Below are 115,343 nucleotides of genomic sequence, written 5' to 3'. Positions count from 1 at the left end.
ATTGCCGAACGAGAAACGGTCTATTGTCAAAATCTAATGGCACAACAACAATGTGAAATGTTTTTTTCGCAATTAAATGAAAAAGCCCGTTTTGCCTTGAAAATTATTGAAGTGAATCAACCCATGCCACATGCTAAAAAAATGAAATTAGTTTGCGGTGGTTTATTTGCTTTACAAGAATTATTGTCTCCTGAATTGGAGTCAGTAAAAATAGTATTAGATATTCATGAATTAATCTCTAAAACACTACGCCATTATGGCGATTTAGCACAATTACCTTGGCCAGAATTGGTGCGCGCCATTGGGGAATATCAAGTGCGCCATTCTTCGAGAAATAAGGAATAATCGCGCTAAACACCAGCCATTCACGGTAAAATGCTAAGATAAATGTATTTCTTTTGGCAATGTTTCGATACGCCAGTGCGCAATCGCCCATTCCCAACACCGAGATAAACTGTCTTGTTGCAAGTCTTCTGGGGGAGATTGTCCCAATAATGTCAGCACACGCCACAATAATCGCGTGCCTTCAGCCGAAACAATCGCAGGCGCACCATGTTGTTTACTGAGCTTTAATCCATTAGCACCAAAAACCAACGGTAAATGTAAATATTCGGGGTGGGCGTAACCTAACAAGTGCTGTAAGTACCACTGGCGGGGCATTTCCTCTAATAAATCCGCGCCACGCACCACTTCAGTTATGCCTTGAACGCCATCGTCTACCACAACGGTCAGTGGATAAGCGAATACACCATCAGCCCGCCATAACACAAAATCTCCCCAAACATGGGCGAGATTTTGACAGACAGAACCATGTAATTTATCCGTGCAACACACGACCCTGTCCGGCACCTTGAGACGATAAGCCCGCGCCGTTTCGCCCTCCGCGACACCAAAACGACAATGCCCATCATAAATTCGTGTCCCGGCCAAACGTTTACGCGAACAAGCACACGCAAATACCGCTTGTTGTTCTTGTAAGCGGTTTAAGGCCTGCTGATAATCACTTAATACGCGACGTTGATAGCGAATTTCCTCTGACCAATGAAAACCTAAAGCCGCTAAATCCGCCACAATAGATGCACTGGCTTCCTGACGACAACGGTAATGGTCGGCATCATCCATGCGCAATAACCAAACTCCCCGTTGCTGTCGCGCCTGTAAATAACTTCCCACTGCGGTCAACAAAGACCCCAGATGCAATGCGCCTGTCGGAGAAGGCGCAAAACGCCCACGATAAACGGATTTTTGTGATGAAATCATGTTGTGAGGCAACATGTTGGGTTGGTGTTGCGTCGTACTCTCGTGCGCTGTGTAAACACTGGGCTTTCAAGAATCACGGCAACTTTAGGTTGGAAAGTCAGAGGGACGGTCAAAATACAACACGTCCCTCTATTACGATTACGAGCAATCACGAAAAAACAAACGGTTAATGACGAATCCCCGGCACACTAAACGTTTTGCCGTTATTTTTCACATTTAAAAACAACTCAATGTCTCCATATTCTGGCGCATCAGGTGGCAGTTCATTGGCGCGGATCGCCACACCACACCATTGTAGACGTTTGCGAATATCCCAAATTTCAGTGCGACTGGTGCGATAAGTCGGGAAATGCGCAATCATCCCCTCCACACCCGACAAATATTGTCCGCGAATCCAACGTTTTGCCCCAAAATCATGGCAATCAATACAAGCAAAATTCAATTGCCCCAATTTCACCACACTTAATGCTTCTCCACGCGCTAAAGCGGCTTGGGTATTGGGATCGCTGGTGTCCATGGCAATCGCTTGTCCATTCGCTAAATGGCGTAAATAAATCGATAAACCCGTATTTTGCTTGGATTGCATGGGATAATCAATATCCATAGTGGCGCGGGCGTGGCGCGTGATAAATTCTTCAATCCCCAACATTTTGTTCAAACGCGCTTCAAATCTGGGCATAGAAGTCGCCCACGTTTTGAACAACTGCGCGGGTTTTTCATGACAACTGGCACACGATTGACCGTTAGGGCCGGCCACACTGTATAACTGTTCTCCCAATTCCTGCCCTAACATGCCGGGATTTTCAAACAAGTCCAAATTGTCTCGATCTTCAACTGGCTCTGGTCGAGTAAAGGGATTTTCCATTGAATCAGGATAACCGCCTTTGCCGGTGAGGGTTTTTAAATAAGTGACAATATCAAAAATTTCTTGTTGGGTAAAAACGCCGTGTGCGCCCCACGGTGGCATGACGGTGCCGGGGTTAAAGGCGCGGGGATCGTAGATATAATTGTACAAATGTTCATCGCTGCGCCCCCAACTGCCCACATTAAAAAATTCTGGCCCCACATTACCGGGCAAACTGGCACCGGGCATGGCATGACACGCATAACAACTGCCACCACGACTGCGATCAGCAACCAGCTTTTTACCATTTTCCGCATCTCCCACAATCGGATTCGGCACAGGCTGCATTTTCCCGACGGGAGGAGCTTGGATAGAGGTACGGGGTTTGTCTAAGGTGTTGAATTGAGACCAATCTTCTTGTGGCCAGTTGCCATAACGTTTCCATGGTGTTTGATAAGCGGGTTGTTCGATTTCCAAAGGCACGTCGCCAGACATTGGCGCAGCAGACACTGTCAATTGGGCTGCAAACAATAAACTAGCACCACTAAGCGTTTGAATAAAATAACGTATAAATTGGGATTGATGACCCATAAATCCTCCTAAGGTTGTGTTTTTTACATCATTAACCGCTGGCCTATGATACGGATTTTTGCCAGAAAAGAAAGTGTGAATACCAAGCAAGACAACAGCAAGACGAAAGGATATAATGTGAAAATATCCATCAACCCCAAAATGCACTTAATGTAACATAAGGACAGATGTCTAATGAAACGCTTATTATTTTCTTTTTTACTGCTGATAATGATTGTGGGATTGGCCAGCCCTTATTTTACAGGGTTACAGGCTAAACAGGAATTTACTAAATTAATCGAACAGCCTTTTTATGCGGGTTTAACTTTAAAAGAAACCCATTATACACAAGGTTGGTTGACCGCTAATGCCCGCACGGTTTATCAACTCTCAGATGTGAATGTCAGTGATGATGAAATGCGGCAAAGAATTATTTTTAATCACCATATTCGTCACGCCATTCCGCCGCATTTTACCACGGTCATTGAATCAACAATTGAATCAATTCCTTCAGAATTAGAAATGCAAGCGACGGGACAACAATTTCAAGCCCATTGGCAGCCGGCCACATTTTCTACTGATGTGCATTGGGATGGCAATGTGGTGAGTCGTTATGCGGTGCCGGATGTGGCTATGCAGCGCGATAATGAAAAAATACACGGTCAGGCTTTAACCGGCGAAATTCGTTTAAATCTCCGCACGCAACAAATGGTCAATCAATTGTCTATTCCCTCTTTAGAATATGGCAATTCGCATGGACAGATTTTATTTAAGGGAATCAATTTATCGGCGAATATGCAAGACAGTTTATTGGACTTAATGACGGGAGAAGGCAGTTTGCAAATTGAACATATCGAATTGCAAGGGGATTTGTTGCCAAGTACCCGTTTAAATGCGGTAGCGATTCGTTGGCATAATCAGGTGAATCAAGAGCAATTAACGCTCACTGTTCACAGCCAATTAGATCAAGCGCAAACGGATGAAGGTCATTATGGCCCTGGTGTCATGGAATTTGAATTAAGTCAATTGCATTTGCCTTCTTTGCGCGCTTTGCAGCAGCAAATAAAAATGGCGAATCAATGGTCAGGATCACAGAAGAATTTTATGATAATGGGCGCGATGTTGCAACATTTGCCGCAGCTCATGGCGAGCAAGCCACAATTGACGATTAAGCAATTTTATTTCGATACTCCAGACGGTCGCACGCAAGGACAGTTATTGGTCAATGTGCAATCTCATCCCGCGGGCATGGCCATGTTAAATCCACAGGCATGGCTACAGGCGATTAATGGCCAATTGGATTTGTCATTACCCAAAACGGCCTTGCAAAATTTAATTGCCGTGTTATTAGAACTGCCTCCACAAGAATTCGCTAACCATCCCCAAGTACAAGAATATTTGACCCAATGGGTATCTAAAGGTTGGTTTATTGTCGATCAAGACACGGAGCTTTATAAAACAGCCGTTCAATTACAACAAGGAGGAGTAACAGTGAATGGACGGGCTTTTAATCCTTCGGAAATGCGCATTTAATTATTTGCTATTTTTGATTTGTGAAGGGCTGAAATCAGTCTGCAATTGTCGTTGCCGTAACCAACAATAACTCTGCATTAAACGCCGTTCTAAAAAACGCAAACTCCAGAAAAAACTTTCTTGCACCGGACGGCGATTAAAATTGCAATGTGGATGGGTAATGTAAGCGATTTGCGTTTGTGCGATACATGCCGCTAAAACACCCGTTAAAAGGCGATCATCGACCAATAAAATCGCAGAGGCGGGCTGTTGTGTGATGTCCATAATGGTTTTTAAACCATCGGGATAGGGTTTTTTGCGCACGCCCGCAATGACGCGCACGCCCGCAAAATGCGCCGCAAAAAAAGCCACACGTTCCGGCGTGGGTTTATTCGACAAAATAAAAACGTGCGCATTGCCCAAATGAGCCACCATCGTTTTTAACCAAGCGATTAATTCAGGCGTGGGTTGTGTTTCCCCGTGTGCGGCGAGTACGCCATCAAAATCTAAAGCCAATACGCTAATGTTTAACCGGTTTAAATCGTCTGGAGTTAATTGTCCGGTGTGATAAGTGTGGGGAGCGGTTAAATAAGTCCGCGCCACCGCACGACGATATTGGTGTAGCATTTTTAAGCTGTAAATGAGGCGTGTTATCAACTATCACTCCTTGCTGGGCGAACACAGTTGGCTCGCCCCAAAAATTCCATTAAGCCGCTGAAGCCACGCGCCACGGCGCGGCTTGTCTCACTGCTGGCCAAATGGGACTCTCAATGGTCAAGGCCAACTGTCTGACCAATTCTAACATGCCTTCATAGCCCTCGTAACCAAATTCACGCTCCTGATTAATGTCTAAAAACGGAATTTTGGCTTTTAATGCCGTGTACATATTGCGTCCGCCGGCGATCAGAATATCGGCTTTTTGTTCGCGGTAAATGTTTAATAAGGCACGCGGATTACCGTCATCAATCATTTGTGCCTCTTCTCCCATGAGTTCGCGGATGCGGGCTTTATCTTCTTCGGTTGATTTTTTCGTACCCGTCGCTACCACCACCATACCTAAATCTTGTAATGCAGAAACCACTGACCATGATTTAACCCCGCCCGTGTAAAGCAAGACACGCTTGCCTTGTAAACGAGCGCGCCAAGGTTCTAAAGCGGCTTTAATGCGGGCTTCTTCACTGGCAATTAACTGTTCGGTGCGAATGGTGAGATCGGGGTCGTTGATGATGCGGGCAAAATCGCGTAAGGCTTGCGACGTATCACTAATGCCGTAAAAACTGCCTTCAAACCACGGCGTACCATAGGTGTCTTCTAATTTACGCGCTACATTCAACATCGCTTTAGAACACACCATCATCGTGACTTCGGCACGGTGCATGGTTTGTACTTCCCGATAACGTGCATCCCCCGATAAGGTACATAATACCCGTAACCCCAAGCGATCCAATAACGGCAATACATGCCAAAATTCACCGGCAATATTATATTCGCCGACTAAATTAACATCATGAATGGTGAAAGGTGTATTTTCAGGTTTGGGATCGGGTTCGCGGGTGCCGACGACGTATTTTACCATCGCCTCACCAGCAATACGATTACCGAGGTTTTTTGTGCCATAAAATCCTGCACAATCCACGGGTACGACTGGCACCTCCCAGCGTTTTTCCGCCGCTTTGCATACCGCTTCAATATCATCGCCGATCAATGCGGGAACGCAGGTATTGTAAACAAAAACGGCCGAAGGACGGTAGCTGTCAATGGCTTGTTTAATCGCGTGAAATAAGCGTTTTTCGCCGCGTCCCATAATAATGTCGTTATCGGTTAAATCGGTGGTCATTCCCAGACGGTATAAGGTGGGGCCTGAGGAGCGTGTGCCGCGATTGTCCCAAGAACTGCCGGCGCAGGCAATTGGGCCGTGTACGATATGGGCGACATCGGCAATGGGTAACAGTGCGATTTGCGCGCCGTCAAAAGAACATCCCCCAGCAGTGGCACCGGGTTTGGTTTTAGCGCAGCCTGATTTTTCTTTTTTATTGTGTTCGCAGGCGGGTTCGTCGAGTAATTGTGCAATATCTTTGGCCTTCATTGCGTCACCCCGTGTTGTGTTGGTTAATGCCGAGTTTGGTTGAGACCAGCAAGAGTTATACCATAATTAACTATTTGATTTTATTAAAAATTTACAATTTTCGTCGCGTAAGGAAGCCGACAAAGTCAACAAATGGGGTAATGTGTCACCACATCGCAAAACCTACTCCAACACCGTAAACTCCAATGCCCGCGCCTCATTCACACAAGCCGCATCAGGCGACTGATGGGGATCGCGTAAAAAACTTTTTAATAACTCTGCGGCGCAAGGTTCAGTGTCCAAAACAGCGTGTGATGCGTGAGCAAACTCAAAAAAGTAACCGCGAGTGAAATGAGAAGCCGCCTCTCGCGCCCATACACTCGGCGTAACAGGATCGAGTTGACCCGCTAAAAATAACCCCGGCACCTCCGATTTAACCACCTGTCGCCACTCCGCCCCCACATCGCGCACCGGCCACACATGACACCAATGATATTGCCATTGCACATCTAAAAATTGCTTTAAAACAGGAAATTCTTGCGCAAAATGACCCTGCCGCGCCATCACATCCGCGTCAGCAATAGCGCGATCCGTATCGGCACAATCCACAGATAAATACACCGCATAATTTAACGATCCATCAAGCAAACTGCTAAAAAATAAACTCGCAGGCAACATTAACGCATCAGAACGACCTTGACGTGCGCCTTCAATCATCGCAGGTAATTCTACAATTAAATCTCGGCTATAAAACGCATAAAATAAAACATGTAAAAAACGATGCGCATCTAACATGACAGGCATTAATTCTAACTCTTCCGAATCTTGCAATTGCAACGGTAATAACAAAGAAAATGGTTCAAATTGCAAACGCGCTAACGCCTCGGCGAATGCCACGCGCAAATCAGGAAAGGCTTCACGACAATGATGTTGAATTTCACATTCTGACAACAAATTATCCAACAATCGCTCCCATAACCACGGTAAAGCTAAAATCGCATTCTTTTCAGGTGGATACACCGAATCAAACACCACACTGCGCAACTTATCCGAATGCGCCCGCACCACAGACAAAGCCAAACGAGTTCCATAAGAACTGCCGTATAAATTCCACTGATCCCCCCCAATTGCCGCCATTAAATCAGCCACATCTTGCGTACTCTCTTTAGTATTAAATCCTGATAAATCAATACCTTGAGCTAAAAAGTGCTGATAACATTCCGCAAAAATCTGTTGTATTTGCTGGGCTTCCTGAGCGGGGTCAGAAAGCTTATCCAAATGTGCCAACAGCGAACTTTCCCATTCCGTACAACTGATTTTAGGTTGACTTAAACCGCTACCTCGTTGATCAAAAAGAATTAAATCATGGCGCGCATCCAAATAATTCCCTTGCCATTTGCGCCAATATTCCCCCAATTCCAAATAAGCCGCCCCGCCAGGCCCGCCCGCTAAATACAACATCGGCGAAAATTCCCCACCCCAATACCAAAACGGCCGCTTCAACCACACCACCGGTAAGCGCAACGGTTCAGACAATCCCGCAGGCTGATTGGCAGGCGTTAAAAAACCACAAAACACCCACTGCCCCGTTTTTACCTCCCAACTTAAATCCACATCAAAAAAAGTACAATCCTGCCACGCCAAATGCGTTCCATTGGCTAACACCACATTTTGCGGCAATTCTCGATAAATTACCGTTGCGCCCCAAATAAAAATAATCAATAACGACAAGAAAAATAATCGAAGCATAATTGAATACTCAATCAAATGGGTTAAAATAGAAATAGGGTTTAACGAAAATTGACCCATTTCCCAACCCGAAAGCGCGCCAAAATAACAACAACCATGAATACGCTGATTTCAAGGCGACCGCCATGACACAAAAAATTTCGCCTATCCATTCACCAGAAGAATTCTACGCTCACCCCCCTGATCGGCTGTGCGAACAGCACGCGGAAATTACCACCTATTGGATGTTAGCCGAACAGTACGGTTGGCAAGAGGAGGCATTAGAAAAATTAAAACACATCACCCAATCGCTAGCCGAAAACGCCGCCCAACACCATTATACAGATATTCATTTGGCGGCTGTGCGCGTCATTGAACTGTTACAACTCTCGCCTTATACATCACAACCTATTGATTTACAACACGCTTTACAGTCATTATGTGGTGTGTTGACCATGCGGGCGCAAAAGAAAATTCGCACCAATGATGAGCGTTTAAACCGAAATCCACCTTATCAATTGCTTTGTTTGTTTGAAAACGCTAACAAATATGGCAGTTTGCTTGATTCATTACAAGCACAAAATCACCACATTCAACTGGGTTGCGACCAGAAACAATTAGAAAAATATTTGACGGTTAAACCATTGCCAGATGTGATTATTTTAGACATTTTGTTTCAATCAAAATTGTCAAAAAAAGCCTTATCGACAATGGAAATTAAAGCACATCTCAATCATATTCCTTTCATTTTTATTTCTGAATATAATGACTTCATCTCGCAACTTAAATTTATAGAAACAGGAGCCAATGCGCACCTCATCTATCCTTTTCCTATCAGTCAATTAATAAAGACGATGAATGAGTTACTTATGCAAGAAAAACAGCAATACAGAATATTATTGATCGAAGAAGAACAACCGCTGGTGTTAGAACATCAAGCCATATTGCGGCAACAAGGTATGGAAGTGCAATGGTTAAATCGTGCTGAACATTTAATAGAAATGCTGGTTGAATTTGCGCCTGATTTAATTCTACTAGACACCACATTAAACGATATTGATCCTTATCAATTAGCCAGTTTAATTCGTCAAGAAAATGCTTACTTACACATTCCCGTGATTTTTCTAGTCACGCGCAATGATGAAGAACAACATTTGGCGGCTTTAAAAGCAGGTGGTAATGATACCATTGAACGCCACGCGCATCGTGAACATTTAGTGGCATTAATTGATTTACAATTGAGTCAAAATCAACGTTTAAAGAAAATAACCGCGTGGGATGGATTAACAGGGTTATTAAACCATGATTATTTTATTTTGCATCTCAATGCCAGCCTAGCCAATGCCGAACGCGCAGGCAGTCCTGTGGCGGTGGCGATTTTGGATATTGATCATTTTCGAGATTTTAACCGTCAACACAGTTATTGGACGGGAAATATTGTGTTAAAACAAATGACTCGTGCCTTAAAACAACGCTTGCGTCGTGGGGATTTATTAGGGCGTTTACAGGGAGGAAGTTTTATTGTTGCGCTTTATGATGCCGATTATCATTCGGCACAACAGGTCATAGAAAATCTGGTGAAAGAATTAAGTCATGCCGAATATCATTTGGCAGAAGATTGTTTCACCATCAGCATCAGTGCAGGCATTGCTTATTATCCCGGCCATTTGCAAATTGAGCAACAAGCCCATTTTGACGTGTTAAAAATCGCCCAAGAAGCCTTACAAATGGCTAAAGAAAAAGGTCAAGGCAGTGTTGTGATTCGCTCCTTAGTCAGTGATTTTTGAACCTTAGAATAAAATGAGTAAATATATTTATATCGTCGATAATGAAAAGATTAAAATTGGCTTTTCTGAGACACCGTGGCAAGATATTAGTGACTTAGAGCAGCAAGGGGGATTTAAAACCGTGCGTGCTTACGTGTTGCAAACCGATGTGGCCGATCAAGTAGAGCCACAAATTTACCACTATTTTGCCCATTATCATTTTATAGGCGAATGGTTTAAAGGCGTGACTTTTGAACAAGTGATCTATCGCATTAATGAATTTGTTATTGAAGCGGAATTGCACAACTTAAAAAATAGCAGGTTACAAACAGATACGCGCCAAGCCAACAGTGCCTATCGTGTGATACGGAAATTGATTCAACGTCGCCAAATTCGTCCGACTTTGCCGGCTGTGCGTAATGCAATTGCCGTCACCAGCGAACAGGCGCGGGCTTATTTGGATCGCTTGTGCGAAGAGGGGATTTTAGAAAAAGACAGTTGCCAGCGTTACCAAGTGATTGATCGACGTAAACCGCGCTAAAAGAGCTGAATTTTCTCATTAATCCCGTCACCGCTTGCGTTATAATTGTCCCATTTTATCCCAAAAAACGGCACAACGCGAAGGACGCAACATCACCCATGACCCCGTTGACTTACGACACCATCACCTTACTGGCTCCGGCCCAAGTTGCCAATTTTGGCGGTTTATTTGATCGTGCGGGCAAATTGTGCCGTCGTCCCCCGCTGGGACCGCATGATGCCGAAGGCGGCCCCGGTAATTGGATGCACATTACCCGTTTACCCGACCGCAAAGGTCACATTGAATTAGACATTTACCTGCGCCGTTGCGATGAACAGGGCTATTGGCAGGCTCCAGAACCTTTTACCGCCTTGCTGGATCATTTGCGCCAACATCCTGAACACGACATTATTCGTCTCCTGACTGCGGCCACCGCGTCTCAATTGAGCAGTGTTTTAGGACGGAAAATTGATGACGGTTATCGTATCCAATTGATTATCCACACGCCAAACGGACAAACGGGCTTAGGATTGGGCGGAAGTGCGTCGAGTGCGGCGATTGTGGTGGGGATTGATGCGTTATACGGTTCACCCATTGCGCAACTGCCTCGCGGCGAATTACATTTGTTGCGTTTAGCGGCAGAGGGCGAGCGGATTGCGTCAGGGCGTTTGTTTTACGATAACGTTGCGCCTTTGATTATCAAGGGCGACTTGATTTACCTCACGCCCACGCCGTCTAACGCAACGGAATGGCCACAAGTGCAGAGTTTTGAATGCCCGTCACAACTGCATTTGGTCACGATTACGCCTGATTTTGCGGTGAGTACTGCTGAAATGACCCAACGTTTACAAGGTCAACACGTGGCGTGGCAAGTTGCCGAGCGCGCAGGCGATTACAAAATGGAATTTATGCGCGGTTTACTGTTAAAAGACATCCACTTAATGATTCGCAACGCCACCAATTTAGTGACAGAACCCATTCGTGCCACCGCCATTCGCGGCTATACCACCGCACAAGCTGTAGTCAGTGAGTTAAACGAAGCCTACGATCCCGAACAACCGCGTTTTTCTTTAGGCATCAGTGGTTCAGGCCCTACTTTGTATGCGTTAGCGTGTTCATGGGAAGAGGCGAATCAAGTGGGTTATGAAATTTTCAAAGCCTTACAAGAAAAAGATGGCGTATACAGTTGGTGGTTTTGCCACCGTACTAATCCACATGGCGCGGAAATTATTGGGCGAGAAATTTCAGGTTATGGCATTTAATAAAATGCAATTCAGCCACTTTTCTAATCATTAAATAATTCCATAATTCGATCAAAACGATACGCATTAATTAATTGTCGTAATGATTCGATGAATTTGGGATATTGCTCTTCATAAGGCAACAATAAATCATTTAAAATTTCCATATCCGCCTGCATGGCCGCCTCATAAATTTGAGTGCGCCATGCTGGGGGGAAAATTTGGATGTGTTCTGGCGTTAATGAAGAGGTAGAAAGTGTTTCTTGCGGGTCATTTTTATTTCCATAAACAAATTCCATACCCAGATATTTTTGCATTAAATTAAAAATATCTTCTTCGCGGAAAGGTTTACTTAAAAAATCATCACATCCCGCGGCTAATACCGATGCTTTTTCATGACTAAACACGCTGGCCGTTAAACCGATAATCATTATTTGCGGAAATTGTTTTTTAATTTCACGCGTGGCTGCGAATCCATCCATAATGGGCATCCGAATATCCATCCAAATTAAATGTGGCAGCCATTCTTGCGCCAAATGCACGGCATCCAAGCCATTCGTGGCTTCCCGCACGGATAAACCAATATTTTTTAATAAACGAGTTAATAACAAGCGGCTATCAGCGCTATCTTCTACCACTAAAATGCGCCATTGTTGTTGATGTGCGGCAATGCTTAATACATATTGTGGTGAATGCAAATGAGACACCGCATCATGCGCTAATTTCATACGCACAAAAAACGAAAAAACACTGCCTTTATTCACCTCACTGTCAATATGAATTGTTCCGCCCATCATTTCCACAAATTGCTGGCTAATGCGCAAACCTAAACCTGTGCCTTCTTGCACGCGCTGGCCGCTGCTGGTTTGCACAAAAGCGCGGAATAAAGACTGCAATTCATGCGCTTCAATCCCATAACCCGTATCTTGTACATTAAAATAAAGATATAAATCAGCCGATTCTATCCCATATTCATAACGCACCGTTAATTGCACACAACCTTGTTCTGTAAATTTAATGCCATTGCTGAGTAAATTAATTAAAACCTGTCGTAATTTTCGTTCATCACCGTGAATATGTTGTGGCAAACTGGGATCATATTCAAACACTAATTTTAACTGTTTTGTTTCCGCACGAATGCGAAACATATCTTCTAATGTTTGCAGTAATTGATGTAAATTAAAATCATTTTCGTGCAGTAATGTTTGTCCTGCTTCGATTTTTGACATTTCCAATACGTCATTAATCAACATTAATAAATGCTCTCCACTGCGATTAATAATATTTAAATAATGACGTTGATGATTGTCCGTATTGGCATCGCGTTGTAGCAATTGACAAAAGCCTAAAATTGCATTCATAGGCGTGCGCAATTCATGGCTCATATTGGCGAGAAAAGTGCTTTTAGCGCGATTCGCGGCTTCAGCGGCTTCTTTGGCTTCGCGCAGGGCTTGTTCGGTGTGTTTGCGTTCGGTGATATTCGTGGCAATGCCTAATAAACGCAATGGCAAACGATTATCGCCATATTCCACCACTTTACCATCCAAAGAATGCCACACCCATTGACCATCAAAAGCACGTTGACGATATTCATAATGCCAAACCGCTTGTTGATGATGAAAATGATCGCGTAAGCTACTGAGCATAATTGGCACATCTTCTCGGTGAATTAATTTTGCCCAATGACGAAAATGGCGCGGGAATTGTTCACTGGAATAACCCAGTTGATAAAACAATTGTTGTGGAATGGTAATAATATCACCATTACTAATATTCACTTCCCATAATTCATAATTAGCCGCAGACAAGGCCAATTGCAAACGTTGTTCACTATGACGCAAGGCTTCTTCTACCGCTAATCGTTGCGTAATGTCGCGGCTAATAGAAATTAATCCATAGACGTAATGTTGATTGTCAATGATAGGCGTTTTAACCGTATCTAAAAAGACTCGCCGCCCATCAGGATAATCCACCCATTCCGCATGATGACTGGGTTCGTGATATAACATCACCCGCTCATCTTGATGCGTGGCAAAAGCCGTTGCCCACGGCGAAGATAATTGTTGATCCGTACAACCAATAATTTCTTGACGCGAACGCCCTAATAATGCACTAAATGCAGGATTGCATTCAACATAAATACCTTGTCTATCTTTGCAGAAAATTAAATCGGGTACGGAATCAATTAATGTTCTTAATAAAGCCTGTGTTTGTAAGCGACGTTGTTCATTACGTGAGGCTTCACTAATTTGGCTAATGGTGGTTAAAATAGGCTCTAAAGATTCAGCAAATTCTGCATGATAGCCATTAGGACGATTAGCCAGTAAAACTAGACCTAAAATCTGTTCCCCTAAATATAAAGGTAAGGCTAAAATATTTCTAAATTTTGCGATGGGAAATAATAAGCCATAATCAGCAGGTGGATATTGCGGATTATTTTCACAAATGATTCCACCTGTATTAATTAAAGTATGTAAAATAGGCGGTGGTTTAAAAAAACCATATTGCGCGGGAGAAGATTGCGTTTCGGTGTATTTAAAAGTACGGTAAAATAATAAATAACACCCCTGAGTTTGATAGTGAATATCAATTAAACAACCTTCACTGCTGTCTGTTAATTTCAATAAACTTTCCAGCATATCTTTAAAAACAATATTGCTGTCTCGATTACGAATAAAACTGGATTGCATCGCGGTAATGGTGGATAATTCTGCGGTGCGTTGACTCACTCTTTTTTCTAATTGAATATTTAAATCTTGCAATTCTTTTTCGATGGCTTTGCGCTTAGAAATATCCAGTAATTGATTAATACGATACAGGGGAACGCCCGCGGTATTGTATTGAACCGAAGTACTGACCACAACCCACACGGGATCACCGTTACGATGCCGATAACAGCGTTCTAATTGATAAAGCTGTCGATTTTCTTCATGACGCGCATCCATTAATTGTCCAGAGCGCAATTGTTGCCATTCTAAACTGCTTAATTTACGGCGAATAATTTCATCGGATTTATAACCCAACATTTGACAAAAACGGCTATTAATCACTTGAATATGATCGGTAAAATCCGTTAATGCCATCCCAATTGGTGCATTTTCAAAAATATTGCGAAAACGCATTTCACTATTACGTAAAGCGGTTTCTGCTTGTTTTTTCGCGGTGACATCAACAATATGGCTAATGCGATAATGACTGTTCATGGGCGTGGCAGAACTAACTGCCAACCAAATCATTTTACCATTAGCATGACGATATTGTTGTTCTTGTGGATCGCTTAATGTTTTGCTAATGGTGATGCCTTCTTTTTCACAAAAATCTTGTAATGTTTTTCCCATTAATTCTTGTGGAGAATAGCCTAAAATTGTCGATAAGGCTTGATTGACTTGTAATAATTGTTGATTTTGATTGCTAATTAATGCCATGCCGACGGGCGCGTGTTCAAATGCACTGCGAAAGCGGTTTTCGCTCTCTCTAAGGGCTTCTACCGCTTGTTTACGAATGATCGCCCCGCCCAGACTGCCTGCCATCGTTTGCAAAGCAGCCACCTCACTGTCGCTCCATTGGCGTTGGCTGTGGTAATCGTCGAAACCAATAAATCCCCAAAAGCGATCTTGAATAATCATCGGCACTAATAAAATGGCTTCAATATTTTGTGCTTCTAAAAACTTTTTCTCAGGATCAATAAATTCTTTGGTTAAGCCTTTAATTGCCTTTCCTTTAGCCAAAATCTTTTGCCAATTCGGCATATATTCATCATAAGATAAATCTTGTAAATGACGCGGTTCTGGTAATGGATGCGTTAATGTGGGACTCACCCAAGAGAAACGTTGCGTCATGACCCATTGTTTTTCTCGATTTAAATGATTTTCATAAAAATAAACCCGTCCCACTTCAGCCACTTCGCCTAAAGTGCGCAAGGCTTCCATCATGGCATCGGTGTAACTGTCGGTCATAAATAAAGCGGTGACAGCCGAAGCGGTGGCCACCATTAATTTATCTCGACGTTGTAAATCTAAGGTTCGTTCTTTAACGCGCTGTTCTAAGGCTTCATGCGTTTGTTTTAATTCTTCTTGCGCACCTTGCAATAAAGCATTTTGTTGTTCTAAACGCTTTTGCATTTGTCTCATACGGATATGCGTATTAATGCGCGCAATAATTTCAGCGCGTTCAAAAGGTTTAGTGATATAATCCACTGCCCCTAGAGAAAAGGCTTTTATTTTATCAATCATTTCTCCTAATGCGCTAATAAAAATAATAGGAATGTCGCAATGTTTAGGATTTTGTTTTAAATATTGACAGACTTCAAAACCGCTCATATTTGGCATATTAATATCAAGCAGAATTAAATCAATATTTTCTTTTTCCACCACCTCTAATGCTTCTTGTCCACTTTGGACGGTCGTAATTTGATAATGTTGTCGTTTTAAAGTCCGTTCCAACAACATTAAATTAGAATGATGATCATCAACCGCTAAGAGATGAGCTGTGTCATTTTCGGAAGATTGAAAGGCGGGAGGAATTGACATAATAAATATCCAATTAAAAATTGATAAACCGCTGTGCCAAAATTAAATCATATCTTTTTGGTTTGGCTATTTTCAGATTTTGTTTGTTTAAATTAAAAATCATCCATATCCGGCACCGGACTACTGACATAAGTATCGCCATAAAACGCATCGCCTGCGCTGAAATTCTCAAATTTTGTTAATTCACCTAAGAAAGTTAAACGCACTGTGCCGATAGGGCCATTTCTTTGTTTACTGATAATAATTTCCGCAGTGCCTTTATCATCGCTGTTTTCATGATAAACCTCATCGCGGTAAATAAACACAATCACATCCGCATCTTGTTCAATGGCACCTGATTCGCGTAAATCGGACATCACAGGGCGTTTATTGGGACGTTGTTCTAAACCGCGATTGAGTTGCGATAAAGCAATGACGGGAACATTTAATTCTTTTGCTAATGCTTTTAATGAACGGGAAATTTCTGAAATTTCATTGGTGCGATTTTCTTTATGACCGGGGATTTGCATTAATTGTAAATAATCGACCACAATTAATCCTAATTGTCCATATTCTCTGGCTAATCGTCGAGAACGCGCCCGCAATTCGGTGGGGCTTAATGCCGCGCTGTCATCAATAAATAATTTCGCATTAGACAATTGGCTAATGGCACTGGTAATGCGTGGCCAATCTTCGTCGTGTAATTTTCCTGTACGTACACTTTGCAAATTAATACGCGATAATGAAGCAATTAAGCGCATTGCCAATTGTTCCGCGGGCATTTCCATACTGAATACAGCCACGGGCATCTGACTGCTGAGTGCGACGTATTCGGCTATGTTCATGGCAAAAGTGGTTTTTCCCATCGCAGGTCTTCCCGCAATGATAATTAAATCAGAGGCTTGTAAGCCTGATGTTTGATCGTCAAAATCTTTAAATCCCGTTGAAATTCCTGTATATTGCTTGCCACGGTGAAACATGGCATCAATACGATCTAAAGTTTCTGATAATACAATCTTAATATCCCGAAATCCCCCTTGTTGCCGTTTGCCTTGTTCAGCGATTTGAAATACAAAACGCTCGGCTTGATCCAACAACTCCGCAATACTACGCCCTTCTGGTTCAAAAGCCATAGTGGCAATCTGCGTTCCCACCTCGATCAATTGACGTAAAACAGACCGCTCGCGCACAATCGTGGCATACGCCACAATATTGGCGGCACTAGGCGTATGCGCCACCAACAAGCCCAAATAAGCAAAGCCCCCCGCCCGCTCTAACACTTGTAAACGTTCTAACGACTCAGATAAAGTAATGACATCATAGGGTTGGCCGTTTTCAGCCAAAAGTTGTATTGATTTAAAAATAAGACGGTGTTCAGGACGATAAAAATCAAGTTCAGATAAACGGTCGGCGATTAAAATCCACGTTTCATTGTTGAGCATTAAACCGCCCAAAACGGCCTGTTCCGCTTCAATGGAATGAGGCGGAGTTTTTAAGGCTTTGACTGCCCGATCTGAAGGGTCAATGGAAAGATTCTGCATAGGCGGCATGAAGCAGAGAGACGGTGATTGGGAAAATAATCTGACCGCCGTTATAATGCAAACAGGATATACCAAAATTATGTGAGATATAAAAACAAATTAAGTTTTAATATCTACCTAGATATTAGGTATAAGATACTGTTTAATTTTATTAAACTTAAACACTTTACCTGACAAAAAGGTCTCAAACATACTAGTGACTTCTTTAAAGCTTGATAGGCGATGAAAATTCTTTCTGACCCAATTCTTACCTTGAAGCCAAATATCCTCGACTGGATTTTGCTCTGGGGCATTAGGTGCAAATCTTAATAAACGAACTTTCCATTCTGATTCTGGAAGTCCCCCATTTAATTTCTCTAAATAAGTTCTTAAACCTTCAGAACGATGATAACTTGCACCATCCCAAATAATCACATGACGGGCTTCTTTATATCTGTAAATGAGCCAGTTAATAAAGTCTATCGTATATTTTGTATCAGCTTTCTTTGCCCTATCTAAAATAAATTCTCCCGTATAAATATTCACCGCTCCATACCACGTTTGAGAAGTGCGATAATTACTCATCTTTATTGACGTTCTTTCTCCTTTTTTCGACCAAACATAACCACAAATATCTCCCCACAACTGATGGCTTTCGTCTTGCATCCAGTACATTACCTCTCCACTTTCTATCTGTTCACGCTCCTTATCTATTAAATCCTTAATCTCTTTTTTTTTAGCTTCTACTTTTACCTCATCTTTTGCCGAATTCTCTTTGTGTGTCTTCTTATAACTTAAATTCGCTTCTTCTAATAATTTAGTATAAGAAGTATTTGAAGAATAGAAAACATCATACTCCTCTTTTAAGTATCTCTTTAGTTCCTCTATTGTTATTGTCTTCTTTTCTTGTATCCAATTAATCACATCTTCTCGTTCACGCGGCTTTAAATACCCTGGTGAGCCTTTATACGCTAACTTTAATCCTTCAACCCCTGACGCTAAATAAATGGCTTTCCATTTATCCACAAATTGCACACTGACACAACACGCTAAAGCCGCTTCCGCACGCACAAAACCAAGCAAAGACATTCTTACTGCCATCGCTCGCTTCACTTCTCTCGCTTCACCTGTTGACATTAATTCTTCTAAATCTTCATATCTTTTGTTCATTATTCTCTCCTATTTGAAAAGTATTATTATACGACTCTGAAAAAATTGGTATAGCTTATCAAGCTATTATTATGAATTTACTTTCTTTGAAAACGACTTAAAAAAAGCCCGCAAAAGAAAATTATTTTATTTTTCTTTTTACGGGCTTAATAAAAGTATCAATGAGGCTTAATCTTCAGCAACCACTTGTACTTTAATGTGCGTGACCACATCCGCATGCAATCCCAGTTCAACTTGATAGTCTCCCGTCAAGCGAATCGGCCCATTCGGCAAACGAATATCTTGCTTGCGAAGGTCTAATTGAATGGTTTTAGCCGCTTCGACAATATCCAAAGCCGTTACGGAACCAAATAATTTACCTTCCATACCCACTTTACGCGGAATAATTAAGGTAGCCGCTTCTATTTTTTCAGCACGCGCTTTGGCATCGGCCAATAGGGCTTGTTGGGCTTTTTCCAATTCGGCACGGCGCGCTTCAAAAGCAGCCACATTCGTTGCCGTAGCTGGCACGGCTTTGCCTTGGGGAATCAGATAATTACGACCATAACCGGGACGTACAGAGACTTGATCGCCTAAGTTACCCAGATTATTCACTTTTTCAAGCAGAATCACTTCCATTGTTCAAACCTCGTGAGTCAGTGGGCTTATTCGTGAGAATCGGAATAAGGCAATAAGGCGATATAACGAGCGCGTTTAATGGCGCGTGCTAATTGCCGTTGATAACGGGCTTTAGTGCCAGTGATTCGGCTGGGGACAATTTTGCCAGTTTCGGTAATGTAACTTTTTAAAATGGCAATGTCTTTATAGTCGATTTCAGAAACCCCTTCGGCAGTGAAACGACAGTGTTTTTTACGGCGAAAAAAACGAGACATAAATATAACCTATTTTGCAGTGAATAAAAGCAATGCGTGACTTGAGAAATGTACAGAGAAAAACAGCATTATTTGGCGAATTAAACCAAATCGTCTTGTTCTTCGTCGTCCAAATCGTCTTCGTCATCCATATCATCTTCGTCATCCAAGCGGCTTTCTTCGCGCTCGTCTTTCACGCGCATCAGCGGAGAAGGCTCGGTGATCGCGGCTTTACATTGGATGATCAGATTACGAATGACCGCATCGTTGAAGCGAAACGCGCTGTGTAGTTCTTCCAACACTTCTGTATCGCATTCAATATTCATCAGCACATAGTGCGCTTTATGCACTTTGTTGATAGGATACGCCAATTGTCGCCGTCCCCAATCTTCATGACGATGAATCGCGCCGCCTTTGCCTTCAATCATGGCACGGTAACGCTCTACCATAGCGGGGACTTGTTCGCTCTGGTCGGGGTGAACCAGAAATACAATTTCATAATGTTTCATTAAAACTCCTTTCGGATTACACAGCCTATTCTGAATGTAACTCATTAGAATAAGCAAGGAGGTTAAGCCTTTGTTTTATCGAAAAAACAACGCATTTAAACCCGTTTAACAGCCGCTTAACAGGATAAATTTCGACTGAATCAAACATGATAGCAGTTTAGGGGAAACGCAGGCAAGTGTAAGTTGAGAAGTACAAAAATAACGCAACAATATTCAGGGTTTACATTATGGTGTTAAATTTAAAATCACTGGCGTGCGCTTGAAGCCCGCCCTAGGCGTAATTCTTGAAGTGTAAAAAAATAATTCATCAAAACCGATCCCAGCGAAAACCCTCCACCGCAATTTGTGGCGTTTTTTGTGAGACGATGTCGGTCAATACAGCCGCACTGCCGCAAGCCAACGTCCAACCCAACATACCATGTCCTATATTAAAATACAAATTACGATACGGAGAAACGCCCAAAATAGGCGCACTGTCAGGAGTCATCGGACGCACTCCCGCCCAAAACTGGCTGTTTTCATAGTGACCCCCGTCAGGAAAAGTCTGTTGTGCCAATTCCAACATCATGGCCAACTTCTTAGGGGTCAAATCCAAATCCTCACTGCCCACCTCAGCCATACCCGCCACACGTAATATATCACCTAAGTAACTGTAAACTGTTCGATGCTGACTGTCTGTCAAACACGTGTGTGGTGATTGCGCCGTTATTGGAATACTTAAACTGTAGCCTTTCATGGGATAAACAGGCAAATAAACTCCCAAAGGCTTTGATAACACTGGACTTTGGATGGCCGCCGCCAATACAAACGCCTCCGCAGAATAAATTCCACGCGACGTATGAACTTCACTGATCCAATCATCCACCGCGTGTAGTTTCTTCACGGTGGTGTTATATAGAAATGCCACCCCTTGCTGCTGACAATAATGCGCCAATTGCTGCGTAAATAAATACGCATTTCCACATTCATCTAAAGGCGAAAAGACTCCACCCACTAAAGTTGATTTAACATGTTTTAATTGCGGTTCTTTCGCCAAACATTCACTGGCAGAAAACACTTCTTGTTGGCAGCCCCATTGATTTTTAAATGCACAGCGTTTTTGACCGCGCTGCATTTCTTTCTCATCAAAATATAGGTACATTTTACCGTTTTGTTGATAATGAAAAGATAATTCTGGGCATTCTGCTAATAATTGATGTAATTGTTCTCGTGAATAAAACGCTAATTTTAACGTTTTTAACGTGTTTTCTGGCACACGAGAAGCGCGACAATTTTTTAAAAATAACCATACCCAGCGCAAAAATTCAGGCGATAAAGAAAAACGAATCGCCAATGGCGCATAATAACGCAACATTAATTCAGGTAATTGCGCCAATAAATAAGGCTGCGCCACAGGATCAGTATAGGAATAACTTAACTGCCCCCCATTGGCGAAACTGGTCATTAAACCCGCGCCTTCTTTCTGCTCAATGACCGTGACATCATGACCTGCCCGATTTAAATAATAAGCCGTGGTAATTCCCACCACGCCCGCACCTAAAATAATAATTTTCATCGTCTTTTACTTCCCTACTGAAAAATTAAGCATTAACCTTAGGCATTAAGCGTAAACGATAAATCGCAATTTCTCCCATTAAGTTGGGTAATAAACGCATTAATGCCGTACTGCGATGTCCCGTATCAACAATAGCGCGTTGCATAATATTAATGTTCAAAGTCTGACATAATTGCTCAAAATCTTTCAAAGTGCATAAATGAATATTCTCCGTGCGATACCACTCATTGGGTAAAGCCCGAGATAATGGCATTTGTCCGCGAAAGAAAATATCAAAACGACACGCCCAATGACCGAAATTAGGAAAAGTCACAATCGCTTCCTCTCCCACCCGCATCATTTCTAATAATAATAAATCAGGGCGTTTTAATGCCTGTAATGTTTGGGTTAAAATGACATTATCAAAACTTTTATCACTGAATTGCGACAAGCCTTTATTCAAATCGCTATGAATCACGTAAATACCTGCTTCAATACAGCGAATCAGTTTATTCTCGTCAATATCAACGCCATAACCGCTCACTGAGCGAGTATCGCGTAAATGAGCCAATAAAGTACCATCCCCACAACCCAAATCCAAAACATGGCTATGAGGCTTAATCCAATCGCTTAATAAAGCTAAATCAGTGCGTAATTTCATCACTTTCATCCGCTACCGTTTTTAAATAGGCTTTGAGTGCCGAAAAATAAAGAGGAATAGGCATTAAAAACGCATCATGTCCATCATCCGCTTTAATGTCTAAATAAGTGACTTTTTTTCTTGCGTCTAATAGAGCCTTAACAATTTCCTTAGAACGCTCCGAAGAAAAACGCCAATCACTGGTAAAAGAAATCACTAAAAATTTCGCTTGAGCAATAGCTAAAGCGGCTGATAAATTGTGATCATACTCACTGGCCGGATCAAAATAATCTAACGCTTTAGTCATTAATAAATAAGTATTGGCATCAAAACGGTCTACAAAAGAACGCCCTTGATAGCGCAAATAGCTTTCAATTTGAAAATCAACATCAAAACTAAAGTTCAATTTTCCTTCACGCAATTCTCGCCCAAATTTGGCACGCATGGCATCTTCAGATAAATAAGTGATATGCCCCAACATTCGCGCTAACATTAAGCCTTGTTTAGGAATCACTTGATAATCATAATAACGCCCTTCATGGAAATTAGGATCGGTCATAATGGCTTGTCTAGCCACTTCATTAAATGCAATATTTTGCGTAGATAATTTTGGCGCAGATGCAATGGCAATGCAATGGCGCAATTTATCAGGATAAGTCATTGCCCATTGCAAAGCCTGCATTCCGCCCAAGCTCCCCCCAATTACCGCTGCCCATTGTTCAATCCCTAATAACGCACCTAATTGCGCCTGACTGTGTACCCAATCGCGTACGGTAATAATTGGGAAATCAGGCCCATAAGGACGTTGGGTTTCTGGATTTAAACTAATTGGCCCTGTTGAGCCACGACATCCCCCTAAATTATTTAAAGAAACCACAAAGAAACGTTGCGTATCGATGGGTTTATTGGGGCCAATACAATTGTCCCACCAACCTGCTTTGCGATCTTCGGCGTGGTGATAACCCGCAGCATGATGATCGCCACTTAATGCGTGACAAATTAAAATGGCATTAGAGCGGGCTTTATTTAAAGTGCCATAAGTTTCATAAACCAATTCATATTGGGGTAAAACACGCCCACAATCTAAGGCTAAAGCTGTGGTAAAATGGTGACGTTGTGGGGTGACAATTCCTACATTATCTGATGGTATGATTTCAGGCATTCGGTTTATCCTGTTTTATGATGAAGCGGAAAAATAAAGAGATAATTATTCTTTTTTTGGCATTATTTTTTTAGATTTTGGTGGTTTTTGCCTTAGTGGTGTTGTCGGTTATCTTAGCACGGAGTGCGTAAATCAGAACATGATTATTTTGATTCGTAGGGTGTTTCTGTGCTTGATTACATTTTTATGTCCGTATGAGCATTCTGATGGGCGTTTAACCGAGTCGATCATTAAATACCTACAACTTACATTGATATTAGAAGGGTATTTGGTTATGATTCAAATGGCGCAGCGATGGCTGAGAAATATAATTTTAAAAATCAATACTTGAGCATTATCAAATGAAACTTTATCGGCGTTGGTTATTATTTTTTGCTTTATTCATTTTGTTTTATAGTTATTCTGCGTTGGCTTTGGGAAATGAAAAAGAAAAATTAAAAACACTCTTATCGTTATCTCTAAAAGAACTCATGGAAATTGAGATTGAAACCGCCGGTAAAACTACTGAAAAAATCAGTAATGTACCCGCCAGTGTGGTGTTAGTCACTCGTCAAGATATTCAACGTTATGGTTATACTCAATTAAATGATATATTACAACACGTTGCGGGCATGTATCAACTGGAGTTCTATGGCGCGGGGGGTCCTGCTTATGGGATGCGGGGTTATATCAGCACCGCCAGCCCCAATCGGGATATTATCATTTTGATCAATGGTATCGAACACGTTTTTGACTACAATATGTCTTACTTTTCTAATAATATTGCTGTCCCCGTAGAAGCCATTGACCGCATTGAAATTGTGCGCGGCCCGCAATCGACGATTTACGGCAGCGGCGCATTTTTTGGTGTGATTAATATCATTACCAATGAAATCTCTCAAGAACAAGGAGTTGCCTCACGAGTGACCGCTTCCATAGGTTCAGACGGTATTCACAAGCGCACCGCCCGCACCAGTTACAAATCAGAAAAAGGGCAAATTGTTGTTAATACAGGTTACGCCAAAAGCGATGGCGCAGATATTTTGTACTCAGAATTAACCTCTCACTCTTTTGGTTTGCCACCTGATGCTTCTACGGGAGGTAGATTAGAAGCGGCAGAAACTTACCTTGATATTTCAGCCCGTTATCAGGATTTTTCTGCTGATTTTACTTACAATCAAAGCAAAGAAGAAGGTTTTATTTCTCGCCCGCATGCGCGTACTGGGAGTGTGCGGGATCATGAGGCCAGCCGTTTACGCTTGGGGTATCAGAAAGAATTCGCGGATCAGTGGATGATAAATGGACGTTTGACCTACATTATAGCGGATACCTTACACAATTATGACTCTAATGTAGTCACTGATGCGTGGTCGGTACAAAGAGAAGAAACGGAAGCCTATGAAGCAGAATTAATACTTAATTATAAAGGCGAAAAATTAGATTGGATTTCTGGGCTTTATTATCGTCATGCGCCCAGTGTTTCGACTTATTTAGATGTGCCTCCTTTTCCCATGCCCTCATTTCACAATTCTACCCAACGTTTAGTAGATGGCGACGCATTGGCAAAACGGGCTTTATTTTCTCAAATTGGCTATGCGCCGAATGTGCATTGGAAATGGGTAGCGGGATTGCGTTTAGAGCAGCAATTGGGATATAGCACTTTTTCTGAATATGGTTATACTTCGGAGGTTTATCAGGCGTGGAATTATTCCTATGATAAGCAAAAAGTAGCCGTCATTCCACGATTGGCTTTGCTTTATACGCCGAATGACGACCATTTGTTTAAGTTGATGTATGGTAAGGCAATTACTTCGCCTTCTTTTGGGCAAAATACCACCGCACAATTAAATTCAAATGGAGTTATTTTAACCAATCAGGAAATTGAAACATTTGAGTTAGATTATCTTCATAGTTTTTCTTCTAAATATAGTTTTATTGCGCATTTTTTCCACAATCGTTTAAGTGGTTTATTAAACAGTCAACGTAAATTAACAAGTGAAGATGAATATAGTTTTGTTTTGGGAAATTATGGAGATTGGTCAACGAATGGAGTTGAATTAAATTTATTAGGTAATCCTTATGACAATTGGCAATTTGAATTGGGTTTCACTTACCAGAAAACCAAAGACATGAACCAAGCTCATATTAAAGTTCCTTATTCGCCTTCGCTATTGGGACAATTAAAATTGAGTTACCAATGGAATTCGCAATGGAGTTTGGGAATGACGGGTTATTATGTTTCTAAAATGTCGCTCTTTTTCGATCCCACATTGCCTAATAATGATGGCAGTTTTGGTCGCTATATTGAGGGGAGAGAAAGTAATAATTATTTTGTATTAGGTACAAACCTGCGTTTTCAAGATTGGTGGGATAAAGGCACTTATTTGAGTTTGCGAATTGATAACCTTCTGAATAAAAAAATTATTCACCCTACTTATCCAAGAAATGCTTGGATAGATAAAGGCGCAATAGGTCAAGAACGGCAATTTGTTTTTTCGTTAGGTTATGATTTTTAAGTTGGAGAATCATCAGATGAAATGTCATCAACGATGGCGATTATTTCTTTCTTTATTTATTTTATTTCACACTCATCCTGCGTTTGCTTTGGAAGAAAATGAAAGAGAAAAGTTAAAAGTACTTTTATCGTTATCCTTAAAAGAACTCATGGATGTGGAAATTAAAACAGCCGGTAAAACCACAGAAAAAATCAGTGATGTACCGGCAAGTGTCATTTTGGTTACTCGTCAAGATATTCAACGTTATGGTTATACACAATTAGCGGATATTTTGCGGCATGTTTCGGGCATGTATCTAATTGATTTTTATGGATTAGGTGGGCCTGCCTATGGTGTTCGCGGCTATTTAAATCCGGGTGTCAGTCGAAATGTGATTATCTTGATCAATGGGATTGATCACGTTTTTGACTACGCATCGTCTTACTTTATAAGCAGCATAAGCATACCGGTGGAGGCGATTGATCGTATCGAAATTGTACGCGGGCCGCAATCAACCATTTACGGCAGTGGGGCTTTTTTTGGCGTGATCAACATTATTACCAATGAATTGCATCAAGAACAAGGCGTTGCATCGAGTGTCACGGCTTCGCTGGGAACGGATGGGCTGCATAAACGCACGGCACGTACCAGTTACAAACAGGAAAAAGCGAACATTGTGGTCAATACTGGTTACGCCAAAACGGACGGCGGGGATTTTAAGTATTCAGATTTAACCACAAGAGATTTTGGTTTACCGCCAAAGGCTTCAACTAAAGGACAACTGGAGTCGGCGCACACTTATCTTGATATATCAGCGAGTTATGAGCCATTTTCTCTCACTTTTACGCATCATCGAAGCAAAGTGGGCGGAATTGCCACCCGTCCACACATTCGGACTGGCTCTGTGCGACTGCATGAAGCCAATCGCCTGCGTTTGGGGTACGAAATAGATTTAAACGATCAGTGGTCATTAAACAGCCATGTTGCTTATATTGAAGCAGATACCGAATTTAGCTACGATTCAAGTATTGCCACTGATCTTTGGTCGGTTCAATTTGAAAAAACCAGAACTTATGAAGCTGAAATGACATTGGCTTGGAAAAGTGAAAATTTAGATGGATTATTAGGGGCTTATTATCGTTATACTCCAGAGGTTTTTACCTATCTTGATGTGCCGTCATTTCCTTTTGTGTCTTTTCAAAATTCTACCCAGCGTTTAGAAGAGGGTGAGGCTTTGGCAAAGCGGGCTTTATTTTCTCAATTTAGTTATTCTCTTAATGATCGTTGGAAATGGGTGGCGGGTTTACGTTTAGAAGAACAAGCGGGCTATAACACGTTTTCAGAATATGGTTACACTCCAGAAACCCATCGTGCTTGGAATTTTTACTATGAAAAACAAGATATTGCAGTGATTCCGCGTCTGGCTGTGCTGTACACACCCAATGACGCTCATTTATTAAAATTAATGTATGGTAAAGCGATTAATGCGCCTTCTTTTGGTCAGAATACCACTGCACAATTAAATGATAATTCGCCTCGTCTAAAAAACGAAGAGATAGAAACTTTGGAGTTAAATTATCTGGCGACTTTATCTCCTAAATACAGCATCACGGCGCATTTTTTTCATAATCGTTTAAGTGGTTTATTTAGCAATATAGGCATATTAACGGGCAGCAATCAATATACTTTTTCTTTGAGAAATGCAGGGCGTTGGTCTACCAATGGCGTGGAATTAGGTTTACAGGGAAATCCTTATGATAACTTGCAATTTGAATTAGGCTTTGTTTATCAGCACACGAAAGATGTTAATAATCCGAACATTAAAGTATCTTATTCTCCATCTTTATTGGGACAATTAAAATTAAGTTATCAATGGGATTCGCAATGGAGTTTGGGAATGACAGGCTATTATGTTTCTAAAATGTCCTTATTTTTCGATCCCACATTGGCTAATTCTGAGGGTGGATTTGGTCAATATATTACTGGAAAAGAAAGTGAGGGTTATTTTGTATTAGGCGCAAATGTACGTTTTCAAGATTGGCTCTCTAAAGGAACTTCTGTGAGTTTACGTATAAATAATCTGTTAGATCAAAAGGTTATCCACCCCACTCACACCAGAAATACTTGGATGGATAAAGGCGCAATTGGAGAAGAACGACAATTTATTTTTTCATTGGGTTACGATTTTTAATGCTTAATAGAAGTGCGCATTACTTCTAATTTTACAGATTTAATTCTCTTTTTCTTTTTTCTCAATTCATTTAAAATAGCTCCCTCAATTACCCCACATCGATCTCTGCGTCGATTGTTTTGAATTGTAAAATAAGTAATAAATCAAGTGACAATGAGGAGAGCTTGTGAATGAAACACCATTTTTACGGATCGTTTTTGTCTTTTTGTGTCGCGCTAGCTTGCCATGCGAATGATGACCAAAACTTAGACGATGTAAAAAAATTAATGTCGTTGTCTTTGCTTGACTTGATGAGTGTTGAGATTGAAACCGCGGGCAAAACAGTTGAAAAAATTAGCGTGGTGCCTGCCAGCGTGGTGTTGGTGACGCGCCAAGACATTCAACGCTACGGTTACAGTCGTTTGACGGATATTTTAGACCACGTGTCGGGCATGTATAAGCTGGACAATTATGGCCCCAGTGGCCCTGCGTATGGTGTGCGCGGCTATCTTGCCCCCAGTTCGACTAATCGTAATATTATTGTGTTGATCAATGGGGTAAATCACGTCTCTGATTACGATTCCACCTACTTTTTTTCTAGTATCAATGTTCCCGTCGAAGCGATTGATCGGATTGAAATTGTGCGCGGGCCGCAATCAACGATTTATGGCAGCGGTGCCTCTTTTGGTGTTATCAATATTATTACTAATGAAGTACATCAAGAACAGGGTTATGCCTCCAGTGTCTCTGCTTCGGTCGGTACAAACGGCATTCAACGTCGTACTGCTCGCAGCAGTTATAAATACGAAAAGGGTCAGGTTGTAGTCAATCTTGGCTATTACCGTGATGATGGCCATGATCAATGTTATACTGATTTAAGTTCGCGTCAATATCCGGTCGCTCCTGACTTCAGCACGAAAGATCATTTAGAAAAAGCAGAAACTTATGTTGATATTTCAGCCAGTTATCAAGATTTTTCTGTAGATTTGACGCATAATAAAAACAGAACAGGTGGGTTAATGACCAATCCTGTTTCTCGTAGCGGCACGATTCGCTATAGTGAGTCCACCCGCTTACGTCTCAATTACAAAACAGACTTATCCGAACAATGGGCATTAAATGCTCATTTGACTTACGCTCATATTAATGCTTACTATGATTACGATTCGATATCAGCGACGGATTTATGGAGTGTACAAACCGAACGCTCCAGAAGCTACGAAGGAGAAGTGACGTTAAATTGGAAAGCGTCGGAAAAAATCGATTGGTTATCAGGGCTTTATTACCGCCACACGCCAGAACTTTCCACTTATATTGACATTCCACCGTGGCCGATTCCTTCGTTAAATGATTCTACACAACGTTTAGCACCGGGTGAAGCGTTGGTGAAACGCGCACTATTTTCGCAAATAAGTTATACGCAAAATGAGCAGTGGAAATGGGTTGCAGGTTTACGTTTGGAAGAGCAATTGGGTTATGACGCTGCTTTTGAGTACGGATATACGCCTGAGCAGTATCGCAGTTGGAATTTTTACTATGACAAACAAGATGTGACATTAATTCCGCGTTTGGCTGTGATTTATACGCCTAATGAGACGCATTTGTTTAAATTAATGTATGGTAAAGCGATTAATTCGCCTTCTTTTGGCCAAAACACGACGGCACGCATTAACCCCAATTTACCGAGTTTGGAAAATGAGGAAATTGAAACGATTGAGTTAAATTATTTAACCAGTCTCACGCCCCAATATGGTCTCACGGCTAATATTTTTCATAACCGTTTAAAGAATTTATTAAGCCGAACTGTGACTTCTAGCGCAGATAGTCAATATGTGGTTATTTTAGGTAATTCTGGAAGTTGGTCAACCAATGGATTAGAATTAGGATTACGCGGTAATCCTGCGGATCAATGGCAATTTGAATTAAATCTGACCTATCAAGAAACCAATAACCAAGATAATTCGACTATTAAAGCGGCTTATTCGCCTTCTTTACTGGGACAATTAAAACTCAGTTATCAATTGAATTCGCAATGGAGTTTGGGAATGACGGGTTATTATGTTTCCAAAATGTCGCTCTTTTTTGATTCTACTTTGAAAAATAGTGACGGTAGTTTTGGACGTTACATTACGGGAGAAGAAGGCAATGATTATTTTATTCTAGGGACAAATGTGCGTTTTCAAGATTGGCTGGCTAAAGGAACTTATTTGAACCTGCATATTAATAACTTATTAGACCAAAAAATTGTCTATCCCACTTATCCTCGCGCCACGTGGATGGATAAAGGCACAATTGGCGAAGAACGTCAATTTATTCTTTCTTTAGGTTATGATTTTTAAAAGCCCAACTTAATTCACGGTGTGGGTATTGAATGAGGTGTTGTTTCGTTTTCACTCAAATAAACCTTAATTTCAGGATAAAATAAACGCATGAGTTGAGTGGAATCAAAAGACCATTGTGGTCTTAATGTCAGATGGAATGAATTTATTTTTTCCAATGGTTGTTGCAGATGCCAAAGCAGCCAATCTTCTTCGTTTTTTACCAGTGGATTAAACATAAAATCCATTTTAGCCATACTGGGAACAACCCGATAAGTAAATTCGTTTCCCGAATCCGTTTGCACCACCAAGGACACTTCAGGTAATTTGAATAATAGCTTCACCCATTGACCCCAAAAAGAAAGTTCTATATCTAACCGTAATAATAACGCTTTATCTTTTAAATGGGTGATGTCTATTGGTTCATTAAAAGAAACCGTCTTTTGCATTAATGGAACTGGAGCAGTTTCTGCTAATCCTGTTCCACGAACGTCACGCTTTAATAATAAAAATCCTTTTTCCAGCAAAATAGGTCGATAATCCCGTAATAATATTCTAAGCACTTGAGAATCTTCAATTAAAGGAAATCGCCCATCAATAGGCGTTATTTTAAACAACACAAATTCGGGAGCTTTATCACCCACATAAGAAAGCGCATTTAAAGACAATAAAGATTTATTATAAGCGGAATAGCCTTGAAAAATTGGCCGAGCCTGATAATGAAATGAATGAAGCAAAAGAATACCTTGATGAGGAGAAAATATATCCACGCGGGCTTGTCCCACTGCCGCACGCACTTGGGGAAAGTCGTAATGTCGTTGCAGGCGGGCTTTTTCTATATCCCGTTTCATCGCGGCACTGTTGAGCGAACTCAATGTTTTTAAATTATCAATCACTCCAATGTGCCAATGCACCATAAAATGCTTAAAATGATAACCATGGTTTAAATGTCCCGCATAAAATAATCCTAATAATCCCATTAAAGCCGTCGCAAAAAGCAGCCCTCTCATGAGTATTAATAACGAAGGTGAAATAGGCGCAGGATAATTGACAAAAAAAGGCAATAACATCAAACTACAAAAGAAAATAATGGAATGACTATCATGACGAATAAAACCTGCTTTCCAAGTCAAAAATAATCCACATAAAATAATAGCCGCCGCAATTCCTTTTTTTAATGTTTTAGGCGCGACACAACAAGTTAATGCGATTAAAATGGTTAAAGTCACTATACCCGCCACCGCAAAATAATATTCAGTGGCATCAAAAGTGTTTAATCTCACTTCGCTGGATTCTTTGGACATGGCTTGATCGTAATAACTGGCGATTTGCCATGAATTTAAAAGAAAATCTGCGATATTAAAAATAGACTGCCCTGAAATAAGCCAGAGCGTTAAAAATGAAGCCACAAAAAATAATAAACCAAAAATAGCCCATTGATAATGATATTTGTGCCAAACATGTATTAAAATACCAATCACCGCCATTCCACTCAAAAGAAAAAAGCTAAACTTTAATAAAGGCAAAATAGCTAAAATTAATAAAGAAAATGCCAGTAGAATAATATAATTTATTTTCTGGTTAAAAAAATGAGGAGGTTCTAATAATAATACCGTAATAGCCACTGTGGTTAAAAAATAAAGCGCATCTCCTGTCCAAGTCCCCAATATAAATATCAGCAAAAATAAGTAAATAACTTTTTCGATGAAATAGGGTAATTGGGAAAAACGAATTAAAAATAATCCTGCCAATACAAAACTACTGGCCACACTCCATATAATAAAATAATTAAAACTGACTTTATCATAATAAGCCGCGTAAGGATTAGCAAAATAACCCAAAGGGCCATAAGTAAAAATATAATCCACTCCCGCTTGCCAATGATGTTGAAAAGCATGAGCCAATACCAACATCCAAGAAGGGTCAAGATCAATGCTAGGATTGCCGCCTAATTTTATTAGAGATAACCATAATAAAATAAAAAGTAAGCCGTAAATAATTAATGATTTAACGTCAAGTTGAACAGATTGATTCATCAATGCACTCATTAGGATTTGTTTTAAATTAGAAATCGCCTGATAATCGATCAGGAAAATTAAAAAAATCGACTCATTTTACCCCAGAATATCGCTTGCGAATAGGATCATTTATGATGAAAAAACCTTCTTTTTTTTCTCTGTTGCACCAAATAGTCCGCATGGGTAATGGCTTTAGTGAATGGACAGGACGATGGGTGGCATGGTTGGTATTAACGATGGTATTGGTGATTGTTTATGATGTCTCTATGCGCTCATTATTTAGTATTGGATCGGTGCTATTACAAGAATTGCAATGGCATTTATTTGCTTTAATTTTCTTATTGGGCGCGGCTTATACTTTTAAACATGATGGTCATGTGCGGGTGGATGTGTTTTATCAAAGTCGTTACATGACGGATCGCAAACGGGCTTGGGTGAATATATGGGGAGGATTATTACTGCTCATTCCTTATTGTTTATTAATTATTATTAGCGCATGGCCATTTGTTTATAGCTCCTACCAATTTAGCGAAGGATCGCCAGACCCTGGTGGTTTGCCTTATCGTTTTATTTTAAAAGGAGCGATTGTGTTTGGTTTTGGCTTGTTATTGTTGCAAGGAATAATTAATATTTTAGAAAATTTTTTACAACTTTTTGATAAGTCCAATCAGGAGCATTCATAATAATGGAAACCATCGCCACAGAGTTATTATCATTCATGGCATTAGAATATTGGGCTTTGGCGATGTTTGCCGTGCTAATGGGATTATTATTAGTGGGTTATCCTGTGGCATTTACATTAGGCGCGATTGCCTTTGGTTTTGGTGGGATTTTCTTAGGCTTAGATTTCTTTGAATTATTGCCCATGCGTATCTGGGGCATTATGACCAATTTTACTTTATTAGCTGTGCCATTATTTGTTTTTATGGGCGTGGTATTAGAAAAATCGGGATTAGCCGAAGATTTGCTAGAAAGTATGGGTTTATTATTCGGCACAATGCGCGGTGGAATGGCGTTATCATTGGTGGTTGTTGGAGCGTTGCTGGCTGCCACTACGGGCGTGGTGGGCGCGACGGTGGTGACTATGGGCATTATCGCCTTGCCTGCGATGTTAAAAAACAACTATGCTCCCGAATTCGCCACTGGCACGATTGCCACCGCAGGCACGTTGGGACAAATTATTCCACCCAGTGTGATTTTAATTTTATTAGCCGATGTGGTTGGCGTACCCGTTGGGCGTTTATTTATCGCCGCATTAGTACCGGGGATGTTATTAATCGCATTATATTTGCTTTATATTGCTTTACGTGCTTGGTTAAATCCCAAAATTGCACCCGCTTTACCCGCCGATAAACGACAATGGAATAAAGCATTTGCTTTGCGTTTAGCCCGTAGCATTTTGCCCGTATTGACGTTAATTATTGCCGTTTTAGGTTCAATTTTCTTTGGCATCGCTTCACCCACAGAATCCGCAGCAATTGGCGCAGTCGGTGCATTATTATTAGGCGTGTTATATCGTCGTTTAACGTGGAAAAATTTACAAATCGCATTAGAACAAACCACTCGCTTAACCAGTATGGTTTTTTTAATTCTGTTAGGCGCGACGGCTTTTGGTTTGGTTTTCGTCAGTATGGGCGGCGATGATTTGGTACATGATATTTTTACGCAATTGCCCGGTGGTGCGTGGGGATTTTTATTGATCAGTATGTTGCTGATTTTTATTTTAGGCTTTTTCTTAGATTTCTTAGAAATTTGTTTTATTGTGGTGCCGATTATTGCACCGATTGCGGCGCATTTTGGTTTTGAATTAACTTGGTTTGCGATTTTGATTGCGGTTAATTTACAGACTTCTTTTTTAACACCGCCTTTTGGCTTTTCTTTGTTTTATTTAAAAGCAGTGGCACCTCCCACAATGCGTATTAGCGTATTGTATAAGGGAATTGTTCCTTTTGTGATGTTGCAATTACTGGCTTTAATTTTATTAATTCTTTTCCCAGAAATTACTTTATGGCTGCCTGATTTATCGGATGAATATCACGGCTTTACCAAATAGTGTGTGTATGGCTAAATGAAGTTTAAAAAATAGCGATACTCAAATTAAATGACTCATAAAATTTTTGGTCTGAATCAGAAATGAATTAATACGTTAATTCTGTCCATTCCGATTCAGCCAAAGATTTTTACAGTCGTGTTAATAAAAACACTTGTTCTGTCCATTGTTGAACGCCTGCTTGGCGGAATTTGCCATTATCACAGGCCAACTCAATACGAGATAATGATTCAACTGTAAATTGCGTTTCGCAGAGAGTTAATACTTCTTTTTCAGCCACTGCAAAAGGTGGCCCACTTATCAATGATTGGGGATAATCTAAAGTAATTAATAATTCTTTTGCGCCTTGTGTTAAAAAGCGGGCTAAATGTTGTTGATAACGGGGACGCATTTCTGGTGGTAATGCAATTAATGCAGCACGGTCATAAACAGCATGAACAGTGGGTAATAATTCTGGATCGAGATCAAAGAAATCGCCACACCAAATTTCTAATTCATCTAACATCCAACGAGTAAAATGCCCTTCATGGCGAATGGTAGGAATTAATTTATTCTCGACAAAAAAAGATTCCACCGCAATTGCACTTAATTCAATTCCAATCACGCGATAACCTTGATCTAATAACCACAACATATCCAAACTTTTACCACACAATGGGACAAAAATGACTTGCCCTTTTTCTAATTGCCATTGTGCGCTATATTGTTGTAAATAATTATTAACATCGGATTGATGAAAACCAATCTGATTGGCCAGCCATCTGTCATGCCAAAATTGTGCGTCCATTGTGATAAATCCATTGAAAATAAGAAAAGAGATCAGCTACGATTATCTCATAGACTCAATTGTATTTACCATCCCAATCTAGGTTTTTTTAATTATGATGCAACAATTACCATTGGGGATTAAATTATCAGATTCTGCTTCTTTTTCCAATTATATTCCCGATGCCAATAATCGCCATTTAATCGAAATGATTAAAGCCACATTACAAGGCAATGGAGGGCATTATTTATATTTTTGGGGGGCAACAGGGACGGGAAAAAGTCACTTGTTACAAGGCGCGTGTCATTATTTAACCCAACACGGTGGCAATCCGATTTATTTACCGTTAAAAACATTAAGCCATTATTCGGCAGATAGTTTAATGGGATTAGAAACAGTTGATTTATTGTGTTTAGACGATTTGCAAGCGGTTGTGGGTTTGCAAGAATGGGAGCGGGCTATTTTTCATTTATTTAATGCCTTGCGTGATGCCCACATTCCCTTGCTCATTACCGCAAACGCTGCGCCTAAACAATTGGATTTGCAATGGCCTGATTTAGTCTCCCGTTTATTGTGGGGAGGTGTGTTTGCATTAAATCATTTAGAAATGGATTTAGCCATTCAAGCCTTACAACATCATGCGCAAACTCGTGGCTTGCATTTACCTGCTAAAATTGCTTTATTTTTATTAGAAAAAACACAAGGTGAATTAGCGCAAGCGATTGCTTTATTAGCTCAATTAGATGATGCCGCATTATCTAATAAAAAGGCTTTAACCTTGCCTTTTGTGCGGCAGATATTAAACGGAAACAATTAAGGTTTATCCAGTCCGTTAAATATTTTCTTTTCTCGATTCTCTCGAATGTTTAAGCATTCTAAAGGGGGAATATCTGTGGAATGATGCCCTTCTAATTGTTGAATGGCTGCGCATAATGTTTGGATTTTTTTATCTAATAAATCAATATCATCTAACATGTGATTAATGGCATGTTGCATGGGATCAATATCGGGCGTATCTTTAGGCATTCCATACGCATCAAAAATCTTTTGTTCTACCGATTGTTGATGATGGCGACGATAATCTTGATCAACAGAAACAATTTTAGCAGGAATACCGACCATCGTCGCGCCTTCGGGAACGTCTTTCACTACCACCGCATTAGAGCCAATTCTCGCGCCATTTGCTACCGTAATCGGCCCCAATACTTTCGCACCCGCGCCCACTACCACATCATTGCCTAAAGTGGGATGGCGTTTACCTTTTTGCCATGTCGTACCACCAAGCGTTACTCCATGATACAGTGTACAATCATCGCCAATCACAGCCGTTTCCCCAATCACCACGCCCATCCCGTGATCAATAAAAAATCGCCGCCCAATCGTCGCGCCGGGGTGAATTTCAATTCCCGTCCACCAACGAGAAAAAGTAGATAATGTTCGCGCTAACCATTTCCAATTGCCATTCCATAAACGATGGCTAAGACGGTGAATAAAAATCGCATGAACGCCGGGATAATTGGTTAGAATTTCAAACGCATTTCGCGCCGCCGGATCACGTTGCAACACGCAATCAATCGTTTCTCTTAATTGTTTAAACATATTTAATAATAAGTGGCTCAAAAAAAATTGTAATGTGATGGTTATTTAGACGTTATTCTGCTGTTGTAAAAATAAAGCGGCTAAAGCCAAATCATCAGGATGAGTAATTTTAATATTATCGGGATGACTGGAAACAAGCACGGGAGAATATCCCATTAATTCAATGGCTTGCGATTCATCTGTAACAGGATAACCTTGTATTGCCGCGGTGGTGAGTGCGTCGTAAAGCAGTTGTAAACGGAACATCTGCGGTGTTAAAGCGTGCCACAATTGTTGTCGAGACACCGTTTCAGTCACACAATTTTGCGTGTCGGCACGTTTCATGGTGTCACGAACGGGATTTGCGAGTAATCCACCAATAGGGTAATCGGCTACCGTTTGCATTAAATTTTGTATATCGCTAACACGCACACAAGGCCGCGCCGCATCATGCACTAACACCCAATCGTTTGGCTTAACTTCTGGAAAAGTCAATAATTTTTCTAAAGCATGACGCACAGAATCACTGCGTTCTGTTCCCCCTGGTGCTGTCCAAACACGAGGTAATGTGGGTAATTGTGACCAATAATTATCTTCTGCGGCCAAACTGACCACCACACCTTGTACATTAGTTTGTAATAATTTTTCTAAGGTATGTTGTAAAATCGGTTTACCTAATAAAGATAAATACTGCTTAGGGCAAGCACTGCCCATGCGTTGTCCTACACCTGCCGCAGGCACAACCGCCCAATAATTAAGATTATTCGACAATTTGATAAAAGACCTCATTCGATTTAAGAAAGCCAAATTCTAAACGCGCATGTTCTTCAACTAATTCTAAACTTTGTTTTAAGTTTTCTACATCGCGCATTAAGCGTTGATTGCTTTGTATGAATTGCTGATTTAATTGCTGTTGTTGCGCTAATTGTTGTTGGTAAGCAATCCATTGTTCATAGCCGCGTTCACCAAACCATAATTGATATTGAGTTAAACCCAGTAAAATAAGTAAAATAACCATGATCGTTTTCATGCTTTGCTCATAGATTGGCCGGTTTAAATAAAGATTGACGCGATAAGCAGTGAACGGTATTATTCTGATGATTTAAAAAAAACGGTTAATATTTTCTCATTTTAGCTTAAAAAATGGACAATTAAAACACCTATGTTTACAGGAATTATCCAAGCCGTGGGGCAGATTGCGCAACGGCAAGAGTTGGGTGCGGATGCACGGTTATACGTTCGCACAGGACAATTGCCATTGGCAGGTGTACAGTTGGGCGATAGTATTGCAACTAATGGCGTGTGTTTGACGGCAGTGGCGTTGCCCGGTGATGGTTTTTGGGCGGATGTTTCTGGAGAAACGCTGTCACGTACCACATTAGGACAGTTACATGTGGGGAGTTTGGTCAATTTGGAAACCGCATTGACACTACAAACGCCTTTGGGTGGACATTTGGTCAGCGGTCATGTGGATGGCGTAGGTCGTGTTATTGCGTGTCACAATGACGGGCGGTCGTTGCGCGTGACAATAGAAAGTCCGAATGAATTAGCGCGTTATATTGCCGCTAAAGGATCAATTTGTGTCGATGGCATTAGCTTAACCGTTAATGCGGTCAATGGCTGCCAATTGAGTTTAAATATCGTCCCCCATACTGCCAATATGACCACATGGAAAGAAATAAAAGTGGGACAATTCGTTAATTTGGAAGTCGATTTAATTGCGCGTTATTTAGAAAGATTATTATTAGGAGAAAAAGCCGCACAAGCCACTCCTTTATCAGAAAAAATAACCGAGTCTTTTTTACAACAACATGGTTTTATTCGCTAAATGTCATTAAATGGATGGGAAAATGAATATTAATACGGTATTAACTGAGGCAGATTGTCTGCATTCTTTAGATACAGTAATTGCGGCAATTGATCATATCGCAGAACAGATTGATCGACGAATGCAAACGGAATTATTAAGGGATAAACCGTTGGTCTGTTTAAGTGTCATGTTGGGGGGATTAATTTTTACGGGGCATTTATTGCCTAAGTTAAAAACGCCGTTAATTATCGATTATATTCATGCCACTCGTTATCAGGGAGAAACGCAAGGCGCAGATTTAAAATGGTTAAAATATCCCAGTGTGAATTTACAGGGAGAAACGGTGTTAATTATTGATGATATTTTAGATGAAGGTTTAACGTTAAAATCTTTAGTCGATTATTGTGAACAACAAGGAGCTAAACAGGTTTTTACTGCGGTATTGGTAGAGAAACAATTGCCCATGCGGAGAGGATTGCCACAAGCGGATTTTGTCGGTTTATTGGTGCCGAATCGTTATGTGTTTGGATTTGGTATGGATTATCATGAACACTTGCGTTCAGCAGCGGGTATTTTTGCGGTTAAAAATCAGTAAATCATGCCATTATCTTTTTTATTAATAATAACGATTTTTTTAACAGGCGTTGCCTTGCCTGAAACGTATCGTTTTGATCGCTATCGTGCCGCCACACCTGAGACTGTGCCGGGTGCCACGGCGATTAATACCCAAGAATTACAGCAATTATTGGCACAAGAAACGGTAATTTTAATTGATGTCATGGCCGCTATTTATCGCCCTGAAATGTTGGATTTTGGGGGAGAATGGTTATTGCAAGAATCGCGTTATCATCTTCCGAATAGTATTTGGTTGCCAAATGTGGGTTATGGTGAATTAAATCCGTTAATGCAAAGCTATTTGACTGATAATTTACAGCAATTAACACACGGTGAAAAAAATAAACCTATCGTGTTTTATTGCATACTGGATTGTTGGATGGCTTGGAATGTGAGCAAACGAGCGGCATTAGAATTAGGTTATGAGCAGGTTTATTGGTATCGAGATGGAATTGAAGGTTGGATTGATGCAGGATTGCCGACGGTTTTAGCGCACCCTGTGCCATTAAAAATAAACAGCTCACATCAATAAATGATGAGTTATATTTTAGCCTCTGATTGGGGAGAATCACGCATGAAACGCTTTAAAAATTTACTGCTTATTCAAACGCCACATACGCATTTTAATCCGCTGGCGTTATCGCGTGCTATTCAATTGGCGCAGTGGAATCAAGCCCATTTACAAGTAATTTATATTTTCCCCGAATCGGCAACTAATCCTACCATTCCTCATGAGGCTTTATTAGACAATCATCGCGCCGATATTGCAGTGGAAATTCTACAATACCATCCTATTCCAAGCCTATTAGAAAAAATTAAACAACAGGCGATTGATTTAGTATTAATTGCCGATCCCGCGATTGTTACCGATTTAACGCAATTTGAATTGCGTTTAATGCGGCAATGTCCAGTGCCATTGTGGATTGTGCGGCCAAATCCGTATCCATTTTATAAAAATATTTTAGCGGCAATAGACCCTGATTCGCATAATCCACAACGGCATTTATTAAATTGTTTAGTGATTGAATTAGGCGTATCATTAAGTGAAATGGAGCGGGCAAAATTACATGTGGTTCATGCGTGGCATTTAAAAGGCGAAAGCGAATTGCGACACAGTGCTTTTATGCGCGTTTCTGAAAAAGAATTGGCGCGTTTACGTGCTGAAGAGCAGGAAAAACACCAAGCAGCCGTAGAACATTTAATCTCAACTCATCCCTCAGCCCACGCGGATATTAATATACAATTACTGCACGGCGTAGCCAGCGAAGTCATACCTGAATTCGTCCACACCCAACACATCGATCTGTTAATCATGGGAACAGTAGGACGAACAGGCTTGTCAGGCTTAATTATGGGAAATACGGCAGAGGGGATTTTGAAAACCGTACAGTGTTCCGTATTAACAGTAAAACCGTATGGGATAGAGTGAGAAGAGATTTTTTTTCGCAATCAGCTTCAGTTTTCCCTAAGCCCGCTCAACAAACAAAGGTAGCTCAAGGACAATCTGGCTTTGTGCTTGTTAAAGAAAGACATTCAGAATTTTATCTGACCCATTGAAAATCCATTATTTTGATTCATATTGTGGAATTACGGCCTGCGATATGGGTCGGCACAATAAAGAGGAGAAAAGAAGATGAAATTAACCCCTATTTCCCTGATTCTTATGTCTGGATTAACGGTTAGTATGGCGAGTTTTGCGGCGGATCATTCCAGTCACAATCACACCCCGGCGGCTGCGGTAGAAAATGGCGTAGTTGTCACTTTACATTTAATTTCTAATCAAGGAATTGAAAAAGAAATCGGTACCGTCACATTAAGCGACAGTTCTTATGGTTTATTACTCACACCACAATTGACCGATTTAACCGCAGGCATTCATGGTTTTCACGTCCATCAAAATGGCAGTTGTGAACCTTTGGAAAAAGACGGACAAATGGTGGCCGGATTAGCCGCCGGGGGACATTTTGATCCGCACAATACAGGAAAACATCTCGGCCCCTATGCCGATGGACATTTGGGTGATTTGCCGCCTTTAGTGGCCAATGAAAACGGAGAAGCCACGTTACAAGTGTTAGCTCCGCGCTTGAAAGTGGCTGATATTCTAGGAAAAAGTTTGATGGTGCATGTGGGGGGTGACAACTATTCTGACGATCCCAAACCGCTAGGCGGTGGTGGGCCACGTTTGGCGTGTGGTGTTATTTCATAGAGCTTTTATTTGTCAGAATCAGAATTTACCGAATTTCAGGATTTTCAGAATTAGAGAATAAAAAATCTGCTGAAAATAAACCACTGGCAAGCGTTAATTTTGAAAATTCTTGTGTCTGTAAATTCTGATTCTGACAAAAAACTTTTTGCGAGTGGCTTAATTTTGGTCTATCAATCATCACAGGTTGTTTTAAATATGTTAGTTAAAAAAGCAGAAACGGCAGTAGCCATTCATGATCTGATCGCACAGCGTTGGAGTCCTAGAGCATTAGACCCTAATAAATTCATTACCTTAGATCAAACAACTGCCTTGCTTGAAGCAGCGCGTTGGTCACCTTCGTGTTTTGGGGCAGAACCGTGGCGGTATGTGCTTTGTGATCGTCAACGCAGTGCCAGCGCGTGGCGTAAAGCATTGGATTGCCTCGCGCCCGCCAATCAAGTGTGGGCGCAGCACGCGCCATTGTTTCTGATCGCCACAGCGGTGAATGATTTTAGCCACAACCAACAACCCAATCGCTGGGCGCAGTATGACACTGGTGCTGCTTGTGAAAATATTTGTTTACAAGCGGTGGCTTTGGGCTTGGTGGCGCATCAAATGGGCGGCTTTGACCCGCAGCAGATTAAACAAGCCTTTGAATTGCCAGACGATGTCACGGTAATGAGTGTGATTGCGGTGGGCTATCAAGCCAGTGCAACAGCGTTAGATGAAGCCCTGCGCGAACGCGAAGAAGCCCCACGTCAACGTAAATCGCTTGCGGAAATTGCTTTTGACGGCCATTGGCGCGTGCCGTTTACGCCAAAATAAAGCAATAAAATACAATAAATCCCGTCGAGACAACTGAATTCAACCCACTGAATATGCTATGCTTGCCTATTTAGTGGGTTGTGTGTTTTGGGTCAAAAAACAAACAGACACCCTCAAATTAGGACGTTTTGAGGACATTATGCAAAATAACGATATTGACGGGATTAACGACATTAATATTATTGAGCAGCGCGTATTGGTTTCGCCCGCACAATTAAAACGGGAATTGCCCGAATCCCCGCAAACCAAGCAAACCGTTAAAAATGGACGCTTGGCTTTGCAAAAGATTTTAGATCGAGAAGATGCCCGTTTAATGGTGGTCACGGGGCCTTGTTCAATTCACGATATTAAAGCGGCTAAGGAATATGCGCAACGCTTAAAGCAATTAAGTGATGAATTAAGCGACACATTACTGATTATTATGCGGGTTTATTTTGAGAAACCGCGCACAACCATTGGTTGGAAGGGATTGATTAATGATCCGCATTTAAACGATTCTTTCGATATTGAGAAAGGTTTGCGTCAAGCGCGTGAGTTATTGATTTGGTTAGCGGAATTGGGTTTGCCTGCGGGAACAGAAGCGTTAGACCCCATTGTGCCGCAATATTTGGATGATTTATTTTGTTGGGCGGCGATTGGCGCACGCACCACAGAATCTCAAACTCACCGCGAATTAGCCAGCGGTTTATCGATGCCTGTGGGTTTTAAAAATGGCACGGATGGCAGTTTAGATATTGCCATTAATGCGATGCAATCGGCGGCTTCTTCGCACCATTTTTTAGGGATTAATCAAGATGGCCAAGTGACGGTGATTAAAACGCGTGGCAATCGTTATGGGCATGTGATTTTACGCGGCGGCAAACAAACCAATTATGATTCGATGCACGTTAAATTATGCGAAGATGCGTTAAGTAAAGCGAATTTACCCGTGAATATTGTCATTGATTGCAGTCATGGGAATTCTTCTAAAAAACCTGAATTGCAACCTTTAGTGGCGCATGATGTTGCCCATCAAATTTTAGAGGGAAATCAATCTATTGTCGGCATCATGTTGGAAAGTCATTTACACGCGGGCAATCAACCCATTAAAGCGGATATTTCCCAATTAAAATATGGTGTTTCGGTCACGGATGCGTGTATTGATTGGGAAACGACGGAATCGTTATTGCGTGATTTACATCAAAAATTACGCTCAGAATTACCCAAACGAATTCGTTAACCCATTCGCCCAGAATTGAACCACTCTACCGCTCCCGTCCCCTTAACATTTTGTTATTTCTTTCTGTAGGAGGGGACGGTAGAAATAGGGATGTTTTTAAATTATTTTTATTTAGACATTTGTAAAAAATGCAACAAGATTTGTGCGGTAAAAAAATTATTGTGGGGATTGGTGGAGGAATTGCGGCGTACAAAATTCCTGATTTAGTGCGACGCTTAAAGGAGCGCGGCGCAAACATTAAGGTGGTGATGACCGCTAATGCACAGGCTTTTATTACGCCATTGACCTTGCAAGCCGTATCGGGCGAGCGAGTTTACACGCATTTATTGGACAGCGAAGCCGAAGCCGCAATGGGGCATATTGAATTGGCGCGGTGGGCTGATTTGATTTTGATTGCGCCTGCCACAGCCGATTTATTGGCGCGTTTGGCTTATGGTCATGCGGACGATTTGCTGACTACATTGTGTGTAGCCAGTGCTGCGCCGCTTGCGCTTGCGCCTGCGATGAATCAACAGATGTGGCGTGCCGCTGTTACTCAAGAAAATTATCAACGATTACAAGCACGTGGCGTTCATTTTTTCGGGCCTGCTCATGGTTCACAAGCCTGTGGAGACGTGGGGGAAGGGCGTTTGTTAGAGCCATTGGCTTTGGTTGATGCTGTTGCACAGTTGTGGACAGCCCGCGATTTAGCAGGTATTCGTATTTTAATCACCGCCGGCCCCACGCGAGAAGCTCTTGATCCAGTGCGTTTTATCAGTAATCGTAGTTCAGGAAAAATGGGCTACGCTTTAGCGGCGGCTGCCACGGCGGCGGGTGCGGAGGTGACATTAGTCAGTGGCCCTGTTACTTTGCCTGTTCCCGCTGGTGTAAAACATATTTCTGTCGAATCCGCACAAGACATGTATGCGGCAACGTTTCAATCAATTGATAATCAAGATATTTTTATTGGGACAGCCGCCGTAGCGGATTATCGTCCTGCATCCGTCGCCACACAAAAAATGAAAAAAGGACAAACAGATACTGACATTACACTGACATTGGTGCGTAATCCAGATATTTTAGCTGCCGTTGCAGCCACACAGAAAGTATTCACTGTTGGATTTGCCGCGGAGACGGAACATTTGCTTGAACATGCCCGTCAAAAATTAATTAATAAGAAAATCAATATGATAGCCGCAAATTGGGTGGGTGTGGATCGGGGATTTGAACGCGATGACAATGCGTTAACGGTGTTGTGGTCAGACGGCGAAATCCAACTGCCATACGCTCCTAAAGCCACATTAGCACAACAACTGATTCGTGTCGTTATTGAGCGTTATCGACAAGGAAATGTGGAAAAGTGGTGATAAGCAATTGATTAATTTTACTTAGCGCAATTAATGGACTTGTATTAGATACAACAATCATTTCAACGGGTTGCATTTTTTCACCTCTTCAAAAATAGTTAATCTAAACCCCAATCTCCACAAACACCAACCGCTCAAACCCCAACGACACCACCGCATAAGTATGTAATCGTAATTCCACTTTATAGCGGTTTATCAAGGCATTACGATAATGATTTAATTGTTTTGCCGCTTCTTCGATAGATTTCTGTACAGGTGCGAGTTTTAACAAATCGGCGCGTGGTGTTTCTTTCGCTTGTTTGCCCGTCATTTTCACATCGTCTAATTTCAAATATTTGAATTCTAAAACATGGTCAAGCAATTGATATTGGCGCATATACCAAAAAGATAGGGTTCGTAGAATCCTTATTTTGTCAGAATCAGAATTTACAGACACAAGAATTTTCAAAATTTATTCTTGCAAATCGTTTATTTTAAACAGATTTTTTATTTTTTAATTCTGAAAATCCTAAAATTCTGTAAATTCTGATTCTGACAGAAAAATTTTATGAATGACTTAATTTTGGTATATCAGGACGCACAATTAAACTTAAATCAGCATAGCCTTTGTTCAATTCCTGCTCAGAATCCATGACATAGAAAATATCATTAAATAAAATAGTTAAAAATGCGGTTTTAATCACTAATTCATTTGCCCAACGATAATCACGATTATCAAACACTTGAAAAAAGCGGGTTTCAACAAAATCGCACAGCGGTTCAATATCGCCAGAATGATAAAAATGTTCTGCAATATGGCGAATTGATTCACGATCTTCATACTTAGGCAATAGCATTTCTTGCAAACGTTCAAGATATAAACGACGAATAACTAAATTAGGAATTTGCAAAGTCAAACGCCCCATAAAATCCCGCTCACCAAAGGTTAAAACCCCTAAATAAAACAATAAAGAAGCCATAAATGGCTGGTCTTTGGCACCAAATAACATGTCTTTCACGCCGAATTTATCCGAAGGCCAATCAATTTTAGGTGGATTATCAGGGTCTAAAATTCGCGCAATGATTTCATATCCATGCGGTAAACTCGCCACGTAGCCAATACGGTTGCTGTCCATCGCTAAATTGCTGTCAAGCATTTGTTTGGGATATTTGCAATATTCTTGTAAATAGCGCAGAAAATACAAAGCCAGCGTGGGATTATAAATTTTGTCTTCATTGTCATCAAAGCGATAGCCATTATAAAAACGACGCATCATGGCTAAAGCTTCTGCCTGTTGTTCTTCGGATAATTGACATTTTTGCGCAATTTGTTTAAGTACATCAATGACTTCCGTTTCATGTAAACCGCATAAATCAGCAAATTTTGGCATTAAAGTGATATTACTGGCAACGTTATAACCACTGCTGACATCGCTCATTACAATGGGAGAAACACCTGCAATAAATACGCGGTCAATGCCCATGCCTGCGCTCAAGCCTTTAATGTTTTTAAAGACGGTTTTTAAAAAACCTTCGCCCATCACCAAAGTCTCATAATTTGAGTGATCGGCAACCATCACTTCATTGGCAAAATTATCATATTCATCAATCAGTAAATAAAGTTTGTGCGGCGTGGATTGTGCTAATTCGACCAGATGATGAAAAGATTCCATTGAATCTTCTTGGTTAATGAAAACTGAACTAAATATATCAGGATAGCGTATGCCCATACCGCGAATACTGGCATTGATTTGATTATGCAAAGCGCGTTTAATATCCTCGACTGAGCCATGTCCGTCCATCATAGAAAAATCCCAACGCAGAATAAAATAACGATTATGATTAGGCGTGGGATTTTGTCCAATATACCAATTTTTTCAGAGTCGTATAATAATACTTTTCAAATAGGAGAGAATAATGAACAAGAGATATGAAGATTTGGAAGAGTTAATGTCAACAGGTGAAGCGAGAGAAGTGAAGCGAGCGATGGCAGTAAGAATGTCTTTGCTTGGTTTTGTGCGTGCGGAAGCGGCTTTAGCGTGTTGTGTCAGTGTGCAATTTGTGAATAAATGGAAAGCCATTTATTTAGCGTCAGGGGTGGAAGGATTAAAGTTAGCGTATAAAGGCTCGCCAGGGTATTTAAAGCCGCGTGAACGAGAAGATGTGATTAATTGGATACAAGAAAAGAAGACAATAACAATAGAGGAACTAAAGAGATACTTAAAAGAGGAGTATGATGTTTTCTATTCTTCAAATACTTCTTATACTAAATTATTAGAAGAAGCGAATTTAAGTTATAAGAAGACACACAAAGAGAATTCGGCAAAAGATGAGGTAAAAGTAGAAGCTAAAAAAAAAGAGATTAAGGATTTAATAGATAAGGAGCGTGAACAGATAGAAAGTGGAGAGGTAATGTACTGGATGCAAGACGAAAGCCATCAGTTGTGGGGAGATATTTGTGGTTATGTTTGGTCGAAAAAAGGAGAAAGAACGTCAATAAAGATGAGTAATTATCGTACTTCTCAAACGTGGTATGGAGCGGTGAATATTTATACGGGAGAATTTATTTTAGATAGGGCAAAGAAAGCTGATACAAAATATACGATAGACTTTATTAACTGGCTCATTTACAGATATAAAGAAGCCCGTCATGTGATTATTTGGGATGGTGCAAGTTATCATCGTTCTGAAGGTTTAAGAACTTATTTAGAGAAATTAAATGGGGGACTTCCAGAATCAGAATGGAAAGTTCGTTTATTAAGATTTGCGCCTAATGCCCCAGAGCAAAATCCAGTCGAGGATATTTGGCTTCAAGGTAAGAATTGGGTCAGAAAGAATTTTCATCGTCTATCAAGCTTTAAAGAAGTCACTAGTATGTTTGAGACTTTTTTATCAGGTAAGGTGTTTAAGTTTAATAAAATTAAACAGTATCTTATACCTAATGTCTAGGTAGATATAAAAACTTAATTTGTTTTTATATCTCACATAATTTTGGTATAGGACTGTCTAAATAAATGGCTTTATTATGCAATAAATCAGTATAAATTGCTGCTAATGATTGATTAATTAAGGCAATTGCAAAACCGTCAACAATTAAATGATGATACTGTAGGGAAAAATAATAGTGTTCAGCAGTTACTTTAATTAAACCATAACGAAATAATGGCTTACCCTGCAAATCAAACGGCGTAATAAATCGTGCCTGCATCCATGCCAAAGCGGCTGTTTCAGGATTTTCCGCCTGAGAAAAATCCCGCATTTCTACCGCGACTGGCACCTGCGGCAAAAATTGCTGCATCGGTACACCATCTTCATCCAGCGTATCAGTCAATACTAAGCGCAACGCATCATGTTTTTGCACCAGTAAGACAATAGCCTGTTGAAATAAATCAGGATCAATCGCGCCTGCTAACTTGGTATAACCACCAATATTATAAAGCGGCAGTTCAGCATGTAATAACTGGTCAAACCAGATTTCACGTTGAGAAGAAGTGAGGGGATATATAGCTGAGGCACTATAAAAAGATAATCTGAACCTGTCAAATTTGTAGGAAACTTCACAGGTTTGAATATTCTTTTTACGTTGCCGTAGCTATAGCGTTATTTCAGTGGAAGAAGACATGAAATTAAGAAACCTTAAATTGTGGATAGTATGTATTATTGTAAGTAACTCAGATTATATCTTATTGTCACATAGTTTCTCAAGAGGGGGAATAGGTAGGTCATAAACAAAAATATTCCGTAATGCCACAATCCTCGCCCAGCAGTAAAGAGGCTGGGGAAGGCAGAAACTCATATTTTGAACAGTTCTATCAATCCCATCATTCTGCTATAGTAAGCGTTTTTTACAGCAGCGGCCTTCAGCCGCTAATTCTAGGTCGGTGTCTAAATGTTGTTGTAGAAAATAGCTATTGTCTAACCATCAGGCTCTCTTTATTAAAGTTTTTTTAGTGGTTGGGACTATTTTGGTATTTACTAAAACTATCCGAACTATGGTGGTATGAATTCCCGTTTTATTCTCATTTGTCACCTTAAAACCCAATGCGCAATGATTCTGATGCTTTAAATTATCAAAATGAAATTCTTAAAGGAGTTTCTCGCACATTTGCTTTAACCATTCCTCAATTACCATTACCGTTGCGTCGCGTAGTGGGAAATGCTTATTTACTCTGTCGCATTGCGGATACCATTGAAGATGATCCTGATTTATCGGTTGAGATTAAAAAAATATTTTCTCAACAATTTATTCAAGTGTTAGCTGGAGATTATTCTGCTGAACAATTTGCTCACGCATTAACTCCCCAATTATCTGCTGCGATATTGCCTGCGGAACGCGATTTAATTGCCCATACGGCAACCGTGGTGAGTTTAACCCATTGTTTTAACGCGCGGCAACAAGCGAGTTTATTGCGTTGTGTGCAGATTATGACGGCGGGCATGAGTCATTTTCAACAACATTGCAGCCGCGCAGGATTAGCCGATTTACCCGAATTAGATCGTTATTGCTATCATGTTGCGGGTGTGGTGGGAGAAATGTTGACGGAATTATTTTGTGATTATTCTCCTGACATTGCGGCGAATGAAAAACAATTATATTTATTATCGGTTTCTTTTGGTCAAGGTTTGCAAATGACCAATATTTTAAAAGATATTTGGGATGATTGGCAGCGGGGGGTGTGTTGGTTGCCGCGGGATATTTTTCTTGCTCACGAATTTGATTTACAGCAATTAAACCCTGAACAATATCATGATAAATTCGGCTCTGGATTAAAAGAACTGATTGCTATTGCGACGGAACATTTAAAAAATGCGTTAGACTATACTTTATTAATTCCTAAAAAAGAAATCGGTATTCGTCGTTTTTGTTTATGGGCTTTGGGGATGGCTATTTTAACATTAAGAAAAATTAATCAGCATCCCAATTTTAATTGCAGCCAACAAGTTAAAATTTCCAGAAACAGCGTCCGTGCCACCGTAATGATTTCTAATATCACAGCGCAACATGATTTATTATTAAAATTAATTTTTGCCACCTTATCTCGCCCATTACTAATAAAAACAAAGTGATTTATTTTTGGAGGATTGTTATGTTATTGATGCGGGGAATAAACCACCCATGAAGCATATTCATAAAACGGCTTTAGTGCCTTATAGTGCCAGCAATATGTATCAATTGGTGAATGCCATTGAAAATTATCCACAATTTCTGCCCTGGTGCAAAGCCACTGAGGTACACTTTCGCAGCGAAACCCGAATTGATGCCACGATTAAAATGGGCAGCATTGCTTTGGGAACGGGGTTTACTACGCGCAATGATTTAGTCCCCAATCAGTCAATTAAAATGGAATTAATAGAAGGTCCTTTTAAAAGTTTACGCGGCTTGTGGACTTTTCAATCTTTAGGCGATGATACGCTATCGGGTTGTAAAATTGCATTAACGATGGATTTTGAAATTTCTAATCCTTTATTACGCAAAACATTAACTCCTGTTTTTACGCAAATTGTCTGTAGTTTAATCGATGCTTTTATTAAACGGGCGCATGAATGCTATGGAAAAAAATGAGAATGATACCATAACGCCGCCATTATTGGCGGTTGAAGTGGCTTATGCCAAATTAGAACAACAAGTGCTTATTCCTTTGCGCGTGCCTGAAAATACGACTGTGCAGCGAGCAATTGAATTATCAGGCATTTTGCTTAAATTTCCTGAAATTGATCTGAATCAAAATAAAATAGGTATTTTTAGCAAACCCTGTAAATTAGCCCAAACAGTGCGTATGGGAGATCGTATTGAAATTTATCGCCCTCTCATTGCCGATCCAAAAGCCGTGAGAAAACAACGCGCTGCTGAAGGTAAAACGATGAAAAAAGGAGGATAAAAAATGGGTAGCGATATTGCATGGCATCTAATGATTTTCGCCGTCATGCGCCGTGCAGTTCACCTACTATTGTGTTTAAAAAAATGGAACGTTTAATTCGACAATTATTACAAACCGTGGCCAAATTAGGACAATCCGATCAAGCGGCTTTACTCCTGATTCAATCCACAGAAACGGGTTTATTATTAGCAGGATTATTAGACGAAAAAATTACTTTTCCTAAAAAAACTATATCGCTAAAAAATACTCCTATAGAAACCTTTCTTAAAAAGAATGCACACATAGATAGTTATCCTTGTCGTTTGGTGGATCGTTATCCTTTTCCTTGCGAGGATAATGGCGCAGTGGCTTTGCAATGTTTATGCGTTCCTTTATACAATACTGCGGGGCGTTTGCAAGCGGTTTTATTACTAGCGCGGGCGGGGCAGGATATAACGGCTTTTTATCAGCTTCATATTTTTGAGCGTTTGCAAACTTTATTGGCGGTGACATTAGAAACTGCTTTAGAAAATGCAACGCTGGCTAAACAAACCACCGTAGATAGTTTAACCGGTTTGCATTCTCACACTTATTTTGAGAAACGATTGCAAGAGGAATTTGCCCGTTGTCAGCGGCATGGGTGTACGGTGTCATTATTGTTAATTGATATTGATCATTTTCAGGATATAGTGATTAAATATGGAGCGCAAAATAGCCGATTGGTGTTATTAGCGGTAGCGCGGGTGGTAATGGGCGCAATTCGTCAAGAAATCGATATTCCTTGTCGTTATAATCATTCGCAAGTGGCGTTATTATTACCCAATACGCCGATTGATGGCTCTTTTGTCGTGGCTGAACGCATTAGAAAACGTTGTGAAATGTTAGAATTGCCGCTGGCAAATCATGGGAAAATAAAAATTACTGTCAGCATTGGCGCAGCGCATAATATTGAAGAAATTCACGATGAAGAAAGTCAATCAGAATTAGAGAATATTATGCAAAATGAAGCACCTTTTTCTGAGTCAAATCAAGATCAATTATCAGAGGTTATTGAATCTGCCGAAATCACTAAAGAAGATATTTTATATCGTGCTGAAGTGATGTTGGCTGCGGCCAATCAAGCGGGATTTAATCGCACGATGGTTTGGTGGTAGGGATTTTTTTATTTTCTATTTTCTTTGTTCTGTAATTGGGTTTTTAAAAATGACAAATTATTGCCTTTTTCTCACCACTTGCAACAGTCAAGAAATGGCTGAAACATTAGCCTATCAATTGGTTGAAAAGAAATTAGTCGCTTGTGTCAATATCGTGCCGCAAATCACTTCTATTTATCGTTGGCAAGGAAAAGTAGAAACAGATCAGGAATGGTTGTTATTATTAAAATCACAACGTGATTATTATCCCGCTATTGAGCAGTTTATTATTGAACATCATCCTTATCAAACACCAGAATTATTATTATTTGATATTGCACAAGGGTTGCCTGCTTATTTAAATTGGCTACATAATGAATTGGCTTAATTTATTGTAATAATTAAAATTTTTTCATCACGCTTAATCAAAGGATTATCGATAATGTCTGAACTTCCTCGTCTTTTATTAGTGGATGATGATCCGCTAATTAGTGAATCATTAACTTTTGTATTAAAAACAGAATTTGATGTGAATCCTGTTTTTAATCGAGATGAAGCCAAAAGATTGTTGTATAAATTACCTATTTTACCTAATATTGCCTTAGTTGATTTAGGTTTGCCGCCTTCTACCAATACGCCTGATGAGGGTTTTTCTTTAATCAAAGAATTGTTAAATTTTAACCCGAATATGAAAATTCTGGTTTTATCAGGACAAGACAGTTTAGATAATATTCGTCATGCCTTAACATTAGGTGCGGTTGATTTTATTCCAAAACCTTGTGCGGATTTGGGTTTATTAAAAAGCCGTTTAAAACATCAATTAATGATTTTATCGGCAGAACAACAGGAAATACAACAAGTTAAAGAGAAAGCCAAACCCGTTGATTTAATTGGTGAAAGTTTGGCCATGCAGACCTTAAAATCGCAAATTCAACAATTTGCCAATTTACCTTTTTCCGTATTGGTGCAAGGAGAATCAGGCAGCGGTAAAGAATTAGTCGCGCAAAGTTTGCATACCCAAAGTGATCGCTTGCATCAACCGTGTTTGACTGTGAATTGTGCGGCGTTTACCAGTGAATTATTAGAAGCGCAATTGTTTGGTCATGCCAAAGGGGCATTTACGGGGGCGGCAACGGCGCGGGTGGGTTTTTTTGAAGAAGCCAGTCATGGTACATTGATTTTAGACGAAATCGGCGAGATGCCCATGCCATTGCAGTCTAAATTATTGCGCGTGTTGGAAAATGGGGAATATTATCGTTTGGGCGAAACAAAAGTGAAAAAATCGACAGCCCGCATTGTGGCTTCGACCAATCGAGATTTATTGCAAGAAGTGAAAAGTGGTCAATTTCGCTCCGATTTGTACCATCGTTTAAGCGTATTAACCATCAAAGTTCCTCCCGTTGCCGAGCGTGGAGAAGATAAGTTGGCATTATTGGCGCATTTTCAAAAATTTTATGAAAAAATGGGCAGCCGTTTCACACTGGATGATAAAGCCAAAGAATTGTGGTTACAATACGAGTTTCCCGGTAATGTGCGCGAATTGCGCAATATTGTGATTCGTCTTAGTGCTAAATATAACGAGAAAACAGTGACTCGTGAGCAATTAGCCAATGAATTAGAAACTGAAATTAAAATTGAATCTATACCTGAAATGGTCGATTCTTCTGATGATGTGATTACTCGCCAATTACATAAAGGCAATTTTTATTTAGATGATGTTTTATTAGAATGGGAACGGCGTTATATTAATGCCGCATTAAAAACCAGTCAAAATAACCTCAGTCAAGCCGCTCGAATTTTGGGGATTAATCGCACCACTTTGTACAGCAAAATGCAGCGTCTGAATAAAACAGGGAATTGATCCCTGTTAATATCAAAAAAAAACCCGCTAACGCGGGTTAAAGACAGGTCTTTAATAGAAATCGATAAGATCGTTATTGTTTTAACGCATCGCTAAATTATTGTAATTTAACCATTTCGCGCTCAGAAACTGCTTTAGGAATTGGCACATAACCGTCTTTTAAAACCACATCTTGTCCTTGTTTAGACAAAACCAGTTTCATAAACTCAGCCACTAATGGCGATAACGGTTTGTTGGGTTCTTTGTTGATGTAAACGTAGAGGAAACGAGACAGCGGATATTCGCCTGTCATGGCGTTTTCTTCGGTGGCCATCACGAAAGGCTCGCCGTCTTTCTTAGCGATTGCCAGAGCCTTCACGCCTGCGGTTTTGTAACCAATACCAGAATAGCCAATGCCATTCAATGACGCACTGATTGATTGCACGACAGAAGCCGAGCCGGGTTGTTCGTTTACATTGGTTTTAAAATCACCTTTGCACAAGGCTTCATCTTTAAAGTAGCCATAGGTGCCTGACACAGAGTTACGTCCGTATAACTGTATAGTCCGACCTGCCCACGCATCGCTTAAACCTGTTTCTCCCCATGTAGCAATATCTGTAGCATGACCACACTTGCGGGTTGAAGAGAAAATCGCGTCAACTTGTGGCAAGGTTAAGCCATCTAAGGGATTGTCTTTATGCACAAAAACGGCTAAAGCGTCGATGGCAACGCGAATGGCAGTAGGTTCGTAGCCGAATTTTTTCTCAAAGGCTTCTTTCTCTTGATCTTTCATGGCACGGCTCATGGGGCCTAAGTTTGCTGTGCCTTCGGTCAAAGCGGGAGGCGCAGTGGAAGAACCAGCCGCTTGAACTTGAATATTTACGTTGGGATAGAAGCGTTTATACTCTTCTGTCCACAGCGTCATCAGGTTGGCTAAAGTGTCTGAACCTACGCTGGACAAATTACCAGAAACACCACTGGTTTTTTCGTACACAGCTAAAGTGGGATCAACGGCAGCCACCGCAGGCAAGGCCACGGCGGTAGCAACAGCAAGACTGACTGCTGTGAATACATTTTTCATAAAAAACACTCCCTGAAATAGTGAGGTGGTTGTCATTAAACATTAGGATTCGCATTGTGCGGTTAAAATATGACAGCGTTATGACGTATTATTACAATAATTGTATCACTCCCACAGCGCGTAAAAGTGATGCACAGGCGGATGTCCAGAGCCTACTTGTAAAACATTACTGTTTTCAATGGCTTCAGAGACGTAGATTTTTGCGTGTTGTACGGCTTCAAATGGAGTAGCACAATGCGGTAAAACGGCTGCGATGGCGGCTGATAAAGTACAACCCGTACCATGTCGAGCAATACCTTGTACTCTGTCAGCAGAAATGGGAATGACAAGCCCTTGCGAATCGCCGAAAAGATCAATAGCCAATGAATCTTGTGTTAAATGTCCGCCTTTTAATAACACATTTTTCGCGCCTAATTGCTTTAATTCGGGCATGAATTCATACATGGCATCAATGGTATTGGGAATGGGTTTTTCACATAACACTGCCGCTTCGGGTAAATTAGGCGTTAAAACAGTGGCAAATAGGGCTAATTCTCGCAGTGCATTCACTGCATTTTGATCTAGTAAAGGCGATCCCGTTTTAGAAATCATAACCGTATCTAATACCACGTGTTTAAAGGCATGATTTTGCAAAAATGTTTTAACCACGTGAATATTTTCCACAGTCCCTAACATACCAATTTTAATGGCATCAATTCGCACATCAGCGATTAAAGTGTCTAACTGCGTTTGTAAGAATTCGGCAGGCGGATAATGCACTGCGGTGACTGTTTGGGTATTTTGCGCCGTTAATCCCGTAATAGCCGCCATGCCATAAGCACCAAAAGCCGAAAATGTTTTTAAATCAGCTTGGATTCCCGCGCCACCACTGGGATCAGAACCGGCAATGGTTAAGATATTGGTGATAGCGATTTTTTTCTTCTTTTTTTTATAATTCATAAAAATAAAACCAACCTCGATTTGTCCAATCACATAATAATTTAACCAAACTTTCTGGCCAAACTTCCACAACTTCTTGATACACAAAATCCCGCTGTCCTGTTAATAAAGGTGCAGCAAAATATTCTGCTTCTTCCAAAGAAAAAGCACAGCCTTCAATAAACAAGGTATAGCCTTCTGCATCACGGGCAAAAAAAGCCCGCGCTTGGCGACGTAAATAACCCGATTCAGCGAATGATTTCCACCATGTTTTCACATTATAAGGCATATCTGGGGTTTCATATTCTGTCCCTGCGCGGCTTTCGCTAATAAAGCAACCAAACCAATGTTGAATGGCATCTTCTTCCATCGGCATTTGACGAATAATTTGACAAATTTTAGCCAAACTTTGCGCGTTTAATTCACCTGAATGCGCAGGCAATGTTAAATCTGGATCAGAATAGCGTTGTTCATCGGTAAATAATTCGTCGGCAATGAATTGGGCGTAATCTTGTAATAAATCTCGATAACTCGGAGCTAAAAAACCAATAGAAATCGTCATGCACTCATTTAATGCCACGCCATGATGGGCAATATGAGGCGGTAAATAAAGCATATCTCCAGGGTCTAAATCCCACGTTTGTTCAGCTTGAAAACGTTGCAAAATTTTCAATTCTAAATCGGGTTGAAACTCACCTGCATCATGGCTAATATGCCAACGGCGTTGTCCATAAGCCTGTAGTAAGAAAACGTCGTAACTGTCCGTATGCGCCCCGACTGATCCTTGTGGAACGGCATAACTGATCATGACATCGTCTAATCGCCAGCTAGGAACGAAATTAAATTGATCCATTAAATCTGCAATTTCAGGCACATGGCGATTGACTTCCTGCACCAGTAACGTCCAATGGGTTTTCGGCAATTTGGCAAAAACCGACTCAGGAAAAGGGCCATGTCGCACTTCCCATGGTCGTTTGCCGTGTTTTTCTAAAATCAACCGGGATTCAACGCCCTCTTCGCAGGCTAAACCCGCCAATTCGTCAGGCGTAATAGGCGGTTTGAAATGAGGAATCGCTTGGCGAATTAATAAGGGCTTTTTTTGCCAATATTCTTGTAAGAATTGTTCGGCAGTTAAATCGCCTAAAGAAATTTGTTTAATAATCATTTTTTAGTTGTAATGACCATGTTTTTGATGATAAGTTTTTGCCGATTTACTGGGTGGGTTCAAATAGCACTTCAAGTTGACCATTGCTTGGAGTGCGTTTACCTGTATATTCCCTTAAAAGCGCGTTTAAAGCGGGGGTTTCCGTTAAGTTTGTGGCGGTGAGCAACCATCCATTGGGTAAGGCATGATGAGGGGTGAGTTGTGCTTCGATGCCTAACTGGGTTAATTTTTTTTGTAATTCTTGCGCCACAGCATACGGATCAGTCACAGCAATCGATTGTGTGATGGATTTAATTTCACCAGATTCTGTCTGATCTGGCGAAAAAGGCGAATGCGGATACAACCACAGCAGCACCCCCACCACCAATAACGAAGCCGCAATTGAAAATAAACGTGGCCAGTTATTGGGACGAGCGGGCGGATTTTCAGGGAGCGGATTCGGTTTTAGTGGAATGACTTCAGCACTCCCTCGTGTTTTGGGTAAACGCGCAACAATTTTATTCCAAGTATCTGGATTCAATTTTGTTGGATTACGCTGTTCAGCCAAAATCATTTCTAAGGCTTTGCGTTCACGTGGTGACCAATCGTCGTTTTCTTGGCCATTTTCAGTTCCGTGAGACATGGCGAATATCCTTTGTTAATTTTAAATGAGTTGCCAAAGGCTTTTCAGCTTTTTGCGACATTCCGATAGAAATGTAGTGGTCGCTGTCTGAGAACGGCCAAGTGCATTAGCAATCTCCTCTATATACTTGCCATCGAGTTGCAATGTCAGGGCATCTGCACATTTTTGGTGTTTAGCCGTAAACTGTTGCCAGATTTGATGCAGTTGATATAGCTCTTCAAAGGACACGTCAAAGGACTCTTCTTCAAGACCGTCTAAGGAGGAATATATCGATTTGTTTTTGAGAAAATCAATACAGCAATTCTGATAAATGGTGGCTAAGTAAGTGTAAACCTTACTTTTTTCAGGTTGATAGTGATCGATGCTTTTGTAAAAACGTAAAAAACAATCTTGCAAAATATCTTCAGCATCACTTTGGTTGAGTTGTGGGTAGCGGCGGCAATAGTAAGCAACCAGTTTTGCGCCATAGCAATCATACAGATATTTTAATCCTGCCTCTCCTCCTTGTTTGATGTCGGCGACAGCCCGCTGGTCATTCCATATTTGTTCCTGCGATGACATGTTTTTCTCCTCACACTGTGGGCTTTAGGGGTCAAGTCCCGATAATATCGCCCAATCTCCTGTTGATGTTGGATGATGAGCATGTTTGCTGCGCGCAACGGCACGAGCAGTGGCGTTAAATATCTCTTGCAAACTGTTTTTAGGTTTTTTCTGTAATTCCCGTAGAAAAAGAACAGTAAATTGTCCGCCTTCTTTTGGTAGTTCGATGGCTTCTTGATCTTCTTCTGCGGCTGAAAGCAATAAGCCTTTAATTTGTTTGGAAGATATACGATCTCGGTGGACAGATGGATGGTTTGATTTTGAGACAGCACGAGAACCTTTTAGTTTGAGTATATCAGGGTTAAAGAGCGACTTGCCGCGGGCTAACTCCGTTTCCAAGTTATGCTCATTCAAATACATTCCACCTGAAAAACAAGTGTCTAACACGGTCAAAACTCGCTTTGTGGGAAGTGCGTCAATCCATGCCACCAGTTCATCATCAATCACACCGTTTGCTTCAATCATTCCGCTTGGGGATGGACGTTGTGGCGTATAGGTCACAAGAACCTCGTCAAACTTGTCGGGTAACTCATCTCTATCATTGTCCACAATCTGAGTACCATGCCCAGAAAAGTACAAAATAATCAGATCATTTTTTTTACTCACTTGGTGCAGTCGAGTGATTGCTTGTTTTACTTCTTGACGATAAACATCTTTTAGTAAACAAATGTTGGATTCTGGGATATGGTAACGATGCTGTATAGCTGTTTTAAAGCGTTGTGCATCTTGATTGGCTCCGGTGAGTTTTCCCGTGTTTGCGCCCATCGCCAATAAATACACATCAGTTTCATTTGTAGTTCGTGGAGAATTAAAACAGCTTCTTATTTTTTTGGGAACATGAAGAGTATTTTGGTTCAAGCGAAAAGTCGTTGTAAAGCTGGATGCTTTCTCATGAGCTGGTTTTATTTGAATGCCGCAAGACAACAGCAGAATAGAAAACGATAACATCAATAAGTGAAACAATTTCATAAAATTACGCCGATCTCAATATAGAATTAGCGAGATTTTAACGTGATTTAAGCACAATAACCAATATTACAAATTTTCAGAACAGGCAAAACTATTTAAAATGTGTAATTACAGCGCAATACTTTACTAAAATTAAGTCATTCATAAAATTTTTCTGTCAGAATCAGAATTTACAGAATTTTAGGATTTTCAGAATTAAAGAATAAAAAATCTATTTAAAATAAAAGACTTACAAGAATAAATTTTGAAAATTCTTGTGTCTGTAAATTCTGATTCTGACAAAATAAGGATTCTACGAACCCTATCTTTTTGGTAGATGACCTGGGATTGCATTGAGTTGGGCTGAATCATGATAGAAAACCGATCACTTTGCGCACAACATGATAAAATACCACGCGCTTGGCTCGCTTGAAACCACATCGGATACATTTTTACCAACAAGGATACATCAACTGTGAGACATACGTATCGTTTAAATATTGCTTGTCCCGACCGCGTGGGTATTGTGGCTGCGGTCAGCCAGTTTTTAGCCCATCATGGGGGTTGGATTGTGGAGGCTAATCACCACTCTGATCCAGCGACGAATTGGTTTTTTATGCGGCAAGAAATTACGGCCGAATCGGTCACGGTAAGTTTAGCCGAATTGCGGCAAAAATTTGCGCCATTAGCCGAAGAATTCCAAATGCAATGGAGATTGGTTGATGCAGCGGTTAAAAAGCGTGTTATTCTCATGGTCAGCCGAGAAGCGCATTGTTTAACTAATTTACTATATCGCTGGCGTAGCGGTGAAATGTACTTTGATTTGGCTTGTGTCATTTCTAATCACAATGATTTAAGAAGTTATGTTGAATGGCATAAAGTTCCTTATTACCATGTTTCCGTGAATCCTGAAAATAAAACAATGGCTTTTGCCGAAGTGAAACGTTTATTTCAAGATTATAATGCAGATACTATTGTATTAGCGCGTTATATGCAAATTTTACCCCCTGATATTTGTCAAGAATTCTCAGGGCGAATTATTAATATTCATCACAGTTTTTTACCTTCTTTTATTGGTGCGAAACCTTATCATCAAGCGGCGGCACGTGGCGTTAAATTAATTGGCGCGACCTGCCACTATGTGACTGAAGAATTGGACGCAGGCCCCATTATTGAACAAGACGTGGTGCGCATTAGCCACAGCCACAGCATTGATGACATGATTCGTTTGGGTGCGGATGTTGAAACGTTGGTATTAGCGCGTGGACTTCGTTATCATTTAGAAGATAGAGTGTTGGTGCATGGGCATAAAACCATTGTATTTGCCCAATAATTTGCTTTTTTTTCTGATAAACTTTGATTCATTCCTTAATCATAGGAAACGATAATGACAAATTCTTCTGATACCTCTCGTGCTTCGCAAACATTGCCTGTATCTGCTGATGGTTCGGAATTGTCGCAGGTGGTGACGGTTTTTCTCAAGCAATGACTGATTTTAAAGATTCAATGGCATTGCGGGAACAATTAAGCATTCGTATTGGGCAACGTACCACTCAAATTATTCGTTTTAGTTTGATTGGTATGTCAGTATTAATGGTGGCGATGTTTTATTTAATTTACACCTTAACCAGCAACATGAATGACATTACCAATCGTATGATTAAGATAGCGGATTATATGGAAGGAATGCGTCATAATTTTGATCGCGTTGCAACCAATATGGATAATATGCAAAAATCCATTAATTCCATCGATAATAGTGTGCTAAATATGCCCAAAATGTCAGAGACAATGACGGGTATTAATGGCAATATTATTGTCATGAGTGATGCCATGAATGCGATGCGTCATGACATGGGAAGAATGAGTCAGGATATGGGAAAAATGAGCGATGACATGGCTAAAATGAGTGGTCATTTTGGCGTATTAACAGGACATGTTGGGGTGATGGGCTACGACGTGAATCGCATGTCTGCACCGATGCGGTTTTTTCCTTTTTCGCCTTAAAAATAAACGACTTATCAATGAGAAGGATTGGCAATGACTCCTCTGCAACGTTACCAAGCCGACTTACAGCGTTCTGATTTTTCGGCCGATCCGGCGCAAGAACAAGCGGTTCGTCACACACAACGCCTGTTTGAAGCCCTGGCCATGCCCCAAAATTCTGTACCACCGCCGCGCTTACTGACTCGTTTACGCGGTCGTTTACAACGGCGTGGCGACGCTGATGCGGTTAATAAAATACAAGGCTTGTATTTTTGGGGTGGCGTGGGACGCGGTAAGACATATTTAGTGGATAATTTTTATGATTGCTTGCCTTTTGCAGAAAAACAACGGATACATTTTCACCGTTTTATGCAATACGTACATCATGAATTGCGCCAATTAAAAAATGTGCAGAATCCCTTAAAAATTATTTCGCAACAATGGGCAAAAAAATGTCGCATTATTTGTTTAGATGAATTTCATGTGAGCGACATTACTGATGCCATGTTATTGGGAAATTTATTACAGGCTTTATTTGAACAAAATGTGACTTTAGTGGCCACTTCTAATGTTGCGCCTGATAATTTATATAAAAATGGGCTGCAACGGGAGCGATTTTTACCCGCGATAGCCCTGATTAAACAACATACTATGGTGGTTAATGTTGACAATGGGGTGGATTATCGTTTGCGGGCTTTGGAACAAGCAGAAATTTACCATTATCCTTTAGATAATGCCGCACAAATGAATATGGAACAAGCCTTTTATCATTTGTCCCCTGATCACGGTGAAATCGGACAAATGTTAGAGATTAATGGACGCTTATTGCGTACAGTAAAGTTAGGCGATGGGATTATTTGGTTTGATTTTACGGCGTTGTGTGATATTCCGCGAGCTGTTCCAGACTACATCGAATTGGCACAATGCTATAATACTGTTTTACTCAGTAATGTGCCACAAATGGACGAGAAACAAGATGATAGAGCATTACGTTTTATTAATCTGGTGGATGAATTTTATGATCGCAATGTCAAATTAATTATTTCAGCACAAACACCCGCCCATGAATTATACACGGGAAAAAAACAAGCGTTTCAATTTCAACGCACATTAAGCCGTTTACAAGAAATGCAATCGCATGACTATTTAAAACGGCCGCATTTACCCTAATGGAAGTTTAAATTTTTTGCCTATTTCTATTTTTTTCATTCAACAGTGTAAGGACCATTAAGGACTATTATGCCTGAACCTAGCTATAATCCAACCAAGCCTCCCACTACGGACGCAAAACATTATATTGAAATTGAAAAAGTCACTAAAACATTTGACCGTTTCTTAGCGGTAGATAATGTGAGTTTAGTGATTCCTAAAGGGGAAATTTTCGCCTTATTAGGCAGTTCAGGCAGTGGTAAATCCACCCTATTACGTATGTTGGCGGGATTTGAAAAACCCTCAGAAGGGCAAATTATTATTGATGGCCAAGATATGTCGGCGATTCCCCCGTATGAACGCCCTGTCAATATGATGTTTCAATCTTACGCACTTTTTCCCCATTTAACGGTGACGCAAAATGTGGCTTTTGGTTTGAAACAAGATAAATTACCCAAAGATGAAATTGAACAGCGGGTAAAAGAATTATTAGAATTAGTTCACATGAGTCCTTATGCCAAACGCAAACCGCATCAATTATCTGGCGGACAACGGCAACGAGTGGCATTAGCACGCAGTTTGGCAAAACGACCTAAATTATTGCTATTAGATGAGCCAATGGGGGCTTTAGATAAGAAATTGCGCACGCGAATGCAATTGGAAGTGGTGAATATTTTAGAAAGCGTAGGAGTCACTTGCGTGATGGTGACGCATGATCAGGAAGAAGCCATGACCATGGCGCACCGCATTGGCATTATGGATCGCGGGCGTTTGTTGCAAACAGGTACGCCTTCGGAAATTTATGAAACGCCAAATAGTCGCTTTACCGCAGAATTTATTGGCTCCATTAATATTTTTGACGCAGAAATTACTGAAGATGAAATTGATCACGCGGTATTAAATGTCAATGAATTGGGTTGTCCGATTGCATTGGATCGGGCGGTGAATGGACAAATTGGAATGCAAGTTTGGGTGGGATTGCGCCCTGAGAAAATTTTAATTAGTAAAAAAGCTCCCGCCGATATGATCAATACCACACAAGGTATTGTCGCTGATATTGCTTATTTGGGGAGTCATTCAACTTATCATGTTAAGTTGGCTTCGGGACGGAGAGTGTTAATTACTCGCCCTAATTTAAAACGATTTGTGGAAGATGAAGAAGACATTACTTGGGATGATGCAGTATATTTGCGTTGGTCTTGCTCTAGCGTGATGGTGTTGTCAATATGAACAAATTAGCACAATGGCGAGAATTACTCACCTTTCACCGATTTTGGGTGATGATTATTCCTTATTCGTGGTTTATTTTATTTTTCGTAATTCCGTTTTTTATCGTTTTAAAAATCAGTTTTAGTGAAGCCACCATTGCGGTGCCACCTTATGAGCCTTTATTGGTCACTGAAAACGATAAAATTCAACTGACTTTGAATTTAGGCAATTATCATTTTTTATTCACTGATGCGCTTTATATTAATGCCTATTTAAATTCACTGCAAATTGCATTTTTCTCGACCTTATTGTGTTTGCTGATTGGTTATCCTATGGCTTATGCCATTGCACATACTACACCTTCGGTGCGCAATATTTTATTGCTGTTGATTATTTTACCGTCTTGGACTTCGTTTTTAATTCGCGTTTATGCGTGGATTGGTATTTTAAAAAATAATGGCTTGCTGAATAATTTATTGTTGGGTTTGGGAATTATTGATGAACCCATACAACTATTGTACAACAATTTTGCCATCTACGTGGGTATTGTGTATGCTTATTTGCCATTTATGGTGTTGCCTTTGTATACCAATTTGGTCAAACATGATCCCAGTTTGTTGGAAGCGGCGGCCGATTTGGGCGCACGTCCATTAAAAGCCTTTTTTAGCGTGACATTACCCTTGTCAAAAGCGGGCATTATTGCAGGTTCAATGCTGGTGTTTATTCCTGTGATGGGGGAATTTGTGATTCCTGAATTATTGGGTGGCCCTGATAATTTAATGATTGGTAAGATTTTGTGGCAAGAATTCTTTAATAATCGAGATTGGCCGATTGCCTCAGCAGTGACTGTATTAATGCTGTTGATCTTGCTGATTCCCATTATTATCTTCCATCGTTCGCAATTAAAGCAAATGGAAAAATAGCAGGTTTATTATGCACAGTCGCTTAACGTGGTTATTATTAACTTTTGGTTATTTATTTCTTTATGTACCTATTATTATTTTGGTGATTTATTCGTTTAATGAATCCCGATTGGTGACCGTTTGGTCTGGTTTTTCAACGCAATGGTATCGTGCTTTGTGGGAAGATCAGCAATTATTGGCTGCGGTATGGATGAGTTTACGTATTGCGTTTTTGACCGCGACGGCGGCAGTGGGTTTAGGGACGGCAGCGGCGATGATGATTACACGCTTTGGTCATTTCCCCGGTTACACGCCATTTGCGGCGATGATTACCGCGCCATTGGTCATGCCTGAAGTAATTACGGGGATTTCCTTATTGCTGCTATTTGTCGCACTGGAGCAAGCCATTGGTTTTCCACAAGGTCGGGGCATGTTGACCATTTGGATTGCGCATGTGACTTTTTGTACGGCGTATGTCACTGTGGTGATCAGCTCTCGTTTACGCGAATTAGACCCCGCTTTGGAAGAAGCCGCGATGGATTTGGGCGCGACTCCGTGGAAAGTCTTTTTTCTCATTACCTTACCGATCATTGCGCCGGCTTTATTGTCGGGGTGGTTGTTGGCTTTTACGTTGTCGTTAGATGATTTGGTGGTGGCGAGTTTCGTTTCTGGTCCTGGTTCTACGACTTTACCGATGGTGGTTTATTCCAGCGTGAGATTGGGAGTTAGTCCTAAAATCAATGCGTTGGCGAGTATTATTATTTTAGTGATGTTTTTGGGCGTATTTATCGCGGGTTGGATCATGTTGCGTATGGAACGTAAACGCGATTTGGAAATGCAGCAAGTCGTCACTGAAACCTTAGAAGCCGAAGCCGCTTTGTTTGACCGTCCGCCCGCTCATGTACGATTGGAAGCGAAACCGTAAAGGAATCCTTAATGAATCTTAATTTTTTAGATTTTGAACAGCCTATTGCTGAATTAGAAGCGAAAATTGAAGAGTTGCGTTATGTCAGTAATGCCAATATTAATATTAGCAATGAATTGGCACAATTGCGTCTTAAAAGTGAAGAATTAACGCGCAGTATTTTTAGCTCGTTATCAGCGTGGCAAATTTCTCAATTAGCACGCCATCCGCAACGCCCTTATTTATTAGATTATATTGAGCGTATTTTTACGGAATTTGAAGAGTTGCATGGCGACCGTGCTTTCGGTGATGATCGGGCGATGATGGGGGGATTGGCGCGTTTTGAAGGTCAACCAGTGATGGTGATTGGCCAGCAAAAAGGACGTGATACTAAAGAGAAATTGGTGCGTAATTTCGGAATGCCCAAACCAGAAGGCTATCGTAAAGCCTTGCGTTTAATGAAATTGGCTGAACGTTTCCATGTTCCTGTGTTGACGTTTATCGACACGCCCGGTGCCTATCCCGGCGTGGATGCCGAAGAACGCGGACAAAGTGAGGCGATTGCGCGTAATTTATACGAAATGGCCAGCCTGAAAACGCCCATTATCACAACGATTATCGGCGAAGGCGGATCGGGTGGCGCGTTGGCGATTGGCATGGGTGATCGGATAATGATGCTTGAATACAGCACTTATTCGGTGATTTCGCCAGAGGGTTGCGCGTCTATTTTGTGGAAAAGTGCCAGTAAAGCACCAGAAGCGGCCGAAGCCATGAATATGACTTCACAACGGTTAAAAGAATTGGATTTAATTGACATGATTGTGCCAGAACCGTTGGGCGGAGCGCATCGTAATGTGGATTTAATGTCCAACCATTTAAGCAATATGTTACGCGAAGCCTTAAACGAATTAAAAACTCGCCCTATTCATGAGTTATTAGAACAACGTTATCAGCGTTTTATGCGTTTTGGGCAATTTGAAGAAAGTTAGCCAAATGCGGTCTGAATCAGAAGTGAGAAAATGATAGAATCTTCTCACGCTAAGGCTGTCGCTTCTGATTCAGACAGACACCCAATAGGAAATCTCTCTTTAGTATTTCGGATTTCTCACAGATGCCGTAAAAATTTTTTCAAAAATACTTGCTTTTTTCGATAAGCTCAGTATAATAGACAACTTCTTTACGACATGGGCCGTTAGCTCAGCGGTAGAGCAGTGGACTTTTAATCCATTGGTCGTAGGTTCAAATCCTACACGGCCCACCATGTTGACCTCTCTTTAAATTTCCCTTCTGAACTTTTCTTATTTTACTCATCCATTTTTTTCTGATTCAATTCCGCTGCGATTAATTCATCAGTTAGACGTTGCATTTCTGTGGCTCTGGGCGGGCTTAAACGCGCCAATCCTAAGTAAAAAACAGGCGTTAAATACAGCGTAAAAACAGCCGCCAATCCCAATCCACCAAAAATCACCCAACCCATTGCCATACGCGCTTCTGCACCCGCTCCCGTGCTTAAAATCAAAGGCAAACCCCCAATCACGGTGGATAATAACGTCATCACAATGGGACGTAAACGCACCCGCGCTGATGTCATCACGGCTTGATAAACCGTTTCTCCGCGATCCCGTAATTGATCGGCAAATTCTACCAATAAAATACCATTTTTAGCCATTAATCCAATGAGCATCACCAGACCAATTTGCGAATAAATATTAATCGAAGTGTCCGTTAAAAATAACGCATAAATCGCCGCCGCCACACCAAAAGGAATTGTTAAACTGACAATAATCGCACTGGTGATATTTTCAAATTGCGCCGCTAACACTAAAAAAACCACTAATAACGCAATGCCATAAGTAATAAAAATCTCATAAGAAGTTTCTTCTAAAGTCGCCGCTTCGCCTAAGAAAATTAAACTGACATCATCAGGTAATGTTTTAGCCGCTAATTGTTGTAAATCATTAATAGCGGTTTGCATGGCATGAGTTGGGGCTAATTCCAAGCTCACTTCAATAGCACGTCGTTGTGCATGTCGATCTAATTCCGCCGCAATGCCTTCTTCTACCAATTCAATTAAACTGGATAAAGGAATCAATTGATCATTTTTATTTTTAAGCTGTAAATTCATTAAATCACTGGGATCACGAATGCGTCCAGTCATCGATTCAATAAATAAAGGAATCGCCTGATCCCCTACATTTAAATCTAACAAATTATAGCCACTAATCATAGACCGTAAAGTGGTGGATAATTCATTTAAATGAATGCCTAAATCTTCAGCCCGTTGGCGATTAATTTTAATTGATAATTGTGGTTGTGTGGGTTGGTAAGAAATATCGGGTTGTGATAAATAAGGCAATTCGCTTTCGATGGTCTGAGTAAATTGCTTAGTGACTTCATATAAATAAGGGTAATTATTGCCTAATAAAGCCATTTCAATTCCGCCGCCTGTGCCGCGTAAATTTAAGCTATTCGTGCCAAAAACACCTATTCTTGCTCCTGGAATTTGCAATAATATAGGGCGTAATGTATTAATCATGTCTTGTTGAGAACGGCCGCGCAATTCCCAATCGGCTAAAGGCGCAGTAATGTGCGCTCGATTTAAATCAAAACGCCCCACAATGGTAAATAACGCGCTTATTTCTCCCGAATCTAATAAAGGTTGCAATACCGCTTCAATATAATCCACTTGGCGTTCGGTATAGCCTAAGCCCACGCCATCTGGCCCCGTGGCGGAGACGTAAAGAATGCCGCGATCTTCGCTGGGTAATAATTCTTGTTTTAATTGTCCTGATAATTGCCACGCCCCCCAAACCGCTAATAAAGCCAAAATTATCGCTAACCACCAAGCGGATAAAATAAACTTTAATGTCCATTGATAAAATAAGGCTAATTTTTCTCCTAAAAAAATTAATAATAAACGTCCTTTATAATGTTGATCAGGTTCTTTAGGTAAACGCGCCGCTAAAGCAGGAACTAAAGATAAGGCCACAAATGAAGATAACCCCACCGCCACCGCTAATACTAAGCCAAATTCTCGAAATAATCGCCCTGCGGTACTGGGCAAAAAAGCGATAGGAATAAAAACGGAAATTAAGACCGCCGTGGTGGCAACAACGGCAAAAAAAACTTGGCGCGTGGCTAAAACCGCCGCCGCTCGCGTACCTAAACCCTGAGCGCGATGGCGTTGAATATTTTCTAATACCACAATGGCATCGTCCACCACTAATCCTGTCGCTAATACCAGAGCTAATAACGTTAAAATATTCAGCGAAAATCCAAATAACCAAATCGCCGCAATAGTGCCAATTAATGCAATAGGAATGGTGATACTTGGAATCAAGGTAACAGTAAAACGCCCCATAAATAACCATAGGGTTAAAATCACAATTAAAACACTTAACAATAAAGTCATTAAAACTTCGCGCACCGAATCACGAATAAATTTGGCTTCATCAGAAGTTATGCTCAATGTTAAATGATCGAAACGTTGATTTAATTTGTCAACCACTTTTTGCACTTCATTAGAAATCAAAATGGTATTAGAATGGGCTTGGCGAATAATCCCTAAACCAATCACATTATCTCCATTAAAACGCACATAAGAAGTCGCATCCGCAGGCGCAAAAATAACCCGCGCAATATCGCCTATTTTTACATCGTGATTAATCTGTAAATGAGCAATATCTATTTCGCTAATGGCTGACGCATCTGCACGCACTAATAATTCTTGATCATTAGAACGAAAACTGCCCGCTGGAACATCTAATGGTGCTGTTTTTAATACATTAATCACATCGGAAATAGAGAGACCAAAACTATTTAAACGAATGGGATCAATTGCTACCCGTAAAAGTTGCTGACGTGTACCAAATAAAGTCACATCAGCCACGCCCATAACAGAAATTAAATCTGGCACCACACTTTGTTCTAAAAAACGAGTTAATTCACTGTCATTAAATTGCGTGCTAGAAGCCGCTAAACGAATAATAGGATTGGCATCCGCATCCGCCTTAATGACAGTTAATTGCTCCACATCCTCTGGCAAACGCCGCTGCACCCGACTGATCGCCTCACGCACGTCCGCAGCCGCTTGATCTAAATCCACCGACGGAGAAAATTCAATTTGCATTCGCATGTTATTTTCTTCGCTAGACGGGCGAATCGATTTAACCCCAGACACCCGCGCCACCGCGCCTTCTAATAAACTCGTGACTTCTGCATCCATTGTTTCTGGCGAAGCCCCCGGATAATTTGCACGCACGGTAATAATCGGGCGATCCACATTCGGTAATTCCCGTACTTCTACATTTAAAATAGCAGCAATTCCTGCCAAAACAATCAGCAAATTAATAACGATAATAAGAATTGGGCGACGAATACTTAATGAGGGTAAATCTTGATGAGTAGAATTAAATAAGTTCATATCTGAAAATTTATTGTAATTTTAACGGAATCGTTGGCATATTTTTAGCGTTTTCAACAAACAAAATCGGATCGAATGATTCAATTTGCGCCCCTTTACGCACCCGCTGCACACCTTCGATAATGATCGGCATTTCTGGCGTTAAAGCTGCGTCAATTAACAATTCCCCTTCCAAACGCTGCACAATGGAAATAGGCAGTTGTTGCACCTGCGCTTCTTGCACCACCCAAATATACGCGCCATCCCCTCCCCATTGCACTGCCATTTCAGGCACTGCGGGGTAAGTTTTGCCGTAAAATTCGGCTTGAATGCGGAAACTCATGCCCGGCCGATAATGATCGGGTTCGTTGTCAAATTGCGCTTGAATTAATAAATGACGGGTGCGGCTATCAATTTGGCTATCGATTTCACTAATTTCTGCTTGAATAGGTGCGTTATCTCGCCATGAAAAAAGTGTAATGTTTTGTCCTAATTGAAGATGAATAGCAAACGATTCAGGAAGGCTAAAACGAATATTTAATTTTTTTCTATCGTCTAATGAAGCAATCGCCGTATTTGGACTGACTCTATCGCCAATATTTAACGAACTAAAACCAATATAACCCGAAAATGGTGCGATAATTTGACGTTCTTCTACGGCTAATTGAGCGGCTTTTAATTGAATTTGACGCAATTGCATTGCCGTGCGGGCTTCATCCACGACGGCAGGCGCAAAAGTTTGCGTTCCCTCAGCGCGTTGGTAGCGTTTAAAAAGCCGCTCGGCATCGGTGGCTTGAACATGAGCTAATTCTAAGGCAATTTTTTCATTTTTATCATCTAATTGTAATAAAATTTGTCCTGCTTTTACCCATTCGCCCGTACGAAAATAAATAGCGGTAATTTCTCCATTTTGTTTTGGATATAATGTGGCTGTTTTTTGAGCATAGGCAGTGGCAATGGTTTCAACACGAATACGCTCATTTTTCCACAAGGGAATCTGTAAAATCACAGGCACCGTTGCCGTACGAGAAGCCGCACGTTTAGACGTATCAGGCGCATTAGAATCGCGTTGACAAGCCGTTAAAAAAATAATCGAAATCACCCCTAATAAAAAATAAAAAAATAGTTTAAACATTCTTATCACTTCATACGTCTCAATTAATTGTATTATAAAATGCCCCGTGCGTTTTAACCACTTGCAAAAAAAATGAGCAGCGGCCATTGAAGCCCCAGTAGATCGTTACTATTAACGGGTGGCCTAAATTGGGATATTCGCTAAACTTTGCAATATAGAGAATGGAGTAAATCCTGTCTTTTAACGTTAATTTAACATGAGGAAATAACCCTAATGCGTTCCTTTTCATCTGGCTTATGTGCGGCATTACTCGGACTATGTTTTACAGCCAATGGGTATGCACAAGAAAATGTGTTGCATGTCTATAATTGGAGTGATTATATCGCTCCAGAAACCGTCGCTAATTTTGAAAAAGAGACGGGCATCAAAGTGGTTTATGATGTGTTCGACAGCAACGAATTATTGGAAGCCAAATTATTGGCAGGAAACACTGGATTTGATGTGGTCGTTCCTTCTGCCTCTTTTCTCGGCCGCCAAATTAAAGCCGGCATTTTTATGCCCTTAGATAAAAGCAAATTAACCAATTATCATCACTTAGATGAAGGGTTAATGCGTAAATTGCAACGGGTTGATCCAGAGAACGCCCACGCAGTGCCTTATCTTTGGGGGACAACGGGTTTAGGTTACAACGTAAAAGCGGTAAAAGCCCGCTTGGGTGAAGATGCGCCTGTTAATAGCTGGGATTTATTTTTTAAACCAGAAAATATGGCCAAATTAAAAGATTGTGGTATTTCTGCTTTGGACGCGCAGTCTGAAGTATTGCCGATTGCGTTGCATTACTTGGGACATGATCCCAACAGCTTGAATGAAGCGGATTATACTGAACACGCTGCGCCTTTGTTGGCGGCGGCGCGTCCAAATATCACTTATTTCCATTCTTCTCAATATATCAATGACTTAGCCAATGGAGATATTTGTGTGGCTTTGGGATGGTCAGGTGATATTTTGCAGGCGGCCACTCGTGCGGCTGAAGCGGGCAAAGGTGTTGAAGTCGCTTACAGTTTACCCAAAGAGGGAACTGTGGTTTGGTTTGATATGTTGGCCATTCCTAAAGATGCGAAAAATGTTGAAGCCGCGCATACATTTATTAATTACTTAATGCGCCCTGAAGTGATTGCTGAAGTATCTAATTATGTTTCTTATGCCAATGGCAATTTATCTTCAAAAGAATTAGTGGATGAAGCCATTCGTCAAGACCCTAATGTTTATCCTTCTGATGAAGTGATGGATAAACTCTTTACTTTAGCGGTAATGCCACCTAAAATCGACCGCGTGATTACACGGGTTTGGACGAAGATTAAAACAGGTTTATAATTGTTTTAATTGATGGGTTTTGGTGCGAATTGGGGATAATATCGATGTGCGGTATTATCCCCATTTTCTTGTCTCTAATAAAATTAAAATGGCAGTAAGAAAATGGCTTATTGGTTGATGAAATCAGAACCTGATGTTTTTGGTATTGACGATTTACAGCGAGTGCAAACGGCGATTTGGGATGGCGTGAGAAATTATCAAGCCCGCAATTTTTTGCGCGATCAGATGCACGTGAATGATGAGGTTTTATTTTACCATTCTAATGCCCGTCCTGCGGGCGTTGCAGGGCGCGCCAAAGTGGTGCGGACAGCCTATCCTGATCCCACCGCATTTGACCCTAAGCACCGTTATTACGATCCCAAAAGCCAGCCAGAAAATCCTCGTTGGTATGCGGTGGATGTGGCTTTTGTGGAAAAATTTAGGCATTTTGTGACCTTAGACGAATTGCGACAGCATCCTGCTTTGACGGATTTGCTAGTTTTAAAACGTGGCAATCGCTTGTCTATTACGCCTATGACGGCGGGAGAATGGGAGGTGATTGTTGGCTTAGGGCATTAATAAGATCATACGTTAATAAAAAACCCCGATTGACACCGGGGTTTTTTATTGCGTGATTCACAAAACAGATCACAGATCAATGTTGGCTGGCTGGATCGCCGATGCCACCGTCACCAGAGCGTTTGGATTTTTTCAAATCAAGCACGTCAACATTGTCTTTTTCGGCATGACCGCCGTGTCCACCGCCGCGAGTTTCATCCCAATCTTTGGGAGGACGGGGTTCTTTACCGGTCATCAAGTCTTCAATTTGATCCGCGTCAATGGTCTCGTATTTGATCAATGCCTCTGCCATTAAGTGCAGAATTTTGATGTTTTCTTTCAAAATTCGTTCAGAACGCAAATAATTACGATCAATCACCGAGCGGATTTCTTCATCAATGAGATGTGCTGTTTCATCAGACATCATTTTGTGTTGTGTGACGCTGTGACCTAAGAACACTTCGCCATTCTCTTCACCATAACTCAGCGGGCCTAAACGTTCGGACATGCCCCATTGTGTTACCATATTGCGCGCCAATTCCGTAGCGCGTTTAATGTCGTTACTTGCGCCAGTGGTGATGTGTTCTGGGCCAAAAACGATTTCTTCAGCTAAACGTCCCCCAAATAAGCTGGAAATTTGGCTTTCTAAACGCTCTTTGCTGCTGCTGTAACGATCTTGTTCGGGTAAAAACATCGTCACTCCCAAAGCTCGACCCCGCGGAATAATCGTGACTTTGTAAACAGGATCGTGCGCAGGAACACAACGCCCTACAATCGCATGACCCGCTTCATGATAAGCGGTGAGTTTTTTCTCATCTTCGCTCATCACCATTGATTTACGTTCTGCCCCCATTAACACCTTGTCTTTGGCACGTTCAAAATCGCTCATGTCAACTAAGCGTTTGTTTTCACGTGCGGCAAATAAAGCGGCTTCATTCACCAAATTGGCTAAATCTGCACCCGAAAAGCCCGGTGTACCACGTGCAATCACCGTGGGATTGACATCGTCAGCAATCGGCACTTTACGCATGTGAACTTTTAAAATTTGCTCACGTCCGCGAATGTCAGGCAACGGCACCACCACTTGACGATCAAAACGTCCCGGACGCAATAAGGCAGGGTCTAATACGTCTGGACGGTTAGTCGCCGCAATGACAATTACGCCTTCATTGCCTTCAAAGCCGTCCATTTCTACCAATAATTGGTTTAGGGTTTGTTCGCGTTCATCATGGCCGCCACCTAAGCCCGCACCACGATGCCGTCCTACCGCATCGATTTCGTCAATGAAAATAATACAAGGTGAGTGTTTTTTCGCTTGTTCAAACATATCACGCACCCGTGATGCACCTACACCCACAAACATTTCTACGAAATCTGAGCCTGAAATGGTAAAAAATGGCACTTTGGCCTCGCCGGCAATGGCGCGTGCCAACAGTGTTTTACCGGTACCGGGTGATCCCACCATCAGTACACCGCGGGGAATTTTACCGCCTAAATTTTGGAATTTACCGGGATCGCGGAGAAATTCTACCAATTCAGTCACTTCTTCTTTGGCTTCATCTGCGCCTGCCACGTCGGCAAAGGTGACTTTAACTTGATCTTCTTCGATCATGCGCGCCCGACTTTTACCAAATGATAACGCGCCGCGGCCGCCACCGCCTTGCATTTGTCGCATGAAAAACACCAGTAAACCAAACAATAACAACATCGGGAACCAGGAGATAAAAATCTGCATGAGTAATGATTGTTGTTCGGGTGGATTAGATTCGATGGCGACTTTATTGGCCAATAAGTCGCCGATTAAACCATTATCGCCGGGATTATAGGTGATGAAAGGAGTGCCGTCTTGTTTGCTTCCTTTGATGGTGCGTCCTTCAATAACAACCCGCTCAACTTGTCCTGCTTGTACAGCCTGAATAAATTCTGAATACTGCATAGATTGCGTATTAGGTTGGCGTGGGCCGAAGTTGTTAAATACCATCATTAAGACGAGGGCGATAACAACCCAGAGTAAAAGATTTTTTGCCATGTCATTCATGGTGATTGATGCCTCTCAAGATAAAAAACGCTGCAAGTGCAGTGAAAAACGCCTTTGGCATTCGTCAGTTATGGGATAGATGGGGATCGGGGTAGTGCAGTGTCAGATCGATAGTGTTTGGCTAACACGTACATTTCAGCCGACCGCGCCCGTGATGCGTCGGGTTTACGAATGTTCACTTGTTTAAAGTGCAATCGCAAACTCTTGACATAGGCATCAAAGCCTTCGCCTTGAAATACCTTACTCAAGAAGTGTCCACCGGGCGCGAGTACGGAAAGTGCAAAATCTCTCGCCAACTCAGCCAATAACATGGCACGAGGTTGATCGACTGATTTGTTTCCTGTGATATTGGGTGCCATGTCAGACATTACAAGGTGGGCTTTTTCCTCTCCTAAAGCGGTTAATAATTCATTTAATACGACATCTTCCCGAAAATCCCCTTGGATAAAAGTGACTTCTGGTAAAGGATCCATTGGCAGTATGTCAAGGGCAAAAACGCGAATGGATTGAAATTGTTGTTTCACCCATTGTGACCAGCCACCGGGTGCCGCGCCTAAGTCAACCACGGTCATTTTGGGTCGAAATAAAGCATCCTGTTGATGAATTTGTGCCAGTTTGTAGACTGCACGAGAGCGATAACCGGCCTGTTGGGCTTGTTTGACGTAGGGATCATTGCGGTGTTCTTGACACCAACGCTGGCTACTTTGCGTGATTTTTTTGCGGGTCATGCGGAGTGAAGCGGTCTCTATAACACGTTGCGTTTGATGACAGTCAGGTGACAACCGTCTTAAAGGTTGAAGTATATCCTGAATCGTGTAGAGACAGCAATTCTCAATTTAAGCCCTTACAACCAATAATGTATTTTCAAAAAAGAGCGGCAAAAAATTTTCAACGAGGGGCGGTTAATTCTTTAAATAAAGGAGCTAAAAATTCAAAAATAGCCATAAATAAATTCTTCACAAAAGAAAAAACCATCATCACAATACCAAATACTTCTTTCCAACGAGTCGAAATAGTTTCTATAGGATTAATTCTAAGCGTAAATCCCAATTTAACAAAATCAAGATCGAATAGAATATATAAAACCGCCATCACAAATAATAAAATAATTAGATAAAATAAATTTTTCATACTGCACATGTTTTTGCTCTATACTTTCAGAGAAATAAAGCTAACAAATCATTTAAAAACAATCGCCCTGTTTCCGAAGGAAAATAATGATCGCCAATTCGTTCTAACCATTCTTTTGCCATTGCTTCTCCCAATGCAGGCTCTACTTTATCAAAGGCAACACCCGTATAAGCCATAAATTGACTTTTCGTAAAACCATCGTGCAAACGGAGCGCATTTAACATAAATTCTAAACACACCTCTTTATGCGTCAATTCACGTTCATCTACGCGAACTTGAGCCGTAGAAGCGGTGGCTAAATAACGTTGTGGATGGCGTTGTTTGCTATAACGAATAATGCGCCCTAATTGCGCATTGCTAATTTTTCCATGCGCCCCCGCACCAATTCCAATATAATCGCCAAATTGCCAATAATTTACATTATGACGGCAGCGTTGATTCGGCTTGGCATAAGCAGAAACTTCATAGTGTAAATAACCTGATTCTTTTAAATAACTTTGCCCAATGGTTTGAATAGTCCACAAATCATCATCTTCAGGTAATAACGGTGGCGGCCGACGATGAAATAACGTATTAGGTTCAATGGTTAATTGATACCAAGATAAATGCGGCGGTTGATAGGCTAAAGCTATTTTTAAATCATCTAAAGCCTGTTTTTCAGTTTGTGCAGGCAATCCAAACATTAAATCAATATTAAAATTCTTAAATCCAGATAATGTCACCATTTCAATCGCTTTAATCGCTTCTTCTCTGCCATGAATTCTACCTAAAGATTGTAAAAAATCATCATTAAAACTTTGAATTCCTAATGACAAGCGATTAATGCCTGCTTCTAAATAGCCCTTAAAACGTGCATTATCCACTGTACCGGGGTTAGCTTCTAAAGTAATTTCTGCTTGGGGAATAATTGCCAATCGGCTGCGCAATCCTGTGATCAATTCATTAATAATTTCAGGCGACAAAACACTGGGTGTTCCCCCACCAATAAAAACACTAATGACTTTTCTACCCCAAATATGCGGCAATTCCTGTTCTAAATCCGCAAATAACGCATTTAAATAATCTCGTTCTGGCACTGAATCTCGAATTTCATGCGAATTAAAATCACAATAAGGACATTTTCGCACACACCAAGGAATGTGAACGTATAAACTTAATGGAGGCAATGCCGTTAAATCAAATAAATGAGGATTATTTTTTGCCTTTAATTGCTGATTAAAACGCTCAAAAGTGACAACGGTTTCTGACATTATTGTTTCCTTTGATTTGGATTATTATTGATTCGGTTCAATCCGACCGATTAGCGTTTTGACAAATGCGCCTCCCGCTGCAACGCAGTACGCGCCACCAAATGGCATGCCACAGAACTGGCAAGTAAAACTAACAGCCAAATTAACCCTAATTTCAAGGCTAATATTCCGCTTTGATTGTGTAATGCCAGCCCTAAAATAACAAAGCCTAAACCCGCATTATCGGCTTTAGTTAAGGCATGTAAACGACTATAGACATCAGGCATTCGCAGCACGCCCACCGTGCCGGCAATAAAAAAAACACAGCCAATCAATAAGCTTAACACCACCAATCCATCAATGATCATCAGGCATCTCCACACGATAAAACCGCGCAAATGCCGCCGAAGCCACCACCGCCAATAAAGCGAATACCAACGCCACATCGCGCAACGCCCGCAAATTCAACACTTCAGCCAACAATAACAACACCGCACACGTGGTCGTTCCAAAAAGTAACACTGCCAACAAGCGATCCGCTAACGTCGGTCCCTGAATCACCCGCGCTAAACCTGCAATTATGGTTAATAACAGCAAAGCAATCATTAATCCAAAGAAAATGGTCATTTTTTACATTTTCTCCTGTTGATGCGCATCGGGAAAGGCTTTGAGAAGATACTGTTCTAAAAGATGCAATTCTTGTTCACTGTGATGGTGTTGCGTCAGCACGTGGACAAACAACACATTATTGCGCTCATCATAATCCGCACTCAATGTTCCCGGTAGCAAGCTGATCACGTTCATAAATAGCCAGCGCGGCATCCCATCAGCCAAACCGGGTTGGTAACGGCACCAGCCCGGACTAATCGGTAAATCAGGATGAAAAGCTCTCCGCGCCACATCCCAACTGCCCTGTAATGAAGCTTTGAAAAAATAGCCTAAAAACAGTAATAATCCCCAAAAACTCACTGAAAAACGTCGATTTTGCGGTAAATGTAAATAAAACCAATAGCTTATCCCCACACTCACCGCACCAAATAATAACGCCGCTGTGTCCGTTTTGCCTTCGCTGAGGATAAACCAAATGAAAAATAAAATAAGTAATAACCGTGAATGATGATAAATTCGCGTCAAATAGGACATTTTTTAAATCTCAACCACAAAATGCGATCCTTGATTGGCATTGGGTTTAACGAAAATTTTGCCATTGTGGGCATTCACCACCATTTTACAAAAAGTTAAGCCTAATCCAATTTGTGGCACGCCTTTGCGTTTTAAATCAACCACTTCAAACTTCTCAAAAATGCGCTCACGATACGCCTCTGGAATCCCCGGCCCCTCATCAATCACACTGAGACGAAAATGCGTCCCCGATTCGGCATAAGACAACGGCGTTAAACGTAAGATCACCGTGGTGGCTGAAGGCGAATATTGCAACGCATTGGCTAATAAATTCCCAATCACTCGGCGAAATAAATTACTATCAATCATCGCTTCAATCGGCGGATCAGGCAGATCAAATTGCAAAACAATACCCCGCGATTGCGCGATAATATTAAAATGCTTTTGCGCATCTACTGCCAATTGATTAATATCTGTTAAAGCCGTATTTAATAAAAACTTACTTTGTTCCATTTTCGCAGCCATTAACAGATCATTCACAAAAGAATCCAAACGATCAGCCCCCGCTTTAATCATTTGTAAATGCTTAATCACTTCAGGATCAGACACCTTTTCTTCCATTAATGTGGCGTGTAATAAAATCGAAATCACCGGGCTAGACATATCATGCACGATCATATTAGACAATTCTTCGCGCATTTTTAAGGTGGCTTCTAATTCATCATATTGTCGTTTGATGCGTAACATCGATTGGACACGTGCCAACAATTCCACTGCATGAATGGGTTTATGTAAAAAATCGTCCGCGCCCGCGGCTACGCCGTTGGCCAAAGCCACTTTACTGTCCATTGATGTGATTAAAATCAATGGGATATGTTGATAATGAGGATTGGCTTTGATGTGCTGGCATAACGCAAAACCATCCACATCCGGCAACATCACATCCAAAATAATTAAATCCACACTGGTCTCAGCCAACTCTTCCAACACCGTTTGTCCCTGCTCCAGCAGCCTAATATCATACTGATTTAGCTTGAGTGTCTCGGCCAGCGCATGTCGCACACTGGCATCGTCATCAACCACTAAAATCTTGGGGCGTTTACTCATCTCGTTGCAAACCTCTATTTAAACAATCTATGGGCAAGTGATGGCATCGTGTGCCGCGTTTTTTTCATAATAAACAAATCTTATCCTGTTCATAAAATCAGTTACAATAACCCCCTAAACACCCATTCACAACCAACAACGAAAGGTAACTTATGGTGGCAAACGAATACGATATGATTGTCATTGGCAGTGGGCCTGGCGGCGAAGGGGCTGCCATGAAAGCCGTTAAAGCAGGTAAACGTGTCGCCATTGTCGAAAAATACATGAAAGTCGGCGGCGGATGCAGCCATTGGGGAACAATTCCCAGTAAAGCACTTCGTCATGCCGTACAGCGTTTAGTCGATTTTAGAAATTATCCCATGTTTGAACATCTCATTCAGGGACTCAACATCAGTTATCCCCAACTGTTAAAATCGGCCGAAAGTGTGATTAATAAACAAGTCAAAATGCGCCAATCATTTTATGATCGGAATAATGTTGATGTTTTACATGGACATGCCCGCTTTATTGATCCGCACACGGTTGAAGTTTTATCCGACAACGCGCCACGTAAACGTTATCATGCAGAAGCATTTATTGTGGCTTCCGGGTCAAGTCCCTACCGTCCCAAAGACATCGATTTTACCCATCCCCGCATTCACGACAGTGACACCATTCTACAACTTGACCACACGCCTTACTGTATAACCATCTATGGCGCGGGGGTGATTGGATGTGAATATGCGTCCTTTTTTCGCGGTTTCGATGTCAAAGTCAATTTAATCAACACCCGTGATAAATTATTGGCGTTTTTGGACGATGAAATTATTGACGCATTGTCTTATCACCTACGCGATCAGGGCATTTTAATTCGCCACAACGAAGAATATGCCGCCGTAGAGCCATTAGACGATTGTGTTATTTTACACATGAAATCGGGTAAACAAATTAAAAGCGATGTGCTACTTTTTGCCAACGGACGGTCGGGAAATTCACGCGACATGGGATTAGAACAAATTGGCATTGCGATTAACCGCCGCGGTCAATTGGAAGTCAATGCCAATTATCAAACCAGTGTCCCTCACATTTATGCGGTGGGCGATATTGTGGGTTATCCGAGTTTAGCCAGTGCGGCTTACGATCAAGGCCGTTTTGCGGCCACGCATTTTGTCACGGGACAATGTGATCACCGTTTGATCGAAGACATCCCCACAGGGATTTATACCAGCCCAGAAATCAGTTCTGTGGGGCGCACCGAACGAGAATTAACCGAAAGCAAAATTCCTTATGAAGTGGGTCATGCGTTTTTCAAGAGTTTGGCACGGGCGCAAATTACGGGGCAAACGGTGGGCATGTTGAAAATATTATTTCACCGTGAAACCCTAGAGATTTTAGGCATTCACTGTTTTGGCAGTGAATCGGCGGAAATTATCCACATTGGTCAGGCGATTATGGCACAAAAAGGAGATGCCAATAATTTAATGTATTTTATTAACACCACATTTAATTATCCCACGATGGCAGAGGCTTATCGTGTGGCCGCTTTAAATGGCTATAATCGCCTATAAATTGGGTTTACGTGTTGGCTGTGTCGCTTTTTTATGTTTTCATGTGCCGACGCAAACAGTCAACACGCCAAAACATCCACTGAGGATTAAAGACCCATGTTATATCATAAAATCGCTACGATTCTCTTGTGCAGTGGTTTGACGCTGCCGCTGTGGGCTGAAGAGTCAATGACTCCGGTCATTGATGCAGACGCTTTCAAGGCGTTAGAAACAAGAGTGTTGCATTTAGAGCAGATTGTCAACGAGTTAAAACAAAGCGTGCAGCAAGTGGAAACGCAATTGCACCACAACCCCATTTCCCCCTCGGTACTATCTTCTCCCGATGTCATGGCGAGTTCTCCGTTAGTCACATTAGAAAGCTGGCAATTTCGAGAAGTGAAAATTAAATTTAACACTTATTATGCCTTAGATTTGGTGTTAAATAATGGTTATGATAAAGCGATTAAAGACATTGATGCCAGAGTGAATTTTAGAAATTTATTAGGTGGACATTTATATGGCATTGCAGTGACAGAACATTTGCGCATCGCCGCACAGTCCCAAATCACCGATGAAGGCACACAACGTAACGGTCGATTGTTGGGACAAAGACATCAAATGTTGGCGTTAAAAAATGATGAAATTGCCGCAGAATTAGTGGTGCGAAAAATTGTTTTTGAAGACAATAGTACTTTGAGCTTTTAAATAGAAAATCTGAATCAGAATTTATAGTAATAAACAGTCATTAGTCTGTTAATTCTCTTAATTCTGATTCAGACAAACTATTTTCTTACTGCGACTCATTTTTTAAGCGATATTCAACATAAGCCTCGTCGCGTAATTGGCGCATCCACGTATTTAATTCTTCTTCAATTTTGCGTTCCCGAATTTGGCGGGCGGCTTCGGTGCGGCGGGCTTGGTCGGTGTTATCGTGTTCGCGGCGTTGCTCAACCAAAACCAAATGCCAACCAAAGCGACTCTTGAAAGGATCGCTAATTTGCCCTTCGGCTAAACTGTCCATGACCGTTTCAAACTCGGCCACCATATCGCCCGGAGTCACCCAACCTAAATCGCCTCCCTCTGCGGCCGATCCCAAATCGGTAGACGTGGCGCGTGCCAGTTGTGCAAAATCTTCTCCTTGTTCTAAGCGGTATTTAAGCGCGGACAGTTGGCGTTCGGCCTCTCGATCTGAGAGTAGTTCATTGGTTTTCAATAAGATATGACGGGCTTTGGTTTGTGTTACCAGTTGTTTACCGCCGCGCATATCGGCTAATTTAATGATGTGAAAACCGCCCGCGTTGCGAATTAACGGACTCGCCTCTCCCACAGACAAAGACAGCACCGATTCTAAAAATAAACTCGGCAATTGCGCCGCACTGCGCCATCCTAAATCCCCCCCTTCTAAAGCCTGTTGCCCATCAGAAACCCGCACCGCCATCTCTTGAAAATCTGCGCCTTGTTGCAATTGGCTGAGAATGGTTTCTGCTTGGGATTTTTTTGCGGCAATGACTTCAGGCGAGGCCGCCTCTGGCGTGGCAATGAGAATATGGAATAAACGATATTCTGAAGCAATCGCACCTTGTTGTACTTGATTGACTAAAAAATTGTCGATTTCTTTATCAGTAATATTAATACGACTCACCACTTGTCGTTGTTGCAACCGACGGATGAGTAATTCATCACGAATGTCTTCCCGAAAATTCGCATAGCTAAAACCGCTGCTTTCTATGCTATCACGTAATTCATCTAGGGTCATATTTTGTTGTGAAGCTAAATTACGTAACGCCTCATTTAGCGTTAAATCATCCACTTCCACATTGGTGCGCGTGGCCAATTGTAACTGTAAAGTATTCATGATCATACTTTCCAGCACTTGGCGTTCTAAATCTGCATCTGGTGGAATGCGAATCCCTTGTTGTTCCAGACGGGTTTGGGCTTTGCGCAATTGTTCTTGTAGTTCGCTATGAGTAATGACTTCTTCATTGACCACCGTCACGATGTAATCAAGCGTCTGTGGCGTGGTTTGTGCGGTCACTGTGCCAGCTAAAACGCTCCAACAACCTGAAATCAGTATCAATAGGCCTATTTTTTGAAAACGCATACGTTATTGATCCTTCACTAATTACGGTGATTTCGCCTAATAAAACAGGCAGAGGCAACAAAACGCCGCACTCTGCCCTGTGTTAAGACCAAGACTGTCAAGAAAATGTTTAATGGGATTAATCAGGATTGACGCGGTCGCGCAATTCTTTGCCGGGTTTGAAATGGGGAACGTATTTTGCGGGCAGAGACACCGCTTCCCCTGTTTTTGGATTACGCCCTGTACGGGGTGGGCGATAATGTAGGGAGAAACTGCCAAAACCACGTATTTCTATACGCTCACCATTGGCCAAAGCCTGTGCCATGTGTTCTAACAGCGTTTTGACAGCCAGATCAATGTCTTTTGGTGCTAATTGCTTTTGTTTTTCGGCAATGGCTTCTATTAATTCTGATTTGGTCATGTTCCAATCCAATCGATAAGCTGTATTATTATGGGAGGAAAAAGCGTGCATCCTATTGCGCTTTTGTAACGCGCTGAATAGCTAGAGATTTTTATCTCTATCCATCAACGCGCTATTTTTAGAGACGTAGAAAACGTCGAAAAATGGCTTAACTGCCTTTTTCCATTTGCTCTTTCATCAAATCGCCAAGGGTGGCCGCGGCGGGTTGTGAGCGACCGTAGTCGTGCATGGCTGCGGATTCTTCGTCGGTTTCTTTGGCTTTGACCGATAAGGTAATGATGCGTTTTTTGCGATCTACGCCGGTGAATTTGGCTTCGATGGCTTCACCTTCTTTTAATAAGACACGCGCATCTTCTACCCGATCCCGTGCCAACTCAGAAGCACGCAAGTAGCCTTCAACCCCTTCTTCTAAATGAATCACTGCACCTTTGGCATCCACTTCTTTTACAGTGCCTTTAACTACTGAGCCTTTCGCGTGATCCGCCACAAATTGGGAGAAGGGGTCTTTATCCAGTTGCTTAATGCCTAAAGAAATACGCTCACGCTCTGGATCAACGGCTAATACAACCGTTTCAATTTCGTCGCCTTTCTTGTAAGCGCGCACGGCTTCTTCACCGGGAACATTCCAAGAAATATCAGATAAATGCACTAAACCATCAATGCCGCCTTCCAAACCAAGGAAAATACCAAAATCAGTGATAGATTTGATATTGCCCACCACTTTGTCACCTTTGTTATGCGTGGCGGCGAATTCGTCCCACGGATTCGGATGACATTGTTTGATGCCTAAAGAAATACGACGGCGTTCTTCGTCGATTTCTAACACCATGACTTCCACTTCATCGCCAACTTGTACGACTTTAGAGGGGTGAATGTTCTTATTCGTCCAATCCATTTCGGAGACGTGAACCAAACCTTCTACACCTTCTTGAATCTCCACAAAGCAACCATAATCAGCTAAATTGGTGACTTTGCCCATGACGCGGGTTTTTTCGGGGTAGCGGCGAGAAATTTCGATCCAAGGGTCTTCGCCCAATTGTTTCAAGCCTAAAGAGACCCGCACGCGCTCACGGTCGAATTTCAACACTTTCACTTCGATTTCGTCGCCTACGCTGACCACTTCGCTGGGGTGTTTGACCCGTTTCCACGCCATATCGGTGATGTGTAACAGACCATCCACACCGCCTAAATCGACGAATGCGCCGTAATCGGTTAAATTCTTCACAATACCGCGTAAAACCATGCCTTCTTGCATGGATTCGAGTAAGGTTTCGCGTTCTTGACTGTTTTCTTTTTCTACCACAGCGCGGCGAGACACCACCACGTTGTTACGACGGCGATCCAGTTTGATCACCTTGAATTCTAAGGGCTTGCCTTCCAAATAAGTCGTGTCACGAACAGGACGCACATCCACCAATGACCCCGGTAAAAATGCACGGATGTCATTCATATTGACGGTAAAGCCACCCTTGACTTTATCGGTAATGATACCGGTGATGGTATCGGTGTTTTCGTAGGCGCGTTCTAAAATAGTCCATGCGGCGGCTTGTTTGGCTTTTTCGCGGGATAAACGAGTCTCCCCGCAACCGTCTTCTACGGCATCTAAAGCCACATCGACTTCATCACCGACACTGACTTCTAATTGACCGTTGTCATCGCGGAATTGCTCTAATGGGATAACCCCTTCTGATTTCAGACCTGCATCGACAATCACCACATCGGCGCGGATGTCAACCACGATCCCGCGCACAATGCTGCCGGGTACCATGTTTTTACTGAATAAACTTTGTTCAAATAATTCAGCAAAGCTAAGGCTTTCAGTCATTCCAAACCCCTGACTTGATAGACCAATCAGGTAAAAATTGGCTCAAGTACATTATTTGTTGAAGCCACTTTTTTGGGAAAAGTGGGTTAGTGAAAATAAAACCGTATTGTCTGGCGAGAGTGACGCAGAGCAACACAGCGGTTAAAGGTGTTTCGATACCGATGTCAGTAGTTGTGCCATCACGGCTTCGATAGAAAGGGTCGTGGTGTCAATACGTTGTGCGTCGGCTGCGGGGGTGAGTGGTGCAGTTTGACGTTCACAATCGCGTTGATCGCGAGCAGCAATTTCTTTGACAAGGTTGTCTAGGTTAGCATCTATTCCTTTTTGTTTCAACTGTTTATAACGTCTATTTGCGCGTTCTTGTGGTGAAGCGGTTAAAAAGAATTTCAGCGGCGCGTCGGGAAAGACAACCGTCTTCTACGGCATCTAAAGCCACATCGACTTCATCACCGACACTGACTTCTAATTGACCGTTGTCATCGCGGAATTGCTCTAATGGGATAACCCCTTCTGATTTCAGACCTGCATCGACAATCACCACATCGGCGCGGATGTCAACCACGATCCCGCGCACAATGCTGCCGGGTACCATGTTTTTACTGGATAAACTTTGTTCAAATAATTCAGCAAAGCTAAGGCTTTCAGTCATTCCAAACCCCTGACTTGATAGACCAATCAGGTAAAAATTGGCTCAAGTACATTATTTGTTGAAGCCACTTTTTTGGGAAAAGTGGGTTAGTGAAAATAAAACCGTATTGTCTGGCGAGAGTGACGCAGAGCAACACAGCGGTTAAAGGTGTTTCGATACCGATGTCAGTAGTTGTGCCATCACGGCTTCGATAGAAAGGGTCGTGGTGTCAATACGTTGTGCGTCGGCTGCGGGGGTGAGTGGTGCAGTTTGACGTTCACAATCGCGTTGATCGCGAGCAGCAATTTCTTTGACAAGGTTGTCTAGGTTAGCATCTATTCCTTTTTGTTTCAACTGTTTATAACGTCTATTTGCGCGTTCTTGTGGTGAAGCGGTTAAAAAGAATTTCAGCGGCGCGTCGGGAAAGACAACCGTTCCCATATCACGCCCATCCGCAACTAAACCCGGTAGGCGACGACAATCGCGTTGTCGCTGTAATAGTGCGCTACGAATACTGGCGATGGCGGCCAATTGTGAGGCGAATTGGGCGATGGTTTCGGTGCGCAGTTGTTGTGTGACATCTTGTTGATCTAATAATACCCGTGTGCCACTGAGATCGGGCAATGGTTGAAATTCAACTTGAAGTTCTACCGCTAATTGGGTGATGGCTTCGGCGCGTTGGTCGGTCAATTGCCGTTGCGCCGCAGCCAAGGCCAGCACGCGATAAATCGCGCCACTGTCCAGATGATGCCAACCCAAATATTGGGCTAAACGTAAAGTCACTGTCCCTTTGCCCACGCCACTCGGGCCGTCAATGGTAATGACCGGAATAGAAGTATTCACAAGAGGAAATTCCTTTGAGGTTAAGTTTTAGGTTTTTTATTCTTTAAATTCTGGTTCAGACAAAAAATGTTATGAATCGTTTAATTTTGATATAGTATAACTTTATCATGCACTGGATCAAATCCAAATCTCCCCAAACAGGTGTCCAAAACTGTGAAATTTCCCCACGCAAATCCTGAGATAATGCGTGTCAGAATTTTAATTTTACCCCCATTAAACGACCATGCCAAACTTCATTGAAACAATTGATTTTATTGAAAAAAATAGCGATTCTATTGTTGAAAAAGGTCGCCGTTTTGAGCTTTTAATTAAAAATTATTTATTAACCGATCCGCAATATTCATTCAGTGATGTGTTTTTGTGGCGGGAATGGGAAAATCGGCCGCAAAATGTTGATACGGGGATCGATATTGTGGCAAAAACACGCGATTTGGGGGAATTTTGGGCGATTCAGTGTAAATTTTATGCTGAAGATACCGTTTTGACGAAAAAAAGCATTGATTCGTTTTTTACTGCTTCAGGGCAGTCTTTTACTGTTAATGGCGAAATTTATCATTTTAATCAACGCATTATTGTTGCCACAACTGAAAATTGGAGTCTGCACGCGAAAGCAGCAATTACTAATCAAAATATTCCTGTTTTATATATCGGTTTCAGTGACTTAGAAAATTCGCCTGTCGATTGGAACGCGCTTTTAAATCAGGTCACTGGACAACGCGCTTTAGTTAAAAAATCACTGCGCCCGCATCAAGAAACCGCTATTCAGGATGTGGCGAAAGGCTTGCAATCCGCGGATCGCGGTAAGTTGATTATGGCCTGTGGGACGGGGAAAACCTTTACTTCTCTGAAAATCGCTGAAAAAATGTTGCCTGATCACGGTATCGTCTTGTTTTTAGTGCCTTCTATCGCGCTGTTGTCGCAAAGTTTACGCGAATGGACGGCCGAGTCTGAACGAGATTTGCATTTTGTCGCGGTGTGTTCGGATGGGAAAGCCAGTCAGTTGGATGCAGAAGATATTCGTGTGACTGATTTGTCTTTTCCCGCCACCACAGATATTGAGAAAATTAAAAATTATATGGAACGCTTTAAGAAAAGTGCATTGTCTTCTCGTGCGTTTTTGTGATTTTCTCAACGTATCAATCTATTGATGTGGTAAGCGCGTGGCAAAAAGAAACGTTAATGATTTTTGATTTGGTCATTTGTGATGAAGCCCATCGCACCACTGGCGTAACGCTGGCTAAAAATGATGAATCGCATTTTGTTAAAGTGCATGAAAATAAGTTTATTCAGGCTAAAAAACGCCTTTATATGACCGCAACTCCGCGCTTATTTACTGACACGGCTAAGAAGAAAGCAGAAGAAAATGACGCTATTTTATGTTCTATGGATGATCCCGCGATTTATGGAGAAGATTTACATAAATTAGGCTTTTCTACGGCAGTGGAAAAAGGTTTATTATCGGATTATAAAGTGTTGGTTTTGGCCGTGCCAGAAGATTATGTGAAACAGTTTGGCCAGCAGAATTTAAACAGTGAATTGAGCGTTGAAGATAAAGCGAAAATTATTGGCTTTTGGAATGGTTTGGCGAAAAAATTCCACGGCGAAAATAACGATGATGATTTGCCTTATATGCGCCGTGCGGTGGCTTTTGCGGGGCGCATTAAAGATTCTGAAAGTATGGTGAAAAATTTTGCTTCCGTTGTGCAAGAATATAAGCAAAATAATCCTGATGTAATTGATTTAATTTGCGCCGCAAAACATGTGGATGGAAAAATGGGAATTGCTGCGCGTAATTCTCATTTGCGCTGGTTGAAAGATGAGCCTAAAAATTTGGAATGTCGCATTTTATCGAATGCCCGTTGTTTGTCTGAAGGCGTAGATGTGCCTGCATTAGATGCCGTTATTTTTTTGAATCCAAGAAATTCTAAAATCGATGTGGTGCAATCGGTCGGGCGCGTGATGCGTAAATCGCCTAATAAAAAATATGGTTATGTTATTTTGCCTGTGGTTATTCCGTCGCAAATGTCGCCTGAAGAAGCTCTGGATAAAAATGAAGCATTTAAGGTGGTTTGGGATGTTTTGCAGGCTTTGCGGGCGCATGATGATCGCTTTCAAGCCATGATAAATAAAATTGAATTGAATCGCGCTATTCCTGATAATTTATCCTTTAATGTCATTGGTCAAGAAATCGCCGAAGAATCAGCAACTTATGGCACAAATTCAATTCAGTTTGATATTAATTTTGATGTCACCAGTTGGAAAAATGCCCTGTTTGCTAAGTTGGTTTTAAAATGTGGGGAACGGCGTTATTGGGAGGATTGGGCAAAGGATATTGCGGATATTGCTGAACGACATATTAAACGTTTAAATGATTTGTTAAAGTCGGGAATATATCAAGTCGCTTTTTCTGAGTTTCTAACAGGGTTGCAACAACAAATTAATCCCAGTATTCAACAGCATGAAGCCATTGAAATGTTGGCGCAGCATTTAATTACTAAACCCGTTTTTGATGCTTTATTTGAGAATTATGAATTTACGCAAAAAAATCCCGTTTCTCAAGCCATGCAGAAAATGTTATCGATTTTAGAAGAACAGACTTTAGAAGAAGAAAGAAAAACTTTAGAAAAGTTTTATGACAGTGTTAGAAAACGCGCCAGCGGCATTGATAATTCCGCAGGTAAGCAAAGAGTGATTATTGAACTTTATGATAAGTTTTTTAAATCGGCTTTTCCGCGCCTGTCTGAGCGTTTAGGTATTGTTTATACGCCTGTGGAGGTGGTGGATTTTATTGTGCAAAGTGCTGCGGTGGCTTTGCAGCGTGAATTTGGTAAAAGTTTGGGTGATGAAGGGGTGCATATTCTTGATCCGTTTTCGGGAACGGGAACGTTTATTGTGCGCTTATTGCAAAGTGGTTTGATTGCTAAAGAAAATTTATTGCGTAAATATGAAACGGAATTGCACGCGAATGAAATTGTTTTATTGGCTTATTATATTGCAGCGGTGAATATTGAAGAGGCTTTTCATGAGTTAAATCAATCCGATTATTTGCCGTTTAATGGGATGGTTTTAACGGATACTTTTCAGATGTATGAAAAACGCGATTGGGTGGATGTGCAAGTTTTACCTGAAAATAATGAGCGCGTCGAGAAACAAAAAGCCACGCCCATTCAAATTATTATCGGTAATCCGCCTTATTCCGCAGGGCAAAGCAGCGCAAATGATAATAATCAAAATTTGGCTTATTTTTCGTTAGATAATCGCATCACAGAAACTTATGCTAAATTCTCAAATGCAACATCTATTAGAAACCTTTATGATGCTTATATTCGCGCCATTCGCTGGGCTTCGGATCGCGTTAAAGACAAGGGAATTATTGCTTTTGTTACCAATGGCTCATTTATTGATGGCAATGCAGCCAGTGGCTTGCGTAAATGTTTAGCGGATGAATTTAGCAGTATTTATTGCTTTAATTTGCGCGGAAATGCGCGCACTTCTGGCGAGCAACGACGCATGGAAAAAGACAATGTTTTTGGGCAAGGCAGTCGTACGCCCGTTGCCATTACTGTTTTAATTAAAAACCCTGCTAAAAAAGGCAATGGAGAATTGTTTTATCACGATATTGGCGACTATTTAAGTCGAGAAGAAAAATTAAACACGATTGCCGCTTTTAAAGATATTTCTGGTATTAATTGGCAATTAATAAAACCGAATGAATCTCATGATTGGATTAACCAACGTAATGATGATTTTTCTACTTTTATTTCTTTGGGAGATAAGAAAAATAAAGCGGAAAAAATGTTTTTTAACTCTTATTCGCTTGGAATTGCAACAGGGCGAGACACTTGGGCTTACAATTTTGCTAAATCTAACCTAGCTAATAATATGCAACGCACAATTGCATTTTATAATTCACAGGTAGAGGCTTATCACGCTATTCCTAAAAATGAACGTCCTGATGTGGAGCAATTTATTGATTTTGATGCAGAAAAAATCAGTTGGGCAAGAAGTACAAAACAAAGTTTGCAGCGCAATAAATTAGGTGTTTTTAATGAGGCTTGCATTATTAAAAGCATGTATCGCCCTTTTTGCAAACAATGGTTATATTTTGATAGACAATTTAATGAAATGATTTATCAAATGCCCAAAATCTTCCCCAATCCAGACACTGAAAATTTAGTGATTTGTGTTAGTGGAATTGGCGCAAGTAAAGATTTTTCTGCGTTAATAGTCAATGTTATTCCTAATTTACATTCGCAAGATACAGGTCAATGTTTCCCCCTATATATTTACGAAGAAAGCACCGCAACCGAAGGATTATTTAGCCAAAACACCAGCCATTGGCAGCGACGCGACGCGATCAACGACGACATATTACGCGACTATCGCGCCCATTATGCCGACTCGCGTATCGACAAAACCGCTATTTTCTACTACATTTATGGCGTACTGCACGATTCTGAATACAAAACCAACTACGCCGCCGACCTAAAAAAAATGCTGCCCCGCATTCCCTACATGCCCGACTTCTGGCAATACAGCGACATGGGCAAACAACTGGCTTATTGGCATTTAAACTACGAAACCATAGAACCTTATGATTTAAAAGAAGAATGGACTTGTACGCCAGAAATGCGTCATTATCGCGTCGAAAAAATGCGCTACACAAAAAGCGGCAAAAGCGTCGATAAAAGCGTATTAATCTACAACGAACATTTAAGCCTAAGCGGTATTCCCGCCGCCGCGCATGAATACATCGTCAACGGCAAATCCGCCCTAGATTGGTTAATAGACCGCTACCAAATCACCACCGACAAAGCCAGCGGCATCCGCAACGACCCCAACGAATGGCTGCCCGACAATCCGCGTTATGTGATTGATTTAATTAAAAAAGTGGTAAGAGTGAGTGTGAAGACGGTGGGGGTTATTGGCGGTGAATTGTTTCAAGAAAAGCCTTAGCCTGCTACAATATCACCAATAACGGTTTTTTTCGACTTAGGAGTTCATGCGATGACTGTTCAAACTGACAAATTAAAAATTTTATATAATCGTCTTGATTCCATAGGTTTTAAAAAAAGCTATTTGAAGCAAGTATTGCCTTCTTGGTGGGAAGACGAAATAGCGGATTTACCCACAGGTTTATTGCAACTTAAATTTCACTTTGCGCGCCATTTGGGATTAGATTTAGAAAGTTTATTAGACGACAATAAACAGATTATTTTTTCTCTAGTAAGCCCAAATCCACACAATTTTAAACTCAAAAAGGGCAAAAACGGTGACAGATCCCATATTGTCGCCATTACAACCCAAGCAGCCCGCATTGCTCGCCTTGCTACCGTGGTCAATGACGTGCCTAATTCATCATTCACAGATGCGTTGTCAATTAGACAAGAAATACTGCGTGACAATTCTGTTGTTTCCTTTCCTGCTCTATTAGATTTTTGTTGGAAAATTGGCATTCCCGTGTTGCTTATTTCTCAATTTCCACAAAAAGCAAAAAAAGATATTGAGGGAATGGCGATTAACATTGAAGAAAAGCCTGTTATTGTGCTGGTAAAAGAGCATAAAAAATATGCGTGGGCGTTATTTATTCTTGCTCATGAATTAGGGCATATTTTTAAGGGGCATCTTGCTGCTGATAAAATGATTATTGATGATAAATCGATTGGAAAGGAAACATCAAGCGAGCAAGAAAATGAAGCAAATGAGTTTGCTTTAGCGTTATTGACAGGCAGCAAAAATACGCAATTTACTACTGAAAATAATCGGTGGTTGGATGGAGAAAAATTAGCAAATGCGGCTAGAGAGTACGGAAATCAGCACCGCATTGATGCGGGTCATATTGCGTTAAATTACGCAAACGGTATTGGTAAATTTCCCATTGCCAATGCGGCCTTGAACATTTTAGAGCCAAATGTGGATGCGCCCGCTTTAGTTAGAGAGAAAATGCAGCTTAATTTAGATTTAACCCAAATTCCTGAAGACAGTGCTGATTTTTTATTGAAAATTAGCGGTGTTTCTTTACCATAATAAGGCATTTTATTTAGATGATACTTCTTGATAATGACGTTATTCACAAGCTGGGTTATTGCAATTTACTTGATGATTTTCTCTCACTGCTTAAACTTGATGAAATTCAGATTTATGTATTAGAAACTGCTGAATATGTTTTGAAAAATAAAACTAAAAAAGCAGGCCAGAAAGAGTGTTTTGATAGAATAAAATCTTTTCTTGCTGTCGTAAAAAAATACACTAATCCTGATGAGAAAATTATTGGTGAGCTAGAAAAAAATATTGGAATTGATGCTGGTGAAGCAGTATTAATTTCAGCCCTTATTGTGTATAAAGAAAGCGTCTTTATTACAGGAGATAAACGCTGTTTAAAAGCATTGGCAGAGTCAGCATTTTATAAAGCCTATGCTTCCCAGTTATTAGAAAAAGTAATTTGTTTTGAGCAGATTATTTTATGGCTTATAGAAAAGTTTGGGTTCAATCAGATTTATCCTAAAGTGCATTGTGCAAAAGAAATTGACAAAGCCCTTCGCTCCATATTCACAAGCAGTGCCACAGAGGAAAGCGTAAAAGAAGGACTTAATTCATACATTAAGGATTTAAAAGCAGGTACAAATGACCTGCTATGCCTTGATTCTGAGCGTGTTTTATCGTCTAAGTTCTAAATGGGCGTTTCCGCTGGAGCGAGAAATAAACGCATACTCTAAACAACACAACAAACCATCGCGCACAGAAAAAAATCCTTATTCCTCATCTTCTCCCATGCCTAACTCCTTAATTTTTCGCGTTAAAGTATTTCTTCCCCAACCGAGGAGGCGAGCGGCTTCTTGACGACGGCCGCCCGTGTGGCGTAGTGCAGCTTGAATCATCACCGACTCAAAACGAGGTAAGGCCTCATCTAACAAAGTTTGATGCCCGCTATCGCCCAATCGTTGCTCTGCCCACTGACGCAACGCCAATTCCCAATCCAAAGCCACATCTATTTCCGTATGTTTTTGACGTAATTCTAAGGGCAGATCGTCTAACAAAATCTCTTGTCCCGCAGCCATCACCGTCAACCAACGACAAGTATTTTCTAATTGGCGTACATTACCCGGCCAATCGAGTTGCATCAAATACTGTTCTGTTTCTGGAGTCAAGGTTTTTGGCTCTACTTTCAACTCCTTAGCGGCCATCAACAGAAAATGACGCATCAACTGCACAATGTCCCCGCGTCGTTTACGTAAAGGTGGGATGTGAATACGAATAACATTGAGCCGATGAAATAAATCTTCTCTAAACTCATGACGTTCTACGCGAGCCTCTAAATCTTGATGCGTGGCCGCAATAATACGCACATCCACCTTGATTGCTGTATGACCTCCTACGCGGAAAAATGTCCCGTCCGCTAAGACGCGCAACAAACGAGTTTGTAGCTCGGAAGGCATATCCCCAATTTCATCTAAAAATAAAGTTCCCCCGTCGGCTTGCTCAAAACGCCCTTGACGCTGACTTAATGCGCCAGTAAACGCGCCGCGTTCATGGCCAAACAATTCCGATTCTAACAATTCGCGTGGAATTGCCGCCGTATTCAGAGCGATAAAAGGACGTTGGGCGCGGGGGCTGTGGCGATGTAATGCGCGAGCGACCAATTCTTTTCCAGTGCCTGATTCTCCTGTAATTAAAACAGTAATATTAGAACGCGATAAACGCCCAATGGCGCGGAAAACGTCTTGCATCGCCGGCGCAGAACCAATAATGTCACTGGCTTGAATCGTGGAAGATTCTGATTCGGTTGGATTTTTACTGATTTCTGCACTGCGTTGTAAGGCACGCTGTACCAAATCCACCGCATCATCGACATCAAAAGGCTTGGGCAAATATTCAAATGCACCGCCTTGAAAAGCCGACACCGCACTTTCTAAATCAGAAAATGCCGTCATAATAATCACGGGTAATTGGGGATAAGATTGGTTAATCTTTTCTAATAAGGTTAAACCATCCAATCCCGGCATTCGTATATCACTGACAATGACACCCGGTAATGGCACTTGGGTTAAACGGGTCAAGACCACATTGGCATTATCAAAACTGGTCACGTGAATGTCCGCCTGATGCAATGCCTTTTCTAACACCCAACGAATGGATTTATCGTCATCAATAACCCACACTTCGGCACGTTTACTCATCGTTTTTCGGTCTCCATAGGCAGCCAAATGGTGAATACAGTGTCACCGGGTTGGCTGGTGCATTCGATTAAGCCGCCGTGCTGATTCACCAAAGATTGGGCGATAGACAAACCCAATCCTGTGCCTTCGGCGCGGCTGGTCACTAGCGGGTAAAAAATGTGATCGATGAGATGCGGCGCAATTCCTGGCCCATTGTCTCGGACATCGATACGTGCCAATAACTTATGATGGCGGCCACCCAAACTCATTTGGCGTTGAATTCGGGTACAAATCTGAATCTTGCCAAAACCATTTAAGGCTTGAACGGCGTTACGCATAATGTTTAATAAGGCTTGAATCATTTGATCGGGGTCTAAATATAATTCGGGAATACTGGGATCAAAATCATATTCAATTTTAATCCGTGTTTCAGGTTCTGAGCTAATAATTTGACTGACACGGATAATAATTTGGTGAATATTGGTTAATTTTTTATGCGATACCCCTTGCGGTAATAACATGCGATTGAGCAAATTTTGCAAGCGGTCGGCTTCACCAATAATAATATCGGTATATTCCCGCAAATTTTTATCGGGTAATTCTCGTGCTAATAATTGCGCCGCCCCGCGTAATCCCCCCAAAGGATTTTTAATTTCATGGGCTAAACCACGAATCACATTACGGGCGGCTTGTTGTTGTAACAAGAGATTTTCCTCACGAGTGATACGTAAATGTTGATCGATACGCATCAATTCTAATAAAACACCGCGTATATTTTGTTCTACAATAACAGGTGTGATGCTACAATCCACGGTGATTGTTTTTGCACCAAATAAGTGCAAGCGTACGCCGCGTTCCGTGACACAATAACGCTGTTCTCTGACCCGTTTTAGGGCTTGATGACAGTGATCAGCGCGTGGAAACAATTGTTCAACCCCCAAGCCACAGGCTTGCTTGGCACTGACTTCTAGTAGGGTTTCGGCTGCTGGATTGAGCGTATGCAGGGTCAAGTCGGGACGAAACCATAAAACGGCAGTCGTGAGATTGTCCAGAATGTAAGCGGCTTGTTTAGTGCTGATCATGGTGCGCCTCTGTAGAATATCCGAGCGATTCAGCAATATCTATACCGCTTGAATTTTATGTGATAATATATTGATTAATAAAGATTTTTCTTACAAAAAAGCCTTGTATTTAATGCCTTACCGATTGATAAATGCACTATAATAGTGCATCATCGAATGATGACGCATGCAAGGGAATTTGTTACATTTTGGGATCGGAGTTTGCTTATCCCCATGAAATTTAACCCAATAGGAGAAATCATCCATGCCAACAAAAGCATTTTTTGTGTTGCGTTTAAACGATCATATTTTGTATTTGAAAAAAATTGAAAAAACTTTGGCAGGAACAGGGGATTTTCAAGGCACAGATTGTCAAAATTGTAAGTTGGGTCAATGGTTGTATGGTGAGGGACCAGCGGAGGTGGCCAGTATGAATCATCCAGAAGCGCAGGCGTTGTTTGACAGTTTATTTGAGCCACACAAGCAATTTCATCAAGTGAGCCACGAGGCCATTGCCAAAGCAAAAGCAGGCGATACCGATGGCGCACGAGCCGCCGCCACGCAAATGTATGTGTTATCTAATACCATTTCGCAAAAGTTATTGGCTTTAGATAAGTTTTAAAAAGAATAGATTATATTTTATGATTAACAAAAGGATAATGCTGTTGATTATCCTTTTTTTCTGGTGGTGAATGCAGTCCATTTTTTAAAATTTTAACATGAATAAATAAAAAACCCATGATCAATAAAAATATCACCTCCCAATTGGCACAAGGTATTGCTGAATTGGGCTTAATGGTTTCTTCCGAACAACAAGATAAATTATTAGCTTATTTGGCTTTATTATCAGAATGGAATCGAGTCTATAATTTAACCGCAATTCGTGAACCATCGGAAATGGTCACGCGGCATGTATTAGACAGTTTAAGTCTTGTGCCATATTTGCAGGGAAATTATTTTTTAGATGTGGGCAGTGGCGCGGGGATACCGGGGCTTATTCTGGCAATAGCCTGTCCAGCACAACAATGGCGATTATTGGACAGTAATGGGAAAAAAACGCGCTTTATGCAACACGCCATCACGGCCTTGCAATTGCGCAATAGTCAGGTGCAATGTCAACGGGTTGAGCAATATTCACATACGCCTTGTTTTGATCAAATCACCTCTCGCGCCTACAGTGATTTAATTTCTTTTTATCAACAAACCCAACACCTTGCGCATCATCACACCCAATGGTTAGCCATGAAAGGGATTTATCCCGATGCAGAATTAATGGCCTTAAAAAAGGCATTAAATCATGACGTAATGACAGAAATCATTCCCCTACATATTCCTTTTTTAAACGCACAACGACATGTGGTGAAATTATGGCGAGAAAATTAACCCCATCAAGAACGAAATAAACGGGAATATTGCGTTTCATGCCACGCGCTGGCGATACTAAACGCGGGGCTGGTTTGTCCGATGTCGTCATCGGTAATTTGTAAGCCTAATGAAACGCAGTGGGGAATGTGATTTAAGCCCGCTAATAAAATGCGTTGTCCTTCGCTTTGTCCCAATGGAATGAGTTTAACCGCAGCCGCCACCTGATTTTCTAACCAACTCCATAAATAAGCCTGTGCAGTTTCTTCTAAAGACAATTGCCAATGTACGGCCGCCAAGGTGAATAAAGTGGCATAACAAACAGGCTTGTGATGTTGATACCACTGCGCCGCCTCTGGCACGGCTAATTCGCGTAATAAACGTGCTAAAGCCAAACCTAAGGCCTGATCTTCAGCTCTTAATTCAGCCGTTTCTCGACTGGCATATAGGTAACGATTCCAATAATCCACTTTTTCTCTATTTTTATCGCCAAATGCCGAATGCAAACGTGCAATAATGGGAATATCTAATTGAGTTAAATGGCGACTTAATAATCCATGAATCCAATCTTGCGCATCGCTGGAATGATTAACCCATTTTTGCGTAATGGCCGCTTCTAATCCCTGCGAATAAGCAAACATGCCAATAGGCAATAATGGACTGACTAAATGAAATAAATGCAGCCGTGCCGTTGAATGAGATTCAGTGGGCATGATCGTGAGCGGAACTGGGGGGAGTGCGTCCGTGATACGCGCCTGCTTCGGGTTCAAAAGGGGCGCGTTCCTCATGTACTTCAAGTCCCAAGCCGTGTAACATTTCGGCCAACACGTGGTCGGGTTGGTAGCGTAACCAATGGTCGCCAATCTGCACCGGAACGTGGCGATTGCCAAGGTGGTAGCAAGCTCTGGCTAATTGGTGCATGTCTTGACTACGCGCCACAGAGACCGCTTCCAACGCCGCTTCAACTTGTACCACTGTGCCATCAACCGCCCGCAACAAATCCCCTTGACGCAATACAGTTCCGCGAGGCAAAGACAGCAATACATCAGTCCCGTCGTTTAATTGGGTGCGTAAACGACTTTTTTGGCGATGTTCAAAATCTAAAGTGAGATGTAAATGAGGCTGACAAAATTCGTTTAATAATTCATTAATAATGAGCATGATTAACCGTGCATCGTGTTATTTAATTTGATTCACACAAGGGAATTTCAATAATAAAAGTTGACCCCAATTCGCTATTACACCAGACTTTACCATTCATGGTTTCAATGAGTTTTTTTACAATATAAAGTCCTAATCCTGTTGAAGATTCGCCTGCGGTGGGGCGGGGTTTTAATCGTGCAAATTTGTGAAATAATTTTTTCTGATCGTCTGTACTGAGTCCTGGCCCTTCATCTTGCACCGCACAACGAAGATTTTTTTCTGTCGTTTCAATTCGTACCGTGACTGTTTTTCCGCGATTGGAATATTTAATGGCATTAGAAACCAAATTATCCAATATTTGCCGTAATGTGCTTTCATGGGCTAAAACACAATCTTTTGTCACGGCCAGTGATTGCGGCATAAGCAAAATATTTTTAGCTTTTGCCCTGGGGTGTTGAGATTGCAATGTTTGTTCTAATACGGCAGAAAAACACAGCGGTATTAATTGAATATGAATTTGTCCTGATTCAATCGCATTAACATCTAATAGAGCTTTAATTAATTCAAACATACGCTCTGAACTCACTTGGATTAAACGCAGATAATCCAATTGTTGTTGTTTAGGCATATTATCAATATCACCAGCAATCATACTGGCCAAGGTTTGGATGGCCGATAATGGATTTTTTAAATCGTGGGCAGCAATACCTAAAATTTCATCTTTTTCTTCGTTTAATAATTTTAATTGTAAGTTTTGTGATTGCAATTTTTTTTGTAAATTTCTTAGCGTTAAATGTGTATTAACGCGAGCCAATACTTCCTCACTGTAAAAAGGTTTAGTGACATAATCCACTGCACCTAATTCAAAGCCATGAATTTTATCTTTTGCTTCACTTAAAGCGGTCATAAAAATAACGGGAATATCACGGGTTTTGTCATTTTCTTTTAAGCGACGACAAGTTTCAAAACCACTTAACCCCGGCATCATAATGTCCAGCAAAATGAGATCGGGTTGATTCATTTGGGTAATTTGCAATGCGGTCTCGCCATCTTCAGCAATTAATACTTCAAAACCATGTTGATTTAATAAATCAAACATAATGCGAACATTCGCCACCACATCATCAACAATTAAAATAGTTCCTGTGGATTCAATTTGCATCATTTTGTTCCTTTTGCCAATGACGTAATAATTGTTTCAATTTTTTTATTTCAAAGGCTTGTGCGGATTCTAATATTTGTTCTATTTGTACTTTGAACGTGGGTTCACTAGAGTGTAGAGATTGTGCGGTGGTAATAATCGCTTTTACTTTGCCCGCTTCGGCTAATTGTAACAGGTTTTCCAAAATTTCTAAAGGCAAAGCCTTTTGCGTTTCTGTAGAAATAACGCTTGTTTCTGCTGATGATGTGGAAGATAAATTGGTTTCATATTCCCATAATAAAGGACATAATTGCGGTAATAAATTCAGTAAATAATCGACATCAATTGGCTTGTGAATAAACGCATTGCAATAACTGGATTTAGTTTTTAATTCCTGCAATTCAAATACACTGGCTGAAGCAATAATAATGGGTAATTGGGTTAATTGCAGCCGTTGGCGAATTTCTTCAGCGGTTGTTAAGCCATCCATAACGGGCATTTTTAAATCCATAATCACTACATCAGGAATATTTTTTTCAATGATTTTTAACGCTTCTAAACCATCATGGGCTTGATATATTTTAAATTCCAACGGTAATAAAAGATCATGCAGAACACTTAAATTATCTTTAGCATCATCAACCAATAAAATACTTAATTTAGGCGTACCATTTTCCGTTGCGCGTCGATGGCCAATAATGCGCCCCCGTTCGCACGGTGGTGGCAAAGGTTCTGCCTCTTGATGGGTAATAATCTCCAGAGGAATAGTGAACCAAAAATGACTGCCTTGATTCGGCTGACTTTCCACCTGCAATTCGCCATTCATCATGGCCACCAATCGCTGACTAATTGGCAAACCTAAGCCCGTTCCTTCAATATGTTGCTCACGATGATTGGCTTGTTGAAAAGGCAAAAAGATTTGATCTAATTCTTCTTCAGCAATACCAATTCCTGTGTCTTTAACTGAGAAAGTGATATGTGGTTCTTGATAAATAATTGATAAAATGACTTTACCTTTTCGAGTGAATTTGATCGCATTGCTCAGTAAGTTAAATAAAACTTGCCGCAGACGTTTTTCATCTCCGCGCACAATCACAGGCAAATCAGGTACAATTTCGCCTGAATTTAAAATATATTGGGTTTCAACTTCAAATGAAATATCTTGTTGTTGCGCTCGCATTTTAAATAAACCGCTAATATCTTTAATAAAATTAGGCAATTCAAAATGCGTAGGAATTAATTTTAATTTTTCTGCTTCTATTTTAGAAAAATCTAAAATATCATTAATGAGTGTTAATAAATGTTCGCCACTGCGATAAATAATGTTTAAACCTTCTCGGTATTTTTCTGCTAATTTTTGATCTCGTAAAAAGAGTTGGGCATAGCCTAAAATACCATTTAAAGGCGTTCTTAATTCATGGCTCATTTGAGCCAGAAAAACCCCTTTGGCTTTGTCAGCTTGTTCGGCGTGTAAACGGGCGCGTTCGGCTTGTTCTATGGCTTGGGTGAGCGCGGCTTCATTACGTTTTCGTTCAGTAATATCAGTAAATGTTCCAACGATTCCGCCCGGATGACCATTGGCTAAGAAAAAAATCGCTTTATTAAAAATAATATTCCGTCTCGAACCATCAGCATGATTAATTTCCGCTTCATATTGTTGTCGTCCATATTGTGTCATTAATACTTCATCAGCATAACAAAATATTTTAGCTTCTTTATCAGGCCAGATTTCATCAACAGTGCGATATTTTAATTCCTCTGGAGAATAGCCTGTAAATAAAGTAAACGCATGATTGCATCCTAAATAATAACCCTGCATATTTTTATAAAAAATAGGAATAGGAATGGTCTGCATTAACGTCTCAGAAAAATGCAAACTGCTATTTAATTCTGCTTCGGCCTGTTTGCGTTTATCAATATCAATCACAATTGCTAATAACGCTAAAAATTCATGTTTAGCATTATATAAAGGCGTAAGCCATAAATGTCCCCAAAAAATCGATTGATCCGAACGTAAATAACGTTTTTCTAAAAAGCGAGTGGTGTTTTTAGTAAAAACATCTTCTAGGCAATAATATGTTGTTTCTTGATCCTCGAAATAAGTCATATCTTGTTCTTTTTTCTGCAACAATTCTTTGGGAGTGTACTTTAACATTTCTGCAAATTTATTATTCACTTGCAAATAATGCCCCGTCGGCTCTAATAATCCAATACCCACCGCCGCATTCTCAAAAATAGCTTTAAATTGCTGCTCACTGTTGCGCAAGGCTTCTTCAGCGCGTTTATTTTCCGTAATGTCACGCTGCACCGCCACCCAATGGGTATAATCGCCGCGATCATCGGCAATGGGAACAATTTGCAAATCAGCCCAAAATTCGCTGCCATCTTTGCGATAATTCAATACCTGCACTTGCACAGGCTGCCATGTCACTAAGGCTTCACGAATGGTTTTAAGGGCTAATCGAGAGGTTTTTGCGCCGTGTAAAATGCGCGGTGTTTTTCCGATGACTTCTTCTAAACGATACCCTGTATTTTTTGTAAAAGCAGGATTCACATAAACAATTCGCGGCCCTGGTAAATCTATCGGTTTTGCTTCGGTAATAATCACTACATCATTGGCATTAACAATGGCTAATTCCATTAAACGCAAACGTTCACTAATTAGGCGTAATTCTAAAATTTTTTGTTCTAATTGTTCATTAATGCGCTGGGTTTCTCCCATGCGTTGTACAACTAAATCTTCTAAATGTTCTTGATATTGTCGTAATTGTTCATTAGCGCGGTACAATTCTTGAGTGCGTTCATAGACTCTTTGCTCTAAAGATCGGGTTAATTTAACTTGAATTTGATATAAATTAGCATTGCCAATGGCTAATGCGGCTAATTGTGCCAATCGATTGAGTAAAGGTTGTACATCAATGACATCTATTTTTATTTTTTCGGTTTCAATAAAAACGCCTAATACTCCAAATACCGATAATTCCTGCTTTTCCGATAGCTTTTGCTTTAATGGAACAGCCACCAGATAACCTTTTTGCATATTACTTTGTAATGCTTGGGTTTGTGGGTATTTAATTTGATAAACTTTATCAATGAGCCGATTAATATTCGCCATCATCTCTGGGTCTGGATGTTGCATAAATTGAAATAAAGGCAAATGATCTTGATCAGGACGAGATAAGTGAATAAAACTATAATGAGTATCTAATAATTGGCCGGTGCGTTGAATGAGTTGTTCAAACAGTTGATTGGTTTCTAAGCGTGTCATTAAACCTGTGGCAATATCGCTTAATAGACTTAAATACTCTTGTTGTCTCAAAAGCAATATTCTATCCTTACTTAATTTTTTAAATTCAACTTTAGAAATTTGGCTGGCACGGTGAATAATGTAAAAGAAAACAAAAAATAAACTAATAAAAATCAACACAACCACAATCACCGTTTGTTGATGACGTTTATTGATAATCATCACAAACTCAGTCACATCACTGGCAATTTGTAATGTGCCATATCTATCTTTATCATCGCTGAAATAAAAAGGCGAATATCGACTATAGAAGCTACGATTATTTTTTGTGGTTAATTTCATCCGTTCTAAGACTTGGGGATCGAGAGATGGCATTTGAAAATTTTCTTTTAAAGTAGAAAAAATTAATTTTCCTTGGGGATTAAAAAGCTGAATTTCAGTCCCACTCAACAAATTAACTTCTTCTATAATGCGATGTAATGCTGCCGTATCGATTTGTTCTGTCTGTAATAATTGTTTAAATTCAGTCGATAATTTTTTTACCAATACTTGCTCTAATACGATATTATGTTTTTCTGCTATTTCTTTTAATTCTGATAACATCAGTTGCAAATAGATAACGCTTAAAAAAGCAGTAATGGCCGTAAATGAAAATAGGCTGACTATGGAATAATAACGAATCAGGTTAAACATAATATTAAGAATTCTTAACTTTAATAGGAATGTAATAAAACAAGATAAATTGGCTCATAAAAAAGCCTCACTTATGCAACAAGGACGACCTTTGTGGGGATGCACATGGAAGAAGCCGATAAGTCGTTAAATAAAATATTCAGCTACTAAAACCGTTCAGAATTTTCACTTTTTCTACTATAAGTACCTAAAGGAAAATAATCTGGCATATCAACATTTCTACCGCCCCCCAGCCCCCTCCTGCTAGGAGGGGGAGAAAGAGGTTATTTTTATGGTTAAAATTTAACAAGATAACCTCATCTCTTCTTTTCTTCTTTCCCCCCTCCTAGCAGGAGGGGGGTAGGGGGGCGGTAGAAATGTGAAAATTCTGAACGCTTTTAATACCTTAATATTTTTATTTAACTACTTACTTATCGTTATTTACACTTTTAAAAGGTGATAATCACTTATGATTCATTCTAATTTATCCACTATTCTCATTGTTGATGATATGCCTGAAAATATCAGTGTGTTATTTGATTTTTTAAGTCGGCATGATTTTGAGGTATTAGTGGCTTGTAATGGTAAGAGCGCGTTACAAATTGTAGAATCTGCTAAACCTCATTTGGTCTTATTAGATGTCATGATGCCGGAGATGAATGGATTTGAAGTCTGTCGGCGATTGAAAAAAGAAATGGGTTATGTGGATTTGCCCATTATTTTTATGACGGCTTTATCAGATACTGTAGATAAGGTGCATGGTTTTGCTTTAGGTGCGGTGGATTATATACCAATTTTTTCAGAGTCGTATAATAATACTTTTTAAATAGGAGAGAATAATGAACAAGAGATATGAAGATTTAGAAGAGTTAATGTCAACAGGTGAGGCGAGAGAAGTGAAGCGAGCGATGGCAGTAAGAATGTCTTTGCTTGGTTTTGTGCGTGCGGAAGCGGCTTTAGCGTGTTGTGTCAGTGTGCAATTTGTGGATAAATGGAAAGCCATTTATTTAGCGTCAGGGGTGGAAGGATTAAAGTTAGCGTATAAAGGCTCACCAGGGTATTTAAAGCCGCGTGAACGAGAAGATGTGATTAATTGGATACAAGAAAAGAAGACAATAACAATAGAGGAACTAAAGAGATACTTAAAAGAGGAGTATGATGTTTTCTATTCTTCAAATACTTCTTATACTAAATTATTAGAAGAAGCGAATTTAAGTTATAAGAAGACACACAAAGAGAATTCGGCAAAAGATGAGGTAAAAGTAGAAGCTAAAAAAAAAGAGATTAAGGATTTAATAGATAAGGAGCGTGAACAGATAGAAAGTGGAGAGGTAATGTACTGGATGCAAGACGAAAGCCATCAGTTGTGGGGAGATATTTGTGGTTATGTTTGGTCGAAAAAAGGAGAAAGAACGTCAATAAAGATGAGTAATTATCGCACTTCTCAAACGTGGTATGGAGCGGTGAATATTTATACGGGAGAATTTATTTTAGATAGGGCAAAGAAAGCTGATACAAAATATACGATAGACTTTATTAACTGGCTCATTTACAGATATAAAGAAGCCCGTCATGTGATTATTTGGGATGGTGCAAGTTATCATCGTTCTGAAGGTTTAAGAACTTATTTAGAGAAATTAAATGGGGGACTTCCAGAATCAGAATGGAAAGTTCGTTTATTAAGATTTGCGCCCAATGCCCCAGAGCAAAATCCAGTCGAGGATATTTGGCTTCAAGGTAAGAATTGGGTCAGAAAGAATTTTCATCGTCTATCAAGCTTTAAAGAAGTCACTAGTATGTTTGAGACCTTTTTGTCAGGTAAAGTGTTTAAGTTTAATAAAATTAAACAGTATCTTATACCTAATATCTAGGTAGATATTAAAACTTAATTTGTTTTTATATCTCACATAATTTTGGTATATCACTAAACCTTTTCAACAAGAGGAAGTTTTAGCGCGCATTCATACGCATTTAAGTTTGTTTAAATTACAAGAACAATTACGCATGCAAAACCAAGAATTGGCATTAAAAAATGCTGATTTAGATGCGTTTGCCAGCATGGTGGCACATGATTTAAAAACACCTTTAAATGCTATCATTGGATTAACCGAAGTATTATTAAAAATTTATCCCGAAGGGCTGTCGAATAAACAACTTGAATGTATTAATTTAATGGCGCAATCGGGTGAGAAAATGACGGACATTATTAATGCGTTATTATTACTGGCCACCATTTCTAAACAAGATATTTGTTTACAACCGCTGGATATGGCGCATATTTTTGCTCAAGTTCAGACACGATTAGCCTTAATGTTAGCCCAAAGTGGTGGAGAATTGATTGTGCCAGAACGGTGGCCATTGGCTTTGGGATACGCACAGTGGGTTGAAGAGGTTTGGGCGAATTATGTCAGTAATGCCTTGAAATATGGTGGACATCCGCCGCGAGTGACGATTAAGACCGAACTGAGACATCAAGAGGTGGTGTTTTGGGTGGAAGACAATGGCCCAGGCCTGTCCGAAGAATCGCAAGCCCAATTGTTCAAGCCTTTTTCTCGCTTGAGTCGGGATAAACGCAGCAAGATACAAGGACATGGCTTGGGCTTGTCTATCGTCAAACGAATTGTACAAAAACTAGGCGGAGAAGTGGGCGTGGAAAGTCAAGAAGGCATGGGGTCACGTTTTTATTTTTCTCTGCCTAGGGCGGATAATTTATAAAAATCAGTCTGTTAAAGTTAAGTGAGTCATCAGGTTTAAATTCCCATCAGGGGTGGTTTTTTTAAGTCTTCGATGCGTTTTACAATATTGACTTGCGTGCCATAACGACCTGGTTTTACTAAACTAAACAACGCTATTACATCGTCATTTCGCATCCGTACACATCCAAAAGAAGCGGGCTTGCCAATTGAGGCTTCGTCGGCCGTGCCGTGAATGTAAATATATCGGTCATACGAATCAATGCCAGGGCCACGATTCACCCCATCTTCCAGTCCTTTTAACCACATAATTCTGGAGGTAATCACATCTTCTTCTTGTTGTTGATTAATGACAGCCACAGACTGGGTATTGGATCGGGCTTTAAAGATGGTATTAATCGCGGCATTCGCACCAATTTTATGGGCAATATAGTGTCGTCCTAAAGGGGTCTGATAACTGTCTTGGCGATTGCCAATACCAAATTTTGATGTAGAAACGGGGTATTGTTTCAACAGTTTTTTATTTTTAAATAAAAATAACATTTGCCGCTCAACATCCACAATAATTTCCGTATCGGCATATTTGGGCGGAGGCGGCGGGGGTTTCACTTGAGGTTGGGGCGCGGGGGAAGGCGGCGGGGGTTCTGCACCCCACGGTAACACCGCACAATGCGCCAGAAATAAACAGCTAATAACGATCAGTAACCGTTGTAAACGAAAGAATGCAAAATTAAACATAAGCTAAGTTCCCTAAAATATACCAAAAAGATAGGGTTCGTAGAATCCTTATTTTGTCAGAATCAGAATTTACAGACACAAGAATTTTCAAAATTGACTCTTGCAAGTCGTTTATTTTCAATAGATTTTTTATTCTTTAATTCTGAAAATCCTAAAATTCTGTAAATTCTGATTCTGACAGAAAAATTTTATGAATGACTTAATTTTGGTATATTTCTTGTGGGAATTAGATTATAGCGAACGAAACCAGTAAAGCGTATTAGTTTTTCTCGTTTTGGTGGCACAAAAAAGACCACAGTGGGATAAAATCCCATTGTGGCCAGGGTTGTGGCACCTCAGAAAGACGAAAACTCAGATTTGTCCAAAACAGCCTATTGAGAAACATTGCTATTGAGCATACTCCACGATTCACCCCTTCCCAAGAATCTATCGAACAAACGGTAGAATTAATCTGATAATCGGTTATTAAAGCGAATTATTTTATCATGTCCAACACGCCAACAGTCCTATTGCAACACTTACAACATTGGTCAAAAGAACTTGGATTTCAAGAACTTGGCGTGAGTGATGTCGATTTAACTCAAGCCGAACAGCGGCTGCACATCTGGTTAGCGCGGCAATATCACGGACAAATGGACTATATGGCACGTCATGGCGACAAACGCAGTCGCCCTGCGGAGTTGTTACCGGGAACATTGCGGGTTATTTCATTACGAATCAATTATTTAACGGCTACACGAGAGGATTTATGGTCACAATTACAGGACGCTGAACACGGATATATTAGTATTTACGCGCAAGGTCGGGATTATCACAAAGTGTTACGCCAACGTTTAAAACAATTGGCCATGCGTTTAGAACAAGCGATTGGGTCATACCAATGGCGTGTTTTTGTAGATAGCGCACCGGTGCTGGAGAAGCCGTTGGCAGAAAAAGCAGGGTTGGGTTGGATAGGAAAAAATACAAATTTGATTCATCCGCGAGCGGGATCATTCTTTTTTTTAGGGGAAATTTACACCGATTTGCCCTTACCGATTACAGAACAGCGTCATTCTGATCACTGTGGCCGTTGTCAGGCGTGTTTGCCGAGTTGTCCCACGCAGGCTTTTGTTGCACCTTATCTGTTGGATGCGCGGCGGTGCATTTCTTACTTAACCATTGAATATAAAGGTATTATTCCAGAAAATTTACGCCCTCTCATCGGCAATCGCATTTATGGTTGCGATGATTGTCAATTGGTTTGTCCTTGGAATCGTTTCGCGTCGCGTAGTGTAGAAGTGGATTTTCAAGCCCGTGCGCCATGGAAAAACACCCGATTACTCGATTTATGGGCGTGGTCAGAAGCGGATTTTTTACGCCACACAGAAGGCTCTGCGATTCGTCGCGTAGGCTATCTCTGCTGGTTGCGTAATCTTGCCATTGCCTTGGGCAACGCGCCAAAATCAGACACCATTCGCCTTGCCCTGAACGCTCGCCTTGATTTCCCTTCGGATTTATTACAAGAACATGTGCGCTGGGCTTTGGCGAGACACGAGTAATCGGGTAATTTATGCCGTTTATCTTAACTGTCGCTTATTTCACATGAAATTCTGTGGTTAATTTTTTCGGCACGGCGACATTTTTCAACACCACGTATTGCGGCAGTCCGTCAACAAACGGCGGATAATCTTCGCCCGCAATCAACGGTTGTAAATATTCTCGACAAGCAGGCGTAATATTAAAACCATCTTCGGTGATAAATTCCGCAGGCATTTTTTTCTCCACATTCGCCACATCAGCCAGATTAGCAGAGCCAATTTCCCACGTATAAGGCTTACTTGAAGTACGAACAATGGTGGGCATGACTGCATTTTTACCCGCTAAAGCAAACTCTACCGCGGCTTTACCCACTGCATAGGCTTGTTCCACATCGGTTTTTGAGGCAATATGACGCGCTGCCCGTTGTAAATAATCCGCGACGGCCCAGTGGTATTTGTAGCCTAAATTGGATTTAACCAAATTGGCAACTACGGGCGCAACCCCACCCAATTGCGTATGACCAAAAGCGTCTTTTGTTCCCGCATCGGCTAAAAATTGACCCGCGGCATTTTTAACGCCTTCTGAGACCACAATAGAGCAGTAACCGTATTTTTTAACACACTCATCAACCCGCGCCAAAAACCGCGCCTCATCCAATGGCACTTCGGGAAATAAAATAATGTGTGGCCCATCGCTGTCACTGCCCCGCGCCAAACCACCCGCCGCCGCAATCCAGCCCGCATGACGACCCATCACTTCCATAACAAAAACTTTAGTTGAGGTTTTCGCCATAGAAAACACGTCAAAATTGGCTTCTTTAATCGAAACCGCCACGTATTTGGCCACAGAACCAAAGCCCGGACAAGTGTCTGTAATGGGCAAATCATTATCCACCGTTTTAGGAATGCCAATACAGGTAATATGATAGCCTAATTTATCCCCAATTTGAGAGACTTTATGAGAGGTGTCTTGAGAATCACCACCACCGTTATAAAAGAAATAACCAATATTATGCGCTTTAAAGACTTCTATTAATCGCTCATATTCGGCTTTACTTTGTTCTAGCCCTTTGAGTTTAAAACGACAAGAACCAAACGCGCCCGCAGGCGTGTAACGCAACGCAGCAATGTCTTCAGCCGATTCTTGGCTGGTGTCAATTAAATCTTCGGTTAATGCGCCAATAATGCCATTGCGTCCTGCATAGACATTAGCGATTTTATCGGGGTGTTGGCGTGCGGTTTCTATCACGCCACAGGCAGAGGCATTAATCACCGCAGTGACCCCGCCCGATTGAGCATAAAACGCATTTTTTGCAGTCATTCATTTTCTCCTTTGGTTAAAAAAATAAAGGCGTGGCATTATGCCTCATGATCAGGGGCGTAAAAACCACGATAATAACGAGATAATATGGTCATGGCGTGATTGATGGTTTGCAGCGTCTGGGTGTCGCCGCCGCGATCCGGGTGGTGTTGCCCTGCCAATTGACGATAACGTTGGCGAATGGTGGCGTAATCAGTGGGTTCTTGTAATGAAAACACCGCTAAGGCTTCGGCTTTTTGTTCAGCCGCGTAAAATTTTTGCCAAAATTGACTTAATAAATCCTCTAATGCCTGCCCTGTCATCGCCGATAAATTTTTCCAATCTAAATAATAATTACGCAGGGCATCTGGTTCGACTAATCCCGCTTGATTGGATAAATAAGGATGCAAGCAAATGGACAAGGGAGTAATTTCTAAATAAGCCGCTTTTTGTTGCCACAATTGCGTTTGCAAACGATATAACACATGGTGCAATAAAAAATGACTGCGAAATAAGGACAAAGAATCGCTAAATTCTAATTCACTAAATCCCTCACATTGTTGTTGCCGTAACATTTTTAATAAATCATATTCGCTGATGGTCGGTTGCAACGAAAGCGTATCTAATAAATGTCGTTCTAGTGTTTCAAGCATAAGCGATTTTAACAAGAATAAAGCGAGTTAAATTTGTCCCAAATATTTATCAATATTGACTTTAAATTGAGCAATCGATGGAATTTCTAACAAAAAGGCAACATAACCGCTAATACTTTGATTATGCGTGCTAAATTCCACGCGCATAAACATCACCACATCACGTTCTTGCGGTTTTGCGGTATAAAGTACTTCCAGCGCAGAACCATTAATAAACAAAGGTAAATCGCTGGTGACTTCTTGTGTCAAGACATTGCCAAAACTGCCTAAACAAGAATTTAAAATAATATTACCCACTTCGGTGAGCGCATCTTGTTCTAATTCGGCTAATAATTCGGGCGGCAATTCTTCTTTAACCAAAGCCCGCACCAATTGTAAACTTTTTTCTTGTGGAAAAAGTAACAACGCATCACCCCAAAACGGCCCTTCAAAATGCTGTTTCACTCCCGCGATACGCCGCTGCGGATCACAGCTAATAATATTGGCCGCCTCTTGGCGAGAAAGTAACTCAACGGTTGGAATAGATAGCTTTAATTCCTCGCTAATAATCGCGCTTAAAGAAGCAGCCGCCTGCCCCATTCCAATATTGAGCATTTCACAAATGGCATCTTTCTGAAGTTCAGAAAGAAACAAAGTATCTTCATCCATAAATAAAGTTCAGGATTTTTTCTTCAGTGATGGGCTTAGAAATAAAACTAATGCCTAAGGCTTCGGCTTTTTGCCGCACCATTTCCTGAATATTGGCGGTTAATAATCCAATTTTCGCACGCGGAAACTTTAGCAGCAATTTTGACGCAAGAGCTAAACCGTCAATACCGGGCATATTTAAATCTAAGGTGGCGATGGTGATGTTTAAATTATCGACTTTGGCCAAGGCCTCCTCTCCTGTGCTGGCTTCGATAATTTCCGCATGGGGATCGGCTTGGGTAATAATGGCGCGAATAAGCATACGCGAAACCCGACTGTCGTCAACAATCAGTATGGTGTTCGATGACATTGATATAATTCCTAAACACAGTTCCTAACGGTGCATAATGGGTAAAAATGGCGCAGTGATTGCCGTTTTAATCAGACAATCCGTGCTTTATACTAGAGATATTATACCGATGTAAGGATCGGCAAGCGCGATTATTTTAAACGATCAATTCTTTCAATTCGTTGATTTAACAAGAGGTAGCAACATCATGGCTGAGTTAATGTTAAGGGTTCAAAACGTTAAGTGTAACGGTTGTGTGACCGCAATTCAAACAGGTTTAGCTGATCTGGCGGGCGTGGAACAAGTGCTTGTGGAAAAACTTCAATCAAATCAAGGACAAGTCACCGTTAAAGGCACATTTTCTAGTGATGCTGTCACCACCAAACTCAGCGAACTGGGTTATCCCGTACTTTAAAATGTTGCTTTTTTTAAGCCGCGCTTAACACTTCAAAACAATCTGAATCAGTCTGAATCAGAATGATTTATTTTTAATCTTTTCTGATTCAGTCCAACGTTAGAAGTGCTTGAAAACTAATGACTATTATCGTCTTCTTCGGCTTCTAAAATCGATTTTTTAGTAAACAAATAAGTGGATAAATTGTGATCGAACGCATCGCTGTGACGACGTAACCATTCTAAAACCATGGCGGCGTGTTCAATTTCTTCGCGCATATTATGCAGCAAAATTTCTTTTAATTCGGGATCAGTACAAGCATCTGCCCGTTGTTGATACCAATCGACGGCTTCTAATTCTTCTTGTAAAGAAGTCAAAGCACGGTGCATATTGCGGGTTGCTTCAGAAAGCGATTCTAAAGGCTCATGATAACCTTCGCTGGTGGCCATAATTTGTCCCTCGTTAATCAAGTGATTTTTATCAAAGAAATGCACCGATTAAAGTAATTGCGAATAGGTTATTTTTCAAGTGGGTTTTTGTTGCAAATTAATCGGCACTTCTAAGGTGAAAATAGACCCTTTACCCAGTTCGCTTTGCACCGAAATATGACCGCCCATCACTTGGCTAAGGCGACGGCTGATCGATAAACCCAAACCCGCACCGGGCGTGGTGCCGTCTGTGGTGGCGGAGCGGGAATCGACTTGGATAAAGGCTTCAAAAATGCGTTCCAACTCTGGTTCAGGAATACCAATCCCTGTGTCAGACACTTTAAACGTCATTAAACCAGAAGTATCACATTTCTGACAAGTCTGTTGTTCCGATTTGCACTGCTTACGATTAACGTGTGGCACAAAAGCCTGAATAATTTCCAAAGTAATTTGACCTTGTTGGGTAAATTTATTGGCATTGTGCAGCAGATTTAATAACACTTGTTTTAATTTCACTTTATCCGAACAAACCCGCGCATTTTTTTGCAGGCAAATAACTTTAAATTGATTTTCTCGACGCGCCAATAAAGGCTGCATTAAGGTCTCAATTTCGCCTAGTAAATCTTGTAATTTAAATTGATGAAGTTGTAATTGCAACTGTTCGGATTCGATTTTAGTGATGTCCAAAATATCAGCAATCATATTTAACAATTGCTGGCCTGCATTTTGGATATTTTTCAAATCGGGCAGTAAATCTTGATGGCCAAAATCTTCAGCTTCTTCCTCGATTAAATTCGCATAACCAATAATGGCATTTAATGGCGTGCGCAATTCGTGGCTCATTTTGGCTAAAAATATCGTTTTAGCCGAATTAGCTGATTCGGCGACATTGCGGGCTTGTTGTTCCATATCAAGCAATTGCGAAGTGCGATAATGGGCTTCTTGTAAGTCTAAATATAATTGTAAATTACTCAATGCAGAAGCACATTGATAAGCCATTATTTTAATTAATTCAGTGTCATTTTGCAGCAAACAGGCCGTGTTTTCTAAATAAATAAAACTTTGCGTTTCTGACTTGTTTTGTCGATCAAATTTTAAACGCAATAACATTGCCTGTTTTGGTAAGGGATCACCCGATAAAATACTTTCAGGATTATCTTGATGTGTCCGTAAAAATTCAATACAGGCTTGCTTAATAGCTTGGGCTTCAGAACCGCTATTTGCATCGGCAAAATAGCCCGTTCCTGCATGAATAACAATTTCTTCTTCTCCTTGTGCGGTGGCGACAAAACCACTTTTAATGGTAGAAATTAAACTATTTTCTCCCAAATGACACAAGCTAATAATCTGGCTTAAAACACCGCTAAAAAATTGCTTCACCGATTGGGGATGATAAAGTTCTGGCGCAGCATCAAGAATTTTAGTTAAAGCCACTTTATGCGTATTAAGCGAACGCAATGCCTGATGCGATTTTAAAGCAAGACGCAAGGTTGTGTATAACTTTCGTTCGGTTAATTCGTTTTTCTCTTTATAATCATCAATATCGTAGCGTTCAATCACTTCATGTTCGGGTGCTAATCCCGGTTGACCCGTGCGAATAATTAAACGCATCAATTTGTCGCGGCGTTCGTTGCGAATAAAATCGACTAGACGTAAACCCGCGTCATCGGTTTCCATCACCACATCAATGATGGCAACGACAATATCGTCATACTGAGTCAAGATTTCCCGCGCCGCTTGACCCGATAAGGCTTGCAGAATTTCTAATTTTCGCCCCGCAAACTCAAATCCCGCCAAAGACAAGCGCGTGATGGCGTGAATATCGGGTTCATCATCCACCACTAAAATACGCCAACTCATTGAAGGGACAGAGGAATTGACGGCCAAAAGTTCACCGTGTGAGGGGATTGGATCGGTTTCGCTGGGATTGGTTTTACGGCGAATAATTTTTTTCATTCTATTCAACGACTCGGCAAAGAAAACTGCACAGGAAATTCCACCGTAAACGTTACGCCTTGTCCTGCAACACTGTGACAGGTCATCTCGCCTTTTAACTGGGTGGTAACTAAGTTGTAACTGATGTACAAGCCCAATCCGCTGCCACCTTGACTGCGATTGGTGGTGAAAAAAGGCTCAAAAACGCGCCCTAAAGCCTCAGCCGCGATGCCTTTGCCGGTGTCTTTGTAAACTAATCGTAAACGGTCGTCGTGTAATTCGGCTTGAATGTGAATGTCGCCTGCGGCAGTTCCAGCGGAAAATCCATGTTCTAAGCTGTTTAACAATAGATTCGTGAGAATTTGATCGACACTGCCCGGAATGCTGTACACTTCCAAATGCTCAGGCGCATTGACATGAATTTTAACCGCGGTTTGTTTAAAACGATTGTGCAGCGTATTAATGACATCATCAATAATTGATTTCACGTCGAATTTACGCACATCTTCTGAACTTTGATCAATAGCGGTGCGTTTGAAACTATTAATTAATTCGGAAGCCCGTCTTAAATTGGAGATAATTAAACGAGTGGCTTCAGAAAATTGCGCCAATATTTTATCTAAAACCTCACCATCGACTTCATCTTCATTAAGCATTTGGTTAATCACGGCGGCTTTATTTTCTAACACCGAAGCACTGGCAACCGATACACCAATAGGTGTGTTTAATTCATGCGCAAATCCCGCCACCAAACGCCCTAAAGAAGCCATTTTTTCACTTTGCACCAATTCGTTACGGGTGCATTCTAATTCTTCCATTCGGGCATTTAATTCGGCGGTGCGTTCTTCGACTTGACGCTGTAAATTAGCCTGTAAATCATTGCGTTCAATTTCGGTGGCCACTCGTCCTGCCAATAATTCCATAATAGCCACATAATATTCTCGGTCTTCAATGGGTTGTTCATCTAAAATAACAATTAATCCTAACATGCGATTACGATTGTCAATAATAGGCGCGCCTAAATAAGATTCCACCCCCATTTGCACTAACAATTCATCTTCAGGAAATTGTTCAGCCACGTGGGGCGAATATAAGCCCACTCGTTTGCCATCAAAAACATTTTTACACGGCGTACCCGCTAAGTCATAAACAAAATTATCGACAAATTGTTGTCCTGCCCACACCACATGCGTTTGTACTTTGTTTTGTTCTCCATTTTGCGGGCGGCCAATAAAGCAGTATTTAACGTTAAGGTGGTGTGCCACATTACGCACCAATTCCCGAAAATAAGCATCTCCACTACTAAATTGATCCACATCTAAAATGGCTTGAATGGTTTTTACGACATCTTGGGCTGATTTGTGTTGCATTATTAGCTGCTCTGTTATTAAAATGATTTACGGGCAATAATATGGATTCAATTGTAAATTAGAATAGCAAAAATTTAAATTTTTTTTGTGTTCTATTTTAGTATTTAAATGAGTAATGCAAATAGGGCAAATTCTCTTGAAAAAACGCTAG

General features: G+C 41.0%; 106 protein-coding genes and 1 tRNA gene (1 of these 107 running past the window's edge). 49 read left to right on the top strand and 58 right to left on the bottom strand.

Annotation, left to right across the window (positions count from 1 at the left end):
* Window positions 1-345: the 3' portion of a hypothetical protein gene (locus TPSD3_RS06915; protein ID WP_086487845.1), read on the top strand. 114 nt of this gene lie to the left of the window's left edge; the window shows 345 of its 459 coding nt (coding positions 115-459); its start codon lies beyond the left edge, outside the window; its stop codon occupies window positions 343-345.
* A 33-nt stretch (window positions 346-378) separates the two neighbouring features.
* Here TPSD3_RS06915 and gluQRS read toward each other — a convergent pair whose 3' ends face one another.
* Both gluQRS and soxA read right to left on the bottom strand, forming a co-directional pair.
* Window positions 379-1,260 (bottom strand): tRNA glutamyl-Q(34) synthetase GluQRS, encoded by an 882-nt coding sequence (gene gluQRS / locus TPSD3_RS06910; RefSeq protein ID WP_086488415.1) that lies wholly within the window; start codon window positions 1,258-1,260, stop codon window positions 379-381.
* A gap of 166 nt (window positions 1,261-1,426) precedes the next feature.
* On the bottom strand, window positions 1,427-2,695 hold the full coding sequence (gene soxA, locus TPSD3_RS06905) for a sulfur oxidation c-type cytochrome SoxA (RefSeq protein WP_086487844.1): 1,269 nt from the start codon (window positions 2,693-2,695) through the stop codon (window positions 1,427-1,429).
* A 174-nt stretch (window positions 2,696-2,869) separates the two neighbouring features.
* Here soxA and TPSD3_RS06900 point away from each other — a divergent pair, with 174 nt between their 5' ends.
* Window positions 2,870-4,207 (top strand): DUF945 family protein, encoded by a 1,338-nt coding sequence (locus TPSD3_RS06900; RefSeq protein WP_086487843.1) that lies wholly within the window; start codon window positions 2,870-2,872, stop codon window positions 4,205-4,207.
* Here TPSD3_RS06900 and TPSD3_RS06895 read toward each other — a convergent pair whose 3' ends face one another.
* The 3 genes from TPSD3_RS06895 to TPSD3_RS06885 form a co-directional block, all read right to left on the bottom strand.
* Entirely contained in the window at window positions 4,208-4,813 is a 606-nt protein-coding gene (locus tag TPSD3_RS06895; protein WP_086488414.1) for a YqeG family HAD IIIA-type phosphatase, read from the bottom strand.
* Window positions 4,814-4,892: 79 nt separating this feature from the next.
* Entirely contained in the window at window positions 4,893-6,272 is a 1,380-nt protein-coding gene (gene nifE, locus TPSD3_RS06890; RefSeq protein ID WP_086487842.1) for a nitrogenase iron-molybdenum cofactor biosynthesis protein NifE, read from the bottom strand.
* A 162-nt stretch (window positions 6,273-6,434) separates the two neighbouring features.
* On the bottom strand, window positions 6,435-8,000 hold the full coding sequence (locus TPSD3_RS06885; protein ID WP_176329765.1) for an alpha/beta fold hydrolase: 1,566 nt from the start codon (window positions 7,998-8,000) through the stop codon (window positions 6,435-6,437).
* 125 nt (window positions 8,001-8,125) lie between these two features.
* On the opposite strand from TPSD3_RS06885, the gene TPSD3_RS06880 reads away from it, so the two are divergent.
* From TPSD3_RS06880 to TPSD3_RS06870, 3 genes are all read left to right on the top strand, one after another.
* On the top strand, window positions 8,126-9,766 hold the full coding sequence (locus tag TPSD3_RS06880; protein ID WP_086487840.1) for a response regulator: 1,641 nt from the start codon (window positions 8,126-8,128) through the stop codon (window positions 9,764-9,766).
* 13 nt (window positions 9,767-9,779) lie between these two features.
* Window positions 9,780-10,286 (top strand): GIY-YIG nuclease family protein, encoded by a 507-nt coding sequence (locus TPSD3_RS06875; protein ID WP_086487839.1) that lies wholly within the window; start codon window positions 9,780-9,782, stop codon window positions 10,284-10,286.
* Window positions 10,287-10,384: 98 nt separating this feature from the next.
* Window positions 10,385-11,527 carry a homoserine kinase gene (locus TPSD3_RS06870; protein WP_086487838.1) on the top strand — a complete coding sequence of 381 codons (1,143 nt, stop codon included), beginning with the start codon at window positions 10,385-10,387 and terminating at the stop codon, window positions 11,525-11,527.
* 23 nt (window positions 11,528-11,550) lie between these two features.
* On the opposite strand, the gene TPSD3_RS06865 is transcribed toward TPSD3_RS06870, so the two are convergent.
* The 9 genes from TPSD3_RS06865 to metX all read right to left on the bottom strand — a co-directional run bounded on the left by TPSD3_RS06865 (window position 11,551) and on the right by metX (window position 23,400).
* Entirely contained in the window at window positions 11,551-16,035 is a 4,485-nt protein-coding gene (locus TPSD3_RS06865) for a PAS domain S-box protein (RefSeq protein ID WP_086487837.1), read from the bottom strand.
* Between the two features lie 92 nt (window positions 16,036-16,127).
* Window positions 16,128-17,555 carry a replicative DNA helicase gene (gene dnaB, locus TPSD3_RS06860; RefSeq protein ID WP_086488413.1) on the bottom strand — a complete coding sequence of 476 codons (1,428 nt, stop codon included), beginning with the start codon at window positions 17,553-17,555 and terminating at the stop codon, window positions 16,128-16,130.
* A 117-nt stretch (window positions 17,556-17,672) separates the two neighbouring features.
* The gene (locus TPSD3_RS06855) at window positions 17,673-18,704 is read right to left on the bottom strand and encodes an IS630 family transposase (protein ID WP_086486662.1); all 1,032 of its coding nucleotides are present in this window, start codon (window positions 18,702-18,704) and stop codon (window positions 17,673-17,675) included.
* A gap of 168 nt (window positions 18,705-18,872) precedes the next feature.
* Window positions 18,873-19,322: a 50S ribosomal protein L9 gene (gene rplI, locus TPSD3_RS06850; protein ID WP_086487836.1), complete on the bottom strand. Its 450-nt coding sequence runs from the start codon at window positions 19,320-19,322 to the stop codon at window positions 18,873-18,875.
* Window positions 19,323-19,348: 26 nt separating this feature from the next.
* Window positions 19,349-19,576, bottom strand: coding sequence for a 30S ribosomal protein S18 (gene rpsR, locus TPSD3_RS06845; RefSeq protein WP_086487835.1), 228 nt, complete (start codon window positions 19,574-19,576; stop codon window positions 19,349-19,351).
* An 80-nt stretch (window positions 19,577-19,656) separates the two neighbouring features.
* Window positions 19,657-20,064, bottom strand: coding sequence for a 30S ribosomal protein S6 (gene rpsF / locus TPSD3_RS06840; RefSeq protein WP_086487834.1), 408 nt, complete (start codon window positions 20,062-20,064; stop codon window positions 19,657-19,659).
* A 307-nt stretch (window positions 20,065-20,371) separates the two neighbouring features.
* On the bottom strand, window positions 20,372-21,619 hold the full coding sequence (locus tag TPSD3_RS06835; protein WP_086487833.1) for a D-amino acid dehydrogenase: 1,248 nt from the start codon (window positions 21,617-21,619) through the stop codon (window positions 20,372-20,374).
* 25 nt (window positions 21,620-21,644) lie between these two features.
* A complete protein-coding gene (gene metW / locus TPSD3_RS06830) occupies window positions 21,645-22,259 on the bottom strand; it encodes a methionine biosynthesis protein MetW (RefSeq protein WP_086487832.1) in 615 nt (204 codons plus the stop codon).
* Complete coding sequence (metX, locus tag TPSD3_RS06825; protein ID WP_086487831.1) at window positions 22,243-23,400, bottom strand: homoserine O-succinyltransferase MetX; 1,158 nt, start codon at window positions 23,398-23,400, stop codon at window positions 22,243-22,245. The genes metW and metX overlap by 17 nt, the downstream gene beginning before the upstream one ends.
* A gap of 341 nt (window positions 23,401-23,741) precedes the next feature.
* Here metX and TPSD3_RS06820 point away from each other — a divergent pair, with 341 nt between their 5' ends.
* From TPSD3_RS06820 to TPSD3_RS06810, 3 genes are all read left to right on the top strand, one after another.
* The gene (locus tag TPSD3_RS06820; protein WP_086487830.1) at window positions 23,742-25,895 is read left to right on the top strand and encodes a TonB-dependent receptor; all 2,154 of its coding nucleotides are present in this window, start codon (window positions 23,742-23,744) and stop codon (window positions 25,893-25,895) included.
* A gap of 16 nt (window positions 25,896-25,911) precedes the next feature.
* Entirely contained in the window at window positions 25,912-28,065 is a 2,154-nt protein-coding gene (locus tag TPSD3_RS06815; RefSeq protein WP_176329764.1) for a TonB-dependent receptor plug domain-containing protein, read from the top strand.
* Between the two features lie 170 nt (window positions 28,066-28,235).
* Window positions 28,236-30,383, top strand: coding sequence for a TonB-dependent receptor plug domain-containing protein (locus TPSD3_RS06810; RefSeq protein ID WP_086487828.1), 2,148 nt, complete (start codon window positions 28,236-28,238; stop codon window positions 30,381-30,383).
* Window positions 30,384-30,397: 14 nt separating this feature from the next.
* On the opposite strand, the gene TPSD3_RS06805 is transcribed toward TPSD3_RS06810, so the two are convergent.
* A complete protein-coding gene (locus tag TPSD3_RS06805) occupies window positions 30,398-32,398 on the bottom strand; it encodes a hypothetical protein (protein ID WP_086487827.1) in 2,001 nt (666 codons plus the stop codon).
* A 113-nt stretch (window positions 32,399-32,511) separates the two neighbouring features.
* Between TPSD3_RS06805 and TPSD3_RS06800 the strand changes: the two genes are divergently transcribed.
* Entirely contained in the window at window positions 32,512-33,063 is a 552-nt protein-coding gene (locus tag TPSD3_RS06800; protein WP_086487826.1) for a TRAP transporter small permease subunit, read from the top strand.
* Between the two features lie 2 nt (window positions 33,064-33,065).
* Entirely contained in the window at window positions 33,066-34,433 is a 1,368-nt protein-coding gene (locus tag TPSD3_RS06795) for a TRAP transporter large permease (protein WP_245391538.1), read from the top strand.
* A 127-nt stretch (window positions 34,434-34,560) separates the two neighbouring features.
* Here the strand turns inward: TPSD3_RS06795 and TPSD3_RS06790 are convergent, their stop codons facing one another.
* Window positions 34,561-35,217, bottom strand: a complete 657-nt coding sequence (locus TPSD3_RS06790; protein ID WP_086487825.1) for a thiopurine S-methyltransferase — start codon at window positions 35,215-35,217, stop codon at window positions 34,561-34,563.
* A 94-nt stretch (window positions 35,218-35,311) separates the two neighbouring features.
* On the opposite strand from TPSD3_RS06790, the gene hda reads away from it, so the two are divergent.
* Entirely contained in the window at window positions 35,312-36,013 is a 702-nt protein-coding gene (gene hda / locus TPSD3_RS06785) for a DnaA regulatory inactivator Hda (RefSeq protein WP_086487824.1), read from the top strand.
* On the opposite strand, the gene cysE is transcribed toward hda, so the two are convergent.
* From cysE to TPSD3_RS06770, 3 genes are read right to left on the bottom strand one after another with little or no spacing between them, the layout of a single operon-like run.
* Entirely contained in the window at window positions 36,010-36,795 is a 786-nt protein-coding gene (gene cysE / locus TPSD3_RS06780; protein ID WP_086487823.1) for a serine O-acetyltransferase, read from the bottom strand. The two genes, hda and cysE, sit on opposite strands and share 4 nt — an antisense overlap.
* A gap of 45 nt (window positions 36,796-36,840) precedes the next feature.
* Window positions 36,841-37,545, bottom strand: coding sequence for a 2-C-methyl-D-erythritol 4-phosphate cytidylyltransferase (gene ispD / locus TPSD3_RS06775; protein ID WP_245391537.1), 705 nt, complete (start codon window positions 37,543-37,545; stop codon window positions 36,841-36,843).
* On the bottom strand, window positions 37,535-37,804 hold the full coding sequence (locus TPSD3_RS06770) for a septum formation initiator family protein (protein ID WP_086487821.1): 270 nt from the start codon (window positions 37,802-37,804) through the stop codon (window positions 37,535-37,537). The genes ispD and TPSD3_RS06770 overlap by 11 nt, the downstream gene beginning before the upstream one ends.
* Window positions 37,805-37,936: 132 nt before the next feature.
* Here TPSD3_RS06770 and TPSD3_RS06765 point away from each other — a divergent pair, with 132 nt between their 5' ends.
* The 8 genes from TPSD3_RS06765 to coaBC all read left to right on the top strand — a co-directional run bounded on the left by TPSD3_RS06765 (window position 37,937) and on the right by coaBC (window position 44,774).
* Entirely contained in the window at window positions 37,937-38,602 is a 666-nt protein-coding gene (locus tag TPSD3_RS06765) for a riboflavin synthase (RefSeq protein WP_086487820.1), read from the top strand.
* Window positions 38,603-38,624: 22 nt separating this feature from the next.
* A complete protein-coding gene (locus TPSD3_RS06760; protein ID WP_086487819.1) occupies window positions 38,625-39,179 on the top strand; it encodes a hypoxanthine-guanine phosphoribosyltransferase in 555 nt (184 codons plus the stop codon).
* Between the two features lie 3 nt (window positions 39,180-39,182).
* The gene (locus TPSD3_RS06755) at window positions 39,183-39,731 is read left to right on the top strand and encodes a rhodanese-like domain-containing protein (RefSeq protein WP_086487818.1); all 549 of its coding nucleotides are present in this window, start codon (window positions 39,183-39,185) and stop codon (window positions 39,729-39,731) included.
* Window positions 39,732-40,628, top strand: a complete 897-nt coding sequence (locus tag TPSD3_RS06750; RefSeq protein WP_086487817.1) for a universal stress protein — start codon at window positions 39,732-39,734, stop codon at window positions 40,626-40,628.
* A 204-nt stretch (window positions 40,629-40,832) separates the two neighbouring features.
* Window positions 40,833-41,405: a superoxide dismutase family protein gene (gene sodC, locus TPSD3_RS06745; RefSeq protein ID WP_086487816.1), complete on the top strand. Its 573-nt coding sequence runs from the start codon at window positions 40,833-40,835 to the stop codon at window positions 41,403-41,405.
* A 195-nt stretch (window positions 41,406-41,600) separates the two neighbouring features.
* Window positions 41,601-42,209: a nitroreductase family protein gene (locus tag TPSD3_RS06740; protein ID WP_086488411.1), complete on the top strand. Its 609-nt coding sequence runs from the start codon at window positions 41,601-41,603 to the stop codon at window positions 42,207-42,209.
* Between the two features lie 58 nt (window positions 42,210-42,267).
* The gene (locus tag TPSD3_RS06735) at window positions 42,268-43,428 is read left to right on the top strand and encodes a 3-deoxy-7-phosphoheptulonate synthase (RefSeq protein WP_342587067.1); all 1,161 of its coding nucleotides are present in this window, start codon (window positions 42,268-42,270) and stop codon (window positions 43,426-43,428) included.
* Window positions 43,429-43,556: 128 nt separating this feature from the next.
* A complete protein-coding gene (gene coaBC / locus TPSD3_RS06730) occupies window positions 43,557-44,774 on the top strand; it encodes a bifunctional phosphopantothenoylcysteine decarboxylase/phosphopantothenate--cysteine ligase CoaBC (protein ID WP_086487815.1) in 1,218 nt (405 codons plus the stop codon).
* 103 nt (window positions 44,775-44,877) lie between these two features.
* On the opposite strand, the gene TPSD3_RS06725 is transcribed toward coaBC, so the two are convergent.
* On the bottom strand, window positions 44,878-45,150 hold the full coding sequence (locus TPSD3_RS06725) for a hypothetical protein (RefSeq protein ID WP_086487814.1): 273 nt from the start codon (window positions 45,148-45,150) through the stop codon (window positions 44,878-44,880).
* Window positions 45,151-45,319: 169 nt separating this feature from the next.
* Complete coding sequence (locus TPSD3_RS06720) at window positions 45,320-46,618, bottom strand: AAA family ATPase (RefSeq protein WP_086487813.1); 1,299 nt, start codon at window positions 46,616-46,618, stop codon at window positions 45,320-45,322.
* Between the two features lie 52 nt (window positions 46,619-46,670).
* On the opposite strand from TPSD3_RS06720, the gene TPSD3_RS06715 reads away from it, so the two are divergent.
* Window positions 46,671-47,702: an IS630 family transposase gene (locus TPSD3_RS06715; protein WP_086487812.1), complete on the top strand. Its 1,032-nt coding sequence runs from the start codon at window positions 46,671-46,673 to the stop codon at window positions 47,700-47,702.
* Window positions 47,703-47,727: 25 nt separating this feature from the next.
* Here the strand turns inward: TPSD3_RS06715 and TPSD3_RS06710 are convergent, their stop codons facing one another.
* Entirely contained in the window at window positions 47,728-48,258 is a 531-nt protein-coding gene (locus TPSD3_RS06710; RefSeq protein WP_280938415.1) for a condensation domain-containing protein, read from the bottom strand.
* 536 nt (window positions 48,259-48,794) lie between these two features.
* On the opposite strand from TPSD3_RS06710, the gene TPSD3_RS06705 reads away from it, so the two are divergent.
* The 6 genes from TPSD3_RS06705 to TPSD3_RS06680 are packed head-to-tail and all read left to right on the top strand — an operon-like array spanning window position 48,795 to window position 53,605.
* Window positions 48,795-49,820, top strand: coding sequence for a phytoene/squalene synthase family protein (locus TPSD3_RS06705; protein WP_086487810.1), 1,026 nt, complete (start codon window positions 48,795-48,797; stop codon window positions 49,818-49,820).
* Window positions 49,821-49,869: 49 nt separating this feature from the next.
* The gene (locus tag TPSD3_RS06700) at window positions 49,870-50,316 is read left to right on the top strand and encodes a type II toxin-antitoxin system RatA family toxin (protein WP_086487809.1); all 447 of its coding nucleotides are present in this window, start codon (window positions 49,870-49,872) and stop codon (window positions 50,314-50,316) included.
* Window positions 50,303-50,632 carry an RnfH family protein gene (locus TPSD3_RS06695; protein WP_086487808.1) on the top strand — a complete coding sequence of 110 codons (330 nt, stop codon included), beginning with the start codon at window positions 50,303-50,305 and terminating at the stop codon, window positions 50,630-50,632. The genes TPSD3_RS06700 and TPSD3_RS06695 overlap by 14 nt, the downstream gene beginning before the upstream one ends.
* A gap of 20 nt (window positions 50,633-50,652) precedes the next feature.
* Window positions 50,653-51,765: a GGDEF domain-containing protein gene (locus TPSD3_RS06690; RefSeq protein ID WP_086487807.1), complete on the top strand. Its 1,113-nt coding sequence runs from the start codon at window positions 50,653-50,655 to the stop codon at window positions 51,763-51,765.
* Between the two features lie 49 nt (window positions 51,766-51,814).
* Window positions 51,815-52,132, top strand: coding sequence for a divalent-cation tolerance protein CutA (gene cutA / locus TPSD3_RS06685; protein WP_086487806.1), 318 nt, complete (start codon window positions 51,815-51,817; stop codon window positions 52,130-52,132).
* A 54-nt stretch (window positions 52,133-52,186) separates the two neighbouring features.
* Window positions 52,187-53,605: a sigma-54-dependent transcriptional regulator gene (locus tag TPSD3_RS06680; RefSeq protein WP_176329763.1), complete on the top strand. Its 1,419-nt coding sequence runs from the start codon at window positions 52,187-52,189 to the stop codon at window positions 53,603-53,605.
* A 97-nt stretch (window positions 53,606-53,702) separates the two neighbouring features.
* Here the strand turns inward: TPSD3_RS06680 and TPSD3_RS06675 are convergent, their stop codons facing one another.
* The 6 genes from TPSD3_RS06675 to TPSD3_RS06650 form a co-directional block, all read right to left on the bottom strand.
* Complete coding sequence (locus TPSD3_RS06675; protein ID WP_086487804.1) at window positions 53,703-54,665, bottom strand: PstS family phosphate ABC transporter substrate-binding protein; 963 nt, start codon at window positions 54,663-54,665, stop codon at window positions 53,703-53,705.
* Between the two features lie 105 nt (window positions 54,666-54,770).
* Window positions 54,771-55,604, bottom strand: coding sequence for a bifunctional hydroxymethylpyrimidine kinase/phosphomethylpyrimidine kinase (gene thiD / locus TPSD3_RS06670; protein WP_086487803.1), 834 nt, complete (start codon window positions 55,602-55,604; stop codon window positions 54,771-54,773).
* Window positions 55,594-56,748: a cupin domain-containing protein gene (locus TPSD3_RS06665; RefSeq protein WP_086487802.1), complete on the bottom strand. Its 1,155-nt coding sequence runs from the start codon at window positions 56,746-56,748 to the stop codon at window positions 55,594-55,596. Before TPSD3_RS06665 ends, thiD begins: the two co-directional genes overlap by 11 nt.
* Before the next feature lie 46 nt (window positions 56,749-56,794).
* Window positions 56,795-57,370 (bottom strand): hypothetical protein, encoded by a 576-nt coding sequence (locus TPSD3_RS06660; protein WP_086487801.1) that lies wholly within the window; start codon window positions 57,368-57,370, stop codon window positions 56,795-56,797.
* Window positions 57,371-57,391: 21 nt separating this feature from the next.
* Window positions 57,392-57,931: an RNA polymerase sigma factor gene (locus TPSD3_RS06655; protein ID WP_086487800.1), complete on the bottom strand. Its 540-nt coding sequence runs from the start codon at window positions 57,929-57,931 to the stop codon at window positions 57,392-57,394.
* 24 nt (window positions 57,932-57,955) lie between these two features.
* Complete coding sequence (locus TPSD3_RS06650; protein WP_086487799.1) at window positions 57,956-58,939, bottom strand: caspase family protein; 984 nt, start codon at window positions 58,937-58,939, stop codon at window positions 57,956-57,958.
* Window positions 58,940-59,393: 454 nt separating this feature from the next.
* On the opposite strand from TPSD3_RS06650, the gene purU reads away from it, so the two are divergent.
* The 8 genes from purU to TPSD3_RS06610 all read left to right on the top strand — a co-directional run bounded on the left by purU (window position 59,394) and on the right by TPSD3_RS06610 (window position 66,329).
* Window positions 59,394-60,251: a formyltetrahydrofolate deformylase gene (gene purU / locus TPSD3_RS06645; protein WP_086487798.1), complete on the top strand. Its 858-nt coding sequence runs from the start codon at window positions 59,394-59,396 to the stop codon at window positions 60,249-60,251.
* 152 nt (window positions 60,252-60,403) lie between these two features.
* A complete protein-coding gene (locus tag TPSD3_RS06640) occupies window positions 60,404-60,925 on the top strand; it encodes a methyl-accepting chemotaxis domain-containing protein (protein WP_086487797.1) in 522 nt (173 codons plus the stop codon).
* 33 nt (window positions 60,926-60,958) lie between these two features.
* The gene (zapE, locus tag TPSD3_RS06635) at window positions 60,959-62,074 is read left to right on the top strand and encodes a cell division protein ZapE (protein ID WP_086487796.1); all 1,116 of its coding nucleotides are present in this window, start codon (window positions 60,959-60,961) and stop codon (window positions 62,072-62,074) included.
* Window positions 62,075-62,143: 69 nt separating this feature from the next.
* On the top strand, window positions 62,144-63,283 hold the full coding sequence (locus TPSD3_RS06630) for an ABC transporter ATP-binding protein (protein ID WP_086487795.1): 1,140 nt from the start codon (window positions 62,144-62,146) through the stop codon (window positions 63,281-63,283).
* Complete coding sequence (locus tag TPSD3_RS06625; RefSeq protein WP_086487794.1) at window positions 63,280-64,185, top strand: ABC transporter permease subunit; 906 nt, start codon at window positions 63,280-63,282, stop codon at window positions 64,183-64,185. The genes TPSD3_RS06630 and TPSD3_RS06625 overlap by 4 nt, the downstream gene beginning before the upstream one ends.
* A 10-nt stretch (window positions 64,186-64,195) precedes the next feature.
* On the top strand, window positions 64,196-65,089 hold the full coding sequence (locus TPSD3_RS06620; protein WP_086487793.1) for an ABC transporter permease subunit: 894 nt from the start codon (window positions 64,196-64,198) through the stop codon (window positions 65,087-65,089).
* A gap of 11 nt (window positions 65,090-65,100) precedes the next feature.
* Window positions 65,101-66,057 (top strand): acetyl-CoA carboxylase carboxyltransferase subunit alpha, encoded by a 957-nt coding sequence (locus TPSD3_RS06615; RefSeq protein WP_086487792.1) that lies wholly within the window; start codon window positions 65,101-65,103, stop codon window positions 66,055-66,057.
* Between the two features lie 197 nt (window positions 66,058-66,254).
* A tRNA-Lys gene (locus TPSD3_RS06610) sits at window positions 66,255-66,329 on the top strand.
* Between the two features lie 42 nt (window positions 66,330-66,371).
* Here the strand turns inward: TPSD3_RS06610 and TPSD3_RS06605 are convergent.
* The gene (locus TPSD3_RS06605; RefSeq protein ID WP_086487791.1) at window positions 66,372-69,491 is read right to left on the bottom strand and encodes an efflux RND transporter permease subunit; all 3,120 of its coding nucleotides are present in this window, start codon (window positions 69,489-69,491) and stop codon (window positions 66,372-66,374) included.
* 10 nt (window positions 69,492-69,501) lie between these two features.
* A complete protein-coding gene (locus TPSD3_RS06600; protein ID WP_176329762.1) occupies window positions 69,502-70,605 on the bottom strand; it encodes an efflux RND transporter periplasmic adaptor subunit in 1,104 nt (367 codons plus the stop codon).
* Window positions 70,606-70,818: 213 nt separating this feature from the next.
* Here TPSD3_RS06600 and TPSD3_RS06595 point away from each other — a divergent pair, with 213 nt between their 5' ends.
* Together TPSD3_RS06595 and TPSD3_RS06590 are read left to right on the top strand one after the other, a co-directional pair.
* The gene (locus TPSD3_RS06595) at window positions 70,819-71,919 is read left to right on the top strand and encodes an extracellular solute-binding protein (RefSeq protein ID WP_086487789.1); all 1,101 of its coding nucleotides are present in this window, start codon (window positions 70,819-70,821) and stop codon (window positions 71,917-71,919) included.
* A 117-nt stretch (window positions 71,920-72,036) separates the two neighbouring features.
* Window positions 72,037-72,477 (top strand): EVE domain-containing protein, encoded by a 441-nt coding sequence (locus tag TPSD3_RS06590; RefSeq protein WP_245391536.1) that lies wholly within the window; start codon window positions 72,037-72,039, stop codon window positions 72,475-72,477.
* Between the two features lie 76 nt (window positions 72,478-72,553).
* Here the strand turns inward: TPSD3_RS06590 and ftsH are convergent, their stop codons facing one another.
* The 8 genes from ftsH to TPSD3_RS06550 form a co-directional block, all read right to left on the bottom strand.
* On the bottom strand, window positions 72,554-74,494 hold the full coding sequence (gene ftsH, locus TPSD3_RS06585; RefSeq protein WP_086487787.1) for an ATP-dependent zinc metalloprotease FtsH: 1,941 nt from the start codon (window positions 74,492-74,494) through the stop codon (window positions 72,554-72,556).
* Between the two features lie 68 nt (window positions 74,495-74,562).
* Window positions 74,563-75,222, bottom strand: a complete 660-nt coding sequence (gene rlmE, locus TPSD3_RS06580) for a 23S rRNA (uridine(2552)-2'-O)-methyltransferase RlmE (RefSeq protein WP_086487786.1) — start codon at window positions 75,220-75,222, stop codon at window positions 74,563-74,565.
* A gap of 160 nt (window positions 75,223-75,382) precedes the next feature.
* Window positions 75,383-75,634 (bottom strand): hypothetical protein, encoded by a 252-nt coding sequence (locus TPSD3_RS06575; RefSeq protein ID WP_140048504.1) that lies wholly within the window; start codon window positions 75,632-75,634, stop codon window positions 75,383-75,385.
* A 17-nt stretch (window positions 75,635-75,651) separates the two neighbouring features.
* Window positions 75,652-76,875 (bottom strand): radical SAM family heme chaperone HemW, encoded by a 1,224-nt coding sequence (gene hemW / locus TPSD3_RS06570; protein WP_086487784.1) that lies wholly within the window; start codon window positions 76,873-76,875, stop codon window positions 75,652-75,654.
* 50 nt (window positions 76,876-76,925) lie between these two features.
* Entirely contained in the window at window positions 76,926-77,222 is a 297-nt protein-coding gene (mnhG, locus tag TPSD3_RS06565; RefSeq protein ID WP_086487783.1) for a monovalent cation/H(+) antiporter subunit G, read from the bottom strand.
* Window positions 77,212-77,481 (bottom strand): MrpF/PhaF family protein, encoded by a 270-nt coding sequence (locus tag TPSD3_RS06560; RefSeq protein WP_086487782.1) that lies wholly within the window; start codon window positions 77,479-77,481, stop codon window positions 77,212-77,214. Before TPSD3_RS06560 ends, mnhG begins: the two co-directional genes overlap by 11 nt.
* A 3-nt stretch (window positions 77,482-77,484) precedes the next feature.
* On the bottom strand, window positions 77,485-77,997 hold the full coding sequence (locus TPSD3_RS06555; protein ID WP_086487781.1) for a Na+/H+ antiporter subunit E: 513 nt from the start codon (window positions 77,995-77,997) through the stop codon (window positions 77,485-77,487).
* A gap of 3 nt (window positions 77,998-78,000) precedes the next feature.
* On the bottom strand, window positions 78,001-79,083 hold the full coding sequence (locus tag TPSD3_RS06550) for a hybrid sensor histidine kinase/response regulator (RefSeq protein ID WP_086487780.1): 1,083 nt from the start codon (window positions 79,081-79,083) through the stop codon (window positions 78,001-78,003).
* A 155-nt stretch (window positions 79,084-79,238) separates the two neighbouring features.
* On the opposite strand from TPSD3_RS06550, the gene sthA reads away from it, so the two are divergent.
* Window positions 79,239-80,630, top strand: coding sequence for a Si-specific NAD(P)(+) transhydrogenase (sthA, locus tag TPSD3_RS06545; protein ID WP_217884429.1), 1,392 nt, complete (start codon window positions 79,239-79,241; stop codon window positions 80,628-80,630).
* 96 nt (window positions 80,631-80,726) lie between these two features.
* A complete protein-coding gene (locus tag TPSD3_RS06540; protein WP_086487778.1) occupies window positions 80,727-81,314 on the top strand; it encodes a hypothetical protein in 588 nt (195 codons plus the stop codon).
* An 85-nt stretch (window positions 81,315-81,399) separates the two neighbouring features.
* On the opposite strand, the gene TPSD3_RS06535 is transcribed toward TPSD3_RS06540, so the two are convergent.
* The 6 genes from TPSD3_RS06535 to cmk form a co-directional block, all read right to left on the bottom strand.
* A complete protein-coding gene (locus TPSD3_RS06535; RefSeq protein WP_086487777.1) occupies window positions 81,400-82,710 on the bottom strand; it encodes a peptidylprolyl isomerase in 1,311 nt (436 codons plus the stop codon).
* A gap of 118 nt (window positions 82,711-82,828) precedes the next feature.
* Complete coding sequence (locus tag TPSD3_RS06530) at window positions 82,829-83,110, bottom strand: integration host factor subunit beta (protein WP_086487776.1); 282 nt, start codon at window positions 83,108-83,110, stop codon at window positions 82,829-82,831.
* A 148-nt stretch (window positions 83,111-83,258) separates the two neighbouring features.
* Entirely contained in the window at window positions 83,259-84,935 is a 1,677-nt protein-coding gene (rpsA, locus tag TPSD3_RS06525) for a 30S ribosomal protein S1 (RefSeq protein ID WP_086487775.1), read from the bottom strand.
* Between the two features lie 141 nt (window positions 84,936-85,076).
* Window positions 85,077-85,325, bottom strand: coding sequence for a (d)CMP kinase (locus TPSD3_RS06520; protein ID WP_086487774.1), 249 nt, complete (start codon window positions 85,323-85,325; stop codon window positions 85,077-85,079).
* Window positions 85,282-85,584, bottom strand: a complete 303-nt coding sequence (locus tag TPSD3_RS06515) for a S1 RNA-binding domain-containing protein (protein ID WP_086487773.1) — start codon at window positions 85,582-85,584, stop codon at window positions 85,282-85,284. Before TPSD3_RS06515 ends, TPSD3_RS06520 begins: the two co-directional genes overlap by 44 nt.
* Before the next feature lie 141 nt (window positions 85,585-85,725).
* Window positions 85,726-86,406, bottom strand: a complete 681-nt coding sequence (cmk, locus tag TPSD3_RS06510; protein WP_086487772.1) for a (d)CMP kinase — start codon at window positions 86,404-86,406, stop codon at window positions 85,726-85,728.
* A gap of 223 nt (window positions 86,407-86,629) precedes the next feature.
* Here cmk and TPSD3_RS18120 point away from each other — a divergent pair, with 223 nt between their 5' ends.
* From TPSD3_RS18120 to TPSD3_RS06495, 4 genes are read left to right on the top strand one after another with little or no spacing between them, the layout of a single operon-like run.
* Window positions 86,630-87,529, top strand: a complete 900-nt coding sequence (locus TPSD3_RS18120) for a restriction endonuclease (RefSeq protein ID WP_217884394.1) — start codon at window positions 86,630-86,632, stop codon at window positions 87,527-87,529.
* Window positions 87,526-91,362, top strand: coding sequence for a type ISP restriction/modification enzyme (locus TPSD3_RS18115; RefSeq protein WP_217884393.1), 3,837 nt, complete (start codon window positions 87,526-87,528; stop codon window positions 91,360-91,362). Before TPSD3_RS18120 ends, TPSD3_RS18115 begins: the two co-directional genes overlap by 4 nt.
* A 51-nt stretch (window positions 91,363-91,413) precedes the next feature.
* Window positions 91,414-92,433, top strand: a complete 1,020-nt coding sequence (locus tag TPSD3_RS06500; protein ID WP_086487771.1) for an ImmA/IrrE family metallo-endopeptidase — start codon at window positions 91,414-91,416, stop codon at window positions 92,431-92,433.
* A 17-nt stretch (window positions 92,434-92,450) separates the two neighbouring features.
* Window positions 92,451-93,080: a hypothetical protein gene (locus tag TPSD3_RS06495; protein ID WP_086487770.1), complete on the top strand. Its 630-nt coding sequence runs from the start codon at window positions 92,451-92,453 to the stop codon at window positions 93,078-93,080.
* A gap of 78 nt (window positions 93,081-93,158) precedes the next feature.
* Here TPSD3_RS06495 and ntrC read toward each other — a convergent pair whose 3' ends face one another.
* Both ntrC and glnL read right to left on the bottom strand, forming a co-directional pair.
* A complete protein-coding gene (ntrC, locus tag TPSD3_RS06490) occupies window positions 93,159-94,583 on the bottom strand; it encodes a nitrogen regulation protein NR(I) (protein ID WP_086487769.1) in 1,425 nt (474 codons plus the stop codon).
* Window positions 94,580-95,644, bottom strand: coding sequence for a nitrogen regulation protein NR(II) (glnL, locus tag TPSD3_RS06485; RefSeq protein WP_086487768.1), 1,065 nt, complete (start codon window positions 95,642-95,644; stop codon window positions 94,580-94,582). The genes ntrC and glnL overlap by 4 nt, the downstream gene beginning before the upstream one ends.
* Window positions 95,645-95,888: 244 nt before the next feature.
* Between glnL and TPSD3_RS06480 the strand changes: the two genes are divergently transcribed.
* Window positions 95,889-96,245 carry a CZB domain-containing protein gene (locus TPSD3_RS06480; protein WP_086487767.1) on the top strand — a complete coding sequence of 119 codons (357 nt, stop codon included), beginning with the start codon at window positions 95,889-95,891 and terminating at the stop codon, window positions 96,243-96,245.
* A gap of 116 nt (window positions 96,246-96,361) precedes the next feature.
* The gene (rsmG, locus tag TPSD3_RS06475) at window positions 96,362-97,006 is read left to right on the top strand and encodes a 16S rRNA (guanine(527)-N(7))-methyltransferase RsmG (RefSeq protein ID WP_086487766.1); all 645 of its coding nucleotides are present in this window, start codon (window positions 96,362-96,364) and stop codon (window positions 97,004-97,006) included.
* Between the two features lie 5 nt (window positions 97,007-97,011).
* Here the strand turns inward: rsmG and TPSD3_RS06470 are convergent, their stop codons facing one another.
* The 4 genes from TPSD3_RS06470 to TPSD3_RS06455 are packed head-to-tail and all read right to left on the bottom strand — an operon-like array spanning window position 97,012 to window position 103,209.
* Complete coding sequence (locus TPSD3_RS06470; RefSeq protein WP_086487765.1) at window positions 97,012-97,698, bottom strand: urease accessory protein UreF; 687 nt, start codon at window positions 97,696-97,698, stop codon at window positions 97,012-97,014.
* Complete coding sequence (gene ureE / locus TPSD3_RS06465) at window positions 97,688-98,146, bottom strand: urease accessory protein UreE (RefSeq protein ID WP_086487764.1); 459 nt, start codon at window positions 98,144-98,146, stop codon at window positions 97,688-97,690. Before ureE ends, TPSD3_RS06470 begins: the two co-directional genes overlap by 11 nt.
* 22 nt (window positions 98,147-98,168) lie before the next feature.
* Entirely contained in the window at window positions 98,169-99,293 is a 1,125-nt protein-coding gene (locus tag TPSD3_RS06460) for a hybrid sensor histidine kinase/response regulator (protein WP_086487763.1), read from the bottom strand.
* Entirely contained in the window at window positions 99,280-103,209 is a 3,930-nt protein-coding gene (locus TPSD3_RS06455) for a PAS domain S-box protein (protein WP_086487762.1), read from the bottom strand. The genes TPSD3_RS06460 and TPSD3_RS06455 overlap by 14 nt, the downstream gene beginning before the upstream one ends.
* A gap of 448 nt (window positions 103,210-103,657) precedes the next feature.
* Here TPSD3_RS06455 and TPSD3_RS06450 point away from each other — a divergent pair, with 448 nt between their 5' ends.
* From TPSD3_RS06450 to TPSD3_RS06440, 3 genes are all read left to right on the top strand, one after another.
* Window positions 103,658-104,014, top strand: coding sequence for a response regulator (locus TPSD3_RS06450; protein ID WP_086487761.1), 357 nt, complete (start codon window positions 103,658-103,660; stop codon window positions 104,012-104,014).
* Between the two features lie 13 nt (window positions 104,015-104,027).
* A complete protein-coding gene (locus tag TPSD3_RS06445) occupies window positions 104,028-105,059 on the top strand; it encodes an IS630 family transposase (RefSeq protein ID WP_086486662.1) in 1,032 nt (343 codons plus the stop codon).
* Between the two features lie 106 nt (window positions 105,060-105,165).
* Window positions 105,166-105,903, top strand: coding sequence for a sensor histidine kinase (locus tag TPSD3_RS06440; protein ID WP_086487760.1), 738 nt, complete (start codon window positions 105,166-105,168; stop codon window positions 105,901-105,903).
* A 35-nt stretch (window positions 105,904-105,938) separates the two neighbouring features.
* Here the strand turns inward: TPSD3_RS06440 and TPSD3_RS06435 are convergent, their stop codons facing one another.
* A complete protein-coding gene (locus TPSD3_RS06435) occupies window positions 105,939-106,619 on the bottom strand; it encodes a L,D-transpeptidase (protein ID WP_086487759.1) in 681 nt (226 codons plus the stop codon).
* Window positions 106,620-107,104: 485 nt separating this feature from the next.
* Between TPSD3_RS06435 and queG the strand changes: the two genes are divergently transcribed.
* Window positions 107,105-108,157, top strand: coding sequence for a tRNA epoxyqueuosine(34) reductase QueG (gene queG / locus TPSD3_RS06430; RefSeq protein WP_086487758.1), 1,053 nt, complete (start codon window positions 107,105-107,107; stop codon window positions 108,155-108,157).
* Window positions 108,158-108,191: 34 nt separating this feature from the next.
* Here queG and TPSD3_RS06425 read toward each other — a convergent pair whose 3' ends face one another.
* The 4 genes from TPSD3_RS06425 to TPSD3_RS06410 are packed head-to-tail and all read right to left on the bottom strand — an operon-like array spanning window position 108,192 to window position 111,086.
* Window positions 108,192-109,457: a 6-phosphofructokinase gene (locus tag TPSD3_RS06425; RefSeq protein ID WP_086487757.1), complete on the bottom strand. Its 1,266-nt coding sequence runs from the start codon at window positions 109,455-109,457 to the stop codon at window positions 108,192-108,194.
* Between the two features lie 38 nt (window positions 109,458-109,495).
* Window positions 109,496-110,089 (bottom strand): DNA-J related domain-containing protein, encoded by a 594-nt coding sequence (locus TPSD3_RS06420; RefSeq protein WP_086487756.1) that lies wholly within the window; start codon window positions 110,087-110,089, stop codon window positions 109,496-109,498.
* Window positions 110,090-110,116: 27 nt separating this feature from the next.
* Entirely contained in the window at window positions 110,117-110,737 is a 621-nt protein-coding gene (locus TPSD3_RS06415) for a hypothetical protein (RefSeq protein ID WP_086487755.1), read from the bottom strand.
* Window positions 110,730-111,086, bottom strand: a complete 357-nt coding sequence (locus TPSD3_RS06410; protein WP_086487754.1) for a response regulator transcription factor — start codon at window positions 111,084-111,086, stop codon at window positions 110,730-110,732. Before TPSD3_RS06410 ends, TPSD3_RS06415 begins: the two co-directional genes overlap by 8 nt.
* Before the next feature lie 187 nt (window positions 111,087-111,273).
* Here TPSD3_RS06410 and TPSD3_RS06405 point away from each other — a divergent pair, with 187 nt between their 5' ends.
* On the top strand, window positions 111,274-111,480 hold the full coding sequence (locus tag TPSD3_RS06405) for a heavy-metal-associated domain-containing protein (protein ID WP_086487753.1): 207 nt from the start codon (window positions 111,274-111,276) through the stop codon (window positions 111,478-111,480).
* Window positions 111,481-111,596: 116 nt separating this feature from the next.
* Here the strand turns inward: TPSD3_RS06405 and TPSD3_RS06400 are convergent, their stop codons facing one another.
* The 3 genes from TPSD3_RS06400 to TPSD3_RS06390 form a co-directional block, all read right to left on the bottom strand.
* Window positions 111,597-111,908, bottom strand: coding sequence for an encapsulin-associated ferritin-like protein (locus tag TPSD3_RS06400; RefSeq protein ID WP_086487752.1), 312 nt, complete (start codon window positions 111,906-111,908; stop codon window positions 111,597-111,599).
* Window positions 111,909-111,983: 75 nt separating this feature from the next.
* Window positions 111,984-113,843, bottom strand: coding sequence for an ATP-binding protein (locus TPSD3_RS06395; RefSeq protein WP_086487751.1), 1,860 nt, complete (start codon window positions 113,841-113,843; stop codon window positions 111,984-111,986).
* A gap of 5 nt (window positions 113,844-113,848) precedes the next feature.
* A complete protein-coding gene (locus TPSD3_RS06390) occupies window positions 113,849-115,192 on the bottom strand; it encodes a sensor histidine kinase (protein ID WP_086487750.1) in 1,344 nt (447 codons plus the stop codon).
* Between the last annotated feature and the right edge of the window lie 151 nt (window positions 115,193-115,343).

The sequence above is a fragment of the Thioflexithrix psekupsensis genome (assembly GCF_002149925.1).
GTDB lineage: Bacteria > Pseudomonadota > Gammaproteobacteria > Beggiatoales > Beggiatoaceae > Thioflexithrix > Thioflexithrix psekupsensis.
The sequence above is the reverse complement of the archived record's forward strand: the minus strand, read 5'-3'. Positions and strand labels throughout refer to the sequence as shown.

Coding starts and splice junctions, on each gene's coding strand:
- mnhG (WP_086487783.1), bottom strand. CDS start 77,222: ATGATCATTGATGGATTGGTGGTGTTAAGCTTATTGATTGGCTGTGTT.
- TPSD3_RS06740 (WP_086488411.1), top strand. CDS start 41,601: ATGTTAGTTAAAAAAGCAGAAACGGCAGTAGCCATTCATGATCTGATC.
- TPSD3_RS06540 (WP_086487778.1), top strand. CDS start 80,727: ATGTTATATCATAAAATCGCTACGATTCTCTTGTGCAGTGGTTTGACG.
- rpsR (WP_086487835.1), bottom strand. CDS start 19,576: ATGTCTCGTTTTTTTCGCCGTAAAAAACACTGTCGTTTCACTGCCGAA.
- TPSD3_RS06550 (WP_086487780.1), bottom strand. CDS start 79,083: ATGAGTAAACGCCCCAAGATTTTAGTGGTTGATGACGATGCCAGTGTG.
- TPSD3_RS06675 (WP_086487804.1), bottom strand. CDS start 54,665: ATGAAAAATGTATTCACAGCAGTCAGTCTTGCTGTTGCTACCGCCGTG.
- TPSD3_RS06755 (WP_086487818.1), top strand. CDS start 39,183: ATGCCATTATCTTTTTTATTAATAATAACGATTTTTTTAACAGGCGTT.
- rlmE (WP_086487786.1), bottom strand. CDS start 75,222: ATGACCCGCAAAAAAATCACGCAAAGTAGCCAGCGTTGGTGTCAAGAA.
- metX (WP_086487831.1), bottom strand. CDS start 23,400: ATGCCTGAAATCATACCATCAGATAATGTAGGAATTGTCACCCCACAA.
- TPSD3_RS06605 (WP_086487791.1), bottom strand. CDS start 69,491: ATGAACTTATTTAATTCTACTCATCAAGATTTACCCTCATTAAGTATT.
- sodC (WP_086487816.1), top strand. CDS start 40,833: ATGAAATTAACCCCTATTTCCCTGATTCTTATGTCTGGATTAACGGTT.
- TPSD3_RS06690 (WP_086487807.1), top strand. CDS start 50,653: ATGGCATCTAATGATTTTCGCCGTCATGCGCCGTGCAGTTCACCTACT.
- zapE (WP_086487796.1), top strand. CDS start 60,959: ATGACTCCTCTGCAACGTTACCAAGCCGACTTACAGCGTTCTGATTTT.
- nifE (WP_086487842.1), bottom strand. CDS start 6,272: ATGAAGGCCAAAGATATTGCACAATTACTCGACGAACCCGCCTGCGAA.
- TPSD3_RS06595 (WP_086487789.1), top strand. CDS start 70,819: ATGCGTTCCTTTTCATCTGGCTTATGTGCGGCATTACTCGGACTATGT.
- TPSD3_RS06795 (WP_245391538.1), top strand. CDS start 33,066: ATGGAAACCATCGCCACAGAGTTATTATCATTCATGGCATTAGAATAT.
- TPSD3_RS06765 (WP_086487820.1), top strand. CDS start 37,937: ATGTTTACAGGAATTATCCAAGCCGTGGGGCAGATTGCGCAACGGCAA.
- TPSD3_RS06590 (WP_245391536.1), top strand. CDS start 72,037: ATGAAATCAGAACCTGATGTTTTTGGTATTGACGATTTACAGCGAGTG.
- TPSD3_RS06630 (WP_086487795.1), top strand. CDS start 62,144: ATGCCTGAACCTAGCTATAATCCAACCAAGCCTCCCACTACGGACGCA.
- TPSD3_RS06620 (WP_086487793.1), top strand. CDS start 64,196: ATGCACAGTCGCTTAACGTGGTTATTATTAACTTTTGGTTATTTATTT.
- TPSD3_RS06480 (WP_086487767.1), top strand. CDS start 95,889: ATGCCAACAAAAGCATTTTTTGTGTTGCGTTTAAACGATCATATTTTG.
- TPSD3_RS06390 (WP_086487750.1), bottom strand. CDS start 115,192: ATGCAACACAAATCAGCCCAAGATGTCGTAAAAACCATTCAAGCCATT.
- ureE (WP_086487764.1), bottom strand. CDS start 98,146: ATGCTCATTATTAATGAATTATTAAACGAATTTTGTCAGCCTCATTTA.
- TPSD3_RS06615 (WP_086487792.1), top strand. CDS start 65,101: ATGAATCTTAATTTTTTAGATTTTGAACAGCCTATTGCTGAATTAGAA.
- TPSD3_RS06460 (WP_086487763.1), bottom strand. CDS start 99,293: ATGATGCAAATTGAATCCACAGGAACTATTTTAATTGTTGATGATGTG.
- TPSD3_RS06895 (WP_086488414.1), bottom strand. CDS start 4,813: ATGCTACACCAATATCGTCGTGCGGTGGCGCGGACTTATTTAACCGCT.
- TPSD3_RS06655 (WP_086487800.1), bottom strand. CDS start 57,931: ATGTCATCGCAGGAACAAATATGGAATGACCAGCGGGCTGTCGCCGAC.
- TPSD3_RS06600 (WP_176329762.1), bottom strand. CDS start 70,605: ATGTTTAAACTATTTTTTTATTTTTTATTAGGGGTGATTTCGATTATT.
- TPSD3_RS06450 (WP_086487761.1), top strand. CDS start 103,658: ATGATTCATTCTAATTTATCCACTATTCTCATTGTTGATGATATGCCT.
- TPSD3_RS06640 (WP_086487797.1), top strand. CDS start 60,404: ATGACTGATTTTAAAGATTCAATGGCATTGCGGGAACAATTAAGCATT.
- metW (WP_086487832.1), bottom strand. CDS start 22,259: ATGAAATTACGCACTGATTTAGCTTTATTAAGCGATTGGATTAAGCCT.
- rsmG (WP_086487766.1), top strand. CDS start 96,362: ATGATCAATAAAAATATCACCTCCCAATTGGCACAAGGTATTGCTGAA.
- cutA (WP_086487806.1), top strand. CDS start 51,815: ATGACAAATTATTGCCTTTTTCTCACCACTTGCAACAGTCAAGAAATG.
- TPSD3_RS18120 (WP_217884394.1), top strand. CDS start 86,630: ATGCCAAACTTCATTGAAACAATTGATTTTATTGAAAAAAATAGCGAT.
- TPSD3_RS06820 (WP_086487830.1), top strand. CDS start 23,742: ATGAAACTTTATCGGCGTTGGTTATTATTTTTTGCTTTATTCATTTTG.
- TPSD3_RS06680 (WP_176329763.1), top strand. CDS start 52,187: ATGTCTGAACTTCCTCGTCTTTTATTAGTGGATGATGATCCGCTAATT.
- TPSD3_RS06900 (WP_086487843.1), top strand. CDS start 2,870: ATGAAACGCTTATTATTTTCTTTTTTACTGCTGATAATGATTGTGGGA.
- TPSD3_RS06435 (WP_086487759.1), bottom strand. CDS start 106,619: ATGTTTAATTTTGCATTCTTTCGTTTACAACGGTTACTGATCGTTATT.
- TPSD3_RS06885 (WP_176329765.1), bottom strand. CDS start 8,000: ATGCTTCGATTATTTTTCTTGTCGTTATTGATTATTTTTATTTGGGGC.
- TPSD3_RS06835 (WP_086487833.1), bottom strand. CDS start 21,619: ATGAAAATTATTATTTTAGGTGCGGGCGTGGTGGGAATTACCACGGCT.
- TPSD3_RS06880 (WP_086487840.1), top strand. CDS start 8,126: ATGACACAAAAAATTTCGCCTATCCATTCACCAGAAGAATTCTACGCT.
- TPSD3_RS06575 (WP_140048504.1), bottom strand. CDS start 75,634: ATGTGCAGTATGAAAAATTTATTTTATCTAATTATTTTATTATTTGTG.
- TPSD3_RS06625 (WP_086487794.1), top strand. CDS start 63,280: ATGAACAAATTAGCACAATGGCGAGAATTACTCACCTTTCACCGATTT.
- TPSD3_RS06735 (WP_342587067.1), top strand. CDS start 42,268: ATGCTTGCCTATTTAGTGGGTTGTGTGTTTTGGGTCAAAAAACAAACA.
- rpsA (WP_086487775.1), bottom strand. CDS start 84,935: ATGACTGAAAGCCTTAGCTTTGCTGAATTATTTGAACAAAGTTTATTC.
- TPSD3_RS06535 (WP_086487777.1), bottom strand. CDS start 82,710: ATGCGTTTTCAAAAAATAGGCCTATTGATACTGATTTCAGGTTGTTGG.
- TPSD3_RS06410 (WP_086487754.1), bottom strand. CDS start 111,086: ATGTCATCGAACACCATACTGATTGTTGACGACAGTCGGGTTTCGCGT.
- gluQRS (WP_086488415.1), bottom strand. CDS start 1,260: ATGATTTCATCACAAAAATCCGTTTATCGTGGGCGTTTTGCGCCTTCT.
- TPSD3_RS06875 (WP_086487839.1), top strand. CDS start 9,780: ATGAGTAAATATATTTATATCGTCGATAATGAAAAGATTAAAATTGGC.
- TPSD3_RS06790 (WP_086487825.1), bottom strand. CDS start 35,217: ATGGACGCACAATTTTGGCATGACAGATGGCTGGCCAATCAGATTGGT.
- TPSD3_RS06855 (WP_086486662.1), bottom strand. CDS start 18,704: ATGAACAAAAGATATGAAGATTTAGAAGAATTAATGTCAACAGGTGAA.
- rpsF (WP_086487834.1), bottom strand. CDS start 20,064: ATGAAACATTATGAAATTGTATTTCTGGTTCACCCCGACCAGAGCGAA.
- cysE (WP_086487823.1), bottom strand. CDS start 36,795: ATGTTTAAACAATTAAGAGAAACGATTGATTGCGTGTTGCAACGTGAT.
- TPSD3_RS06660 (WP_086487801.1), bottom strand. CDS start 57,370: ATGTCTCACGGAACTGAAAATGGCCAAGAAAACGACGATTGGTCACCA.
- TPSD3_RS06705 (WP_086487810.1), top strand. CDS start 48,795: ATGCGCAATGATTCTGATGCTTTAAATTATCAAAATGAAATTCTTAAA.
- TPSD3_RS06515 (WP_086487773.1), bottom strand. CDS start 85,584: ATGACTGAAAGCCTTAGCTTTGCTGAATTATTTGAACAAAGTTTATCC.
- TPSD3_RS06500 (WP_086487771.1), top strand. CDS start 91,414: ATGACTGTTCAAACTGACAAATTAAAAATTTTATATAATCGTCTTGAT.
- TPSD3_RS06425 (WP_086487757.1), bottom strand. CDS start 109,457: ATGACTGCAAAAAATGCGTTTTATGCTCAATCGGGCGGGGTCACTGCG.
- TPSD3_RS06445 (WP_086486662.1), top strand. CDS start 104,028: ATGAACAAGAGATATGAAGATTTAGAAGAGTTAATGTCAACAGGTGAG.
- TPSD3_RS06650 (WP_086487799.1), bottom strand. CDS start 58,939: ATGAAATTGTTTCACTTATTGATGTTATCGTTTTCTATTCTGCTGTTG.
- thiD (WP_086487803.1), bottom strand. CDS start 55,604: ATGAATTATAAAAAAAAGAAGAAAAAAATCGCTATCACCAATATCTTA.
- TPSD3_RS06405 (WP_086487753.1), top strand. CDS start 111,274: ATGGCTGAGTTAATGTTAAGGGTTCAAAACGTTAAGTGTAACGGTTGT.
- TPSD3_RS06455 (WP_086487762.1), bottom strand. CDS start 103,209: ATGTTTAACCTGATTCGTTATTATTCCATAGTCAGCCTATTTTCATTT.
- dnaB (WP_086488413.1), bottom strand. CDS start 17,555: ATGCAGAATCTTTCCATTGACCCTTCAGATCGGGCAGTCAAAGCCTTA.
- TPSD3_RS06700 (WP_086487809.1), top strand. CDS start 49,870: ATGAAGCATATTCATAAAACGGCTTTAGTGCCTTATAGTGCCAGCAAT.
- TPSD3_RS06560 (WP_086487782.1), bottom strand. CDS start 77,481: ATGACCATTTTCTTTGGATTAATGATTGCTTTGCTGTTATTAACCATA.
- TPSD3_RS06770 (WP_086487821.1), bottom strand. CDS start 37,804: ATGAAAACGATCATGGTTATTTTACTTATTTTACTGGGTTTAACTCAA.
- TPSD3_RS06695 (WP_086487808.1), top strand. CDS start 50,303: ATGGAAAAAAATGAGAATGATACCATAACGCCGCCATTATTGGCGGTT.
- TPSD3_RS06495 (WP_086487770.1), top strand. CDS start 92,451: ATGATACTTCTTGATAATGACGTTATTCACAAGCTGGGTTATTGCAAT.
- TPSD3_RS06815 (WP_176329764.1), top strand. CDS start 25,912: ATGAAATGTCATCAACGATGGCGATTATTTCTTTCTTTATTTATTTTA.
- TPSD3_RS06395 (WP_086487751.1), bottom strand. CDS start 113,843: ATGAAAAAAATTATTCGCCGTAAAACCAATCCCAGCGAAACCGATCCA.
- glnL (WP_086487768.1), bottom strand. CDS start 95,644: ATGATCAGCACTAAACAAGCCGCTTACATTCTGGACAATCTCACGACT.
- hda (WP_086487824.1), top strand. CDS start 35,312: ATGATGCAACAATTACCATTGGGGATTAAATTATCAGATTCTGCTTCT.
- coaBC (WP_086487815.1), top strand. CDS start 43,557: ATGCAACAAGATTTGTGCGGTAAAAAAATTATTGTGGGGATTGGTGGA.
- hemW (WP_086487784.1), bottom strand. CDS start 76,875: ATGTCAGAAACCGTTGTCACTTTTGAGCGTTTTAATCAGCAATTAAAG.
- TPSD3_RS06750 (WP_086487817.1), top strand. CDS start 39,732: ATGATGAGTTATATTTTAGCCTCTGATTGGGGAGAATCACGCATGAAA.
- ftsH (WP_086487787.1), bottom strand. CDS start 74,494: ATGAATGACATGGCAAAAAATCTTTTACTCTGGGTTGTTATCGCCCTC.
- soxA (WP_086487844.1), bottom strand. CDS start 2,695: ATGGGTCATCAATCCCAATTTATACGTTATTTTATTCAAACGCTTAGT.
- ntrC (WP_086487769.1), bottom strand. CDS start 94,583: ATGAGTAAACGTGCCGAAGTGTGGGTTATTGATGACGATAAATCCATT.
- TPSD3_RS06530 (WP_086487776.1), bottom strand. CDS start 83,110: ATGACCAAATCAGAATTAATAGAAGCCATTGCCGAAAAACAAAAGCAA.
- TPSD3_RS06400 (WP_086487752.1), bottom strand. CDS start 111,908: ATGGCCACCAGCGAAGGTTATCATGAGCCTTTAGAATCGCTTTCTGAA.
- TPSD3_RS06715 (WP_086487812.1), top strand. CDS start 46,671: ATGAACAAGAGATATGAAGATTTGGAAGAGTTAATGTCAACAGGTGAA.
- TPSD3_RS06555 (WP_086487781.1), bottom strand. CDS start 77,997: ATGTCCTATTTGACGCGAATTTATCATCATTCACGGTTATTACTTATT.
- TPSD3_RS06420 (WP_086487756.1), bottom strand. CDS start 110,089: ATGCTTGAAACACTAGAACGACATTTATTAGATACGCTTTCGTTGCAA.
- TPSD3_RS06800 (WP_086487826.1), top strand. CDS start 32,512: ATGATGAAAAAACCTTCTTTTTTTTCTCTGTTGCACCAAATAGTCCGC.
- queG (WP_086487758.1), top strand. CDS start 107,105: ATGTCCAACACGCCAACAGTCCTATTGCAACACTTACAACATTGGTCA.
- TPSD3_RS06665 (WP_086487802.1), bottom strand. CDS start 56,748: ATGATTATTAAACAAATTTCTTTAGGCGATTTAACTGCCGAACAATTC.
- TPSD3_RS06810 (WP_086487828.1), top strand. CDS start 28,236: ATGAAACACCATTTTTACGGATCGTTTTTGTCTTTTTGTGTCGCGCTA.
- TPSD3_RS06870 (WP_086487838.1), top strand. CDS start 10,385: ATGACCCCGTTGACTTACGACACCATCACCTTACTGGCTCCGGCCCAA.
- TPSD3_RS06760 (WP_086487819.1), top strand. CDS start 38,625: ATGAATATTAATACGGTATTAACTGAGGCAGATTGTCTGCATTCTTTA.
- TPSD3_RS06805 (WP_086487827.1), bottom strand. CDS start 32,398: ATGAATCAATCTGTTCAACTTGACGTTAAATCATTAATTATTTACGGC.
- TPSD3_RS06415 (WP_086487755.1), bottom strand. CDS start 110,737: ATGGATGAAGATACTTTGTTTCTTTCTGAACTTCAGAAAGATGCCATT.
- TPSD3_RS06725 (WP_086487814.1), bottom strand. CDS start 45,150: ATGCGCCAATATCAATTGCTTGACCATGTTTTAGAATTCAAATATTTG.
- rplI (WP_086487836.1), bottom strand. CDS start 19,322: ATGGAAGTGATTCTGCTTGAAAAAGTGAATAATCTGGGTAACTTAGGC.
- TPSD3_RS06470 (WP_086487765.1), bottom strand. CDS start 97,698: ATGCCCACTGAATCTCATTCAACGGCACGGCTGCATTTATTTCATTTA.
- TPSD3_RS06865 (WP_086487837.1), bottom strand. CDS start 16,035: ATGTCAATTCCTCCCGCCTTTCAATCTTCCGAAAATGACACAGCTCAT.